At 70.6% G+C, this 112878-nt stretch carries 99 protein-coding genes, 1 tRNA gene and 4 pseudogenes (1 of these 104 only partly in view); 64 read left to right on the top strand and 40 right to left on the bottom strand.

All coding sequences use genetic code 11. The features are described 5' to 3' along the window. The 3 genes and pseudogenes from ACIBHX_RS26985 to ACIBHX_RS26975 form a co-directional block, all read left to right on the top strand. On the top strand, positions 1–375 hold the 3' portion of the coding sequence (locus tag ACIBHX_RS26985; RefSeq protein WP_397070034.1) for an ABC transporter ATP-binding protein. It extends 354 nt beyond the left edge of the window; the window shows 375 of its 729 coding nt (coding positions 355–729); the start codon falls outside the window, past its left edge; the stop codon is at positions 373–375. Beyond that, positions 372–2681, top strand: a complete 2310-nt coding sequence (locus ACIBHX_RS26980; protein ID WP_397070033.1) for an FtsX-like permease family protein — start codon at positions 372–374, stop codon at positions 2679–2681. The genes ACIBHX_RS26985 and ACIBHX_RS26980 overlap by 4 nt, the downstream gene beginning before the upstream one ends. A 374-nt stretch (positions 2682–3055) precedes the next feature. Beyond that, positions 3056–3403: pseudogene (locus tag ACIBHX_RS26975) on the top strand (DUF4143 domain-containing protein); the annotation flags it as partial. A gap of 3 nt (positions 3404–3406) precedes the next feature. Here ACIBHX_RS26975 and treS read toward each other — a convergent pair. Continuing rightward, a complete protein-coding gene (treS, locus tag ACIBHX_RS26970) occupies positions 3407–5107 on the bottom strand; it encodes a maltose alpha-D-glucosyltransferase (RefSeq protein ID WP_397070032.1) in 1701 nt (566 codons plus the stop codon). A gap of 384 nt (positions 5108–5491) precedes the next feature. After that, positions 5492–7126, bottom strand: coding sequence for an asparagine synthetase B family protein (locus ACIBHX_RS26965; protein ID WP_397070031.1), 1635 nt, complete (start codon positions 7124–7126; stop codon positions 5492–5494). Between the two features lie 70 nt (positions 7127–7196). Between ACIBHX_RS26965 and ACIBHX_RS26960 the strand changes: the two genes are divergently transcribed. The 4 genes from ACIBHX_RS26960 to ACIBHX_RS26945 all read left to right on the top strand — a co-directional run bounded on the left by ACIBHX_RS26960 (position 7197) and on the right by ACIBHX_RS26945 (position 12703). Further along, the gene (locus ACIBHX_RS26960; protein WP_397070029.1) at positions 7197–9041 is read left to right on the top strand and encodes a hypothetical protein; all 1845 of its coding nucleotides are present in this window, start codon (positions 7197–7199) and stop codon (positions 9039–9041) included. A 394-nt stretch (positions 9042–9435) separates the two neighbouring features. After that, complete coding sequence (locus ACIBHX_RS26955; protein WP_397070028.1) at positions 9436–9927, top strand: anticodon-binding protein; 492 nt, start codon at positions 9436–9438, stop codon at positions 9925–9927. Between the two features lie 116 nt (positions 9928–10043). Next, entirely contained in the window at positions 10044–11426 is a 1383-nt protein-coding gene (gene lysA, locus ACIBHX_RS26950) for a diaminopimelate decarboxylase (protein WP_397070027.1), read from the top strand. After that, positions 11423–12703, top strand: coding sequence for a homoserine dehydrogenase (locus tag ACIBHX_RS26945; protein WP_397070026.1), 1281 nt, complete (start codon positions 11423–11425; stop codon positions 12701–12703). The genes lysA and ACIBHX_RS26945 overlap by 4 nt, the downstream gene beginning before the upstream one ends. Here the strand turns inward: ACIBHX_RS26945 and ACIBHX_RS26940 are convergent. Next, positions 12700–13539, bottom strand: a complete 840-nt coding sequence (locus tag ACIBHX_RS26940) for a hypothetical protein (RefSeq protein ID WP_397070025.1) — start codon at positions 13537–13539, stop codon at positions 12700–12702. The genes ACIBHX_RS26945 and ACIBHX_RS26940 overlap by 4 nt on opposite strands. Next, positions 13540–14673 (bottom strand): alpha/beta hydrolase fold domain-containing protein, encoded by a 1134-nt coding sequence (locus tag ACIBHX_RS26935; protein WP_397070024.1) that lies wholly within the window; start codon positions 14671–14673, stop codon positions 13540–13542. 113 nt (positions 14674–14786) lie between these two features. Between ACIBHX_RS26935 and ACIBHX_RS26930 the strand changes: the two genes are divergently transcribed. Continuing rightward, positions 14787–15308: a dihydrofolate reductase family protein gene (locus ACIBHX_RS26930; protein ID WP_397070023.1), complete on the top strand. Its 522-nt coding sequence runs from the start codon at positions 14787–14789 to the stop codon at positions 15306–15308. Positions 15309–15375: 67 nt separating this feature from the next. Beyond that, entirely contained in the window at positions 15376–15621 is a 246-nt protein-coding gene (locus tag ACIBHX_RS26925) for a hypothetical protein (protein WP_397070022.1), read from the top strand. Positions 15622–15629: 8 nt separating this feature from the next. On the opposite strand, the gene ACIBHX_RS26920 is transcribed toward ACIBHX_RS26925, so the two are convergent. After that, positions 15630–17126 carry a hypothetical protein gene (locus tag ACIBHX_RS26920; protein WP_397070020.1) on the bottom strand — a complete coding sequence of 499 codons (1497 nt, stop codon included), beginning with the start codon at positions 17124–17126 and terminating at the stop codon, positions 15630–15632. Between the two features lie 838 nt (positions 17127–17964). Between ACIBHX_RS26920 and ACIBHX_RS26915 the strand changes: the two genes are divergently transcribed. Together ACIBHX_RS26915 and ACIBHX_RS26910 are read left to right on the top strand one after the other, a co-directional pair. After that, positions 17965–18396, top strand: coding sequence for an SRPBCC family protein (locus ACIBHX_RS26915; RefSeq protein WP_397070019.1), 432 nt, complete (start codon positions 17965–17967; stop codon positions 18394–18396). Between the two features lie 86 nt (positions 18397–18482). Next, positions 18483–18665 (top strand): annotated as a pseudogene (locus tag ACIBHX_RS26910) (IS5/IS1182 family transposase); the annotation flags it as partial. A 317-nt stretch (positions 18666–18982) separates the two neighbouring features. Here the strand turns inward: ACIBHX_RS26910 and ACIBHX_RS26905 are convergent. Beyond that, positions 18983–21118 (bottom strand): ATP-dependent RecD-like DNA helicase, encoded by a 2136-nt coding sequence (locus tag ACIBHX_RS26905; protein WP_397070018.1) that lies wholly within the window; start codon positions 21116–21118, stop codon positions 18983–18985. A gap of 73 nt (positions 21119–21191) precedes the next feature. Here ACIBHX_RS26905 and ACIBHX_RS26900 point away from each other — a divergent pair, with 73 nt between their 5' ends. Continuing rightward, complete coding sequence (locus tag ACIBHX_RS26900) at positions 21192–22166, top strand: hypothetical protein (RefSeq protein WP_397070017.1); 975 nt, start codon at positions 21192–21194, stop codon at positions 22164–22166. Here the strand turns inward: ACIBHX_RS26900 and ACIBHX_RS26895 are convergent. Then, entirely contained in the window at positions 22149–22862 is a 714-nt protein-coding gene (locus ACIBHX_RS26895; protein ID WP_397070016.1) for a FadR/GntR family transcriptional regulator, read from the bottom strand. The genes ACIBHX_RS26900 and ACIBHX_RS26895 overlap by 18 nt on opposite strands. Before the next feature lie 127 nt (positions 22863–22989). On the opposite strand from ACIBHX_RS26895, the gene ACIBHX_RS26890 reads away from it, so the two are divergent. The 5 genes from ACIBHX_RS26890 to ACIBHX_RS26870 are packed head-to-tail and all read left to right on the top strand — an operon-like array spanning position 22990 to position 29347. Continuing rightward, positions 22990–24588, top strand: coding sequence for an ABC transporter substrate-binding protein (locus tag ACIBHX_RS26890; RefSeq protein ID WP_397070015.1), 1599 nt, complete (start codon positions 22990–22992; stop codon positions 24586–24588). Next, the gene (locus ACIBHX_RS26885) at positions 24585–25544 is read left to right on the top strand and encodes an ABC transporter permease (RefSeq protein ID WP_397070014.1); all 960 of its coding nucleotides are present in this window, start codon (positions 24585–24587) and stop codon (positions 25542–25544) included. The genes ACIBHX_RS26890 and ACIBHX_RS26885 overlap by 4 nt, the downstream gene beginning before the upstream one ends. Beyond that, on the top strand, positions 25541–27466 hold the full coding sequence (locus tag ACIBHX_RS26880) for a dipeptide/oligopeptide/nickel ABC transporter permease/ATP-binding protein (RefSeq protein ID WP_397070013.1): 1926 nt from the start codon (positions 25541–25543) through the stop codon (positions 27464–27466). The genes ACIBHX_RS26885 and ACIBHX_RS26880 overlap by 4 nt, the downstream gene beginning before the upstream one ends. Then, positions 27459–28451, top strand: a complete 993-nt coding sequence (locus tag ACIBHX_RS26875; protein ID WP_397070012.1) for an ABC transporter ATP-binding protein — start codon at positions 27459–27461, stop codon at positions 28449–28451. The genes ACIBHX_RS26880 and ACIBHX_RS26875 overlap by 8 nt, the downstream gene beginning before the upstream one ends. Then, positions 28448–29347, top strand: a complete 900-nt coding sequence (locus ACIBHX_RS26870; protein WP_397070011.1) for a dihydrodipicolinate synthase family protein — start codon at positions 28448–28450, stop codon at positions 29345–29347. Before ACIBHX_RS26875 ends, ACIBHX_RS26870 begins: the two co-directional genes overlap by 4 nt. On the opposite strand, the gene ACIBHX_RS26865 is transcribed toward ACIBHX_RS26870, so the two are convergent. Then, positions 29344–29610 carry a dsRBD fold-containing protein gene (locus tag ACIBHX_RS26865; protein ID WP_397070010.1) on the bottom strand — a complete coding sequence of 89 codons (267 nt, stop codon included), beginning with the start codon at positions 29608–29610 and terminating at the stop codon, positions 29344–29346. The two genes, ACIBHX_RS26870 and ACIBHX_RS26865, sit on opposite strands and share 4 nt — an antisense overlap. 52 nt (positions 29611–29662) lie before the next feature. After that, positions 29663–31174 (bottom strand): Na+/H+ antiporter, encoded by a 1512-nt coding sequence (locus tag ACIBHX_RS26860; protein ID WP_397070009.1) that lies wholly within the window; start codon positions 31172–31174, stop codon positions 29663–29665. A gap of 52 nt (positions 31175–31226) precedes the next feature. On the opposite strand from ACIBHX_RS26860, the gene ACIBHX_RS26855 reads away from it, so the two are divergent. Together ACIBHX_RS26855 and ACIBHX_RS26850 are read left to right on the top strand one after the other, a co-directional pair. Continuing rightward, on the top strand, positions 31227–31895 hold the full coding sequence (locus ACIBHX_RS26855; protein ID WP_397070008.1) for a hemerythrin domain-containing protein: 669 nt from the start codon (positions 31227–31229) through the stop codon (positions 31893–31895). Between the two features lie 14 nt (positions 31896–31909). Then, entirely contained in the window at positions 31910–32395 is a 486-nt protein-coding gene (locus ACIBHX_RS26850; RefSeq protein ID WP_397070007.1) for a DUF4232 domain-containing protein, read from the top strand. A 56-nt stretch (positions 32396–32451) separates the two neighbouring features. Here the strand turns inward: ACIBHX_RS26850 and ACIBHX_RS26845 are convergent, their stop codons facing one another. Beyond that, the gene (locus ACIBHX_RS26845) at positions 32452–33396 is read right to left on the bottom strand and encodes a sugar kinase (RefSeq protein WP_397070006.1); all 945 of its coding nucleotides are present in this window, start codon (positions 33394–33396) and stop codon (positions 32452–32454) included. 102 nt (positions 33397–33498) lie between these two features. Between ACIBHX_RS26845 and ACIBHX_RS26840 the strand changes: the two genes are divergently transcribed. Beyond that, the gene (locus ACIBHX_RS26840) at positions 33499–34650 is read left to right on the top strand and encodes a serine hydrolase domain-containing protein (protein ID WP_397070005.1); all 1152 of its coding nucleotides are present in this window, start codon (positions 33499–33501) and stop codon (positions 34648–34650) included. On the opposite strand, the gene ACIBHX_RS26835 is transcribed toward ACIBHX_RS26840, so the two are convergent. Continuing rightward, positions 34647–35747, bottom strand: coding sequence for a winged helix DNA-binding domain-containing protein (locus ACIBHX_RS26835; RefSeq protein WP_397070004.1), 1101 nt, complete (start codon positions 35745–35747; stop codon positions 34647–34649). The two genes, ACIBHX_RS26840 and ACIBHX_RS26835, sit on opposite strands and share 4 nt — an antisense overlap. A 47-nt stretch (positions 35748–35794) precedes the next feature. After that, a complete protein-coding gene (locus ACIBHX_RS26830) occupies positions 35795–36481 on the bottom strand; it encodes a TIGR00266 family protein (RefSeq protein ID WP_397070002.1) in 687 nt (228 codons plus the stop codon). 151 nt (positions 36482–36632) lie between these two features. Here ACIBHX_RS26830 and ACIBHX_RS26825 point away from each other — a divergent pair, with 151 nt between their 5' ends. From ACIBHX_RS26825 to ACIBHX_RS26815, 3 genes and pseudogenes are all read left to right on the top strand, one after another. Beyond that, the gene (locus ACIBHX_RS26825; protein WP_397070001.1) at positions 36633–38447 is read left to right on the top strand and encodes a BTAD domain-containing putative transcriptional regulator; all 1815 of its coding nucleotides are present in this window, start codon (positions 36633–36635) and stop codon (positions 38445–38447) included. Positions 38448–38471: 24 nt separating this feature from the next. Then, positions 38472–38954, top strand: a complete 483-nt coding sequence (locus tag ACIBHX_RS26820; protein ID WP_397070000.1) for a winged helix-turn-helix domain-containing protein — start codon at positions 38472–38474, stop codon at positions 38952–38954. Next, positions 38903–39019 (top strand): annotated as a pseudogene (locus ACIBHX_RS26815) (BTAD domain-containing putative transcriptional regulator); the annotation flags it as partial. The gene ACIBHX_RS26820 and the pseudogene ACIBHX_RS26815, both read left to right, overlap by 52 nt. A gap of 138 nt (positions 39020–39157) precedes the next feature. Here the strand turns inward: ACIBHX_RS26815 and ACIBHX_RS26810 are convergent. Further along, a complete protein-coding gene (locus ACIBHX_RS26810) occupies positions 39158–39568 on the bottom strand; it encodes a hemerythrin domain-containing protein (RefSeq protein WP_397069999.1) in 411 nt (136 codons plus the stop codon). Between the two features lie 274 nt (positions 39569–39842). Here ACIBHX_RS26810 and ACIBHX_RS26805 point away from each other — a divergent pair, with 274 nt between their 5' ends. Genes ACIBHX_RS26805 through ACIBHX_RS26795 form a run of 3 tightly spaced genes read left to right on the top strand, consistent with a single transcriptional unit; the run spans position 39843 to position 45288 of the window. After that, entirely contained in the window at positions 39843–40652 is an 810-nt protein-coding gene (locus ACIBHX_RS26805) for a hypothetical protein (RefSeq protein ID WP_397069998.1), read from the top strand. A 2-nt stretch (positions 40653–40654) separates the two neighbouring features. Continuing rightward, the gene (locus tag ACIBHX_RS26800; protein WP_397069996.1) at positions 40655–42472 is read left to right on the top strand and encodes a potassium transporter TrkA; all 1818 of its coding nucleotides are present in this window, start codon (positions 40655–40657) and stop codon (positions 42470–42472) included. After that, positions 42472–45288, top strand: a complete 2817-nt coding sequence (locus ACIBHX_RS26795; RefSeq protein ID WP_397069995.1) for a BTAD domain-containing putative transcriptional regulator — start codon at positions 42472–42474, stop codon at positions 45286–45288. Before ACIBHX_RS26800 ends, ACIBHX_RS26795 begins: the two co-directional genes overlap by 1 nt. Before the next feature lies 1 nt (position 45289). On the opposite strand, the gene ACIBHX_RS26790 is transcribed toward ACIBHX_RS26795, so the two are convergent. The 3 genes from ACIBHX_RS26790 to ACIBHX_RS26780 all read right to left on the bottom strand — a co-directional run bounded on the left by ACIBHX_RS26790 (position 45290) and on the right by ACIBHX_RS26780 (position 49490). After that, complete coding sequence (locus ACIBHX_RS26790) at positions 45290–48361, bottom strand: WD40 repeat domain-containing serine/threonine protein kinase (protein ID WP_397070266.1); 3072 nt, start codon at positions 48359–48361, stop codon at positions 45290–45292. A 97-nt stretch (positions 48362–48458) separates the two neighbouring features. Further along, entirely contained in the window at positions 48459–48995 is a 537-nt protein-coding gene (locus ACIBHX_RS26785; RefSeq protein WP_397069994.1) for a GNAT family N-acetyltransferase, read from the bottom strand. 3 nt (positions 48996–48998) lie between these two features. Further along, a complete protein-coding gene (locus ACIBHX_RS26780) occupies positions 48999–49490 on the bottom strand; it encodes a shikimate kinase (RefSeq protein WP_397069993.1) in 492 nt (163 codons plus the stop codon). A 38-nt stretch (positions 49491–49528) separates the two neighbouring features. On the opposite strand from ACIBHX_RS26780, the gene ACIBHX_RS26775 reads away from it, so the two are divergent. After that, complete coding sequence (locus ACIBHX_RS26775) at positions 49529–49771, top strand: hypothetical protein (RefSeq protein WP_397069992.1); 243 nt, start codon at positions 49529–49531, stop codon at positions 49769–49771. Positions 49772–49773: 2 nt separating this feature from the next. On the opposite strand, the gene ACIBHX_RS26770 is transcribed toward ACIBHX_RS26775, so the two are convergent. Together ACIBHX_RS26770 and ACIBHX_RS26765 are read right to left on the bottom strand one after the other, a co-directional pair. Beyond that, positions 49774–51600 (bottom strand): transketolase, encoded by a 1827-nt coding sequence (locus ACIBHX_RS26770; RefSeq protein ID WP_397069991.1) that lies wholly within the window; start codon positions 51598–51600, stop codon positions 49774–49776. Between the two features lie 245 nt (positions 51601–51845). Next, positions 51846–52244 (bottom strand): ROK family protein, encoded by a 399-nt coding sequence (locus ACIBHX_RS26765; RefSeq protein WP_397069990.1) that lies wholly within the window; start codon positions 52242–52244, stop codon positions 51846–51848. On the opposite strand from ACIBHX_RS26765, the gene ACIBHX_RS26760 reads away from it, so the two are divergent. Then, a complete protein-coding gene (locus ACIBHX_RS26760; RefSeq protein ID WP_397069989.1) occupies positions 52243–54036 on the top strand; it encodes a beta-galactosidase in 1794 nt (597 codons plus the stop codon). The genes ACIBHX_RS26765 and ACIBHX_RS26760 overlap by 2 nt on opposite strands. Here the strand turns inward: ACIBHX_RS26760 and ACIBHX_RS26755 are convergent. After that, complete coding sequence (locus tag ACIBHX_RS26755) at positions 54033–55040, bottom strand: SDR family oxidoreductase (RefSeq protein ID WP_397069988.1); 1008 nt, start codon at positions 55038–55040, stop codon at positions 54033–54035. The two genes, ACIBHX_RS26760 and ACIBHX_RS26755, sit on opposite strands and share 4 nt — an antisense overlap. Before the next feature lie 206 nt (positions 55041–55246). Between ACIBHX_RS26755 and ACIBHX_RS26750 the strand changes: the two genes are divergently transcribed. Both ACIBHX_RS26750 and ACIBHX_RS26745 read left to right on the top strand, forming a co-directional pair. Further along, positions 55247–55495, top strand: coding sequence for a BON domain-containing protein (locus ACIBHX_RS26750; RefSeq protein ID WP_397069987.1), 249 nt, complete (start codon positions 55247–55249; stop codon positions 55493–55495). Then, positions 55488–56210, top strand: coding sequence for a metallophosphoesterase (locus tag ACIBHX_RS26745; protein WP_397069986.1), 723 nt, complete (start codon positions 55488–55490; stop codon positions 56208–56210). The genes ACIBHX_RS26750 and ACIBHX_RS26745 overlap by 8 nt, the downstream gene beginning before the upstream one ends. Positions 56211–56246: 36 nt before the next feature. Here the strand turns inward: ACIBHX_RS26745 and ACIBHX_RS26740 are convergent, their stop codons facing one another. Next, positions 56247–56396 (bottom strand): GPGG-motif small membrane protein, encoded by a 150-nt coding sequence (locus ACIBHX_RS26740; RefSeq protein ID WP_397069985.1) that lies wholly within the window; start codon positions 56394–56396, stop codon positions 56247–56249. A gap of 53 nt (positions 56397–56449) precedes the next feature. On the opposite strand from ACIBHX_RS26740, the gene ACIBHX_RS26735 reads away from it, so the two are divergent. Both ACIBHX_RS26735 and ACIBHX_RS26730 read left to right on the top strand, forming a co-directional pair. After that, on the top strand, positions 56450–57046 hold the full coding sequence (locus tag ACIBHX_RS26735; protein ID WP_397069984.1) for a nucleotidyltransferase family protein: 597 nt from the start codon (positions 56450–56452) through the stop codon (positions 57044–57046). A 61-nt stretch (positions 57047–57107) separates the two neighbouring features. Beyond that, positions 57108–58043 (top strand): annotated as a pseudogene (locus ACIBHX_RS26730) (acyltransferase family protein); the annotation flags it as partial. 76 nt (positions 58044–58119) lie between these two features. On the opposite strand, the gene ACIBHX_RS26725 reads toward ACIBHX_RS26730, so the two are convergent. After that, on the bottom strand, positions 58120–58785 hold the full coding sequence (locus ACIBHX_RS26725; protein WP_397069983.1) for a hypothetical protein: 666 nt from the start codon (positions 58783–58785) through the stop codon (positions 58120–58122). 178 nt (positions 58786–58963) lie between these two features. On the opposite strand from ACIBHX_RS26725, the gene ACIBHX_RS26720 reads away from it, so the two are divergent. Continuing rightward, positions 58964–59770 carry an SAM-dependent methyltransferase gene (locus tag ACIBHX_RS26720; protein WP_397069982.1) on the top strand — a complete coding sequence of 269 codons (807 nt, stop codon included), beginning with the start codon at positions 58964–58966 and terminating at the stop codon, positions 59768–59770. Here the strand turns inward: ACIBHX_RS26720 and secA2 are convergent. The 3 genes from secA2 to ACIBHX_RS26705 form a co-directional block, all read right to left on the bottom strand. Continuing rightward, positions 59767–61917, bottom strand: a complete 2151-nt coding sequence (gene secA2 / locus ACIBHX_RS26715) for an accessory Sec system translocase SecA2 (protein WP_397069981.1) — start codon at positions 61915–61917, stop codon at positions 59767–59769. The genes ACIBHX_RS26720 and secA2 overlap by 4 nt on opposite strands. A gap of 162 nt (positions 61918–62079) precedes the next feature. Then, on the bottom strand, positions 62080–62934 hold the full coding sequence (locus ACIBHX_RS26710) for a DMT family transporter (protein ID WP_397069980.1): 855 nt from the start codon (positions 62932–62934) through the stop codon (positions 62080–62082). A gap of 162 nt (positions 62935–63096) precedes the next feature. After that, positions 63097–63603: a DinB family protein gene (locus ACIBHX_RS26705; protein WP_397069979.1), complete on the bottom strand. Its 507-nt coding sequence runs from the start codon at positions 63601–63603 to the stop codon at positions 63097–63099. Between the two features lie 78 nt (positions 63604–63681). On the opposite strand from ACIBHX_RS26705, the gene ACIBHX_RS26700 reads away from it, so the two are divergent. Both ACIBHX_RS26700 and ACIBHX_RS26695 read left to right on the top strand, forming a co-directional pair. Continuing rightward, on the top strand, positions 63682–64056 hold the full coding sequence (locus tag ACIBHX_RS26700; protein WP_397069978.1) for a VOC family protein: 375 nt from the start codon (positions 63682–63684) through the stop codon (positions 64054–64056). A 124-nt stretch (positions 64057–64180) separates the two neighbouring features. Continuing rightward, positions 64181–65059, top strand: a complete 879-nt coding sequence (locus ACIBHX_RS26695; protein ID WP_397069977.1) for a hypothetical protein — start codon at positions 64181–64183, stop codon at positions 65057–65059. Here the strand turns inward: ACIBHX_RS26695 and ACIBHX_RS26690 are convergent. Further along, on the bottom strand, positions 64968–66119 hold the full coding sequence (locus ACIBHX_RS26690) for an FAD-dependent monooxygenase (RefSeq protein ID WP_397069976.1): 1152 nt from the start codon (positions 66117–66119) through the stop codon (positions 64968–64970). The genes ACIBHX_RS26695 and ACIBHX_RS26690 overlap by 92 nt on opposite strands. Positions 66120–66203: 84 nt before the next feature. Between ACIBHX_RS26690 and ACIBHX_RS26685 the strand changes: the two genes are divergently transcribed. Beyond that, positions 66204–66761, top strand: a complete 558-nt coding sequence (locus tag ACIBHX_RS26685; RefSeq protein WP_397069975.1) for a TetR/AcrR family transcriptional regulator — start codon at positions 66204–66206, stop codon at positions 66759–66761. A gap of 909 nt (positions 66762–67670) precedes the next feature. On the opposite strand, the gene ACIBHX_RS26680 is transcribed toward ACIBHX_RS26685, so the two are convergent. The 3 genes from ACIBHX_RS26680 to ACIBHX_RS26670 form a co-directional block, all read right to left on the bottom strand. Continuing rightward, positions 67671–68237, bottom strand: a complete 567-nt coding sequence (locus tag ACIBHX_RS26680) for a DUF6461 domain-containing protein (protein WP_397069974.1) — start codon at positions 68235–68237, stop codon at positions 67671–67673. Positions 68238–68303: 66 nt separating this feature from the next. Next, positions 68304–68684: a hypothetical protein gene (locus ACIBHX_RS26675; protein ID WP_397069973.1), complete on the bottom strand. Its 381-nt coding sequence runs from the start codon at positions 68682–68684 to the stop codon at positions 68304–68306. Positions 68685–68764: 80 nt separating this feature from the next. Then, positions 68765–68841: transfer RNA gene (locus tag ACIBHX_RS26670), tRNA-Lys, on the bottom strand. Between the two features lie 80 nt (positions 68842–68921). Here ACIBHX_RS26670 and ACIBHX_RS26665 point away from each other — a divergent pair. Next, positions 68922–69773: an AAA family ATPase gene (locus ACIBHX_RS26665; protein ID WP_397069972.1), complete on the top strand. Its 852-nt coding sequence runs from the start codon at positions 68922–68924 to the stop codon at positions 69771–69773. Further along, positions 69757–71100 carry a VWA domain-containing protein gene (locus tag ACIBHX_RS26660; protein ID WP_397069971.1) on the top strand — a complete coding sequence of 448 codons (1344 nt, stop codon included), beginning with the start codon at positions 69757–69759 and terminating at the stop codon, positions 71098–71100. The genes ACIBHX_RS26665 and ACIBHX_RS26660 overlap by 17 nt, the downstream gene beginning before the upstream one ends. Here ACIBHX_RS26660 and ACIBHX_RS26655 read toward each other — a convergent pair. Next, on the bottom strand, positions 71097–71861 hold the full coding sequence (locus ACIBHX_RS26655; RefSeq protein ID WP_397069970.1) for a nuclease-related domain-containing protein: 765 nt from the start codon (positions 71859–71861) through the stop codon (positions 71097–71099). The two genes, ACIBHX_RS26660 and ACIBHX_RS26655, sit on opposite strands and share 4 nt — an antisense overlap. 145 nt (positions 71862–72006) lie before the next feature. On the opposite strand from ACIBHX_RS26655, the gene ACIBHX_RS26650 reads away from it, so the two are divergent. Further along, positions 72007–72606: a TetR/AcrR family transcriptional regulator gene (locus tag ACIBHX_RS26650; protein WP_397069969.1), complete on the top strand. Its 600-nt coding sequence runs from the start codon at positions 72007–72009 to the stop codon at positions 72604–72606. Here ACIBHX_RS26650 and ACIBHX_RS26645 read toward each other — a convergent pair. From ACIBHX_RS26645 to ACIBHX_RS26635, 3 genes are read right to left on the bottom strand one after another with little or no spacing between them, the layout of a single operon-like run. Beyond that, the gene (locus ACIBHX_RS26645) at positions 72580–73629 is read right to left on the bottom strand and encodes an acyl-CoA dehydrogenase family protein (protein ID WP_397069968.1); all 1050 of its coding nucleotides are present in this window, start codon (positions 73627–73629) and stop codon (positions 72580–72582) included. The two genes, ACIBHX_RS26650 and ACIBHX_RS26645, sit on opposite strands and share 27 nt — an antisense overlap. Before the next feature lie 13 nt (positions 73630–73642). Beyond that, positions 73643–74788 carry an acyl-CoA dehydrogenase family protein gene (locus tag ACIBHX_RS26640; protein WP_397069967.1) on the bottom strand — a complete coding sequence of 382 codons (1146 nt, stop codon included), beginning with the start codon at positions 74786–74788 and terminating at the stop codon, positions 73643–73645. Then, positions 74779–75981 (bottom strand): acyl-CoA dehydrogenase family protein, encoded by a 1203-nt coding sequence (locus ACIBHX_RS26635; RefSeq protein WP_397069966.1) that lies wholly within the window; start codon positions 75979–75981, stop codon positions 74779–74781. The genes ACIBHX_RS26640 and ACIBHX_RS26635 overlap by 10 nt, the downstream gene beginning before the upstream one ends. A 107-nt stretch (positions 75982–76088) precedes the next feature. Here ACIBHX_RS26635 and ACIBHX_RS26630 point away from each other — a divergent pair, with 107 nt between their 5' ends. Both ACIBHX_RS26630 and ACIBHX_RS26625 read left to right on the top strand, forming a co-directional pair. After that, a complete protein-coding gene (locus tag ACIBHX_RS26630; protein ID WP_397069965.1) occupies positions 76089–76655 on the top strand; it encodes a GNAT family N-acetyltransferase in 567 nt (188 codons plus the stop codon). Positions 76656–76679: 24 nt separating this feature from the next. Continuing rightward, on the top strand, positions 76680–79025 hold the full coding sequence (locus ACIBHX_RS26625) for a hypothetical protein (RefSeq protein ID WP_397069964.1): 2346 nt from the start codon (positions 76680–76682) through the stop codon (positions 79023–79025). Between the two features lie 418 nt (positions 79026–79443). Here the strand turns inward: ACIBHX_RS26625 and ACIBHX_RS26620 are convergent, their stop codons facing one another. Further along, positions 79444–81423 (bottom strand): serine/threonine protein kinase, encoded by a 1980-nt coding sequence (locus ACIBHX_RS26620; RefSeq protein WP_397069963.1) that lies wholly within the window; start codon positions 81421–81423, stop codon positions 79444–79446. 445 nt (positions 81424–81868) lie between these two features. Between ACIBHX_RS26620 and ACIBHX_RS26615 the strand changes: the two genes are divergently transcribed. Together ACIBHX_RS26615 and ACIBHX_RS26610 are read left to right on the top strand one after the other, a co-directional pair. Then, positions 81869–82735, top strand: a complete 867-nt coding sequence (locus ACIBHX_RS26615; RefSeq protein ID WP_397069962.1) for an exodeoxyribonuclease III — start codon at positions 81869–81871, stop codon at positions 82733–82735. 2 nt (positions 82736–82737) lie between these two features. Next, positions 82738–83460, top strand: coding sequence for a class I SAM-dependent methyltransferase (locus ACIBHX_RS26610; RefSeq protein ID WP_397069961.1), 723 nt, complete (start codon positions 82738–82740; stop codon positions 83458–83460). Here ACIBHX_RS26610 and ACIBHX_RS26605 read toward each other — a convergent pair. The 5 genes from ACIBHX_RS26605 to ACIBHX_RS26585 are packed head-to-tail and all read right to left on the bottom strand — an operon-like array spanning position 83433 to position 89605. Continuing rightward, positions 83433–84143 (bottom strand): tyrosine-protein phosphatase, encoded by a 711-nt coding sequence (locus ACIBHX_RS26605; protein WP_397069960.1) that lies wholly within the window; start codon positions 84141–84143, stop codon positions 83433–83435. The two genes, ACIBHX_RS26610 and ACIBHX_RS26605, sit on opposite strands and share 28 nt — an antisense overlap. Before the next feature lie 17 nt (positions 84144–84160). Further along, positions 84161–85828, bottom strand: a complete 1668-nt coding sequence (locus tag ACIBHX_RS26600; protein WP_397069959.1) for a glycosyltransferase — start codon at positions 85826–85828, stop codon at positions 84161–84163. Continuing rightward, complete coding sequence (locus tag ACIBHX_RS26595) at positions 85825–87684, bottom strand: glycosyltransferase (protein ID WP_397069958.1); 1860 nt, start codon at positions 87682–87684, stop codon at positions 85825–85827. The genes ACIBHX_RS26600 and ACIBHX_RS26595 overlap by 4 nt, the downstream gene beginning before the upstream one ends. Next, positions 87681–89174: a glycosyltransferase family 2 protein gene (locus ACIBHX_RS26590; RefSeq protein ID WP_397069957.1), complete on the bottom strand. Its 1494-nt coding sequence runs from the start codon at positions 89172–89174 to the stop codon at positions 87681–87683. The genes ACIBHX_RS26595 and ACIBHX_RS26590 overlap by 4 nt, the downstream gene beginning before the upstream one ends. Beyond that, positions 89171–89605, bottom strand: coding sequence for a hypothetical protein (locus tag ACIBHX_RS26585; RefSeq protein ID WP_397069956.1), 435 nt, complete (start codon positions 89603–89605; stop codon positions 89171–89173). The genes ACIBHX_RS26590 and ACIBHX_RS26585 overlap by 4 nt, the downstream gene beginning before the upstream one ends. Before the next feature lie 174 nt (positions 89606–89779). Here ACIBHX_RS26585 and ACIBHX_RS26580 point away from each other — a divergent pair, with 174 nt between their 5' ends. Beyond that, positions 89780–90832, top strand: a complete 1053-nt coding sequence (locus ACIBHX_RS26580) for a glycosyltransferase family 2 protein (protein ID WP_397069955.1) — start codon at positions 89780–89782, stop codon at positions 90830–90832. Continuing rightward, positions 90829–92439: a glycosyltransferase family 2 protein gene (locus tag ACIBHX_RS26575; protein ID WP_397069954.1), complete on the top strand. Its 1611-nt coding sequence runs from the start codon at positions 90829–90831 to the stop codon at positions 92437–92439. The genes ACIBHX_RS26580 and ACIBHX_RS26575 overlap by 4 nt, the downstream gene beginning before the upstream one ends. Here ACIBHX_RS26575 and ACIBHX_RS26570 read toward each other — a convergent pair. Continuing rightward, positions 92436–93899: a glycosyltransferase family 2 protein gene (locus tag ACIBHX_RS26570; RefSeq protein WP_397069953.1), complete on the bottom strand. Its 1464-nt coding sequence runs from the start codon at positions 93897–93899 to the stop codon at positions 92436–92438. The genes ACIBHX_RS26575 and ACIBHX_RS26570 overlap by 4 nt on opposite strands. Positions 93900–94021: 122 nt before the next feature. Here ACIBHX_RS26570 and thrC point away from each other — a divergent pair, with 122 nt between their 5' ends. The 3 genes from thrC (at position 94022) to rho (ending at position 98539) form a co-directional block, all read left to right on the top strand. Further along, positions 94022–95065, top strand: a complete 1044-nt coding sequence (gene thrC / locus ACIBHX_RS26565; protein WP_397069952.1) for a threonine synthase — start codon at positions 94022–94024, stop codon at positions 95063–95065. 72 nt (positions 95066–95137) lie between these two features. Further along, positions 95138–96034, top strand: coding sequence for a homoserine kinase (gene thrB, locus ACIBHX_RS26560; RefSeq protein ID WP_397069951.1), 897 nt, complete (start codon positions 95138–95140; stop codon positions 96032–96034). Positions 96035–96496: 462 nt separating this feature from the next. Continuing rightward, positions 96497–98539 carry a transcription termination factor Rho gene (gene rho, locus ACIBHX_RS26555; protein WP_397069950.1) on the top strand — a complete coding sequence of 681 codons (2043 nt, stop codon included), beginning with the start codon at positions 96497–96499 and terminating at the stop codon, positions 98537–98539. An 80-nt stretch (positions 98540–98619) separates the two neighbouring features. On the opposite strand, the gene ACIBHX_RS26550 is transcribed toward rho, so the two are convergent. Next, positions 98620–99639 (bottom strand): hypothetical protein, encoded by a 1020-nt coding sequence (locus tag ACIBHX_RS26550; RefSeq protein ID WP_397069949.1) that lies wholly within the window; start codon positions 99637–99639, stop codon positions 98620–98622. Between the two features lie 190 nt (positions 99640–99829). Between ACIBHX_RS26550 and rpmE the strand changes: the two genes are divergently transcribed. From rpmE to atpG, 16 genes are all read left to right on the top strand, one after another. Further along, positions 99830–100048 (top strand): 50S ribosomal protein L31, encoded by a 219-nt coding sequence (gene rpmE / locus ACIBHX_RS26545; RefSeq protein WP_214321518.1) that lies wholly within the window; start codon positions 99830–99832, stop codon positions 100046–100048. Between the two features lie 89 nt (positions 100049–100137). Next, entirely contained in the window at positions 100138–101202 is a 1065-nt protein-coding gene (gene prfA / locus ACIBHX_RS26540; protein WP_397069948.1) for a peptide chain release factor 1, read from the top strand. Then, positions 101199–102053, top strand: a complete 855-nt coding sequence (gene prmC, locus ACIBHX_RS26535) for a peptide chain release factor N(5)-glutamine methyltransferase (protein ID WP_397069947.1) — start codon at positions 101199–101201, stop codon at positions 102051–102053. The genes prfA and prmC overlap by 4 nt, the downstream gene beginning before the upstream one ends. Before the next feature lies 1 nt (position 102054). After that, the gene (locus tag ACIBHX_RS26530) at positions 102055–102711 is read left to right on the top strand and encodes an L-threonylcarbamoyladenylate synthase (RefSeq protein ID WP_397069946.1); all 657 of its coding nucleotides are present in this window, start codon (positions 102055–102057) and stop codon (positions 102709–102711) included. A gap of 87 nt (positions 102712–102798) precedes the next feature. Continuing rightward, positions 102799–103989: a hypothetical protein gene (locus ACIBHX_RS26525; RefSeq protein WP_397069945.1), complete on the top strand. Its 1191-nt coding sequence runs from the start codon at positions 102799–102801 to the stop codon at positions 103987–103989. Next, positions 103989–104366 carry a hypothetical protein gene (locus ACIBHX_RS26520; protein ID WP_397069944.1) on the top strand — a complete coding sequence of 126 codons (378 nt, stop codon included), beginning with the start codon at positions 103989–103991 and terminating at the stop codon, positions 104364–104366. Before ACIBHX_RS26525 ends, ACIBHX_RS26520 begins: the two co-directional genes overlap by 1 nt. A gap of 20 nt (positions 104367–104386) precedes the next feature. Further along, a complete protein-coding gene (gene glyA, locus ACIBHX_RS26515) occupies positions 104387–105652 on the top strand; it encodes a serine hydroxymethyltransferase (RefSeq protein ID WP_397069943.1) in 1266 nt (421 codons plus the stop codon). A gap of 57 nt (positions 105653–105709) precedes the next feature. Further along, positions 105710–107002, top strand: coding sequence for a glycosyltransferase family 4 protein (locus ACIBHX_RS26510; protein ID WP_397069942.1), 1293 nt, complete (start codon positions 105710–105712; stop codon positions 107000–107002). 131 nt (positions 107003–107133) lie between these two features. Continuing rightward, positions 107134–107556 (top strand): hypothetical protein, encoded by a 423-nt coding sequence (locus ACIBHX_RS26505; protein WP_397069941.1) that lies wholly within the window; start codon positions 107134–107136, stop codon positions 107554–107556. Positions 107557–107621: 65 nt separating this feature from the next. Further along, positions 107622–107837, top strand: coding sequence for an AtpZ/AtpI family protein (locus ACIBHX_RS26500; RefSeq protein ID WP_250573566.1), 216 nt, complete (start codon positions 107622–107624; stop codon positions 107835–107837). A gap of 67 nt (positions 107838–107904) precedes the next feature. Continuing rightward, entirely contained in the window at positions 107905–108705 is an 801-nt protein-coding gene (gene atpB / locus ACIBHX_RS26495) for a F0F1 ATP synthase subunit A (protein WP_397069940.1), read from the top strand. Positions 108706–108762: 57 nt separating this feature from the next. Beyond that, positions 108763–108996 carry an ATP synthase F0 subunit C gene (gene atpE / locus ACIBHX_RS26490; protein ID WP_397069939.1) on the top strand — a complete coding sequence of 78 codons (234 nt, stop codon included), beginning with the start codon at positions 108763–108765 and terminating at the stop codon, positions 108994–108996. A 31-nt stretch (positions 108997–109027) separates the two neighbouring features. Further along, positions 109028–109570: a F0F1 ATP synthase subunit B gene (locus ACIBHX_RS26485; RefSeq protein ID WP_397069937.1), complete on the top strand. Its 543-nt coding sequence runs from the start codon at positions 109028–109030 to the stop codon at positions 109568–109570. Then, positions 109570–110379, top strand: a complete 810-nt coding sequence (locus ACIBHX_RS26480; protein WP_397069936.1) for a F0F1 ATP synthase subunit delta — start codon at positions 109570–109572, stop codon at positions 110377–110379. The genes ACIBHX_RS26485 and ACIBHX_RS26480 overlap by 1 nt, the downstream gene beginning before the upstream one ends. 23 nt (positions 110380–110402) lie before the next feature. Beyond that, the gene (atpA, locus tag ACIBHX_RS26475) at positions 110403–112052 is read left to right on the top strand and encodes a F0F1 ATP synthase subunit alpha (RefSeq protein ID WP_397069935.1); all 1650 of its coding nucleotides are present in this window, start codon (positions 110403–110405) and stop codon (positions 112050–112052) included. A 3-nt stretch (positions 112053–112055) separates the two neighbouring features. Further along, positions 112056–112878: ATP synthase F1 subunit gamma (atpG, locus tag ACIBHX_RS26470; RefSeq protein WP_397069934.1), on the top strand; the 823-nt coding region annotated here is incomplete at its 3' end.

Genomic DNA, 112878 nt, shown 5'->3' with positions numbered 1-112878 from the left:
AAGGTCGCCCGCGAGCGCCGCGAGTACCTGCTGGACGCGCTCAACCTCACCGAGCGCGCCGACGCCGCGCCGGCCCAGCTCGCGGGCGGCGAGCAGCAGCGTGTCGCGCTCGCCCGGGCGCTGGCCAACCGGCCCAGCGTGCTGCTCGCCGACGAACCCACCGGCAACCTCGACAGCCGCAACACCCGCGACGTGCTGAAACTGCTGAGCGAGGTGCACAAGGAAGGCCAGACGATCATCATGGTCACCCACGACGCGCGGGTCGCCAGCCTGGCCGACCGGCTGGTCGCGCTGCTGGACGGCGAGATCGTCGACGACGGGCGGATCGCCCGCCGGCGTACCCGCACCGCCGGTGAGGTCATCGACCTGCGATGAGCACACTGCGGGCGGGATCCCGGTGGATCAGGGCTGACCTGCTGGCCAGGCGGGGGCAGGCCACGTTGACCGTGCTGGCCGTCGCCGGGATCGTGGCCGCCCTCATCGCCGCCGTCACCCTGCTGGAGGACGGCACCAACCCGTGGCGCAGCCTGTTCGCCCAGACCGACGGGGCGCACGTCTGGCTCTACACCAAGGACCCGGCCCCGGTCGACCAGCTGCGCCATATCGACGGCGTGACCGACACGGCCGGGCCGTACCGGTCGGCGCCGGTGACCGTGGTGCAGAACGGCAAGAAGGACCCGGCGGGACTGCGCGCGATGCCGGCGGCCATGCCGCCGGTCGCGCACCCGGTGGTCGCCGAGGGACGGTGGCTGGATGGCGCGCAGTTCAACGGCGTCGTGGTCGAGCGCTCCTTCGCCACGTCGCTGCACCTGCGGCTGGGCGCGCCGTTCACCGTGATCGCGCTCAGCGGCCAGCGGTACACGCTGTACGTGCGCGGCATCGCCGACACGGCCGAGCAGGGCTTCTACCCCGAGTGGACGCCCGGGCTGATCTGGGTGCTGCCGCAGATGCTCGACAGCATCGAGCCCGCGCTCGGCCGCAGCGAGTTCGTGACCGGCCTGCGACTGGCCGATCCTGAGGACACCCAGCTCATCTCGCAACGGGCCGTGGTGACCATCGACGACCAGCTGCAGCGCGCCGCCGACTCCGCCACGCCGGTCGACCAGCTGCAGCGCGTCTACACCTGGCGCGAGGTGCGGGCCGCGATGGAGCTGGACAACCGGCTGCTCGGCACGCTGCTCGCGCTGTTCGGCGTGGTCGGGCTCGTCGCGGCCGTGCTCGCGCTGGCCAACGCCGCCGGTGGGCGCGTGCTCGGCCAGCTGCACGACCTGGCCACGCTCAAGTCGATGGGCTTCACCGCGGTCCAGATCGCCCTGCTGCTGGTGGTCGAGCACGGCGCGCTCGGCCTGCTCGGCATCGTGATCGGCGCGTTGGCGGGCTGGGCGGCCACCGTGGCCGTGCTCGGCACCACCTCGGTCGCGGCCGTGCCCGTGCTGGCCATCGTGGCGGGCACCGCGCTCGTCGTGCTGGCCGCCGTGGGCCTGCCCGCCTGGCGTGGCGGCCGCACGCCGCCCATCCCCGACGCTCCCACGGCTCCGCCGCGCGGCCACCTGTCGCGGCTGGCTCGCCTGGCTCTGCTGGTACGGCTGCCGCCGGCGCTCATCCTGGGCACCAGGGACGCCTTCACTCGGCGCGTGCCCGCCTTCCTGACGGCGTTCGGGGTCGCCGTACCGATGATGATGATCACCATCGGGCTGGGCGTGTGGGCCACCATGGACAACTTCCTCAGCCACCCCGAGCAGGTGGGGCAGCATGCCAGCCTGTACGTCAGGCCGGGCAAGCTGCAGTCGGACGAGGCCGAGATGATCGTCCGCAACGACCGCTCGGTGGCGCAGGCCTATCCCGGCACCGAGGTCAACGCCCTGGCGCCTGGAGAGGCCCGCTCCGTCCGCGTGCGCGCCATCGGCACCTCGACCGAGGCCTACCCGTTCCCCGTCGTCGAGGGACGCATGTACGGCCAGCCAGGCGAGGCCGTGGCAGGGCAGGGCCTGCTGGACCTGCTGGGCGCCAAGATCGGCGACCGGGTGCGGCTGACGGTCGGCGGGACCCCGCTGATCGTGCGCATCGTGGGCCGCACGGTCGAGCCCGACCTGGACGGCGAGGTGCTGTCGGTCGGGATGGACAGCCTGGCGGCCAAGGACACGGTGCCGCCGGAGTTCTTCGCCCTGGCGCTCAAGCCCGGCGCCGACCCCGGCGAGGTACGGGGCAGGCTGCTGGCCGAGTCGAGCGAGGGCCTGGACGTGCAGCGGGCGGTCAACCCGGCGGACAGGCTGTCGATCATCCGCGTGGTGATCGTCGCGATGATCGCGGTGCTGGCGCTCATCGGGCTGGCGAACCTGCTCACCGCCAGCGCGCTCGGACTGCGCGACCACGCCTTCGACCTGGCGGTGCTCAAGGCGATGGGACTGACGCCGCGGCAGGTCATGGCCACGCTCGTCACGGGCACGGGGCTGCTGGTGGTGCTCGGCGTGGTCACGGGCACGGCGGTGGGCGCCTCGGTGGTGACGTGGCTCATCGACCTGCAGGGGCACACCAGTGGCGTGGGCGCCGGCATCGGCCGGCCACCGTCGCTGTTCACCCTCGTCACGGCGGTACTGCTGGCGGTCGGCGCGTCACTGGCCGTCGCCCTCCTCCCAGCCCGCCGAGCCGCCCGAGCCCAGGTCCCCGTAACCGCCCGCTAACAGCACGGCCCCATGGGGGACCAGAGCTCCCCCAAGCCCCCTTGGCAAGAGGGCTCCGCCCTCCTGCACCTCCCGCAAGGAGCTCGCTGCGCTCGCCCGCTTTCCAGGCGCTACCGCCCGGCTACCCAGAGTCGTAACCCACATCAGCGGGGACCCGAGCACAGCCGCAGTGACTGCGAAATGTCGGTCCCGTGCTCGAAGCATGTCGGTTTCGTGACCTGTGAAATGTCGGTGACGCCCTCGTCGTATGTCGATTCTTTCGACCGTGAAATGTCGGTGATCTGCTCTGGAGGATGGGTGTCGACCGAGCTAGGAGGCGGTATTGGACCTGATAACCCGGCGGATCGCCGACTAGCCCGGCCTCACGGGCGGTACGGCGGGCCAAGGTTCATGTCACCGACACAGGGCTGGCCGCGTATCTGCTCGGGGTCGATGCGGAAGGTCTTGCCGCCCGAGTGTCCCCGTCGCGTGGCCCGCTGGTCGAGACCTTCATCGTCAACGAGCTGACCAAGCAGGCGAGCTGGTCGCCGTTCCGGGTGAACCTCTTCCACTGGCGCGTCAGCCAGGGGCCGGAGGTCGACCTCGTGCTCGAACGGGCCAATGGCCGGGTGGTCGGAATCGAGGCGAAGGCGACCGACGCCGTGGACCTCGGGGACTTCAAGGGGCTGACGGCGCTGCCGTTGAGTGCACTTTGGGACAGGGGGAGCCGAGGCTCCCCCTGAGGGTCACTCCGAGTCGAGCTTCTTCAGTGCGAACCAGTAGAAGCCGTGCCCCGGCAGCGTGAGCAGGTAGGGCAGCTGACCGATCCGGGGGAAGTGGACGCCGCCGCGCGCCTCGACGGGCGTCATGCCCTCGAAACGCCGCAGGTCCAGCTCCACCGGCTGCGGGAACTTCGACAGGTTGTTGACGCACAGCATGATGTCGTCGCGGTCCTCCCTGACGTAGGTCAGCACCGCGGGGTTGGACGACCACATTTCCGTGTAGGCGCCCGTGCCGAAGACCGCGTGGTTGTGCCGGATCTGCAGCATCTTGCGGGTGAAGTGGAGCAGCGAGCCTTCGCTCTTCTGCTGCGCCTCCACGTTGACCGCCTGGTAGCCGTAGATCGGGTCCATCACCACCGGCAGGTAGAGCCGGCCCGGGTCGGCCTGCGAGAAGCCGGCGTTGCGGTCGGGGCTCCACTGCATCGGCGTGCGCACCGCGTCGCGGTCCTCCAGCCAGATGTTGTCGCCCATGCCGATCTCGTCGCCGTAATACATGATGGGCGAGCCGGGCAGCGACAGCAGCAGCGCCGTGAACAGCTCGATGCGGTCGCGGTCGTTGTCGAGCAGGGGCGCGAGCCTGCGCCGGATCCCCAGGTAGGCGCGCATGCGCGGGTCCTTGGCGTACTCCGCGTGCATGTAGTCGCGCTCCTCCTCCGTCACCGTCTCGAGCGTGAGCTCGTCGTGGTTACGCAGGAAGATGCCCCACTGGGCGGAGTCGGGCAGCTTCGGCGTGCGCGACATGATCTCGGAGATCGGCTCGCGCGTTTCCTTCTTGACCGCCATGTAGATGCGCGGCATCAGCGGGAAGTGGAAGGCCATGTGGCATTCGTCACCCCCGGTGGTGGGGTCGCCGAAGTACTCGACCACGTCCTCGGGCCAGCCGTTCGCCTCGGCGAGCAGCACCCGGTCCGGGTAGAGCCGGTCGACCTCGGCGCGGATCTTCTTCAGGTACGCGTGCGTCTCCGGCAGGCCGGAGCACGCCGTGCCCTCACGCTCGAACAGGTACGGCACCGCGTCCAGCCGGAAACCGTCGATGCCCAGGTCCAGCCAGAAGCGCAGCACCTCGAGCATGGCCTCCTGAACGGCCGGGTTGTCGTAGTTCAGGTCGGGCTGGTGGTGGAAGAAGCGGTGCCAGTAGTACTGCTTGCGCACCGGGTCGTAGGTCCAGTTGGACTCCTCGGCGCCGACGAAGATGATCGGCGCGTCGGGGAACCCGTGGGGGTCGTCGGACCAGACGTAGAAGTCGCCGAAGGGTCCCTCGGGGTCGTGCCTGGAGGCCTGGAACCAGGGATGCTTGTCGCTCGTGTGATTCATCACCAGGTCGGTGACGATGCGCAGGCCACGCTCGTGAGCCCGCTCGATGAGCTGGATGAAGTCGCCGAGATCACCGAACGTCGGCAGGATCTTCATGTAGTCGGAGATGTCGTAACCGCCGTCACGCAGCGGGGACTCGTAGAGCGGGAGCAGCCACAAGCAGTCGACACCCAGCCATTCCAGGTAGTCGAGCTTCTCGATGAGCCCCCGGAGATCTCCGGTGCCGTCGCCGTTGGAGTCCCTGAACCCGCGGACGAGAACCTCGTAGAACACCGCCCGCTTGTACCATTGCGGATCTTCGGAGACGAACGTCTCGGCGACCGGCTCCGGCGTTGGGGATGCGTTGATCATATGTCGCTCACAGAAGGAGATGTGGGCAGGACGAAGTCACCGGATTCCCCGGCGTTATGTGGTGACCGCGCCGCCTGAGGTCGTCATCCCTGCGAGCCTCATGCCCTTTGCGGTACCGGATTTGTGATCCAGTGCCCGCTTGTTCGCGGCGCTTACGGGCCGAACACTACCAGCCCAATGGCCTTCCGGAACCCGCTTGTGCTGTGCATCTCGTAATACCCCAGAGAGCGCTGTGTAATCGTCTCGTTACCTAGTGTTCTTCTTCGCGAAACCCACAACAAACCTTCCAAACGCCGCCACGCCGCTGAGGATTCCCCGACGTGCGTATACATCGGCGTGACGGTCCCCGGCCGGGCGTTGTCCACGACCTCGGCGGCGCCCTATTCAGAAAGGTGGGGTCAGGTCCGCCAGGTCGTTTTCGAAGTCGGTCAGCCAGGCGCCGAAAAGCACCAGCCCGCGCACCCAGAATCTGTCGTTCCACCCGTTGAAGCGGGTCAGCGCGTCGGGGCCGCCGGCGATCAGCGCGTGCAGGTCGTCCGACAGCAGTGACGGCACCCGGTCGGCCACGGTCTCCAGCATCCGGTGCGAGTACGCGCGGGCGGGCTCCGCGGTCGAGCGCAGCGGCACCCGCTGGAGGGGCTGCTTGACCACGTTCGTGGACGGCAGGGCCGCCACCCGCGGGTTGGCCGCGTGCAGGACCTCGCGGTAGAAGCGCCCCTTGTCCTTGCGGGCCACGCCGACCGACAGGGCCGCGTCGAAGAAGTCAGGGTGGATGAACGGCGCGGCGAAGGAGGCCTCGGGACCGACGAGGTTGACCGCCGAGCGGGCGATGCCGCGCACGGTCCGCGTGTGCAACACGGACAGCGGCAGCTCGGCCCGGTGGCCGTGCAGCATCGAGGTGGCCGCCGCGAACTGCTCCCTGACGGTCTCCTCCATCCAGGCGCCGGCCTGGGGCGACAGGAACGGCGCCGACGGAGCCCCCAGCGAGAGCGAGGACAGCACCGCCGCCGAGCGCTCGGCCTGGTTCGTGGCCTCCAGCGCGGCCCCGCTGACCATGAAGTTCTTCAGCAGCGGCCCGCCCGCCAGCCCGTCGACCAGGACCCGGCCCGAGCCGTGCACCTCCTTGGCGAAGGGCGCGTACCAGGCGTGGTGCGGGGTCAGGTACTCCAGCCGCCGCGCCACCTCCCGCGCGTCGGCCGGATAGTCGGCGGCCTCCTGGACGATCACGCGGTGCGGCACGCCGAGCTCCCGGGTGATCGCTCTGGCGAAGGCGATGTCGGTGTCGGTGCCGTCGTCGGGGCTGGTCGTCCACGACTCCACGTCGAAGCCGCGCGCCACCGCCACCGAGCACAGCAGCCGCGAGTCGTAGCCGCCGCTGACCGGCACCAGCAGGCGCCGCCCCTCGTAGTCCTTGTACACCTCGTGCAGGATGTCCACGATCTCGCCCGCGCTGGTCCACGCCTCGTACGGCTCGCGCCGCAGCCACCGCGGCAGCCGCCGCTCCGTGGTCAGCCGGTCGTGCTCGAACACCAGCGCGCTGGATCCCGGCAGCCGCTTGACCTGCGGGTACGGCGTGGCCTCGCCGAGCGGGAAGGTGACCTGGAGGATCGAGGCCCACGCCGCCCAGTCGATCTCGATGGGCACCAGCGACAGCAGGGGCTGGATCAGCGACGAGAAGTAGACCGCCTCGGCGTGCCGTACGAAATAGACGTCGACCAGGCCCAGAGCGCCCGCGTGCAGGACGATGCGGCCACCCGCGGACATCAGGCCGGGCGCCTCGTAGGTCTCGGCCACCGACATCCAGTCGGCCAGCGCGGCAGGCTTGCGCTCGCCCCAGGAGAACGCGAACGTGTCCTGGGTCCGGTGGTAGGGCGGCAGCGGGTGGGAGCTGAAGAGGGCGGCGTCCGGAGCCTGGAGCGCGGGCCTGCAGCGGGGCCCGGCGGTGGCGAGCTTGCCGAGCAGGGCGGTGTCGATCCGGCCTAGAGCGCCGCAGACGTAGGGCCGCACGTTGAACTGCACCGGATCTCATCCCTTCGAGACGCTTCCCGCAAAGAGTATCCTTTGCGGGCCAAAGGGAGCGGAGGAGTCGGTGGGCACTGAATTGGAGAGCACTCGGCAAGCGTTGCGTGACGCGATCGCGCAGGCCGAGCACGCGGCCGAGCTGGCCAGGCTCCTCGACGCCGCGCAGGCCAGGCTCGCCGAGGCCGAGCAGAGCGCGGAGGAAGCCAGGACGCTCGCGGGCCAGCTGAACGAGGCCGAGCAGCTCCTCGAGGACGAGCGCGCCGCCGCGAACAAGCTGCGCAAGGAGCTGGCCGAGCAGCGCTACCAGGCCGAGGTCGCCAACTGGAAGCTCTCCTCGATCAAGGTCGCCCGGTGGAGCCGCCTCGGCGACGCGATCAAGACGGGCAAGAAGAACCCGGTACGGCTGGCCAAGGGCCTCAGGACCGCCGCCAAGCCGGTCAAGCGCCCCGTGGCGCCCAAGCGCAAGCCCGTCGCCGCCGCGCAGGTCAAGGACGACCGGCCGGGCGCCGCCTTCCAGGCCACCACCTCGACCAGGACGATCGGCGGCGCCTCGTTCAAGCTCAAGCCGTTCCGGGTGCCGACGGGCCCGAACACGCGCCCGCACATCACCGCGGCCGTCATCGCCGACCCGCACGCCGAGGCGCTGCTGCGCTACGAGTGGCGGCAGACGACCGGTTTCACCCCGCGCGACTTCGCCAGGGTGCTGCCGATCGAGGTCCCGCACCTGCTGGTCGTGGAGTCGGTCACGCAGGGGCCCTGGTTCGAGGAGATCGCCGGCGAACCGGGCGAGGGGCTGCGCGCGCTGCTCGCCTGGTGTTCCGAGCGCGGTATCAAGACCGTCTTCTGGCACACCCAGGGTGACGCCGGGCAGTACGCGGCGACCGCCGGGCTGTTCGAGTACCGCTTCTCCACCGACCCCGCCACGGGCTGGCCGCGCCTGCCGTTCGGCGTGCAGCCGCGCGTGCACAACCCGCTGCCGCTGGCCGGGGGCCGGATGGACCGGGTGCTGACGCTGGAGCAGCTCATCGGCGACAACCTGACATATCCGGACGTGCTGACCTCCTACCGCTGGCCCGCCTCGGTCGAGTGCCCGCCCCGGACCCCGCAGTGGCGCCTGGCCGAGATCGCCGCCTGCGGCACCTCGATCGGCCCCGACCCCGACTCGCGCCGCGCGCACGTGGCGCTGCGCCGCGCCTACGCCTCGGGCACGATGACCGAGCGGGTCGACGAGCTGCTCGAGGCCGTCGGGCTGCCCAGCGCCCGCGCCACGCTCAACGTGTCGGTGCTGCTGCCCGTCCTGGACCCGGCGCTGCTCGAGCACGGGCTCGCGCAGGTCGCGCGGCAGTCCGGGGTCGCCCAGGTGATCGTCTTCGGCCCGCCGGAGGCCGAGCTGCGCGCCCCCGACGTGCTGGCCGACGTCGAGGTGATCTTCCGACACCTCGACTCGTCGCGCTCCACGGGCGCGATGCTGGCCCGCGGGCTGGACCTGTGCGAGGCCGACCTGGTCGCGGTCATGGACCCGCGCGACGTGTACGGCATGCACTACCTGAACGATCTGCGGCGGGCCTTCCAGTTCTGCACGGCCGACATCGTGGGCAAGGCGGCCTTCTACGCCCACATCCGCAAGGCCCAGGCCACGTTGCTCAAGCAGCCGGACGCCGAGTACTCCTACCTTCCGGAGATCGCCGGGGCCACCCTGCTCGCCCGCCGCAACACGCTGCGCGAGGTGGGCTTCCCCGACGTGTCGGAGGGCTGGGACGAGGTCATGATGCGGCAGTGCCGTACCGACGGGGTGAAGGTCTTCTCGGCCGACCGCTTCGGCTACGTCCGCGTCCGCGACGAGGATCGGTGGCTGCTCGGCGCCGCCCAGCTGGTGGAATACGGCTCCGCCGAGCCCCATGCGCTCATCTGACCGCGCGGCGAGTTTGATCTCGTGCGGCGGGTTCGCTCTCGTGCGGCGAGTTTGATCTCGTGCGGGGGGTTGATCGCGTGCGGCGGGTTTGATCTTGTACGGCGAAGCCGCCGCAACCGGCCGCCCGCCGCACTTCGGCTACGGGCCCGCGACCGGCGCGTCCGGCGAGTCGGTGACGGTTCCCGCCGCCACGGCGCACGGGACCCCGCTGGGGCGGAAAACCCACGGAACCCGCTGGGAGGAAGACCCACGGGACCCCGCTGGGGCGGAAGGCCCATGGGACCCCGCTGGTCGGGAAACCCATGGGACCCCGCTGGTCGGGAAACGCACGGGACCCCGTCGGGGCGGGAAACCCATGGGACCCAGCTGGGGCGGGGACCCTAGGATCGGGTCCGTGAAACCGGTTGGGACCTGGGAGGACGAGGCTGCCTACCTCGACGAGAGAGGCGAGCGGATCGTTGTCGCCGTGCCAGGGGAGCTCGTGGGCGAGGTCGAACCCTTGGACGTCACGGTGGACTGGCCGGACTTCCCGCGCACCTGGGACAACCCTGGCTTTGTGGTGCGGTACGCGCATGTCAGGGCGGTTGCCGTGCAGCGCTGGGCGCGCGAGCTGGGGGTCCCGCTGGATGGGTTCCGTCCCGAGTTGCTTGACCATCGGCTCGACAGGGCCGTGCTGCGCCTGCTCGCCGAGGTGCCGAGCCGCCGTGCGAGCAGGAATCCGGGGTGGGGGCCCTTCCTGGTGCGGCTGGCCGAGGCGTACCACGACGCGTTCGAGCACGCCCCCGCTCTGCCGATGGGGGACGAGCCGGTCACGCCGCTGCACACCGCGCGGGTTCACCTGGCGGCAGCCGTACAGAAGATCGTTGTAGGTCCGAACAGGCTATGAAATATCCCGTCATAAGGCGGAAAAGCGTAAAAATATCCCCCATATGGGGCTTGATCGCGTCTCGATAGTTGGGCAGCCGGTCCAGGAGGATCGGGGGTTCCGATAGCCTCGTTCGGGTGAGTCGCTTCGCCCATCCAGCCGGGGACCGGCACGCCGAGATGCTGCCCCACGAGCGCCCGCCCGCGGCGCCCGCCGACCTCAACCGGATCGACCCCGCGATCTGGCCCCGAACGTCGGGCCGGACCCAGGGCGCGCTCACGATCGGCCACATGGACGTCCGCGACCTGGCCGCCGAACACGGCACCCCGCTCTTCGTGCTCGACGAGAGCGACGTGCGCTCGCGGATGCGCGACTACGCCACCGCCTTCGCCGGGTCCGACGTCCACTACGCCGGCAAGGCGTTCCTGTGCAAGGAGATCGTCCGCTGGCTGCGCGACGAGGGGCTCGGCCTCGACGTGGCCAGCGGCGGCGAGCTGGCCGTGGCGCTCAGCGTCGGCTTCCCGCCCGAGCGGATCACCCTGCACGGCAACAACAAGTCCACCGCCGAGCTCACCCGCGCGATCGAGGTGGGCGTCGGCCACATCGTCGTCGACTCCTACGAGGAGATCGCCAGGCTGGGCTTCCTGGCCGACGAGTACGGCAAGCGGCCCAAGGTCATGATCCGCGTCACCACCGGCGTCGAGGCGCACACCCACGAGTTCATCGCCACGGCGCACGACGACCAGAAGTTCGGCCTGTCGCTCAACACCGGCGCGGCGGCGGAAGCCGTACGGCGCATCCTGGCGCTGCCGCAGCTGGAGCTGGTCGGCCTGCACTCCCACATCGGCTCGCAGATCGTCGACACGGCCGGGTTCGAGGTGGCGGCGCGGCGGCTGGCCACGCTGCTCGTCCAGATCAAGGGCGAGCACGGCGTGGTGCTGCCCGAGCTGGACCTGGGCGGCGGCTACGGCATCGCCTATGTCGAGGGCGACGAGGCACCCGACATCAAGGAGATCGCCGACGGCCTGCGCGAGATCGTCGCCAAGGTCTGCACCGACGCCGGCCTGCCGGTGCCGAGCCTGACCGTCGAACCAGGCCGGACGATCGTCGGACCAGGCGGCATCACGCTCTACGAGGTCGGCACCGTCAAGGACGTCGAGGGGCTGCGGACCTACGTCAGCATCGACGGCGGCATGAGCGACAACGTGCGCACCGCGCTCTACGGCGCCGAATACACCGCGGTGCTCGCCAACCGGGAGAGCTCCGCGCCGCCGATGCTGAGCCGCATCGTCGGCAAGCACTGCGAGAGCGGCGACATCGTCGTGCGCGACTGCTACCTGCCGGCCGACCTGGCGCCCGGCGACCTGATCGCGATCGCGGCGACCGGCGCCTACTGCCGCTCGCTGGCCAGCAACTACAACTACCTGCCGAAGCCCGCCGTGGTGGCCGTCGCCGACGGTTCCGCCCGCGTGATCGTGCAGGGCGAGACCGAGGACGACCTGTTGAGGGGGCAGCTGTGAAAGTCGCGCTGTTGGGCTGTGGCGTCGTCGGTTCGCAGGTAATCAGGCTCATGCACGAGCAGGCCGCCGACCTGGAGGCGCGCATCGGGGCGCCGCTGGAGCTGGCCGGCGTGGCCGTGCGGCGGCTCGGCCGAAAACGGGACGTGGCCGTCGACCCGTCGCTGCTGACCACGGACGCCACCGAGCTGGTGACCCGGCCGGACGTCGACATCGTGATCGAGGTGATCGGCGGCATCGAGCCCGCCAGGTCGCTGATCGTGGCCGCACTGGAGGCGGGCAAGTCGGTCGTCACCGCCAACAAGGCGCTGCTCGCCGAGGACGGCGCCACCCTGCACGAGGCGGCCAGGCGGGGCAACGGCGACCTGTACTTCGAGGCCAGCGTGGCGGGGGCCATCCCGCTGCTGCGCCCACTGCGCGAGTCGCTGGCCGGTGACCACGTCAAGCGGGTGCTGGGCATCGTCAACGGCACCACGAACTACATCCTCGACAAGATGGACTCCACCGGCGCCTCGTTCACCGACGCGCTGGAGGAGGCCCAGGCCCTCGGATACGCCGAGGCCGACCCGACCGCCGACGTGGAGGGCTTCGACGCCGCGGCCAAGGCGGCGATCCTGGCGGGACTGGCCTTCCACTCCCGGGTGACCGCGGCCGAGGTGCACCGCGAGGGCATCACCGAGATCACCGCGACCGACGTGGCCTCGGCCAAGGCCATGGGCTACGTCATCAAGCTGCTGGCCATCTGCGCCCGCTCCGACGACGGCCGCTCGATCGGCGTCAGGGTGCACCCGGCGATGATCCCCAGGACGCACCCGCTGGCCGGGGTCCGCGAGGCCTACAACGCGGTCTTCGTCGAGGCGGAGTCCGCCGGGCAGCTCATGTTCTACGGCAAGGGCGCCGGCGGCGCGCCCACGGCCTCCGCCGTGCTCGGCGACCTGGTGGCCGTGGCACGCAACCGCCTGGCCGGCACCCACGGTCCTGAGGAGTCGACCTACGCCTCGCTGGCGGTCCATCCGATGGGCGACACCGTCACCCGCTGCCATGTGGCGCTTGACGTGGCCGACAAGCCCGGCGTGCTGGCCCGGGTGGCCGACCTGTTCGCCAAGCACGACGTGTCGATCCAGACCGTGCGGCAGGAGGGCCACGGCGATGACGCCCAGCTGGTCATCGTCACCCACCGCGCCACGGACGCCGCGCTCGGCGCGACCATGGAGGGCCTGCGCGACCTCGACATCGTCAGGGCCGTGGCCAGCGTCATGCGCGTGGAGGGCGACGACTAGGACAGCTCGGCCCAGCTGCGCCGATCGCCCCACACCGAGGCGGGATCGACGTAGGGCCGCAGCAGCTCGGTCAGCTCCCGGTCGCCGCGGCCGTTGAGCTCCTCGGAGGCGATCTTCCTCGCCACGCCGGCGAGGAAGTCCGCCACCTGCACTCGGGCGTCGTCGCGCGAGGCGACGAGCCTGAGGCCCGTCGGGCCGCCCACCAGCTCGTCGAGCTGCGCGATCCGGTCCTGGGTGAGCGTGGTCTGCCGGTCGTGCACGATCGAGACCGGTTGCCAGCGCGCCACGGCTCGGACCAGGGCGGGCACCAGCGGGTCGAGCAGGGGTAGCAGCGCCGGGTTGTCCTGGTGCGCCTGGGCGTGCCGTACCAGGATCTCGGCTTGCAGCGGCAGTGTGGCGACCTGCGCGGAGAACTGCTCGGCCGTGATCTTGGCGCGCATCAGGTCGTTGAAGGCTCGCAGGAAGTCACGTTCGCGGTAGAGGGACAGCGCCAGAGGGCCGGTGTCGACTGTGTAGGTGAGCCGCCCGCTGAGCAGGTCGACGGCTCTGCCCGCAGCGAAGAACGCCTTCTCCACCAGGTGCACTCCGGAGCGGCCGTGGATCGGGCCGTCGTGGCCGAGCAGCCAGATCAGCGTCCCCCTGTGCTTGCCGCGCAGGAGGTGGTTCGCCTTGTACTCCTCGGCGGGGGAGCGGATCCTGCCGCGCAGCTCCAGGAGGCAGGCCTGCGCGGACTCGGCCGACAGCCACACGCTGGCGTGTGCGAACACGTCGGTCACGGCGTCGATGAGGTTCTCTCCCTCCGCGCCTGACTCGTCGCACGCGATCTCCGCCCGCATTCAGGTGATCCCGGCGATGAAGGCGGCGATGTCGTCCATGGCCGCGGCTGCCTCAGGCAGGAAGCTCCAGAACGTGTGGAAGACGTGGGTCGGCACGCCGTACACCCGGAGCGTGGTGTCGACGCCGCAGGCCCTGCCGTGCGCGACCAGCAGCCGCGCCTCCTCCACGATGGAGTCGCCCGAGGCGGCGTGGACCAGTAGCGGCGGCAGGCCGCTCAGATCCGTGTGCAGAGGATCCAGCGCCGGCTCGTCGACCGGCTGGCCGGCGAGGTAGAGCCGGGCGAAACGGCCGGCCTCGCGCGAGAACACGATGGCCGATTCCTCGGCCGGCTCCTGGGCCCGCACCTCCAGGTCGACCCACGGGCACAGCAGCACGGCGCCCGCCGGCCGCGGGATCTCCCGCTCGCGCAGCGCGATGAGCAGCGACATCACCAGCCCGCCGCCCGAGGAGTCGCCGGCGATCACCACCCGGCCCGGCGGCACGCCCGTGTCGAGCAGCCACTGGTAGGCGGCCATCGAGTCCTGCAGGGATGCCGGATACGGGTGCTCGGGCGCCAGCCGGTAGTCGATGATCAGTGCCCGGGCGCCCGCCGCCGCCGCGACGGCGCCCGCCAGGTGCTTGTACCCGAACGCAGAGCCCGCCACGTGGCCGCCGCCGTGCAGGTAGAGCACCGTGGTGTCCGACGCCTCGGGCGGGACCAGCCGCAGCGCCGGGGTGCCGCCCGCGATGACTGCGGTGATCGTCACCCCTTCCGGGCAGGAGTACTGGCCGTGCAGCTCCTCCACGGCCATGCGCAACTCGTTCATCGCGGTCGTGGCCGAGGCGGTGATCAGCGGCTCCCACAGCCGCGCCATCCGCTCCTCCAGCTCGCCGCCGACGCTACGCGTCGTGAGTATCGCCTCGTCCAGGTCGGCGAGCAGCGGCCGGGTACGGGACAGCAGCGTCTCTCCCGCCGCGGTGAGCTCGACCCGCTGCGTGGAGCGGCGGAACACGTCACAGCCGAGCAGCCTCTCCAGCGCTCTGATCTGACGGCTCAGCGCGGGCTGCGAGATGTAGAGCCGCTGCGCGGCGCGGCCGAAGTTCAGCTCGTCGGCGACCGCGACGAAGGCGCGCAGGTGCCGCAGCTCGATCATTGCTCCAGTCTGCCCGCTTGATGCGTGCGGCGCATCGGAGTAATGACCAACCGGCCTTTCCCCCGGCGGGCCCCGCCACGCCACAGTGGTCCCGAGACCTTCTGGAGGGCATCATGACCAAGATCACCGCAGAGCTCTTCTCGACCCTGGACGGTGTCGTCTCCGCGCCCGAGGAGTGGCACGGCCCGTACTTCACCGAGGAGATGGGCGCGCGGACCGGGGAGCTGATCGCCGCCTCCGGCGTCATGCTGCTGGGCAGGCGCACCTACGAGATGCACGCCGGCTACTGGCCCACGGCCGACGATCCGATGGCCGAGCTGATGAACTCGATCCCCAAGCTCGTGGTCACCTGGACGCTGGAGACGTTCGACTGGGAGAACTCCTCGGCGCTCAAGGGGACGGTCGCCGACCTCAAAGCCGAGGGCGGGCCGGACATCCTCATCACCGGCAGCGTCGCGCTGGTCCAGTCCCTGCTGCGGGAGGCGCTGATCGACGAGCTGCGCCTGATCGTCGACCCGCTCGTGGCCGTCGAGGGGACACGCCTCTTCCAGGGGTACGACGGCCCGCACGGCCTCCGGCTCCTGGACAGCCACCCCTTCTCCACCGGCGCACTCTCCCTCACCTACGGCTGGTAGCCCCGGCGGCGGACCGCGGACTGTTGTTTTTGCCAACTCTTGGTACGGCACGCGGCACAGTGACTGGATGGACCAAACCGCCCAGGACCGCTGGCTGGCGGCACTCAGGGACCACGCGGCCCGCCTCTCCTTCCCGGACTGGGAACGGGGAGAGGAGGACTGGACCACCCTCTACACCACCTTCGACGAGGCTGGATCCCCGGTCACGGAGGTGGCCGTCTACCGAGGCCACGACAGAATCCACTACCACCGCTACACAGGCGCCGCCGTAACCCCCTTCTGGACCAACCTCCTCAACGAAGCCGCCGAATAGGGAGCAGCTCAGACGCCGAGCAACTCGTGGAGCTGCCACGCGTCGCGGTCACCCACCACGCGAAGCGCCAGTTCAGCGCGACTGGCCAGTGCCAAGGGGAGCCGCTCTCCGGTGGCATACCCATGCGCCAGCCGATCAAGCGCGGCACCGACCAGCGGCCCAGCCGTCCGGACCGTCGCAGCCAGAGCGATCGATCTAGTGGAACCGCCATGCAGCACGATGTTTCGCTGGCGATAGAGCCTGCGGAGGCTGGCGCGCAGGTAGCGGTTGATTCTGTAGAGAGTCGTCGAAGGAGCGGCAACCAGTTCCTGGGCCCGCTTCAACGCCGCGTTGGTCAGCGGGTCTGCCACTTGCTGGTCCGGATTGGCCATCAGCCAGGCCACCATACGTTGGGTGCGCGCTCTGTTGTTGCCTTGGAGGGCTGTCAGTTCCCGGCCGAGCCGCGTGTGCGTGGCGAGGATCCTGGGGTTGTAGCTGAGGCTCGTCAGCTCGGCACGAGGCCAACCTGCTGTGACTACGGCGGCAGCGCGGTCAGCGGATACGGCGCGTCCCTCTTCTCGGTCGTCATCGTCGGTGTCGCAGAAGAGCAAGGCTTCGAGTGCTGCCCACGCGCCCGCCACCGCCTTGCTTGGAGAGCTCTCGGTGAGCGCCGCCGCCAACTCCAACGCGTCGTCGATGCGAGTTCCTTCGGACCCAGTCTCGGGAAGATCGTAGAGAACTCCGAGGCGTTCCAATGACAGGACATTCACGGCAGGGTCGCCGCGCCGGAAGTCCTGTGGATCAGGTAGCCCGGTCATGAAGACCTTGGGATATGCCTCGAGACGAGCCTGGTCCCGGCGATAGCGAACCCGATTCCGGATCCGGTCGAATCTTTCGATCATCTCGTTGAGCGCCGAGACATGATCCCTGGCGCGGACCCGGAAGAGGAGTCCGCCACTGGCACGCACTGATGTGACATCGGGGAACTCTTGATCGAGTCGATCCTTGACTACTTCGGGAGGCATCCACAGTGCCGACTTCGTCGCGGCTTCAAGAGCCGGGACCTTGTCCTGAACGACGATCATCCCCTCGAAGTCCTGCTCGCCTCGCGCTTCCAACTCCATGAAGAGGTCGATCAGATCGACGGCGGTGCTTGAAGGGTCCAACCGGCTCCGGATTTGGTGGCGCAGGTAGTCCTGATGGAACCCGCAGTCGAGCAGATGCGACGCGATGCACCGAGCGGAACGTTCCACATGAGCGGAGCCAGTGGTGACCAGATCACGCCAGCGACGGAGGTAGCCGTCGGCGACGAGATCGGTAAGCAGCGTGAGCGTGCGCTGATGTCTGGCGCCCGCCTTGATGGGAGTTTTGCACGTCTGGTGGATCTGGCTCCGAATCTGTCCGTCGCCAATCGCGCTGTCGGTCTTCAACCTGGGAATGAGCGACTCCCGAGCGCACCAGGACATGGCCTTGGACGACAGAACGTGACGTCCGACCCAGTCCGCGGCTTCCACCGTCTCTCGCATCGCGAGGACCGTTCCAAGATCCCACAAGCGCCTGTGCCAAGGCTGCCAAGACTCCATGAGCTCGCAGATTCGCGCTTTGATCAGGAGGTCGGTGACGGACCGGTCTGCGGACACCATGCGCCCCTCGGCAAGGAGTAACTGTCAATGTGTTGTTTCCAAGAACGATTGCGACCAGGCTGAGCGGGGAACTATCCTCATGAGTCTTAGGCAGGGGAGTCGCCCTTCAGGGGCCGCTCCCCATTGCCTTTTCTGATCGCGTTCGGCAAGTCTCGCTTACCAGGGACGGACTGGTGCCTGAAATCGCGGAATTGCCCGCGTGGGCAGGTGTCTCGAGTTCGTGCACATCCAGCAGGGTTGCAACCTCTGCGCGATCTGGTACAAAACATGCGATCACCTGGCGCATGCCCACAAGGTCGCGAATATCCGCCTGCTCAGGCCGGAGCCGCCTCAGCGGGATTGCCCGAAACGGCTGGCCTCATCAGCAAGTCGTACATTGCCGATAGAGCTTTCGCCGTGCATCGACCTGACGGGCGCTGGTGCGAGGGGTCACTAAGCCCTTTTCATCCCTTGGTGAGGATCTGCCGATCTCAGCAGGTACGGTGTTCGCCTGATGACGTAGAAACCCTTGGTGTACTGAGCGTCGGTGTGACGAGGTTGGCCCACGAGGTACAGCTGAGGCAGAGCATTCGGGGCGCGTAGTTGCGGCCCTTGATATGGGGTCGCTTGTCTTCAGGATGATCACCGAAAGGGCTCGACGCCTGAGTATCGTGCGAGTGTCATTCAGCACCACTTGGTACGGCTTCCGCTCGCCTGGTCACACCTGCCTGATTGGAGAGTCATGCCCGAGGTATCCACGACCACGACCGTCAACGCAGGGCCGGAAGAGGTCTGGGCACTGCTGCGAGACTTCAACGGGCTCGGCAGGTGGCACCCTGCAATGTCGCTCAGCGTGATCGAGGAGGGGCGTGAGCCCGAGGAGGTCGGCGCCATCCGCAGGTTTACCTACCCGGACGGCTCGGTCGTGAGAGAGCGGCTGACCGCCTTCTCCGACGCCGATCGGTCCTACTCCTACACCGTCGAGGAGATCTCGCTGCCCATAAGCAGCTATCACGCCACGCTCGCGGTGTCACCCGCCGCCTTGGGCGGCGCCATGATCAACTGGTCTGTATCGTTCGTCTGCCCGCCGGAGGCGGAGAGACACCTCGAGGACTTCCTGCGTAACGTGGTTTTCGGTAGCGGGATGGTCGTATTGGAGGCGCGTTTCCAGTGAACCCTTTTCATCCTCTGGAGACGGATGCTGATCACAGCATGATCGCGGGTCCGATGTCCGGCTGATGACATAGCAGAGCTCCTGGTGGCAAAAACAAACCCGAGTCCCAGAAACGGGCCAACCCCTCCTACGCCCGTCTTCGCGGTTCGGGCGAGCGCGCGAATGCCCAGCTCGGCGCATCCGCGAAGCTCCGCTGCTGCCCCCTCAAGGCCGGGCACCTGTGCAAGGTCATCGCCGTCCTGCAGAACTACGAAGGCGTCCCAGGATGAAAAGAGGTCACTGTTGAGTGGCTGTCACACGGGTCGATGCCTCTCTCTGGATATGGCCGACGAATTGATGCCCATCGGGCGGTCCGCCTCGAGGGTGGGTATCAGGTGGGTGGTGGTCCAGGTGGGTTTCGGGTGGGGTCTTCAGCAAACACAGTCCGAGCTTCAGCGAGGGCCTTTGCGCGCCGGAGGCGCGAATCCTGATCAAATACAGTCCGAGCCGGAGGCGGGGTCGGCGCGGGTGTAGGGGCGCGCCCCTGCCAAGGGGGTTGGGGGAGCTCGGCTCCCCCATGAGGGGAGTCCGAGTTGATCGCGTAGCGCTATGGCGCGAGGGCGATGCGGTGGGGGAGGGCTGTGTTGCGGCGGGGGTCGAGGCGGTGGACTGCCAGGTCGAGGGCTTTGCGCTGGCCTACCAGGACGACCCAGGACTTGGCGCGGGTGACGAGGGTGTAGAGCAGGCGGCGGCGGAGCATGATGCCGCCGGCCTCGGCGACGACGGGGGCGACGACGATGGGGTATTCGCTGCCCTGCGAGCGGTGGACGCTGATGGCGTAGGCGTGGGTGAGGTCGTCCAGCTCGTCGAAGCCGTAGGTGACCGGTTCGCCGTCGTCCACGAGGATCTCCACCTGGCGGTCCTCGTGGTTGATGGCGGTGATGGTGGCCGTCTCGCCGTTGAAGACGCCCTTGTCGTAGTTGTTGCGGATGGGCATGACGCGGTCGCCGACGCGGAAGGGGCGGGTGCCCGACCAGTGTTCTGGTTTGTCCGCCACGAACGGGTTGAGACGTTCCTGCAGGAGACGGCCGAGCTCGGCGGTGCCGGCCACGCCCTTGCGCATCGGGCACAGGACCTGGACCTGCGAGGCGGGGACGCCCTGCTTGCGGGGGATCGCCTCGGTGGCCAGGTGGACCACCCGGTCGGCGACCGCGGAGGGGTCGTCGAGCTCCTCGAACCAGAAGCCGCCCCCGCCGGGCAGGAACGGCAGCTCGCCCGAGCGGACCTGGCCCGCCGCCTGGATGATCCCGCTGCCGGAGGCCTGGCGGAAGACGTGGGTGAGGCGCACCCGGGGGATGTCCTCGACCCGCAGCAGGTCCGACAGGACGCTGCCGGGGCCGATGCTGGGCAGCTGGTCGCTGTCGCCCACCAGCAGCAGGTGGCTGCCGGACGGCAGGCCGGTGCACAGGCGGGTGGCCAGGTGCAGGTCGAGCATGGACGCCTCGTCCACCACGACGAGGTCGGCCTGGACGGGCGCCTGGTCGAACAGCACGGTCGGGTCGGGCTCGTGGGCCAGCATGCGGTGGATGGTCATCGCGGGCAGCCCGGTCAGCTCCGACAGCCGCTTGGCCGCCTTGCCGGTGGGTGCGGCCAGCGTGACCGTGCCGCCCATGGCGCGCACGGTGGCGGCGATGACCTTGACGGTGTGGCTCTTGCCGCAGCCGGGTCCGCCGGTGAGGATCGACACGGTGCTGGTCAGGGCCATGGTGACCGCGGCACGCTGGTCGTCGTTGAGCCCCGGGTCGTCGCTGAAGCCGCGCAGCGGCAGCGTCGAGCGCGCCCGCCACAGCCGCAGCAGCTGCTCGGCCAGCTTGACCTCGCGGGCGTGCAGCTCCTTGAGGAACACCACGAGGCGGCCCTCGATGGACTCCACGACCACGCGGCGCTCGGCGGTGAGCGCGTCGAGCTGCTCGCGGATCAGGTCCTCGTCCAGCTCGAGCAGCTCGACGGTCTGGGCGACGAGCGCGGTCCTGGACAGGTAGCAGTGCCCGCCGCCGCTGGCCGCCGCCTCCAGCCGGTCGACCAGGGCCGCCTTCACCCGGAGCGGGCTGGTCTCCGGGATCCCGCACTGGAGGGCGATCTTGTCGGCCGAGGCGAAGGCGATGCCGCGGACCCGGCCGATCAGCTGGTAGGGGTCGGTGGTCAGGGTCTCCGCGGCGGCCTTGCCGTACACCTGGAAGATCTTGGCGGCGAGCAGCGGGCTCAGGCCGAAGCCCTGCAGCACGACCATGAGCGCGGCGATGGCCTTCTGGTCCTGCCAGGCCTCGATGATCTGGGTACGGCGGGCCGGGCCGATGTTGATGACCTCGGTCAGTCGCGCGGGGGCGGTGTCGATCACGGCCAGCGTGTCCTCGCCGAAGTGGCCGACGATGGCCTGGGCCAGGCGCGGCCCGATGCCGCGGATCAGGCCGGAGCCGAGGTAGAGCTGGATGGCGCGGATCGTGGACGGCACGATCCGCTCGCAGTCGGTGACCTCGAAGCGGCGCCCGTGGCGCTGGTGGTCGCGCCACTCGCCGACCAGCTTGAGCGTCTCGCCCGGCTGCACACTCGCGAGAGTGCGGCCGGCCGCCACGAACCCCGGCTCGGTCTCGGAGGTCATGCGGGCAACCGTGTACTCGTCGTCCCTGACGTACACGAGCTGCTCGACCGAGGCCTCCACGTAGCAGATCCAACCACGCTGCACTGACACATTGGGCCGACATATTGAGTAGGGGCCTACTCATGTCGCCGCTCGAACCCGGGAACACGCTGGCGCCATGGAGATTCCATTCGAGCTGGTAGAGGCCAAGAGGGCGGTCGAGTTCGCGGTGCTGGCGCTGCCCGGCGTGGTCGGCATCGGGCTGGGGGCGCGCGAGGAGGACGGCGAGCTGTTCGACGAGCTCGCCGTGCGGATCCTGGTGGAGGACGCCTCCCAGGTGCCCGACGACCTGCCGGGAGAGATCGGCGGCGTGGCGGTGTGCGTGATCGAGCGGCGCTACGAGCCGTGCGGCTTCCCCGACGAGGCGCGCTACAAGGACCTGCGGGGCGGAATCAAGATCACGCAGCCGCTCAGGGGCGAGGGTACGATGGGCGCGATCGTGGAGGACGCGAGCACCGGCGAGCTGCTCGGTCTCAGCTGCTACCACGTGGTCGGCGACGTGGGCGTGAGCTTTCCCGACAACGTCTGGCAGCCCACCAACCCACCCCTGGTCGCCCCGGTCCCTGACACCGACAACCTGGGCGAGGTCGCGGCGGTCGACTTCCCGAACACGCCTCCGCTGCCGTTCTCACCGATCCGGGTGAGCATGACGGACTCGGCCGTGTTCCACCTGGACGTCGCCAAGAAGAAGGGGCGCACGTTCTCCCGGGCCATCGCCGGCCAGGGGCTCGGGCAGCCCGACCTGATTCCCGCGATCCAGGCGACGGCGGACCCGACCGTGTTCCAGCAGGTGCGCAAGCGCGGGTTCAAAACCGGGCCCACCAACGGCACCGTCCAACCGGGCAAGGTCGCGGGGCTGTGGACCACCCTCAACTGGCCCACCGGCGGACCGAACGCCTACCTCATGGAACAGGTCGAAATCCTGGGAAAAAACGGGAAATTCTGTGACTCAGGGGATTCGGGGTCCTTGGTGCTCGACGCGACGGAGCCGACCGCGCTCGGCCTGCTGTGGGGCGCGCAGGGCACGTTCGGCATCATGTCGCTCATCAGCAACGTCGAGGCCCACCTGGGAATCTCAATGGTCTGGGCGTAGCCGCGCCAGCCGGTTGCGCACGCCGTCGAAGTGGGCGCTGACGGCCCGCACCGCGGCCGCCTTGTCGCCCGCCAGCACGGCGGCGTAGATGTCGCCGTGCCGCTTGGCGACGTCCGCCGGGGACTCGTCGGGCGCGCCGAGGTGGCCGCGCAACTGGTAGTAGACGTCCCAGAAGGCGCCGAGCAGCTGGCTGACCAGCGGGTTGCCGAGCGGCCTGTAGAGCAGGTCGTGGAAGAGCCGGTCGATCTCCGGTGACACCTCGCCGACGGCGGCCTCCGCCTCCATGCGCGCCATCACCTCGGCCGCCGGGCTCAGGTCGGCCTCCTCGCCCAGGTCGATCAGCCGCTGCACCAGGCCCGTCTCCAGGATCTCGCGGATCTCCACCAGGTGCTGCAGGTGGTTGCGCCCGTCCTGCAGCGTGATCCTGCTGTGGAAAGCCAGCTCGTCGACCAGCCCGGCCAGCGACATCCGGCCGACGAACATGCCGAACCCGTGCCGGATGTCGACGATGCCGACGGCCTGCAGCGCCTTCAGCGCCTCCCGCACCGAGTTGCGGCTGATGCCCAGCTCCTCCATCAGCTCCGACTCGGTGGGCAGGGGGTCCCCGGCCACCAGCCCACGTCGCACGATGATCTCCTTGACGGCCTCCTGGGCCTCCACCGCACGGCTCAGCCGGGGGCGCGGAACACCGGTCATCTGAATCCTCCCCGCGTAACATTCCGGAAACCCTCTGTTGACCGCAACCCGGTCGGGCCTTTAGCGTCCACGTTACGCACAAGATAGGACATGGGATGTCCCACGTTCTACCCCCCAGGAGGCATCCGTGAGCTCTGAGTTCAGCCGCCGTGACTTCCTGCGCTACAGCGGAGCGGCGGCGTTCATCACCGCCGGCCTGTCGGCCTGCAGCGGCGGGCCGGCCTCCACCGGCTCCGTGGGCGCGGGCTCGAACAAGGACCTGATCACCGCCGTCATCGGCTACGGCAACGACCAGAGCTGGGACCCGACGCAGACGGCCTCGGCCTTCGCGATGGCCGGGATCAACCACGTCTACGAGGGACTACTGGACACCGATCCCATCATGCGGGAGCCGTACCCCGCGCTGGCGACCGCGCTGCCGGCCGACCTGAACGCGACGTCGTGGAAGTTCACCCTGCGCGACGGCGCCAAGTGGCACGACGGGCAGCCCGTCACCGCCGACGACGTGGTCTTCACCTTCCAGCGCATCCTCGACCCGCAGGCCAACGTCCTCACCGGAAACTTCTTCAAGGCCTGGCTGCAGGAGGTCAAGAAGGTCGACGACAAGACCGTCGAGCTGGTCTTCAAGTTCCCCTTCCCCGACGCGGCGCCCCGGCTGACCATCGCCAAGATCATGCCCAAGCACGTCTTCAGCCAGCCGGGCGCCTGGGACCAGGCCAAGACCGGCAAGGCGGTCGGCTCGGGACCGTACAAGCAGGTGCAGCACAACCCCAAGTCCAACACCGCGTTCGAGGCGTTCGACGGCTACAACGGCCCGCGCCCGGCCACGGTCAAGAAGATGAACTGGCTCACGATCGTGGACGCCTCCGCCCGGGTGGCCAAGATCTCCGGCGGCAGCGCCGAGGCGCAGATCGCCGACAACATCCCCTACGCCAACGTCGAGCAGCTCAAGCAGCAGGGCCTGACCGTCGAGGGCGGCAAGGGCATGAACCACATGTTCCTGATGTTCAACACGGGCGCCAAACCCTTCGACGACGTGCGCGTACGGCAGGCCCTGCACTACGCCATCGACAAGCGCAAGATGATCGACGTGGCTCTCAAGGGCCACGGGACGGCCTCCAGCTCCTTCCTCAACGAGGGCCACCCCGACTACAAGCGCGCCTCGGCCGTCTACGACTACGACCCGGACAAGGCCAAGGCGCTGCTCAAGGAGGCCGGGGTAAGCAACCTGACGATCAACCTGATGGCCGTCAACGTCAGCTGGATCGCCGACTGCCTGCCCACGATCGCCGCCTCCTGGGAGGCCATCGGGATCAAGACCACGCTGGAGCCGCAGGACACCGCGGCGCTGTTCGCCAAGATGGACCAGTTCCAGGACTACCAGGTGGTCGCCGCCGCCTCGAACCCCAACCAGTTCGGCATGGACGCCGACCTGATCCTGCACTACAACTACGTGCCAGGCGGCCTGTGGATGAAGTACTCCCACTGGGACCAGAGCAAGGACGCCAAGGCCCTGTTCGCCCTGATGGACCAGGCCACCAAGGAGCCCGACAAGGCCAAGAAGGCCGACCTCATCCACAGCTACATCGACCTCATCGCCGAGAACGCCGTGCTCTATCCGGTGGTGCACAACGAGCTGATGACCGCCTGGGACCCGAAGAAGCTGTCCGGCATCCGCGCCCAGCCCTACCCGGGCATCAACCTGCTGCAGGCCAAGCGGACGTGATCGTCGTAGCGAGGATGCTGCTGCGGCGCGTCCTGATCCTCGTCCCGATGCTGCTCGGCGTCGTCGCGTTCGTGTTCGTCGTGATGCGCTTCTCAGGCGTCAAGCCGGAGTACGCCTACTTCCAGGGCGCGAACCCGACCGCCGAGCAGATCCACCAGTTCCAGGTCGAGAACGGCCTGCTGGACCCGCTGCCGCTGCGCTACGTCCGCTTCGTGGCCGACCTGGCGCGCGGCGACATGGGCACCAGCGTGCTCACCAAGAAGCCGGTGCTCGAGTCGGTCACCACGGCGCTGCCGCTGACGCTGCAGCTGACGTTCCTCGGCCTGCTGGTAGCGGTCGTCCTGGCGCTGGTGTTCGGCGTGGTCGCGGCGCTGTTCCGCGACCGCTGGCCGGACCAGGTGATCAGGATGATCTCGCTGGTCGGGGTGGCGGCCCCGGCGTTCTGGCTGGCGCTGCTGATGATCCAGTGGCTGGCCGTGGGCGCGGGGATCTTCCCGACCGGCGGCTACATCAACCCGGCCGACTCGCTGTCCGGCTGGCTGCGGTCGCTGACCCTGCCCGCGCTGTCGCTGTCGCTGCCCGTCGCGGCGCAGCTGACCAGGATCGTGCGCACCTCGATGGTCGAGGAGCTCGACCGCGACTACGTGCGGACCGCGATCGGCAGCGGGCTGCCGCCGGTCGTGGTGGTCGGGCGGAACGTGCTGCGCAACGCGCTGATCAACCCGCTCACCGTGCTGGGACTGCGCGTCGGATACCTGATCGGGGGCGCGGTGGTGATCGAGACGATCTACGGGCTGCCCGGGATGGGACAGCTCATGATCAACGCGGTGCGTGACGGGGATCCCGCGGTCGTGCAGGGCGTGGTGCTGACGATCGCGGTGGGCTTCATGGTGGTGAACCTCGTGGTGGACATCCTCTACCTGCTGATAAATCCGCGCTTGAGGAGCGCCGCATGAGAAATCACCTCACCGAGCGGCTGGAACGGCCCGGGATGCGCTTCCGCAGGCTCAAGCCGAGCTCGTGGATCTCCCTCGGGCTGGTTGCGGTGGTCGTGGTGGCCGCCGTTCTGGCGCCCGTCATCGCGCCGCACTCGCCGTACTTCCAGGAGCTGTCGGGTGGCGGGCCGTCGGCCGAGCACTGGATGGGGCTCGACAGCGCCAACCGCGACATCCTGTCCAGGCTCCTGTACGGCGCGCGGTGGTCGCTCATCATCGGCCTGGGCGCGACCGGGCTCGCGCTCGTGGCGGGCGCGGTGATCGGCGCGCTGGCCGCCACGTCCCGCAGGGGCTCGGACGAGACCGTCATGCGGATCCTCGACGTGATCATGGCCTTCCCCGGGATCGCGCTGGCCGCCGTCCTCGTCGCGGTGTTCGGGGGCAGCATCCCGGTGCTGGTCATGGCCATGGCCTTCCTCTACATGCCGTCCGTGGCGCGGGTCGTGCGGGCCAACGTGCTGGCCCAGTATGGCGAGGACTACGTGGCCGCCGAGCGCGTCATCGGGGCCAGGACGCCGCACATCCTGCTGCGCCACGTGGCCGTCAACTGCGCCGCGCCCGTGCTGGTGTTCTGCACGGTGATGGTGGCCGACGCGATCGTGTTCGAGGCGTCGCTGTCGTTCATCGGCGCCGGGGTGCGGCCGCCCAACCCGTCGTGGGGCAGCGTCATCGCCGACGGCAAGAACATGGTGCTGCTCGGCGGCTGGTGGGCCACGGTCTTCCCCGGGCTGCTCATCCTGATCACGGTGCTGGCGCTGAACATCCTGTCCGAGGGGATCTCGGACGCCTGGGCGGCGCCCGCCAGGCAGGCTGCCGAGGCTCCCACGAGCGCCGCGCCCACCCGCACACCTGCGCGTGGTGTGGTGACCGAGCTGCCGGGGATCGAGGAGGCGGCGCGGCGGCTGGCCGAGCGGGCCAGGCCGATCCCCGGCGGCGAGCCGGTGCTGGCGGTGGAGAACCTGCGGATCGGGTTCGAGGCCGGGGTCGACGTCGTGGACGGGATCTCCTTGGAGGTGCGGCCCGGCGAGGTGCTGGGCCTGGTCGGCGAGTCCGGCTGCGGCAAGTCGCTGACCGCGCTGACGATCATGGGTCTGCAGCCGCGCGACGCCCGCGTCTCCGGCCACATCCGCTTCGACCACAAGGAGCTCATCGCCCTGCCGCGCCGCGCCAGGCGCAGGCTGCTCGGCCACGAGATGGCGATGATCTACCAGGACGCGCTGTCCTCGCTGAACCCGGCGATGACGATCCGCGCCCAGCTCAAGCAGGTCTGCCGGCGCGGCGGCAGCCGTACTCCCGCCGAACTGCTCGAGCTCGTCGGCCTCGACGCGGCGCGGACGCTCAGGTCCTACCCGCACGAGCTGTCGGGCGGGCAGCGGCAGCGGGTGCTCATCGCGATGGCGCTCTCGCGCGACCCCAGGCTGATCGTCGCCGACGAGCCCACCACGGCGCTGGACGTCACCGTCCAGGCGCAGGTCATCGAGCTGCTGCTGCGCCTGCGGGAGGAGCTGGGGTTCGCGCTGATCCTCGTCTCGCACGACCTGGCGCTGGTCGCCGACGTCACCGACCGCGTGGTCGTGATGTACGGCGGGCAGATCGTCGAGGCCGGAGCCACAGCGACCCTGGTCGGCGCGCCAGCCCACCACTACGCCCGCGGGCTGCTGGGTTCCGTGCTGTCGCTGGAGTCGGGGGCCGAGCGGCTCACCCAGATCCCCGGCGTGGTCCCCGCCCCGGCCGACTTCCCGGCCGGATGCCGGTTCGCCGATCGCTGCCCGGTGGCCACCGAGATCTGCCACACCACCACGCCACACCTGGAGGGCGACGTGCGCACCCACGCCTACGCCTGCCACCACCCCGCGCTCGTGGGGAGTGAGCAGCATGCTTGAGCTGCGCGACGTGCACGTGGTGCACAAGGCCCGCACCGGCGGGCTGTTCTCCCGTGATCGGGTCCACGCCCTGACCGGCGCGGACCTCACGGTCGTCAAAGGGGAGACCGTCGGGGTGGTGGGCGAGTCAGGGTGCGGGAAGTCCACGCTGGCCCGGGTGATGGTCGGGCTGCAACGGCCGGCCCGGGGCACGGTGTCGCTGCACGGCCACGACCTGTGGGCGGGTTCCGACGCGCGCCGGCGCGATCTCGTCGGAGCCGGCGTCGGACTGGTCTTCCAGGACCCGTCCACGGCTCTGAACCGGCGGCTTCCGATCAGGAAGATCCTGCGGGACCCGCTGGACGTCCACCGGCGCGGGACACCCAAGGAGCGCGACGAGCGGGTACGGGAGCTGCTCGGGCTGGTCGGCCTGCCTGCCGGCGTGGCCGGGCTGCTGCCGTCCCAGCTGTCCGGCGGGCAGCGGCAGCGGGTGGCCGTGGCCAGGGCGCTCGCGCTCGAGCCCGGGCTGCTCGTCGCCGACGAGCCGACCAGCGCGCTGGACGTCTCCGTCAGGGCGCAGATACTGAACCTGCTGCTCGATCTCAAGGAGCGGCTGGGTCTGGCGCTGGTGTTCGTCTCGCACGACATCCAGACCGTCAGGCGGATGAGCGACCGGGTGGTCACCATGTACCTGGGCAGGATCGTCGAGCAGGCGCCCGCCGCAGACGTGCCCCTGGGCGCCCGCCACCCCTACACCCGGGCGCTGTTCTCGGCCACGCCCGGGCTGATCTCACCCATCAACCCCATCCCGCTGGTGGGGCAGGTGCCCTCGGCGACCCGGCCGCCGTCCGGCTGCCCGTTCCGCACCCGGTGCTGGCGGGCCGACGGGACGTGCGAGACGGCCTGGCCCGCCGTACAGCGGGACGACCTGCACCTCTACCACTGCCACCACCCCGTGGCGGCAGGCGCGACCGACCTCGAACTGATCCAGGAGCGACCCGTATGAATGGCGTGATCCCGCCGGTGTGCACCCCGATGACCCCGGACCACGAGGTGGACGCCGCCTCGCTCGTCCGGCTGGTCGACCACCTGCTGACGGGTGGGGTGGACGCGCTGTTCGTGCTGGGGTCGTCGTCGGAGGTCGCCTACCTGACGGACGCGCAGCGGGCGATCGTGCTGGACACCGTGGTCGGGCACGTGGGCGGGCAGGTGCCGGTGCTGGCCGGAGTGATCGACATGACGACGCCGCGGGTGCTGGAACACGCGCGGACCGCGCTGGCCAAGGGTGCGGCCGGGCTGGTGGCCACGGCGCCGTTCTACACGCGGACGCATCCGGTGGAGATCATGACGCATTTCCGGCACCTCGCGGCCAAGACGGAGGTGCCGGTCTACGCCTACGACCTGCCGATCTCCGTGCACGTCAAGCTGAGCGCCGACCTGCTGCTCGAGCTGGCCTCCGAGGGGGTGCTCGCCGGGGTCAAGGACTCCAGCGGCGACGACGGCGGGCTGCGCGAGGTCATCCTGCGCAGGCAGGCGGGCTTCAGCGTGCTGACCGGGTCGGAGGTGACCGTGGACGCGGCGCTGTGGATGGGAGCCGACGGGGTCGTGCCCGGGCTCGGCAACGTCGACCCATCGGGCTATGCCCGACTCTACCGGGCGGCGTGCCAGGGCGACTGGGAGGCGGCCAGGGCCGAGCAGGAACGGCTGGTCCGCCTCTTCGAGATCGTCCGCGTCGGCGGACGGCGCATGGGCGGCAGCTCGTCGGGGCTCGGCGCGTTCAAGGCCGCACTCCACCTGCGCGGCGTCATCGACCATCCGACCACCGCGCTTCCCCAGGTTCCGCTCGACGCCGACGAGGTCGGGCGGGTCGGCAAGCTCCTGGCCGCCGTGGGGCTGCTCTAGCGCGCTCTCAGCGAGCCCGCGAGCTGCGCGACGTCCTCCGCGCCGTCCTCGATCAGTTTGGCCGCCAGGTCCGAAAGGGCCCGCCCTGCGGACAGTTCGTCCCCGATGCCGGGCACCGGCCTGTCGGTCGGGTTGCGCCTGGCATAAGCGACGCTCTCGTGCCGCCTGGCACCGGCGGCGAACAGGGTCGCCGTCGCCGTCGTGACGGCGTCCTCGTCGTCCTCGGTGATCGAGATCTCCACGGTCCACTGCTTGCTCTGCATCGCGAACACCTCCTCACTCCAGGGTCTCTCGGCACGGCCGCTGGGGGAAGCCCTACGCGTCGTCGTGAAAGCGCAGGTCCTCGCGGTCGAGCCGGCGCTGCAACCGGCGCCGGTTCGACTCGCCGATCTCGCCGTCGGCGTACATCCGCTCGAGGAGCACGCTCTGGACGAGCAGCACCTCCCGCCGCACCTGACCGCTCTGCGGATCGTCGTCCTCCAGCTCCAGCTGGTCGCGCACCTTCTTCAGTACGGCGGGCGGCGTCGTCTCCAGGTCCTGCAGCTCGTCCAGGTAGGCCTCGGCGCGCTCAGACAGGCGCGCGACCGCCCTCCGGTACTCCTCCTCCGAGTCGCTCGGCGCGATCGCCAGCCCCGACAGCCGCACCAGCGGCGCCAGCGTGAACCCCTGCACGATCAGCGAGATGACGATCACCCCCGTCGCCAGCACCATGAGCAGCGACCGGTGCGGCAACGGCTGCCCGTCGTCGGTGAGCAGCGGGATCGACAGGGTCGCGGCCAGCGGCACCACCCCGCGCGCTCCCGCCCACGACACGACCGCGGGCACCTGCCACGACGGCCGCAGCCTGCGGTGCAGGATCGCGCTCAGCGGGAACATCCATGCCACCCTGACCAGGATGAGCACCGCCGCGATGGCCAGGACCGCAGGTAGCCACGACTGCTCGTCGGGCGCCAGGCGGCGGATCTGCGTGGGCAGCTGCAGCCCGATCAGGCTGAACACCACGCTCTCCAGCAGGAAGATCACCGTGCCGTAGACGGCCGAGAGCTGCAGGCGGATCCCGGAGTTCGTCAGCTCGTGCTGCCGGATGCCGAGGATCACCGCCGCGACCACCACGGCCGTGACGCCCGAGGCGCCGACGGCCTCGGCCAGCACGTAGGCCGTGTAGGGCGTCAGCAGGGCGATCACGCTTTCCAGCACGGGGTCCTCGGTGCGCCGCCGTACGAACGAGACGCCGATCGCGACCACGACGCCCACCAGGGTGCCGCCGCCGGCCAGCAGCGCGAAGTCGGCCGCGATGCCCTTCAATCCGAGCACGCCGCCGGCGACCGCGGCGCTGACCGCGATGCGGAACAGGATCAGGCTGGTCGCGTCGTTGAACAGGCTCTCGGCCTGCAGCAGCGTCTGCAACCGTGGCGGCAGCGCGAGCCGGCGGCCGAGCGCGGTGACGGCCACCGGGTCCGTGCTGCACAGCACGGCGCCGAGCATGAACGCCAGCGCCAGCGGCAGCGGCGTCAGCCAGGCCGTCACGAAACCCACGGCCGCCGCCGACAGCACCACCAGCCCCACCGCCAGCAGCGCCACCGGCCGCCACACCCGTTTCAGTTCCGGCCAGGACAGCTCCTCACCGGCGGCGTAGATCAGCGGCGGCAGCACGACCAGGCTCACGATCTCCGGCGTCACCTGGATATCCGCGCTGAACGGCAACAATCCGATGACCAGCCCGGCCACCACCAGCAGCGACGGCGCCGGAACGCTGATGCGATCGGCGAACGTGGCCACCACCGTGGCCACGGCAACCAGGAAAAGGACGACCTGAACGCTGTGCACCGAACATCCAAGGTTGATTCGATATCAATCGGGGGCCCTCACCCTGTTCTTCGTGAGTACCGACAACAAGCCTGCCATCTGGGAGATGGTCGTCGTCCACCGCGCCTTCCGCCGGGAGTTCAAGCTGGCCCCCCGGCTCATCAGCCAGGTCGCGCCAGGGGACCGGGCCAGGGCCGAGGTGCTGGCCGACTACCTGACGGAGCTGCTGACCGGACTGCACCACCACCACTCCGGAGAGGACAAGCTGCTCTGGCCGCTGCTGCTCGAGCGCGTCTCCCTCGAAGCCGACCTCGTCCACACCATGGAGGCGCAGCACGAGAAGGTCGGCGCGTGCATCGCCGATCTGGAGGAGCTGCTGCCCGCCTGGCGCGCCGAGGCCGACGCCGGCCGCCGCGACCGGGTCGTGAACACCCTGACGCTGCTCAACGACGAGCTCGTCGCCCACCTCGACCAGGAGGAGGAGCGCATCCTGCCGCTGGTCGCCCAGCACCTCACCGTGGCCGAGTGGGACGCGCTGTCGGAGTACGGGCGCTCGCAGCTGTCCAAGGACCGGCTGCTGATCCAGCTGGGATTCCTGCTCGAGGACGCCACGCCCGCCGAGCGGGACGCCTTCCTCGCCCTGCTGCCCCCGGCGGCCCGGGTGCTGTGGAGGCTCGTGGGGCTGCGGCAGTACCGTAAGGAGTGCGCGAGGGTTCGCGGCATAACTTTTGCCCGATCCTGAGCGTCAAACCTGACATGAAGAAGTTCCAGATCGCCGCGCTCGCGGCCGGGCTCCTGCTGGCGGGCGGCGCCGCCCCCGCCCTGGCGCAGGAGTCCGCCTCGGTCCACCGCTGCGGTACCGCCCAGCTGCAGGTCACGCTGGGCCACGTGGACGCGGGCGCGGGCAACCGATACGCGCCGCTGGTGTTCACCAACCGGTCGGGCACAACCTGCACCCTGTACGGTTACCCCGGCCTCATCATGATCGACAAGCAGGGGGACGCGCTGCGCACCCGGGTCCGCCGCGAGCCGGGCCCCAGGCACACCGTCACCGTCAAGCCCGGCAGGTCCGCCTCAGCCATCGTCCACTGGACCGTCATCCAGGTGGGCTCGGAGACCACGTGCCCGGCGCCCTACCGCCTCATGGTGATCCCGCCGGACGAGACGGCGCACCGCGAGATCCCCTTCGACGTCGGCCAGGTCTGCGACACCGGCCGCCTCGGCATCCAACCCCTCAAGTAACAGCACGGGCCTGATCATCATTGATCAGCCCATGGGGGCAGGGGCCGGACGTGTCGTCAGCGGTGGACGCCGTCGCCTATGGGGGTGAGGAGTGCCAGGTCGGCGCGGCGGGGGAGGCTTTCCCAGTCGCCTTGGGAGGTGACCGCGAAGGCGCCTGCCGCGCACGCTGTGCTGAGACGCTGCTCGGGGGCTGCCCCGGCGAGCCAGTCGGCGAGCCAGCCCGCCGCGAAGGCGTCTCCGGCGCCGACCGGGTCGACCTCCGTCACGGGGAACGCGGAGGCGTGCCGTACCTGGTCGTCGGAGAGCTCGAGGGCGCCGTCGGCGCCGAACTTGAGCAGGACGTGGCGGGGGCCGAGCGAGGCCAGGGCCTTGGCCAGGTCCACGGGGTCAGCGACGTCGGCGATCAGGCGGCCCTCGGCGACCGTGGCGAACAGGATGTCCACCTGCCCGATCGTGTCGCGCAGCCAGGCGCCCGCCTCCTCGGGGGACCACAGGGCCCTGCGGTAGTTGACGTCCAGCGACACGGGTACTCCGGCCGCGCGGGCGGTCTCGACGGCATGCCGTACGGCGTCGCGGGCCTGCCCGGAAAGGGCCGGGGTGATCGCGGAGACGTGGAGCACCCTGGCCGACTGGATGAGTGAAGCGTCCAGGTCGGCGGGGGAGAGGCGGGACCCGGCGCTGCCCGCGCGGTAGTAGCGGACGGCGATGAGGTCGGCCGTGCGGCGGCCCTTGATCATCAGGCCGGTCGGGGCGTCCGGGTCGGAGATGGCGTGGGCGTGGACGCCCTCGCCGAGCAGCGTGGCGCGGACCAGGTCGCCGAACTCGTCGGCGCCGACGCGGCCGATCCAGGTGGCCTCGTGGCCCAGGCGGGTGACGCCGATCGCGACGTTCGACTCCGCGCCGCCGACGCCCAGGTCGAAGTCGCGGGCGAAGCGCAGGGGTCCGGTACGGCGCGCGGAGAACAGCGCCATCGTCTCGCCGAAGGTCACCAGATCGGTCACGCGGGTAAATTACGGCACATCATGCATCGCTGTCATGCGCGCCGATGAGTTTTCCGGCGCGGGGCGGTCTTCTCCATCGCACACAGGAGCCGAGGAGGAGCGATGAGCGTTCTGGAAGAGCGGATGCGGGCCGCGCTCGGTGGCTACACCGAGCGCGGCGAGATACCGGGCCTGGTCGCGCTCGTCCACCACCGGGGCGAGACGCACGCCGTGGCGGCGGGCACGCTGACGGCCGGCGGCGACGTCCCGGTCGAGCGGGACTCGCTCTTCCGCATGGCGTCCCTGACCAAGGCCGTCACCGCCGCGGCGGCGATGATCCTGGTGGAGGAGTGCGTGCTGCGGCTCGACGACCCCGTCGACGAGCTGATCCCCGAGCTGTCGGATCGCCGGGTGCTGCGCAGGCTGGACGGGCCGCTGGACGACACCGTGCCCGCCAGGCGACCGATCACCGTGCGCGACCTGCTGACGTTCGGCATGGGGATCGGGCAGCTGTTCGTGCCGGGTGGCGAGGACTTTCCGATCCTGCGCGCGATGAGTGACCCGGGCGTCGACCGCGGACCCGATGGGCCCGACAACGGGCCCGACGAGTGGCTCAAGCGGCTGGGCCGGCTGCCGCTGATGTTCCAGCCGGGCGCGGCCTGGACCTACAACACCGGGTCGGACGTGCTCGGCATCATGATCGCGCGGGCCGTCGGGCGGTCGCTGCACGACTTCACGACCGAGCGGATCTTCGAGCCGCTCGGGATGCGCGACACCGGGTACTACCTGCCCGCGGGCAAGCTCCACCGGCTGGTGGGGTCCTACCTGCCCGGACCGGTGCCCAGACCGGACCTGCGCGAGTGGGACAAGCCGCCGGTCTTCGCCGCCGGGGGCGGCGGGCCCGGGCTGCTGTCGACCGCCGACGACTACGCCGCGTTCTGCCGCATGCTCCTCGGCAAGGGAGGGAGCATCCTGTCGCGGGCGTCGGTCGAGCTGATGACCACCGACCACCTGACGCCGGAGCAGAAGGCGGGCAACGAGCCGTTCCTCGGCTCGGGCGGCTGGGGATTCGGGGTCCACGTCGCCAACCGGATGGACCACCTGTACACCCGGCCGGGGCGCTTCGGCTGGGCCGGCGGGCTGGGCACCACGGCCTACACCGATCCGGCGGAAGGACTGGTGGGCGTGCTGCTGACCCAGGTCGCGATGACCTCGCCGGTGCCGCCGAAGGTGTTCCAGGACTTCTGGACCACGGTCTACACCTCGATCGACTAGCCGCGCGACGGGCCGTCGTGCACGGCGATCTCGTGCTGGTCGCGCGGGGCGAGGAAGTCGAGCAGCAGCTTCGCCTCCGCCTCGACGGCGTCGAGGCCGGCGATCGGCTCCCACTGGTGGATGTGCAGCGTGGAGGTGCCCTTGGCCCGCGACACGGTCCAGTCGCCGGCGGTGAAGCCGTCCACCAGGATCACCCGCGGCATGACATTTGTGCCCATAAATCCGGACAAGGTGGTGAAGCCCGCGGGCGTGATCACCCGTGACCTGTCCGCGTGGGACAGGAAGAGGTTGTCGAAGTCGTACATCAACCGGACCGGCGCGGGGACATCACCGGAGGGCCGCGGCGCGTCCGGCAGGTCGTAATAGATCGCCCCCGCGGAATCCCTGAACCGCACCAGGTCCATGGACTCCATCACCTCGGCCAGCCGCGTCAGCCCCGACCAGGTCTGCACATCCTTGACCGTGGCAGGCCCGAACGCCCCCAGATACCGCGTCACCAGCTCGGCCGCCGTCATGGCGGGCACCGAGAACCCGAGCCAGGACTCCACCGAGGTGTGCGCCACCGGCCCCGACTTGCCCCACAGCCCCCGCGGCGGCACCTGGACCAGCGGCACCAGCCACCGGACCCCCTGCCCGAGCGCGTGCGGGTCGTTGTCCGGCCACCGCTCGGCCAGCGCCCTGCCCAGCTCGGCGAAGGTCATCGGCCGCTGCTCGAGCAGCGAGCGCCCGAGCGCGGCCAGCTCGTCCAGGTCCACCCCGGCCAGCTGCTTGCCGAACGTGCTGCGCGTCATCCGCTCGGTCACGATCTGCACCAGCGGCCGCATCGCCAGGCAGTCGCGGTCGCTGACCAGGTGGATCGTGGAGCGCTGCAGGGCGATGCGGACCACCTTGCGCGAGGCGAGCAGGTCGGCGGCGTCGGCCGCCTGGAACTCCTCGATCCGGTTCCACAGGCCGGTGTACCAGGTGTGCGGCGTCTGGGCCTGCAGGCCCCCCAGGTGCTCGACGACTTCGAGCGCGCTCCTGGAGGTACGGCGGAGCAGGAGCTGCCGCTCGAGGGTGGCGCGGTTCAGCTCACGGAGGCTGAGGAGGGGATCCATGGCCCTACCGTAGGGGCTATCGCGGCCTGGTTCAGGCCGCGATAGCCTCAGGCCTGCTGGAAAGGGAGCTCCGCTGTCAGCCAGGAGATCAGCGCACTGGGGTTCCTGGTCTGGGTGAGCACCCGGCCCGGTCCGGTGAAGTCGAAGACCAGACCCTCGCCCGACTTGAGCGACTGGATCGTCTTGCCCTCGACCGCCCTGCGCAGGTTGCTGCGGACCGTCTCGTCGTAGGCCACCAGGTGGCCGGTGTCGACCACGATCGTCTCGCCGGGCGCGAGCTCGAACCAGTCGAGCGCGCCGTAACAGCCCAGGACCACGTCGCCCTGGCCCTCGGCCCTGATGAGGAAGCCGCCCTCGCCGCCGATGAGGTTGGACATGCCACCCCACTTGGTGACGATCTCCACCCCGTCGGAGGAGGCGATCCACGACCCGCGCGTCAGCATGAGCGCCCGCCCGTGCTGGACCGGCGCCGCGACCACGTCGCCGGGCAGGTGGTGCGCCACGTCCACCCAGCCGCCGCCCTGCGGCGCGGTGTAGCGGGTGGTGAACAGCGACTCGCCGCCCAGCGCGGAGCGCGCCAGGCCGCGCAGCAGGCCGCCCTCCATCTTGGCCTGCAGCTGGACCCCGGCGCTCGTCGCGCTCATCGCGCCCGACTCGACGCGGACACTCTCGCCACCCGCCAGGTGGCACCGGGCAACGGCGAACGACCCGCCGTGTCTGATTTCTGACTTCATGCCGCGAGCCTCGCTGACCATGGTTGACGGTCTGTTGACGATCACTTGATATGGCCTCTGACCTGCGCGTAAACGTTTCGTATACGCGTCGTTGAGTGGCCGCGTGCACTGTTCTCCCGTCCAATGGGGAGAGTTTTTGGGGGACGGAAACATGCGTTTCGGAGTGCTTGGAAGTGTGGAGCTGTGGCGCGGGGACACCAGGGTCGAGGTGGGCACCCCGCGCAACAGGGCGGTGCTGGCCCGGCTGCTGCTGTCGCGCGGCAAGGTGATCCCGCTCGACCGGCTGATCGACGACCTGTGGCAGGGCGAGGCGCCGCCGCAGGCGCTGTCGTCGTTGCGCACGTTCGTCTGCCAGCTGCGCCGGGTGCTCGAGCCGCGGACCGAGGGGCGCACCGCCCCCAGCGTGCTGGTCACCGAGCCGGGCGGCTACGTGCTGCGCGTGGGCGACGATGAGGTGGACTCGGGCCGGTTCGAGCGGCTGTTCCGCCAGGCGGCCGAGGCGCGCGATCCCGCGCTGGCGCTGCGGCTGCTCGACCAGGCGCTCGGGCTGTGGCGCGGGCCCGCCTATGTCGAGTTCGCGGGCACGCTGTGGGCGGAGGGAGAGATCGCCCGGCTGGAGGAGCTGCGGATGGCGGCCGTGGAACACCGCCTGGACGCGTTGCTGTCCCTGGGCAGGCACGCGGAGGCCGTACCCGAGCTGGACGTGCACGCCCGCGCCCACCCCATGCGCGAGGAGGGGTGGCGGCTGCTGGCGCTCGGCCTGTACCGCTCGGCGCGGCAGGGCGACGCGCTGGCCGCGCTGCGGCAGGCCCGCGGCTACCTGGCCGAGGAGCTCGGCGTGGATCCCGGCCCCGGCCTGCGGCGCCTCGAGGCCGACATCCTGTCGCAGACAGCCTCCCTCGAGCTGCCGCAGGCGCGCCCGATGGAGGAGCCGCAGGCCCTGGTCCGCTGCCTGGGGCGCGACGAGCTGCTCGCAGTGACAGGCGCCGCGCTGGCCGGCGCCGAGGCCGGCTCCGGAGGCAGCGTGGTCTTCGAGGGCGCGCCCGGCTCAGGTCGCACGCAGCTGCTGCGCGCCGCGGAGGCGCTCGCCCAGGTGCGCGGCTTCCGGGTGGCGCACACTCGCACGCATCCGCTCGAACAGGACATCCCGTACGGCGTGGCCAGGCAGGTCTTCGAGCCCATCCTCTGCGCACTGCCCGAGGCCGAGCGGAACCAGGTGCTGAGTGGCGTGGCCGCCCCCGCCGCGGCCGCCGTCTGGGACAACGCCGTCGCCGGACCCGGTGCCACGCACGCCCTCTACTGGCTGGCCGTACGGCTGGCGGAGCGGGCCCCGCTGCTCATCGCCGTCGACGACCTGCAGTGGTGCGACCCCGAGTCGATGCGCTGGCTGGCCTACCTGGTGCGGCGCAGCCAGCGCGTCCCCGTCGTGGTGGCGGCGACCAGGGCGACCGGCGTGGCCGGCCCCGAGGTGCTCGACGAGCTGTGCTCCCTGCTCGGCCCCGTCCGGCTCGGCAGCCCGCCCAGGCAGGCGGTCGAGGCGCTGGCCACCGAACTGCTCGGCGGGGTGCCCGATGCCGGGCTGATCGAGGGCGCGCTGCGGCTCACGGGCGGCAACGCCTTCCTGCTGACCGAGTACCTGGCCGCGGGCGCCCGCCAGGACGGCTGCCCGGCGAGCGTCACCCGGTGGGCGGCCGACTGGCTGCGCAAGGCGGGCACCGGCGCGGTGCGGGCCGCCAGGGCGGTGGCGTTGCTCGACGGGCCCGCCGATCCCCCCGTGATCGCCGAGGCGGCGGGGATGGCGCTCGACGAGCTGGCCGCGGTCCTGCGCACGCTGGTGGAGCTGGGCTTCCTGGCCGAGGACGCGCCGGTCCGCTTCACCCATCCGGTGCTGCGCCAGGCCGTGCTCGCCGACCTGCCGCAGAACGTGCGGTGGCTGGTCAGGACAGGGGCCGGAGCCGCCGTGTAGACGGTGGCGTACGGTGGCTGCATCGTGCTGACCTTCCGGGTCCTCGGGCCGCTCGCCGCACACGTCGACGGCGAGCCGGTCGTGCTGGGCAGGCCCCGGCAGCGCTCGGTGCTCGGGCGGCTGCTGGCCGCCGGCGGCCAGGTCGTGCCCGTCGACCGGCTCATCGACGACCTGTACGCCGACGAGGTGCCGCCCAAGGCGCTGGCCGCCGTCCAGTCGTACGTCTCCAACCTGCGCAGGGCGATCGAGCCCGGCAGGTCGCCGCGTTCGCCCGCCGAGGTGCTGGTCACCCGGCCGCCCGGATACGCGCTTGACCTGGAGGCCGAGGCGGTCGACGCCTGGCGGTTCGAGAGCCTGGTGCGCGACCCCGCCGCGGGGCCCGGCCAACTCGCCGAGGCGCACGCGCCGCCTACCAGGAGTTCGCCGGGTTCCACTGGGCCGATGCCGAGGCCGTCCTGCTGGAGGAGCTGCGGCTCTCGGCGATGGAGCGGCACGCCGCGGCGGTGATCGGGCACGGTGGGGCGGCGCGTGCCGTACCGGATCTGGAGCGGCTGGTCGGTGAGCACCCGTTACGCGAGGGGGCGTGGGCGCTGCTGGCCAGGGCGCTGTACCGGGCGGAGCGGCAGGGCGAGGTGGCGCGCTTGGTCACCTGCTTATCGACCCAGGCGTTGGCGGCGTGCGGCACGAAGCGGTGGACGATCGGGAACAGGTCACTCTCCTCCTCCGCGATGTGCTCCTCCAGTAGTTCGAGCATGCTCGCCAGCGACCGGCCGAGCGCCCCGCAGCGCTCGGCGGCAGGCCTCGAGCAGCGGCGCCAGCGTCTCGTGGTCGTCGGTGAACGGGCTCAGGTCGACCGCCTGGCCGGCCGTACGCTCGATGAGCGGCCACAGCAGCTCGTCCTCGTTGACGTGATGGTGGTGGATCTCCAGCAGCAGCGAGGCCGTGTATCTGCGCATCGCCGTAAGCCGCTCGCCGCGGATCACCACGGGCCCCGACAGCAGCGCGGTGAGCCGCCGCAGGTCGCCGAGCATCGCCCGGTGGATGACGTACATCGAGGTGAGGTCGGGCTCTGGCTCGCCGGTTCGGCGGGGAGCGACTGCGGGAATCTGTACGGTGCTCATGCCGCCAGCCTGGGCGGCGCCTCTTTCCATCCTCTGGTCGCCGACTTGTGGCATCCCGATAGACGCCCGATGGACGAGCGCGTTTATCTCCCGTCAACCAGGCATCGACATGCCCACCCCATCCTCTCTTCTCATGAGTTATCAGCCTTTTTCGCCAGAACAGGCTTACGTGCCCCCGACGCCGCCCGCCCAAACCCTTCCCCCGGACAGGCCGGAGGACCCGAAGGAACCGGAGCGCGGCCGGGTCCTCGAGCTCCTCGAGAAGGTGAGCTCGGTGGCGGTACCGCTCGCGGTGGGCCTGTACGCGATGCTCTACATCGGCTTCCAGGACGTCTACGAGGTCTTCGGCATCACGCCCGAGCAGGCAGGCCTGGAGCAGGCCACGATCTTCGCCCGGCTGCTGAGCACCCTGGTCCAGGTCTTCCTGTGGCTGCTGCCCCTCACCGGGTTCGTCGCCGGGGTCTGCTGGCTGATCAACAAGGCCACCCGCGGCGCGATCGGACGGGGGATCAGCGCGGTCAGGGAGATTCCCTGGGTCGCGGCCGCCGTCGCGGCCGTGCTGTCGGGGGCGGGCTACTGGGCCTACTTCCTGGTCAACGGCACCCTCGACGTGGACGCCGGCACAGCACTGTTCCTGGCCGCGATCGTGGCCGTCTTCGGCCTGCTCATCCCGTACCGGATGATGCGGCGCACCTCCCCGGGCCGTGCCGGCACCAAGGTGCTGACCGGCGTGCTCGTCGGCATGGGTGTGGGCTTCTTCCTCAACATCATGATGGTGGCCGGAGCCCACGACATCTACGTCAACGGCAACGGCAACGAGTTCCTGAAGGTCGTCGGCTTCAAGAACCAGTGGGCCACCGTCCACGACGGCGACAACAAGCCCGTGCTCAAGGACGGCGACAGGGCGCTGGTCCTCGGCGAGATGGAGGGCGCCTACGTGCTGTACAACTGCGGCACCCAGGAGACCGTCCGGCGGCCCGTCGAGGCCACCCTGCTCGGGCAGATCGAGCTCGACCCCGACTTCAGCAACGGCGGCAAGGACAAGGTCGAGCCGTGCGGCTACGCCAAGGAGGAGGGGCAGTAGCCATGTCCCGGGAGCGTCTGCGGTACTGGTTCGACAACACGATGTCGAAGGGCACGCCTGCCCTCATCGGCTGGCTGGCGGTGGCCTCGGCGATCCTCGTCCTGATCGTCACCGCGCTGGCCGCACCCTTCGCCGATGACAACGGCCCCTGGTACAAGATCGCCTGGATGAGCCTCCTGCGCACGCTCGACCCGGGCACCATGGGCGGCGACGAGGGCAGGCCGTTCTTCATCTTCATGATGCTGGTCGTCACGATCGGCGGCATCTTCATCGTCAGCACCCTGGTCGGCGTGCTGACCGCGGGCGTGGAGTCCAAGCTCGACAGCCTGCGCAAGGGCAGGTCCAGGGTGGTGGAGCGGGGGCACACGGTCGTGCTCGGCTGGTCGGAGGAGGTCTTCGCGATCGTCTCCGAGCTGGTCAAGGCCAAGGAGAGCGAGAGCCGCCCGGTGATCGCGATCCTGGCCGACAGGGACAAGCTCGAGATGGAGGAAGAGCTGCGCGGCAGGCTGGGCGACACCGGCAGGACCCGGGTCGTGTGCCGCTCGGGAGACCCCTCGGAGCCGTCCGCGCTCGACCTGGTGAGCCCGGGCGACGCGCACGCGGTGCTGGTGCTGCCCACCGACGACGCCGAGCTGGTCAAGACGCTGCTCGCGCTCGGCAACCGGGACTGGCCCAAGGGGCCGCCGCCGGTCGTGGCGGCGGTCAGCGACAGCGACAACCTGGCCGCGGCGCGCCTGGCCGGCGGGCTGCACGTGGAGGTCGTCGACTCCCAGGACGTGGCCGCCAGGCTGGTGGTCCAGTCGTGCCGCCAGGTGGGGCTGTCGGCCGTCTACAGCGACCTGCTCGACTTCGACGGCGACGAGATCTACATGCGCGCCGAGCCCGCCCTCACCGGCCGCCTGTACGGCGAGGCGCTGTTCGCCTACGACAGCGCCACCCCCATCGGGCTGCGGCTCAACGACGGCCGCGTGGTGGTCAACCCGCCCAGCTCCACCGTGATCGAGGTCGGCGACCAGCTGCTGCTCATCGCCCCCGACGACTCGGCGATCCGCCTGGCCGCCACCCCGCCCCGGGTGCTGCCCGAGGCCATCAGCCAGGCCGTCGACCAGCCCGCCGGGCCGACCAGGACGCTGGTGCTCGGCGACAACTCGCGCAGGCCGCGGATCCTGCGCGACCTGGGCAACTACCTGCTGCCCGGCTCGGAGATCCACCTGGCCGGACCGGAGGCGGTGGATGTGCCGCTGTCGCCGGGCGTGCTCGTGTCGGCCAAGGAGATCGACACCACCAGCAGGACGGCGCTGGAGTCGCTCGGCATCGGCGGCTACGACCACGCGATCGTCCTGTCGGACGACGGTTACGAGCCGCAGAAGGCCGACGCCCGGACCATCGTGACCCTGCTGCACCTGCGTGACATGAACGCCGGCTGCGCGATCGTCAGCGAGATGAACGACGAGCGCAACCGCAGGCTCGCCCAGATCGCCCAGGCCGACGACTTCGTGGTCGGCGGCAAGCTGGTCAGCCTGCTGCTCACCCAGCTGGCCGAGAACCGCTTCCTGGGCCAGGTCTTCGAGACGCTGTTCTCGCCTGAGGGCTCCGAGATCTACCTCAAGCCCGCGGAGGACTACCTGATCCCCGGTGCCACCGCCACGTTCGCCACCGTGATCGAGGCGGCCAGGCGGCGCGGCGAGACCGCGATCGGCTTCCGGCCGGCCGCCGAGACCGGCACGGCGCCGCAGTACGGCGTCCACCTCAACCCCGACAAGTCGACCGGCCTGACCTTCGGGCCCGGCGACAAGGTCATCGTCCTCGCGGAGAGCTGATGGCGCACGATCTGAGGTTCTCGCTGCTCGGCCCGATCCGCGCCTGGCGCGGCGAGCAGGAGCTGGAGCTGGGCTCGCCGCAGCAGCGCCTGGTGCTGGCTGCCCTCGTCCTGGCCGAGGGCAGGACGGTCGGCCAGGACCAGCTGATCGACGCAGTCTGGGGCGAGGCCCAGCCGCGTACCGCGCTCAGCACGCTGCGCACCTACATCTCCCGGCTGCGCGGGGTGCTCGGCGGGTCCGCGCTGCTGTCGGTCGGCGACGGCTACGCGCTGGCCGCGGGCGAGTCGGACCTGGCCGTGATGGAACGGCTGTGCGCCGAGGACAGGTACGCCGAGGCGCTGGCGCTGTGGCGTGGCGAGCCGCTGGCCGGCGTGGACAGCCTCTATGTCCAGGCGCAGCGCGCCCGCCTGACCGAGCGGCGGGTCGCCTTGCTGGAGCGCAGGCTGGAGGCCGACGTCGAGGAGGGCGGGCACGCTGAGGTCATCTCCGAGCTGAGCGCGCTCTGCTCCGAGCACCCCACCAGGGAGCGGCTGCGCGGCCTGCTCATGCTCGCGCTGTACCGTTCGGGACGGCAGGCCGAGGCGATCGGCGTCTACACCGACACCAGGCGGCTGCTGGCCGACGAGCTCGGCGTGGACCCCTCGCCCGAGCTGGCCGAGCTCTACCAGCGGATCATCAGCGCGGACCCGTCGCTGGGCGCCAAGCCGTCCGCTGCCGTCAAGGTGAGCCACGTGCCCAGGCAGCTGCCCGCCGACGTGGCCGACTTCACCGGCAGGGAGCGCGAGATCGGCGAGATGACGGCCGCGCTGCGCTCGGGGGAGTCCTCGGCGCTGGTCATCTCGGCGATGGCCGGCGTGGGCGGGGTGGGCAAGACCACGCTGGCCGTGCACGTCGCGCACCAGCTCGTGCCCGACTTTCCCGACGGGCAGCTGTTCGTCGACCTGCGCGGGTCGGGGCCGCAACCGGCCGACCCCGGCACGGTGCTGGCCTCGTTCCTGCGTGCGCTCGGCGTCGACGAGGCCCCCGAGGAGTCGGCCGAACGCGCCGCGCTCTACCGGTCGGTGCTGGCCGCGCGGCGGGTGCTGGTGGTGCTCGACAACGCCGCCGGGGTCGGCCAGCTGCGGCCGCTGCTGCCCGGGTCGGCGTGCTGCGCCGTCCTGGTCACCAGCAGGAACCGGCTGATCGGGCTGACCGGGGCCCGCCAGGTGGACCTGGAGGTGATGGGACCGGTCGAGGCGCTGCGGCTCTTCTCCAGGATCGTGGGGGAGGAGCGCGTCCAGGCGGAGCGGGGCGCGGCCATGGACCTGGTCGCCGCCTGCGGGTTCCTGCCGCTGGCCATCAGGATCGCCGCCGCGAGGCTGGCGGCCAGGCCCGGCTGGAGCATCGCGCTGATGCGCGACCGGCTCGCCGACGAACGGCGCAGACTGGCCGAGCTGCGCGCGGGCGACCTGGCCATCGAGGCCACCTTCGCGCTCGGGTACGACCAGCTGGACCGCGACCACGCCCGCGCCTTCCGGCTGCTGTCGGTGCCGGACGCGCCCCTGCTGTCGCTCACGGCCGCCGCCGCACTGCTCGACCTGCCCGAGGCGGAGGCGGAGGAGGTGTGCGAGGCGCTGGTCGACGCCAGCATGCTGGAGTCGCCCTCACCGGGCCGCTACCGCTACCACGACCTGCTCAAGATCTACGCCCGCTCCCGCCTGGACCGCCCCGACGAGCAGGTTCCCGCGCTGGCCAGGCTCCTCGACTTCTACGTGGCGAGCACCGCGACCGCCTTCCGCCTGGTGTACGTGGGCGACCCGCGCGGCGACAGGATCGAGACCCGCGCCGCGGGCCTGTCGTTCCCCGACGAGGCCGAGGCGGTCGAGTGGGCGCACGACGAGGAGCAGGGCATCCTCGGCTGCATGGCGCAGGCCGCCGCCACGCCCGGCACGCCGCTGCAGCAGGCGGTGGACCTGTTCGACCTGGCCAGCGACGTGCTCGGCGTCGAGAGCGACCCGGCGCGCTACGAGCGGCTCGGCGACCTGCTCGTGGACGCGGCGGCCCTGCGCGAGCCCGGGCTGGAGGCGCGTACGCGCATGCTGCGTGGTCAGATCCGCGTCAGCCGCAGCCTGCTCGAGGGCGCCACCGAGGACGGCCTGGCCGCCAGGGACCTCAGCCTGGCCTCGGCCGACCTGGTCGGATACGCCGACGCGCTGAACCTGCTCGCGATGTCCGCCCAGTCGGGCTGGCGGCACGAGGAGGCGCTGGAGTGGTTCGCGCAGGCCATCGAGGTGTGGCGCTCGCTCGATGCCAGGGCCGACCTGGCCACGGGACTGGGCAACCTGTCCCGCTCCCTGATCCGGCTCGGCAGGGCGGAGGAGGCGATCGCCACCGCCCAGGAGGCCGAGGCCGTCTCCTTCCAGGTCGAGGGCAGGCGCAGCCCAGACGCCGCCTACCAGCTGGGCATCGTTCTCGGCGAGGCGGGACGGCCCGACGAGGCGATCCCCACGCTCGGCGGCGCGCTGGCCGACTACCGGCGCACCAAGCAGCGCACCTGGGAGGGCGCCACGCTGTTCAGGATGGCCGAGGCCTACCTGGCCGGCGGGCGGCCGCAGCGCGCGCTCGACTGCGCGGAGGACGCGCTGGCGGTGCTGACCGAGGCGGCCGACGAGTGGGGTCAGGGCATGGCGCTGACCGTGCTGGGCCGGTCGCTGCACGAGCTGGGCCAGCCGGGCAGAGCCACCGCCTGCCTCACGGAGGCACTGGAGATCTTCGAGCGTTACGGCCTGCCCGAGGCCGACAGCGTCCGCGACCTGCTGACCTCCGTCTCCACCTGAATCAGCAGGTGGGCTGGTAGGGGCTCTCCGGGATCAGGCGCTGCCACTCGCTCTGGCTGAGCGGCCCGCCGGCGCGCACGCACACCTCGGCCGCCGCCAGCGCGGGATCGACCGGGCTCTCGTTGATCGTGCCGTCGCTCCGCACGCCGCGCAGGCGCTTGCCGTCCTGGCTGAAGGCGAGCCCGACGGCGTGCCCGTCCATCCGGGCCTGCCCGACCTCGCGCATCGAGGCCGTGTCCCACAGGCCGACCCGCTCGCCGTCCACCGCGAGCGTCTGGCCGTCGGGCGAGAAGCGCAGCTCCGCCACGGCGGCCGAACCCGGGCGGAACGAGCCCCGCTCCCTGCGCGCGGCCACGTCGTAGAGGGTGACCAGGCCGTCGCTCAGCCCGTAGGCCAGGGTGCCGCCGTCGGGGGAGAAGGCCAGCGCGTTCGGCGGGTGCTGCCCGAGCGGGGTGAGCCGCCCGCCGTCCAGGTCGAGCAGCATGGAGCCGACGGCGAGCGTGCGGTCGTCGGGGCTGAAGGCCATCGCCAGGTCGCCGGGCCCCTCGTAGGCCCTGATGCGGCGCTCCTTGCCGACGTCCCAGGTCTCCAGGGTCCTGCCGCGGGAGGTGGCCAGCGTCGTGCCGTCGCGGGACAGCGCCACGGACAGCACGTCGCCCCCGGCCTCGATGGTGGCCAGCCGTCTGCCGGTGGACACCTCCCACACCGTGACCGGGTCGCCGGAGACCGCCAGGCGGTTGCCGCCCGCGTCGAAGGCCAGGTCGCCGGCGGCCTGGATCTGGCCGAGCGGCTTGCGTCCCGCCGCGTCCACCAGCGTGATCGCCCCGTCCACCTCGGTCGCGGCGACCCGCCCGTCGTCGCTCAGCGCCGCTTGGAAACTCGAGTACGCCTCCACGGCGGTGGCGACCGGCAGCCCCGACAGGTCCAACGTGACGACGGAGCCGTGGCCGCTCAGGTAGCGCAGGCTCCGCCCGTCGCCGGAGAAGGCGTAGCCGCGCTCGGGATCGCGCAGTGGGTACGTGCCGAGCAGGTGCCTGTCGGCCAGCCGCCACAGGTGGATGGTGCCGTCCACGGGTAAGGCCAGCAGGCTCCCGTCGGGACTGAACAGGGGCGCCTCGCCGGAGGTGTCGGGGATGGTCTGCGTGCCGTCCTCGCCGCTGAGCGTGATCCCGCGCCCGCCCACCACCGCGATGCGCCCGCCGTCACGGCTGAAGGCCACGATCGGGGCTCCCGAGTCCTCGGTCGTGACCGGTTCGACGTGGATCGTGCGGATCCTCGCGCCGCGGCGCAGGTCCCACAGCTCGACGTGGCCGTCCAGTGCCGACAGGGCCGCGCGGGTGCCGTCGGGGGAGACGGCCACCTGCCTGCCGGTCGACTCCACCAGCGGGCGCGCGTCCCCCGCGGCGTACAGCCTGGTCCGCGCGCTGTTGGAGACCGTCAGCACTTTGCCGCCGGCGTACAGCGCCGCCTGGCCCGCGGGGCGTCCCGCGCCGACGCCCTGCCCGGTGGCCACGTCCACGAGCCGCCCGTCGGCGGTGGCCGCGATCCGCCCGTCGTCGCTGACGGCCGAGGTGCCGGCGGGCAGTGGATGGGTGGTGGGTCGGCGTCCCGCGGCCAGGTCCCAGGTGGTGACGCTCCCCGCCGACCAGCGGGTCAGCGTGTCGCCGCTGAGCCGGTAGGAGGCCCGCGCGTCGGGCTCGGGATCGGCGAACACGCCCAGCTCGGGTTGGACGAGTGAGTGCTGCACCGCGGCCCGCGCCTCGAACACCGGCGACAGCTTCCACGCCGCCACGCTCAGCCGCATCGCCGCCTGCGGGTCCGAGGCGCGCATCGCCTCCGCCCGCGCCGCCACGGCCCGCGCGTTGGCCTGCGCCAGCTGACGCTCCAGGTCGCGCTGTCCGTGTACGGCCAACGCCGTGACGGACACCGCGATCGCCGTCACCGCCGCCAGGCCCGCCAGCGCCAGCCCGCGGATCCTGGCCCGGCGCCTGGCCCGCTCGGCGCGCCGGTCGGCCGCCCAGCCCCGCAGCCGTGGCCAGGCCAGGAACAGGGCGCCGCTGGCCGGGGACACCACGTCGGCACGCGTGGCCACCAGCTTGCCGAGGGGAGTCTCGACGGGGGCGACGCGGAGGCTCTGCCGCACCAGCAGACCCTCCTCGACCAGGCGGGCCAGTGTGGCCTCGTCGCCGTGGCCGCTCAGCAGCACGTCGGGCACGGCCTGCTGCTCGGCGGGAGTGAGCCTGGCGTAGACGTCCTCGGCGAGGGCGCCCAGCGAGGGAGGGCCCGCCAGGCCCTCGGGCGGGTGGAGCGTGGCGGCCAGCGAGGCCGCCTGCTTCAGGTCGAGCCCGTCCAGCAGCTCCTCGGCGGCGGGCCGCTGCTCGGGGTCCTTGGCCAGCGCCCGCTCCACCAGCGAGCGCAGCGGCTCCTCAAGCGAGTCAAGGACGGGATCCACGGTCAGCACGCGATGCATGACCGCGCCGAGGCTCTTGCCGCGGAACGGGTCGGCGCCGGTCGCCGCGTAGAGCACGACGGCTCCCCAGGCGAACACGTCCGCGGAGGCGGAGCCCGCCTGGCCGGTGAACACCTCGGGCGCCAGGTACGTCCTGGTCTCGCCGGCGGGATCCGCCGTGGCCAGGCCGAAGTCGATGACCTTGGGCCCGTCGGCGGCCAGCAGCACGCTCTCAGGCTTCAGGTCGCGGTGGGCGATGCCCTCCCCGTGCAGCGTGGCCAGCGCCCCCGCCAGCCCGGTCGCCAGCGCCCGCAGCTGCTCGCCGCAGTAGGGCCCGTGCCGCTCCGCCGCCTGCCGCAGGTGCGGTCCGTTCACGAACTCGCTCACCACGTACGGCGGAGCCGCGTCCAGCCGTACCTCCACCACCCGGACCGTGCAGCAGGGGGCCAGCCGGGCCAGGGATTCCGGGACTTCGCCGGCGATCCCGGCGTGCAGCACCTTCAGCGCGAAACGGCGCCCCTCGCCGTCATAGGCGTCGTAGACGACCCCCTGTGCGCCCGCTCCGAGCCGACCTGCCAGCCAGTAGCCGCCAAGCCGCTCCGGGTCGCCGGGCACCAAGCGCATCGTCACTGATGCTTAGATGCTCCAAACGGCTGATTGGTTGCGCCCGATAACGTCACAGGTCCCTCGCGCGCCTCGAGGGACCCGTGCGTCATGATCATTATGCCAGCGCCCAGTCGGTGCGCAGGACGGCCATGACGATCTCGTCGGCCCACTGACCTTCCCAGAGCAGCGCGTCGCGCAGCACGCCCTCCTTGATGAAGCCCACCTTCTCGTAGACGTGGATGGCACGTGGGTTGAAGGAGTAGACGCCCAGGCTGATGCGGTGCAGCGGCGTGGTGCGGAAGGCGTGGTCCACGACCAGGCGGATCGCCTCGGTGCCGTATCCCTTGCTCGCCTGGTCGCTGATGAGGGCGATGCGCAGGTTGCACGACAGGTTGTCGATGTCGAGTTCGTTGAGCACGACCTCGCCCACGTACTCGCCGTCCGCGAGGATGGCCAGGTCGAGCCGGTTGGCGTGGTCACCGCGGGTGGCGTACCACTTCTCGGCCACCCCGGGCTCGAAGCTCGCGTGCGAGCCGGTCAGCCGGGTGACCTCGGGATCGGTCAGCAGCTTCTCCAGCCCGGCGACGTGCTCGAGGCCGACCGGGCGAAGGGTGACGCGCTCTCCGGCGAGCGTGGGCTTGTTGTCGAACATGCGTCATTGGTTAGCAGCCTCGATCACCCGGCGGCAAGCGATTTCCGGCGTGGTCTCCGCCATGTCGAGCACCAGATCGGCGACTTCCCGCAGGTAGGAGCCGCGCCGGGCGCGCATCGCGGCGGGGGTGAAGCCGGGCCGGTGATCGCCGGACTTCATCCGCTCGGTCAGCACGCCGTCGGGCGCGTCCAGCCAGACCACGAACGCGTCCTTCAGCGCCTCTCGGACCCGCGAGTTCTCCACGGTGCTGGCGGCCGCCGCGATCACCTTCGGCTCGCCGCCGAGCGCGTCCAGGACGTGCGCGGCCTCCCGCTCGTGCAGGACGTCGGCGCCCACGCTCGCGGCCATCTCGGCCGCGCTCGCGCCGTACCTGGTCTGGAGGTACGGGTCGCTGTCGGTGAAGGGCAGGCCGAGCGCGGCGCTGACCAGACGGCCGACCGTGGTCTTGCCGGAGCCCATGAGCCCCATCACCACGATGGGTTTGTTTTTCGCCATAGGGATAGAGGTTCCAGGTTGCTAAGGAGGGATATCAGATGACAATCGCCGGAAGCATCATTCTCATCATGCTCGGCGCCATCCTCACCTGGGCGGTCGAGTTCGACCTCGCCGGCATCGACATCAACGTCGTAGGTGTCATCCTCATGCTCGGCGGCCTGGTGGGGCTGGCCTTCGGCATCTACCGCATCCGCGTCGCCCGCCGGGCCACCCCCACGATCGTCGAGGAGCCGATCGAGGTCTACGAAGAGCGCCGTCGCTACGGCGAGCCCCCGCTGTAGACCTAGAGCAGCCGTCTCACGGCGGCGACGATCGCGTTCCTGTCGATCCCCGCGTCGGCCAGCTGCTCGGCCGGGCCAGCCGAGCCGGGCAGCTGGCGTACCGCCAGCTTCACCACCCTCGGCCCGAACTCTTCGACCGCGTCCAGTACCGCGTCCCCCAGACCGCCCTCGGGCCAGTGGTCCTCCACCGTGATGAGGTTGCCCGACGTGGTGGCCGCCTCGATCAGCGTGCTCGCGTCGACCGGCTTGACCGAGTACAGGTCGATCACTCCCACCGGCACCCCCTCGTCGGCCAGCTCGTCGGCCGCGGCCAGCGCCTCGTGCACGGTCACCCCGGCCGCCACGATCGTGGCCCTGTCCTTCTCCGAGCGCCGCAGCACGCGCGAGCCGCCCACGGGGAACTCCTCGCCCGGCTCGTAGATCACCGGCGTGTTACCGCGCGTGGTCCGCAGGTAGGAGACGCCAGGCACGTCGGCCATCGCCGTGGTCAGCGCCGCGGCCTGGTTGGCGTCGCACGGGTAGAGCACCGTGCTGCCGTAGGTGGCCCGCAGCATCGCCAGGTCCTCGAGCCCCATCTGCGACGGTCCGTCCTCGCCGATCGAGACCCCGGCGTGCGAGCCGACCAGCCTGATGTCCGCCCCGCTCACCGCGGCCATCCTGATGAAGTCGTGCGCCCTGGTGAAGAACGCCGCGAACGTCGCCGCGTACGGCACCCAGCCCCGCACCTGCAGGCCCACGGCCGTCGCGACTAGCTGCTGCTCGGCGATGTAGCACTCCACGAAGCGCTCAGGGAAGGCCTCGGCGAACTCCTGCAGTTTGGTCGAGTCGGCCACCTCGCCGTCCAGCCCGACCACCTCGCCCCTGGCCTCGCCGAGCGCCTTGAACGCGTCACCGAACGCGGTCCTGGTCGCCACCTCGTCGCCGACCTTGTACTCGGGCAGCCGCAGCGGCCCGCTCTGGAAGCGGTACGGCTTCCTGCCGTTCTCCGGCTTCTGGACCTGCACCGTCACGTGCTGGTCGCCGCCGAGCTCCTCGATCGCCGTACCCGGCTCCTTCAGCGGCTTGCCGTGCTTGCCCTCCCGGTTCTCCACCTCCGAGGCGCCCGCGCCCTTGCGCGTCTTGGCCAGGATGACCGTCGGTCTGCCCCTGGTACTGGCCGCGTCGCTCAACGCGTAGTCGATCTGGCCCGGGTCGTGGCCGTCGATCTCGATCGTGTGCCAGCCGAAGGCGCCGAACCTGCGCGCGTAGGCGCCGGTGTCCCAGCCGTGCCTGGTCGGGCCGCGCTGCCCCAGCCGGTTGACGTCCACGATCGCCGTCAGATGCGCCAGACCCTCGGAGCCCGCGGCCTCGGCCGCCTCCCAGATCGACCCCTCGGCCAGCTCGCTGTCACCACAGAGCACCCAGACCCGGTACGGCATGCGCTCGAGCCGCCCGGCCAGCGCCACCCCCACGCCGATCGGCAGCCCCTGCCCTAGCGATCCGGTCGCGACGTCCACCCAGGGCAGGCGCGGCGTCGGGTGGCCTTCAAGCCGGGAGCCGTGCTTCCTGAAGGTCATCAGCTCCTCGTCGGTGATCGCGCCCGCGGCCTTGAACAGCGCGTACAGCAGCGGCGAGGCATGCCCCTTGGAGAAGATCAGGTGATCGTTGGCCGGGTCGTCAGGCCGGTCGAAGTCGTAGTGCAGGTGGCGCGCGAACAGCACCGCCATCAGGTCGGCGGCCGACATGGACGAGGTGGGATGCCCGGAGCCCGCCGCCTCGGCGCACCGCACGGAGTCCACGCGCAACTGGTCGGCCAGCCGGCTCAGGTACTGGATGTCCCGCTCTGTCATCTTGACCTCCTCTATTCCTCCCTGCCCGCCTACCCTTTCCTCAGCCCTTAAGCCCGACTTCCTTTCCCCGCCCCTTGCTTTGCAGACCGTGGTGCCCCGATCACGAAGCGCCGTAGCGGCGGGGAAGCGGCACCGACTCGCCGGAAGCGCCGGTCGCGGGCCCTCAGCCGGAGTACGGCGGGCGGCCGGCGGCGGTGGCTCGCCGTACAAGAAGAACAGGCTCGCCGTACAGAAAGAACGAGGGCCTAAGCAAGCAGAGAGCGCCGGTCCTCGCTCAGGAGGCGCTCGATGACGAGGGTGGCGGCGCCGAGGGCGACGGCGTCGGGGCCGAGGCGGCCGAGGGTGATGTCGGTGGACTCGTACGGCGGCGCGAGGGTGCTGCCGGCCGTGGCGGCGCGGATGCGGTCGAGGTAGCGCGGCCCGAGCATGAGGCCCGCCCACCCGCCGATGACGATGCGCGACGGGTTGAACAGGTGGATCAGGTTGGACAGGCCGACCCCGAGCAGGTCGGCCGTCTCGTCCAGGACGGGGGAGCCGGTGGCCACGAGCGTGGCGAGTGCGCTCTCCTCGTCGGCCGAGTCGGCGCTGATGCCCTCCTGCAGGGCATCGCGTTCACCGGTCTCAAGGCCTAGGAGCTTGTCCATGGAGTTCGTCAGCGGGGTGGTGGTCGTCGACGGCCTGCCGCGGGTGCTCGTCACCGCCGACTACCCCTACTATCGCGACGACCCTGTGGTGTGGGCTGATCGGCTGCGTGCCGTACGGGACGAACTGGGGATCCAGGTGATCACCAGCTACGTGCCGTGGCGGCACCACCAGCCCGCGCCCGACCGGCCACCCGCCTTCGGCGACGTCCTGGACTACCTGGAGCTCTGTGATTCGCTCGGGCTGACGGTGATCGCCAAGCCCGGGCCCTTCGTGCACGCCGAGCTGGACTACGGCGGGCTGCCCGACTGGGTGGACCCTGCCTCGGATCCGGATATCGAGCCGTTGCTGGACTCTCATGGTGATCCGTCGCGCTGGATGGGCAGGGCGCTGCCTGCGCCGCTCGGGTCCGCGTTCCTCGGCAAGGTCACGCAGTGGCTGTCGGCGGTGGGCAAGGAGCTCGGCGGCGCCGTGGCCGGCTGGCAGATCGCCAACGAGGGCGTCTACACCAGCGGCGCGCTGCCGCTGACGGCCTACGACTACAGCCCCTCCGGCCTGGCCCTCTTCCGCTCGCTGCTGGTCTCCTGGTACGGCACGCCGGAGTCCTACAACCGCGTCCACGGCTCCCGGTACGTCTCCTGGGACGAGGTGCCGCCCTCGGGGCCCGACTGGGGGCGCTTCCACGCCTCGTATCTCGCCACGGTCTACCGGACGTGGGCCGACGCACTGGGGACCTCCCTGCCCGTGGTGGTCAACCTCAACCCGCCCACCATCGCCGAGCTCGACGACTGGCTGGCGCGGGTGCGCCCCGCCGGCTGGGACGGGATCACCTATGGGTTCACCAACTGGATGGGCGTGGTGTCCGCCGATCCCGCCGCGCAGGCCAGGTACGTGATCGCCGCCAAGCGCGCGCCCGGGCCGAACCTGGAGGAGAACTGGGGGTTCGCCACGCTCTACGACGCCGCCTACGCCGACGGGGCCACCAGCTTCCATCAGACGCTCCTCGCTCTGGCGGCCGGGGCGACCGGGTTCAACGTCTACACGGGTGTGGCGACCTCGACCTGGTCGCCGTCGCTGGATTCCATGCATGCTCCGCCGTACCCGGACAGGGCGCCCATCGGGCTCGACGGGCTGCCCACGGCGAAGGCGCTGGTGGTGCGGGCGCTGGCGGGCTTCTTCTCCGTGCACGGCGCGGAGTTCCTGGCCTGCGAGCCCGCCTGCTCGGCGGTGTTCGGCCTGTATGCGCCGCTGGCCACGGAGGGGCGGCTGGGGGAGGTGCTGCTGGACTTCCACGCGCGGATGCGGTCACTCGGGTGCGACTACACGCTCGTGGACCTGGAGACCTCGCCGGCTCTGGACGGCCTGCCCGTCGTGATCGTCCCCCCAGGCCTGCCCGAGCCCGTCCGCGCCGCTCTGCCGCCTGGCGCTCGGGAGTTGGACGGTGCGCTGACACTCTCTGACATCTGCCAGCCCACGGTTGTCGTGACCCGCGGCCACGCCGACGCCTACTGGCGCGCGCACCCCTCGGCCCCCGTGGCCTACCTGACCGTCCTGGTCCAGGACTCCAACACCGGCCCCATCACGGTGTCGACCCCCCTGGGTGACGTGGAACTCGTCTGCGCCCGAGGCGGGGCAGCCGTGGTGCGCCTGGTGAACGGCTACCTCGACGACGTCATCGTCAAAGGCACCAACGCCCACCTGGACTCCTTCGAGACGGCCTCGATCACCTTCGCCAACGAACGCCTCACCTCCACAGGCCCCGCCGATCTCATCATCACTCACGCCCCCTTTTAGGAGCGGCGGAGGGCCAGGGCGGCGGCTGCGGCGGTGGTGGTGGCGGCGAGGGCCAGGAGGAGCTGGCGGCGGTGCTGGGAGAGCCAGAGTTGGGGGCTGCGGGCGTGGGCGCGGTGGTCGAAACCGCCGTGAGCGCCGTGGTCGCGGTCCTCGTCGGCGGGTTGCCAGAGGTTGGTCTCGGGGGACGGGGGTTTCTCGCTCGTCTGTTGTGACGAGATGCCCGTCCGGGCGAGGTAGCGGTCCAGCAGAGCGGGGGCCACGCGCTGGGCGAGGAGGGTGGCGACGGTGGTGGCGCCGACCCAGTACTCCTTGCGCTCCGGGTGCTCGGCGGCGAAGGCCAGTGCCTTGGCCGCCACTTCGGGCTGGTAGATGGGCGGGACCGGTTGCGGGTGACGGCGGAGCCTGGACAGGACCCAGTCGAACTGGGGCGTGTTGAGCGCCGGTAGCTGCACCATCGTGATCTGGATGCCGCTGCGGTCGGCCAGCAGCTCGGTGCGCACCGACTCGGTGAAGCCCTTGATCGCGTGCTTGGAGCCGCAGTACGCCGACTGGAGCGGGATCGCGCGCTGCGACAGCGCCGATCCGGCCTGGACGATCGCGCCCTTGTCGCGTGGGCGCATCAGGTCGAGTGCCACCTTGGTGCCCCAGACGAAGCCCAGGTAGGTCACCTCGGTGGTTCGCTCGAACTCCTCCGGCTCGATGTCCTGAAATTTCGCGAAAACGGAGGAGAAGGCGACGTTGATCCACACGTCGATCGGGCCCATCTCGGCCTCGATGAGCTCGGCTGCCTGCCGTACCTGGCCGTAGTCGGCCACGTCCGCCTCGTACACGCGGCCTTCGCCGCCCGCGGCGCCCACGTCGACGGACGCCGCGCCCAGGCCCGCCGTACCTCTCGCGATGAGCGCGACGCTCGCGCCTCGCTGGCCCAGCTCGCGCACCAGCGCACGGCCGACGCCCGCGCTCGCACCCGTCACCACCACGACCTGTCCACGCAGTTCACTCACGATGTCACCCTTCCTTTGACGTCTCACGCCTCCACCCGCCCAACCCCACTGCCCACCGCCACCCGAAATCCACATCCCCGCCTTCCCAGTGCCATGCGGGTCTTCTCGCCGACCCGTCTTGGTGGGGCGTGCTTGGGGGGCGCTGTCGGGGGTTTGAGGGTTGGTGGGGTTGTTTGGGGGGTTCGTGGGTGGGCATGCGGGCGGGCATGGAAGCTCCGCAGTACATCGCAGCCAGAGTGCAGCGGGCGCTGGCCGAGGACGGCCGAACGCACGAGCTGGGCATCCGCGTCGACGTCAGGGGTGACCAGTTGTTCCTGCGCGGCCAGGTGACCGGCGAGCAGCACCGGGAGGAGCTCGGGAAGGTGGCCCATGAGGTCGCTCCCGAGCTCCATCTGCACAACGAGATCCAGGTCGTCGAGGCGACCGAGCCCCGGGAGGAGGAACACCTTGACTGAGCTGCGCATCGCCGCCGTGGGCGACATCCATCTGGGCGAGGACGTCAAGGGACGCTACCGGCAGCGGCTCGACGGGATCGAGGAGCGGGCCGACGTGTTCCTGGTGGCGGGCGACCTGACCAGGCACGGCACGCTGGAGGAGGGCAGGCTGGTGGCCGAGGAGCTGCGCGGCCTGCCGATCCCGGTCGTGGCGGTCCTGGGTAACCACGACTACCACTCCGACCTGCAGTACGAGATCGCCAGTGAGCTGCGGGACGCGGGGATCAGGGTGCTCGACGACGACGGGACCGTGATCGCCTGCGGCGGCCTGAAGCTGGGCGTGGTGGGCGGCAAGGGGTTCGGCGGTGGGTTCGCCGGAAAGTGCGCCAGCGAGTTCGGCGAGCGGGAGATCAAGAACTTCGTCTCGCATACCCGGAACATCGCCGAGGCGTGGAAACTCGCCCTCAAGGAGATCGAGGCCGACAGGAAGGTGGTGCTGTCGCACTACAGCCCCATCAAGGAGACGCTTGAGGGCGAACCACTGGAGATCTACCCGTTCCTGGGCAGCTATCTGCTGGCCGAGGCAGTCGACACGGGGGGCGCCAACCTGGTGGTGCACGGCCACGCGCACAAGGGCGCGGAGAAAGGGATGACGCCCGGCGGGATCAGGGTACGGAATGTCGCCCTGCCGGTACTCGGGCGGGCTTACGGGGTCTACTGCCTGAACGGTGAGTGAAAACGCGGGCCGGGAAAGAACCCGGCCCGCGTTTGTCTATACGTGGAAGATGCTGATGCCGCCGGGTCCGACCAGGCATCCGAGAATGATCAGTACGATCCCCCAGAGCAGGTCGCGTCGGGCCAGAATCACATAGACGCCGGCGATGACGAGGACAACCGCGATGATCCAGAGCAATGTAGCCATGAAAACGCTACTGCCCCGGGAGAACTCTCTTTAACTAGGGGTAGCCCGTCATCATGAGCAGCCACGGTCACGAAGTAACCGACGCGATTCTCGACACGCTCAAGCGGGTGAGTTCGGGATTCAAGGACGCCGGGGTGGGTTTCGCGCTGGCGGGCGGGTGCGCCGCCTACGCCAGGGGCGCGGCGCCCTCACTGCACGACGTGGATTTCGTCCTCACCGAGCGGGACATCCCGGCGGCGCTGGACGCGCTGTCCGCGATGGGGTTCCGCCTCGCGGATCCGCCCGAGGACTGGCTGGTCAAGGCCTACGACGACGACCGGCTTGTCGATCTGATCTTCCGCATCTCCGACCGTCCTGTCACCCCCGAGCTGATCGGGCGGGCCGAGCAGCTGAAGGCCTCCGCCGTCATCGTGCCCGTGCTGGAGGCGACCGATCTGGTCATCTCCTGGCTGCTGCCCATGTCGGAGCACGCCTGCGACTACGGCGGGCTGCTGCCCCAGGTTCGGGCGCTGCGTGAACAGGTCGACTGGGACCGGGTGGCCGCGGTCACCGCCGGCTCGCCGTACGCCTTCACCTTCCTGACGCTGCTGGAGCGGCTCGGTGTGCTGAACAGGCCGGCCGTGGCGGATGGGGATCCGGCCTGGCCGTGACTGCAACCGGCCGTCAAGCGGCCGTCAGTGACGCGTCAACCGTCTCGAAGACCGTAGAAGCATGCGAACCAGGACGGACAGGCTCTACGAGATCGACGGGCTGCGCCTGCTGGCCGCGCTGTGCGTGGTCTTCTTCCACTACACCTTCTCCGGCTGGGTCGGCGGCACCACCACGGTGGCCTTCTCGGCCGAGAGCGGCTGGTCGAAGTACGGGTACCTGGGCGTCGACCTGTTCTTCCTGATCAGCGGGTTCGTCGTGCTGATGAGCGCGTGGGGCAGGAGCCCGCGGGAGTTCGTGGTGTCGCGGATCTCGCGGCTGTACCCGGCCTACTGGGTGGGGATCGGGCTGACCGTGCTGGTCACCGCGACGCTGGGCGCCGGGCTGTTCAAGCTCACGCTGCCGCAGGTGCTGGCGAACCTGACGATGTTCCAGGCGGTGCCCGACGTGGCCAACGTGGACGTCGTGTACTGGACGCTCTGGGCGGAGATGCGCTTCTACCTGCTGATCCTGGCGCTCACCTGGATCGGGACCACGCGGAACCGGGTGATGATCGGGCTGTGGGCCTGGTTCGGCCTGACGGTGCTGGCCGAGGCCGGGTTCCTGCCCCACGCCGCCGACCTGGTGATCCAGTCGGAGTTCTCGCACTACTTCATCGCGGGGATGGCGCTGTTCCTGCTGTACAAGTTCGGGCTCGACCGGCAGATCGCGCTGCTGGTGCCGCTGTGCCTGGGCAACGCCGTCTACCGCGCCATCGGCTACGCCGACGCGGTCGGACGGCGGTACTCGGTCGGCTACTCCCACGCGATCATCGTGGCGGTGGTCGTGGCCGTCTTCCTGCTCATGACGCTGGTGGCGCTGCGCGCGACCCGCTTCGCCGCCAGGCCGTGGATGGTCACCGCCGGCGCGCTGACCTACCCGCTCTACCTGCTGCACGCGCACATCGGCTTCATCCTGATCAACAGGGTCGGCGACGCGCTCAACAAGTACGTGCTGCTGTACGGCACGATCGCGCTCATGTGCGCGGCCGCCTACGCCGTGCACCGCTTCGTCGAGCGGCCCGTCGCGCCCCTGATCAAGCGCTGGGCCGGCCCGCGACCAGATCTTGGAAAGCGTGTTTGGCCCGCTCGATCGGCTCGCGGTAGCGGTGTTCCCGCCATGCGGCCCGCGCCAGCTTCCGAGAGCCTTCCCGATAGCGCCACCGTGCCCATGGCGATCTCGGGCGCGCCAACCGGATGGCACCGATCAACGCCAGCGGCGTGAGGTACACGCCGATCAGCCCGGTCCACACCTTGCCCTTGAGCAGGCAGATCGAGGCGAAGATCAGGTTAGTCAGCACGGTCAGGCTGCCGTTCAGGAAGGATTCGTCGAACGCGTCGATCGCCAGCGGGCTCACCCCCACCAGCGCCAGCCCGGTCAGCGCCCCTGCCATGAACACGGTGTCGACCGACAGCCTGCCCTGCTTGGCCCAGTAGACGTCGTCCAGGTGCAGCACCAGCGCGAACTCGTCGAGCACCAGCGCCGCCCCCACGCCGAACAGCGCCGCCGCCAGCGCCGCCACCCACGACCTCGGATCCTTTACGGCCAGGCCGCCGATCCCGCCCAGGCACATGAACACCAGGCCGAACACCACGTGATGGATGTGCAGGCCGCCGGGCGAGACGTTGCCCGGCCACCACTTCACCTGTTTCCTGATCATCCGCACGCTGAATCGGATGAACAGGAATGTCACTAGAAACATCACGAAAAAGCAGAAAAGCCGGAGCCGTCCCCCTCCGACGATCTCTGTGGTGAACCAGTGGCTCATGATCCGACTTTGCCAGCCGTACGCACAAGTGCTGGTCAAGTACGGATAACTACGGATTACAACCGGCTGCCAAGAGCGGACAGCGCCCAAGAATTGTGGCAGCATCCGCGCCGTGAGCACTTCCCCCGAATGGGCTCCGCCCGGTGTGGATCCGACCCGGCCGAGCGTCGCCCGCGTGCACGACGCGCTGCTCGGCGGGACCGAGAACTTCGCGGCCGACCGGGCCGTGGCCAGGAAGCTGAAGGCGGCCGTGCCCGAGGTGGCCGAGCTCGTCTGGTGCAACCGCGCCTTCATCGGGCGGGTGGTCGACTTCCTGGTGCGCGAGGCCGGGATCCGGCAGATCATCGACCTGGGCGCCGGGCTGCCGACGATCGAGAACACCCACGAGGTCGCCCAGTTCGCCGAGCCCGCCACCCGGATCGTCTACGTGGACGTCGACCCGATGGTCGAGTTGCACGCGCGGGTGCTGCTGCGGGACAACGGCAACGCCGTCGCGGCCACCGCCGATGCCAGGGACGTGGACGCGGTGCTCGGCCATCCCGCGCTGGTGCGGGTCATCGACTTCTCCCGCCCGGTGGCACTGCTGGCGATCGGGCTGCTGCACCTGTTCTCCGACAGGGACGACCCGCACGGCCTGGTCAGGCAGTACATGGAGGTGCTGCCACCCGGCAGCCACCTGGCGGTCTCCAACATGATGGCCGCGCCGAACCCGCAGGCCAAGGCGCTGGAGGCGATGCTGCTCGCCACGATGGGCACCGGCCACTTCCGCTCCCGCGAGGCCATCGAGCGCTACTTCGACGGGCTCGAGCTGGTCGAGCCGGGCGTGGTGCACCTGCCCGAGTGGCGTCCTGACCGGCCGCCCGCGCCGCTGGCCCCCTGGGAGCGGCTGCTGCTCGGCGGCGTCGGCCGCAAGCGTTAGCCGCGCCGGGTGGCCGAGGTGACGCGCTTGAGGATGCGGTCCCACTCGGTGCCGAACGGGTTGTCCTGCACCAGGTAGGTCCAGGTGGCCGTGGGCCGCTGCAGGTCCGGCACCGGGGCCTCGAAGGACTCCAGCGAGCGGCGCTCCACCTCGGCCAGCAGCGTCTTGTACTCGGCCACCGCCTCCCTGTGGAACTCGTCGATCGGGTTCATCCGGCCCAGCGCCCGCAGGTGGATGCCCTCGCGCAGGTCGGTGAGGAACGCCAGGTGCTCGGTCCAGCAGCGGTCGATCGCGTGCAGCACGATCTGCCTGGCCGTCTCTTCCCTGGTGTCCTCCGGCAGCTCCGCCCAGCGCTCAGGATCGGCCTCGGCCAGCGCCTCGGCGGCGGCGTCGGTGTGCAGGACCTTGTCGCGCCACTCCAGGATGAGCTCGCGCTGGTGCTCGAGCAGGCGGGTGTACCGCCAGGTGTTGCGGTGGATCTCCAGGTTGACGCCCTCGGCCACGCGCTGGGCGTGGCCCACCAGGTACGCGCCGCGGCGGTGCCGGACGATGCCGTCGGCGTCGGCGGCGGGCGGACGCTCGTCGGGGACGAACTGGGTGATCAGGTCGTCCTGCATGCTGACGAAGAAGACCGAACCGCCGGGGTCGCCCTGGCGGCCCGCGCGCCCGCGCAGCTGGTCGTCCAGGCGGCTGCTGGCGTGGCGGCCCGAGCCGATCACGTACAGGCCGCCCAGCTCGGCCACGACCTCGCCGAGGCGGATGTCGGTGCCGCGGCCGGCCATCTGGGTGGAGACCGTGATCGCGTCCTTCTCGCCCGCCTTGGCGATGATCGCGGCCTCTTCCGCGTCGTTCTTGGCGTTGAGCACGACCGGTTCCATGCCGCGGCGCTGCAGGAGCTTGGCCAGGTTCTCGGACTCGGCGACGTCGAGCGTGCCGATGAGGATGGGACGGCCGGTGGCGTGGACGGCCTGGATCTCCTCGACCAGGGCCGCGTCCTTGTCGGGGATCGTGGGGTAGATGCGGTCGGGCTCGTCCTCACGCACGCATGGCCTGTTGGACGGGATCACGGCCACCTTCAGGCCGTAGAACTCGCCGAGCTGCTCGCTCACGGCGACCGCGGTGCCCGTCATACCTGAAATTTCGGGATATCTGCGGATGAGGCCCTGGACCGTGATGGAGTCCAGGATCTCCCCCTTCTCGCTGGGCGGCAGGGTCTCCTTGGCCTCCACGGCCGCCTGCAGGCCGTCCGGCCAGCGCTGCAGCAGCGCGACCCGGCCGCGGCTGGGGTTGATGAGCTGGACCTTGCCGTCGCGCACGATGTAGTCGACATCCTTGGCCAGCAGGGCGTGCGCGTGCAGGGCCAGGTTCAGCTCGATGAGCGTGCCCGGCTCGTTCTCGTCGTAGAGCTCGACGCCGAGGAGGTTCTCCACGCTGTCGGCGCCCTTGGGGGTCAGGTAGACGTTGCGCGCCTGCTCGTCGATCTCGTAGTGGTAGCCGCGGACCAGCGTCCGGACCAGTGCCGCCATCTCCGGCACCGCCGTGCCCGCGTCGGAGGCGCCGGCCATCACCAGCGGCACCCTGGCCTCGTCCACCAGCACCGAGTCGGCCTCGTCGATCAGCGCGACCTCCGGCTTGGGCACGATGATCTCGGCCGGGTCGGTGCGCAGCCTGTCGCGCAGCACGTCGAAGCCGATCTCGCTGACCGGGCCGTACAGCACGTCCTTCTGGTAGGCCTCGCGCCGCTCGTCCGGGCTGGAGTTCTGGCCGATCCAGCCGACCGTCACGCCGAGCGCCTCGTACAGCGGTGCCATCCACTCCGCGTCGCGCCTGGCCAGGTAGTCGTTGACCGACATCACGTGCACGCGCTTGCCCTGCAGCGCGTACCCGGCCGCCGCCATCGCGCCCGACAGCGTCTTGCCCTCGCCGGTCGCCATCTCGGCGACCTTCCCGTCGAGCAGCGCCAGCGTGCCGAGCAACTGCACGTCGTACGGCCGCAGCCCCAGGGTCCTGTCCGCCGCCTCGCGCGCCACGGCACAGAATTCGGCCAGGTCGTCCATCGCGGGTTCGGGCAGCTCCTCGAGCTTCCGGATCCGGTCGGCCCGCTCGTTGGCGGCCTTGACGACCTTCTTGTACGGGGTCAGGTTCACGCCCCCTGGTCGGTCCAGGAGGCTCCTGACAATTCCGGAAATCGAGGCCACAGTTCCTCCAACGCGCGCTCTGTCGGCACCGTTCCCCTGATGCTCCGATTTGATGAGCTCCGGTACGGCAGGCGCCGCCGTACCGGACCTTAACCCATAAGACGCCCTGCCTCACCCGTCGGCGCGTGCGGTCAGCACCGTTACCGCGGCGAGCAGACAGGCGCAGCCCGCCCAGCCCAGAGCGGGCAGCCGTTCACCGAACAGCACCACGCCCAGCACGGCGGCTCCGACGGCCTCACCGAGCGAGATGATCGACACGGTGGTGGCGCGCAGCGCTGTCAGCGCGCGGAAGAACAGCCCGTACGCCAGGGCCGTCGGGATCGCGCCGAGGTAGATCAGCAGCCCGGCGGACAGCGCGCTGAACCGCGGTACCAGCCCGTCGACCAGCGCGAACGGCAGCAGGCACGCCGCCGCCACGACGAAACCGCCGACGGCCGTGCCGGCCGGGTCGCCGTGGAAGCGCCTGGACACCAGGGTGACACCCGCGTACCCGGCGGCGGCCAGCAGCGCGAGCCCGATCCCGCCGAGTTGACCGGTTGAGTCCTGTGCCGCCGGGGCGGTGAGGAGGACGAGCCCCGTCAGCGCGCCCGTGAGGGCGAGCGAGCCGACCCGGCCCAGGCGCTCGCCGAGGAAGAGGCGGCTGCCCAGCGCGGTGAACACCGGCGTGGCGCCCATCGTCACCACGGTCGCCACCGCCACGCCCGACAGGGCGATCGCGCCGAAGTACGCGGTCTGGTAGACGGCCATCCCCACCCCGACCACGAGGACCAGCGGGCCGGGAACCCGCGTGACCCGGGTGACCAGGGCCAGGAAGGCGGCACCGATCAGGTATCGCCAGAACGAGACGCCGACGGCGTTCAGACCGCCGGTCTGGAACAGCAGGGATCCCGCGGCTCCGCCGGTACCCCACGCGGCGGCGGCGACGGACACGTAGACGGCACCCCGGCGCACGGAAACATGCGTCATGAAAGCTTCTCCGAGAGATGGTTGGGAATCGGCCCGTCTCGCGGGCAGCAACCATCTCCGGATCGCCTGGACCCGGTTACGTCAGGATTCGCCGCCCGCTAGCGGGCGGCGGGCGGAGAGCAGATCAGAAACCGGGACATGCGCCCCAACCTACCTCACGGGCTAGTCGCCGACCGTGCCGTCTACGCGCTCGCGGAGAAGGTCGGCGTGGCCGTTGTGGCGGGCGTACTCCTCGATCATGTGCACCAGGACCCAGCGGTGCGTCACGTCCTCGCCGTGGCGCTGGCGCTTGCCGGTCGCCTCCAGGGGCAGGGCGGCCGACAGCTTCCTGGCGATCTCGACCTCCTCCTGCCACACCGCGAAGGCCTCCTCCGCCGAGGCCGTGTCCACGTCGTCGAAGTCGGCGTCCTGACGGGTGTCCTTGCCCCACAGGCGAGGAATGTCCTCGTCGTTGAGTATCTGGCGGAACCAGACCCGCTCCACGTGCGCCAGGTGCCGCACCAGACCGAGCAGCGACAGCCCCGACGGCTCCACCGAACGCTCCCTGAGCTGCTCCTCGGTCAGCCCCTCGCACTTCATGACGAGGGTCCCTCGGTGCCACTCGAGCCAGTTGTTGAGCATCGTCCGCTCGTCCGCGGCATAGGGCAGCGGCACGCGATTGTCAGTCATGCCGCGCAAGGTATCCCATTCAGTGGCACTTTCGGATACGTGACAAAGGATGACAGGTATGGCTGGGAGGGTAGAGCCATGACGACGAAGGCAAAGCTCCTGGCGGTCACCCTCGACTGCGCCGAGCCCAAGAAGATGGCCGAGTTCTACCACGCGATCACCGGCCTGGACATCCAGTACTCGGAGGAGGAGTACGCCGCCGTGGGGAACGGCACGACGAACATCTACTTCGGCCGCGTGCCCGACCGCAAGCCCTCCGCGTGGCCGGGGCCTGACAAGCAGTTCCACTTCGACTTCCGGGTGCCGGACGTGGAGAAGGCGGTCGAGGAGTACCTCGAGCTCGGGGCCACCCGCCCCGACTTCCAGCCCGGCGTCACCGAGGAGGGCACCGGCTGGGTGGTCCTCCAGGACCCGGAAGGGCACCTCTTCTGCGTCTGCCCCGAACGCTCCTGACGCGTAGTCCTTGTAGCTCCTGAGGGCATTGGAATATCGGCCCAAGGAAGGATTTAACTACTTTCTCTGGCCCATAAGCTGGGGCAATGCTCTTGGAAGGATCCATACCCCTGCGCGGCCGCCGATGACCTGGGTCGGGGTGCTGATCGCGCTGGCGGGGGCGCTGGGGTACGCCGTGGGGGCGGCCATGCAGCAGTTCGAGGCCGTCGCCGAGGGCGCGTCACTGAGGCTGGTCCGCCGTCCCAGGTGGTGGATCGGCGGAGTGATCGGGTTCACCGGAGCGTGCTTGCACGCCGTGGCGCTGAGCTTCGCGCCGCTGGTGGCGGTGCAGCCGATCAGCGTGGCCACGCTGGTGTTCGCCGTGCCGCTCGCCGCCTTCATGTACGGGCGCAAGCCGTACCGGGCCGAGATCCTCGGGTCGGCCGCCGTGGCCGTGGGGCTGCTCTGGCTGATGCTGCTGGTGCCGCAGCACAGCGTGACCCCGCGGCTGAGCAGCGGGGCGGCGCTCGGGTTCCTGGCGGTGATCGGGCTGATCGTGCTGGTCACCCAGGTGCTGGGGAACCGGGCGCAGGGGCCTTCCAAGGCGCTGCTGCTGTCGGTGGGGGCGGGCGTGGTGACCGCGAGCGTGTCGACGTTCGTCCGCGTGGTGGGCGGCGGCATGCAGGGGGACTGGGGGCGCCTGCTGCACTGGTTCACCGTCGCCGTGCCCGTGTTGCTGGTCTGCGCGGTGGTGCTGCTGCAGCGGTCCTACGCGGTGGGGTACTTCGGCATCGCCTACGCGGGCGTGCAGGTCATCGACCCGATCACCTCGGTGCTCGCGGGCGCGATCCTGCTGGGGGAGCCGCTGCCCACGAGCGCGTCGACCGCGATCCCCGCGTTGATCGCCGCCTCTCTGACCATCGGCGGCACGATCACGCTCGGGCGCCTGGCTCCCGATCACTCGAAGCCGGTGGCCGCCACGACAGAATCGCGTCCGCTGACCGCAACATCAGATCTGAACTGAGCCGTGCGGCCAGCGACATGCCCGCGTCGCGCAGCCGTACGGCCAGCGGGTTGCGCAGCTTGGTCGCCCGGCAGATCGTCCACGACTTGCGCACGATATCGCTGGTGCGAGCCATCCGCGCGGCGGTGTAGTCCGCCAGACGCGGCGTGCGGGCCAGGACCACCGCGTCCTCGATGGCCTGGCAGGCGCCCTGCCCCAGGTTCGGCGTCATCGGGTGGGCCGCGTCGCCGACCAGCGCCACCTTGCCGCGGTGCAGCGCGGGGATCGGCTTGTCCAGGAAGTACACGTCGTTGCGGATGATGCGCCCGGGTTCCGCGGCGTCCAGCAGCGCCGGGATCGGGTCGTGCCATTCGCCGAACCGCCTGATCAGCTCCGCATGCTCGTCCTCGTGCACGGCCCCGGCGGGGGACAGGTCGGTGGCGTAGAAGTACACCAGGTCGCCGGCCAGCTCGTGCAGCCCGAACACCCTGCCACGCCCCCAGGTCTCCGAGCTGTGGATGGGTGCCGAGGGCAGCGCCGAGCGCGGGACGAGCCCGCGCCAGGCGGTCACGCCCGAATAGGCCGGCCCGGGATGCCCGGGGAAGAGGGCCCTGCGGGTGGCCGAGTGGATCCCGTCGGCCCCGACGATCAGGTCGGCCTCCAGCACCTCGTCCCCGGCGTGCACGATCCCCGCCTCGGGATCGACCGCGGTGACCGTGACGCCGAGCCGTACCGGGCCCAGCGCCTCGGCGAGGAGCTCCACCATCGTGGCGCGCAGCATGACGACCACCGAGTCGCCGTAACGCTCCTGCGCCCTGTCCTCGACAGTGTGCACCAGCCAGCGGCCGTCGGGACGCTTGACGCCCGCCTGGCCCTGGATCCTCGCCAGCTTGCGCACCTGGTCGCCGAGGCCGACCGTGTCCAGGGCGCGCAGCGCGTTGGCCGCGATGGCCAGCCCGGAGCCCACCGGGTCGAGCTTGTCGGCCCGCTCGAGCACCGTGACGTCCCAACCCTCTTCGCGCAGCGCGAGCCCCGCCATCAGCCCGCCGATGCCCGCCCCGATCACTACCGCTCTAGGCATGTCTTTCCACTCCTCGTGAAACTACGTCTGTAGTTGGACCATACTACGGCTGTAGTTCGAACTACAAGTGTAGTATCGGGTTCCGTGAAGAGATCAGACGCGATAGCGGAGGCGGCGATCACCCTGCTCGCCGAGCGGGGCATGCGCGGACTCACGCACCGCGCCGTCGACGAGGTCGCGGGCCTGCCGCCGGGCTCCACCTCGAACCTGGCGCGCACCCGGGCCGCCCTGCTGGAGCTCACGCTGTCGCGGCTGACGGAGCTGGAGGAAGCGGTCTTCCAGACCGCGGCGCTGCCCTCGCTGCCCGAACGCCCGGACCTGGGCGGGCAGATGGCCCTGCTCCTGTACGCCCAACTGCAGGATCGGCGGCGGACCCTGGCCCGCTACGAGCTCGCGCTCGAGGCGACGCGGCGGCCCGAACTGCGCACGATCTACGACAAGGCGGGGCGTCTCTTCCGCGACCCGGTCGTGCCGCTGCTGGCGGCCGCGGGGTCGCGCGATCCGGTGCGGCACGCGCGGCAACTCGTCGCGTTCGGCGAGGGCATCATGTTCGACGCGATCGTCGGCGCGGGGGCCGAGCCGACACTCGACGAGCTCTCCACGATGATGCGCGAATTCCTCGGCGGGCTTCTTCCTCGGTGATTCTGCACGGCGGCCGCCCCCACCATTCGTCACGACGTTGTACGGCGTGCCGCCCCCACCATTCGTCACGACGTTGTACGGCGTGCCGCCCCCACCATTCGTCACGACGTTGTACGGCGGGCCGCCCCCAACAGCCGCCCGCCGTACTTCGGCTGATGGCCCGTGGGCGGCGCTATCCGGCGAGTAGGGGATCCTTGCTCGCCGTCACGCTCCGCGGAATCCACATCCCGGGGACTCGGGTCCCCCGCCGCACAGGGCGCCGACTTCCGCCACCCCACACCCCACCGACCCGGCGCCTGGAAAACCACCGGGTCCCGCGATTCCTAGGGAGCCGCAGGGACCCGCGATTCCCGGGGAAGCCGCCGGGTCTCGCGACTCCTACGGAACCCACCGGTCCCGCGATTCCTACGGAACCCATCGGGACCAGTGATTTATGGGGAGCCAGCGGGACATGCGATCCCTTGGGACGTATCGGGACCTGCGATTCCTGGGGAGCCCCCGGGACCTGCGATTCCTACGGGATCGGGATCTGCGATTCGTGGGGGAGCTTCCGGGACCTGCGATTCCTACGAGACCCAGCAGGACCTGCGATTCGTGGGGGAGCCGACGGGACCCGTGATTCCTGTCTCGCGATTCCTAGGGAAGCCGCCTGGACCCGCGAGTCCTACGGAACCGGCCGGGGCCAGCGATTCCTGAGGAAGTTGGCGGGAGTCCGTGAAGCGGGGGAAACCGGGAAACGGAGCCTGGGAGCCGGCTGGGTCGGAGTTTGGGAACGCCTGGGAAGTCGGTGGTGGCGGCGCAGGCAGAGGAGGCGGTGTCGGCGGCGCAGCGGGGGAGGCGGCGCAGGCGGGGGAGGTGGTGTCGGCGGCGTAGGTAGGGGAGGTGGTGTTGGCGGGGTGGGGTGATATGTCATGTCAGGTTTGCGGTTGAGCCGATCAATTCTGGTTCGTCGATCGCCTGCGGCGTCAGCCGTACCCCCGTCGCACGTTCGGCCAGTGCGAACGCGGTCAGGATCGGATCGCCCCAGTCCTCATCGGTGTCGACGTCATCGGTGGGCATGCCCAGCTCGATCATGAACGGGAGCAGCCGGTCCGGGTCCGTGCCTGAGCGGTCACCAGGGTAGTCGGGCTCGAACTGGGTCACTACCTGTCCGTCGGCAGCGTGGACGAACTGCTGGTCGGCGTTGACGTTCAGGAACACCGAGGCGATCACCGTCCCCGTCGACAGGCGCTTGGCCACGGTGTCGAGGGTGCCCGCGAACCCGTTCGGCTCGACCAGGATGGTGCCGCCCTCGACCGTGCTCGCGGTGATCGCGCCCTCGTCAAACAGATCCTCTGCTCCGGCGTCTTCCTCGGGGGTGATGTCCAGCCGGACGAAGGCCTCGGCCGGGGTGAGGCCGCGCACGAAGGTGATGCAGAACCCGATCGCCAGGGCCCCATCTTGCTCGTCGAACCAAGCGTAGTCTTCGGGGTTCATCGGGCTGCTCCTCACGCGCTGGGGGTAGGCAGCACAGAGCATGCCAGGCGTGGACGACAGAAAGAGCTAGCGCCGCAGCCGCGCCCAGACCTCGATCCGCGAGTCGTCCTGGCTCACGCCCATCGTGACATCGACGGTCCCGGCGTCGGACTCCTTGGTGACGCCGTCGATGCAGTCGCCGCATGCGTCTCGGTCCTTGGCGTCAACCCGCTTCCAGCCACGAGCGAGGAACTTCGCGAAGAGCCGGTCGCCCGTCGCCGCCCGATCGGTGGTGAAGTGCAGCCAGCCGCCGTCCCCCGAGTCGCAGCCGTCATCTCCCTCGGCCGTCGCAGCCACGGCGTCGGGAAGCAGCGGCTGCACGATGCGCTTGAGCTCGCTGATCTGCCGGTTCGCGTCCTGGCGGCACGCTTCTTCCGAGAGCGTCCCGCATCCGGCCGGCCAGGTCACCGCGAGGGTGAGCGCCAGGGAAACGTGACACGCTCGCCGAGAACAAAGAACCCCAGGCCAACTAGGTTGACCTGGGGTGGTGGTGCGCCGCCAGGGACTCGAACCCCGGACCCGCTGATTAAGAGTCAGCTGCTCTGACCAACTGAGCTAGCGGCGCGCAGCGATGAATATACCGGCCCGCGGCATCCTGGTCGAATCGGTATGCTAGAACAACATTCGGTCCGATCTGGAGTGCTTATGTGGTTCGACTCGCCCGCCGACGTGTCGCGGCGGCTGGCCGGCGTGGACTATCTCTCCGACGACGCCATCTCCACGAGCGTGTTCTTGGCCGCCGCTCTCGGCAAGCCGCTGCTGGTCGAGGGACCGGCGGGCGTGGGCAAGACGCAGCTGGCCAAGGCCGTGGCGCAGACCACGGGCAGCGAGCTGGTCAGGCTCCAGTGCTACGAGGGTCTCGACGAGGCCAGGGCGCTCTACGAGTGGAACTACAAGAAGCAGCTGCTGCGCATCCAGGCCACCAGCGCGGACGACGACATCTTCGGCGAGGAGTTCCTGCTGGAGCGCCCGCTGCTGAAGGCGATCAGGGCCACGACCCCGACCGTGCTGCTGATCGACGAGATGGACAAGGCCGACGTCGAGGTCGAGGGCCTGCTGCTGGAGCTGCTGTCCGACTTCCAGGTGACGATTCCCGAGCTGGGCACGATCACGGCCGCGCGCAAGCCGTACGTGGTGCTGACCTCGAACGCGACCAGGGAGCTGTCGGAAGCGCTCAAGCGGCGCTGCCTCTACCTGCACATCGAGTACCCGACGCCCGAGCGGGAGCGGGACATCGTGCTCGCCCAGGTGCCGACGATCACCCAGAACCTGGCCGAGCAGCTGGCCAGGACCGTGGCCACGCTGCGGGCGCTGGAGCTGAAGAAGGCGCCGTCGGTGGCCGAGACCGTCGACTGGGCCAACACGCTGCTCGCGCTGGGCCGCGACGACCTGGACGAGGCCACGGTGGCGGGCACGCTCGGGGTGGTGCTCAAGCACGCCTCCGATCACACGCGGGCCGTCAAGGAGCTGGGGCTGCCCGATGTCGCTGATCGATAGGCATGTCGGGTTCGTGCACGCGCTGCGTGCGGCCGGGCTGCCGGTGAGCCTGGCCGAGGGACTGGACGCGGCGCGGGCGCTACAGGTCATCGACCTGGCCGAGCGCGAGTCGCTCAGAGCGGCCTACGCGGCCACGCTGGTGAAGAAACCGGCCTATCGCCCCGGGTTCGACGTGCTGTTCGACCTGTGGTTCCCGCCGTCCACGACCGGCTTGTACGGCAAGCGCCCTCAAGCCACGAAAAATCCGAAAAATTCGGAACAGCCGCGTGACCGCCTCGCCGAGCTCCTCGTCGATTCGACCGACCAGGAGATGCGCGAGTTCGCCAGAGAGATGGTCGAGCGCTTCGGCCGCCAGCCCGCGGGACCCGGCAGGCAGAACTGGTTCTCCTACAGCGTGATGCGCGCCCTGTCACCCGAGACGCTGATGGCCAGGCTCCTCCAGAACGTGCTCAGAGGCGGCCTCGAGGAGAAGACCGCGCGCCAGCGGGTGAACGCCAACATCAAACGCTTCGAGGACGCGGTCGCCGCCGATGTCCGGCGCAGGATCGCCGAGGACTCGGGCATCGAGCGGATCGCCCGCTCCGCCGTACGCCCGCCGCTCGACCAGATCGACTTCCTCCGCGTCACCAAGGCCGACCTGGCCAGGCTGCGCAGGGAGGTCTATCCGCTCGCCCGCAGGCTGGCCGCCCGCCTGACGATCAAGCACAAGCACGGCAAGCGGGGCAGGCTCGACTTCCGCCGGACGATGCGGGCGTCGCTGCAGAGCGGCGGCGTGCCCCTGACCACGCATTTCAGGCCACCACGCCCGCACAAGCCCGAGCTGGTCGTCCTGTGCGACACCAGCGACTCGGTCTCGACGTTCGCGCACTTCACGCTGCTGCTCACCTACGCGCTGCGCGAACAGTTCACCAAGGTCAGGGCGTTCGGGTTCGTCGACACGATCGACGAGATCACCCGGTTCTTCGTCCCCGGCGCCGACGTCGTCGACGCCATGACGAAGCTCGCGAACGAGGCGAACATGGTGCGCTTCGGCCGCACCAACTACGGCCACGCCTTCGAGGAGTTCACCGAGAAGTACGGCGAGGCCATCGGCCCCAGGACGTCCCTGCTGATCCTCGGCGACGCCCGCTCGAACTACCAGCCCGCCGCCCTGGACACGCTGAAGCGGCTCACCGCCGGGGCCCGCCACGCCTACTGGCTCAATCCGGAGCCGAGGCAGCAGTGGGACACCGGCGACTCGCTCGCCACCGACTACGGCACCGTCGTCCCCATGACCGAATGCCGAAATGTCGCCCAGCTGACGGCGTTCATCGAGGACCTGGCCTAGGACTTCTGCAGCTCCCGGGCGGCCGTTCTGGCCAGCAGCTCGATCTGCTCCTCGTTGAGCACCCGGTCGCGGGCCGAGGTGATCACCTTGGCCGCCCGCCCGGGCTTGAGCAGCGTCAGGCCCTCCGCCGTGAGCATCCCGCCGCGGGGCAGCTGCCCGCAGTGCACGGCCAGCAGCGGCGTGATCGTGACGGGCACTCTGGTCTCCCGGGTGAGCATCTCGGCGAACGCCGTCGCGGTGTCCACCAGCGGTTTGGCCACCTTGGTGCCGTACTTCTCGCCGAAGAACAGCCGCCCGCCGTACGACGCGATCTCCGTGTCGGGGCTCCACGACTCGTTGTCCACGATCCACACGCCGCCCGGACCGATCACCAGGTGGTCGATGGAGGCCTGGCCCCTGATCGCGCGCCCGTCGAGCACGCTGTAGCCGCGCTTGCGCAGCGCGCGGCGCAGCAGCTTGCCGGTGATCTGCTCATCGCGCCGCTTGCCCCGCCACACCGCCGTCACGGCGAAACTCCGCCAGCTCAGATACCAGTCGATTCCCGCCACGACCACCGCGAGCGCCAGCGCGTACGCGGCGGCGCCGGCCAGATCGAAGCGGAGAGCCAGCGCGAAGCCGACCGCGAAGCCGACGGCCGCCTTGATGGCCCTGGACCGCCTTCGGCCCTTGGCACCCTCGCGCCAGTACGTCTCGAAGTACCACTGAGGGGACGCTCCAGTGAACTTCGGGTCCTGCTGCACATAGATCGACCCACCGGGCACGGCAAACTCCCCGAGTTCGTCGCCAATACCAGGATCTGCTACGCCGAAGATCCCTCGCCGGTCAAGAACATACCCAGCCGGAACAAAGGCCATCCTAAGGTGAGGGAAATAACACCCGCGAGATCGCATCTACCGACCAGTCGGTATGCTGGTTGCTGTGAAAGATGAGCCGGTACGGCAGAGGTTGCTAGGGGAGGCCACCCGCCTGTTCGCCGAGCGTGGTTTCGAAGGCACCTCGGTGCAGGAGATCGTGCTCGCGGCCGGAGTCACCAAGGGGGCCATGTACCACTATTTCGACTCCAAGGATGATCTGCTCCACGAGATCTACGGCCGGGTCCTGCGCATGCAGATGGAGCGGCTGACCAGCATCGCCGACGGGCCGGGCACGGTCGCGGAACGGCTGCACGCGGCCGCCGCCGACGTGGTGGAGACCAGCGCGGCCAACCTGGACGACACGAAGATCTTCTTCCGTTCGATGCACCTGCTGGCGCCCGAGACCCAGAAGAACGTGCGGGCCGACCGCCGCCGCTACCACGAGCGCTTCCGCGCCCTGGTCGCCGAGGGGCAGCGCGAGGGCGTCTTCAGCGACCGGGTGCCGGCCGAGATCGTGGTCGACTTCTACTTCGGCTCGGTGCACCACCTGGGCACGTGGTACCACGCGGACGGGCCGCTGACCGGTGCCCAGGTGGGCAAGCACTTCGCCGACCTGCTGCTGACCTCACTCAGGTCCGGGGAGATCGGCTAGGACGGCCAGCGCCTCCCGGTGGTCGCCCGGGGTGCCGAGGGCGATCTCGGTGGCCTTGGCGCGCTTGAGGTAGAGGTGGATGGGGTGCTCCCAGGTCATCCCGATCCCGCCGTGCAGCTGCAGCGCCTCTTCCGCGGCGTGCACGGCCACCGCCGCGTTCCAGGCCTGGCTCACGGCGACCTGCCTGGGCGAACCGTCTACGATCACGCCGCGAGCGGCGGCCCTGGCGCGGACCACGTCCAGCCACAGGTCGGCCAGTCGGTGCTTGATCGCCTGGAACGACCCGACCGGGCGGGCGAACTGGTGCCGTTCCTTGACGTAGGCGAGCGTCGTGTCCAGGCACCACTCGGCCACGCCGAGCTGCTCGGAGGCCAGCATGCCCGCCCCGAACCTGAGTGTCTCCGCCAGGTCGCACGGGCCGAGCGGGGTCGCCCTGCCCTCTAGGGTGACGGTCGCGATCGGCCGGGTGAGGTCGAGCGACGGCTTCACCTCGACCTGGGCGTCCCGCACCGCGTAGAGCTGTCCGTCGAGCGGGACGAGGAGCACGTCGGCGACCTCGGCGCCCGCCACGTTCGTCACGGTCCCCGTGACCGCTTCCCCGTCCAGGCTCAGCGCGGCGCCGCGACCGGGCGCGTACGGCGAGGCCGCGAAGGAGACGGCCAGCGCCGCGGTCCTCTCCCCGCCGGCCAGCTCTGCGAGCAGGTCGCCGGCGCCCGCCTGGAGCAGGGCGTGCGTGGCCAGCACGGAGCTGGTGAAGAACGGCACGGGCGCGACTCCCCGCCCCAGCTCCTCCAGCACGATCCCCACCTCGGCGGCCGACGCGCCGGCCCCGCCGTACTCCTCGGGAATGAGCAGCCCGGCGACCCCGATCTCGCCCGCGAGGGTCTTCCACAGGTCCAGGTCGTACGGCGAGCCCTCCACCCGTTTCAGCACGGCGGCGGGCGGCAGGCGGTCGGCGAGCAGGGCGCGCACGGCGGCGCGCAGCTCCTCCTCGACCTCGGTGTAGAGCAGTGTCTGTGTCATTGGTCGCTCACCCTCATCGAGGCAGGTCCTTCCAGGGCACGTCCTTGTCGATGCGGGGCTCGGAGGGCAGGCCGAGCACGCGTTCCGAGACGATGTTGCGCAAGATTTCCGAGGTGCCGCCCTCGATCGAGTTGCCCTTGGCCCGCAGGTAGCGGTATCCGGCGTCGCGACCGTAGAAGTCGACGGTGTCGGAGCGGCGGAAGTCCCAGTCGTCGTAGGACAGGTCCCGCGTGAACTCCTGCTCCAGCCCGGACAGCGCCTGGTTGAGCTCGGCGAACGAGAGCTTCATGCCCGACCCCTCGGGCCCAGGCTGGCCGGCGGCGAGCTGCTCGCGCAGCCGGGCCCCGGACAGCCGGGTGACCTCGGACTCCACGTAGAGCGCGAGCAGGCGCTGATGCAGGTCGTGGGTCCGGTTCTCCGGCCGCTCGCGCCAGGCCTCGACCATGACCTCGAGCATGCCGCGCCGTACACGGGCGCCGCCGATCGCGACGCGCTCGTTCATCAGGGTGGTCTGCGCGACCCGCCAGCCGTCGCCGACCTGGCCGAGGCGCAGGTCGTCGGCCAGCCGCACACCTGTCAGGAAGACCTCGTTGAACTCGGCCTCACCGGTGATCTGGCGCAGCGGCCGCACCTCGACGCCGGGCGCGTGCATGTCGCAGACGAAGTACGTCAGCCCGCGGTGCTTGGGCACGTCGGGGTCGGTGCGGGTGACCAGGATGGCCCAGCGGGCGTGGTGGGCGCCCGACGTCCACACCTTCTGGCCATCGACGACCCATTCGTCCCCGTCTTGTACGGCCCGCGTCGCCAGCGTGGCGAGGTCGGATCCAGCGCCGGGCTCGGAGAAGAGCTGGCACCAAATTTCCTCCCCCGTCCACAAAGGCCGGAGAAATCGGGATTTTTGATCAGAAGTCCCGAAGGCCAGAATCGTGGGAGCGGCCATGCCGAGGCCGATCCCCTGCACGGCCGTCGGCTGCGGGGTGCCCGCCAACGCCCGGTCGATCTCGGCCTGCGCGTCCCGTGACAGGCCCAGCCCGCCCAGCCCCTCCGGGTACCACACCCAGGCGAGCCCGGCATCGTAGCGGGCGCCCAGCCACTCCTGCGGGTCGCCCGCGGGGTCGTGCTCGTCGAGCAATCGGGTGATCCGCTGTGCTACATCCACTTCTTGAGCTCCCTGTGGGCGAGTGACCGCTTGTGCACCTCGTCGGGACCGTCGGCGAAGCGCAGCGACCGCACGCCCGCCCACAGCCCGGCCAGCGGGAAGTCCTGGCTGACGCCCCCGGCGCCGTGCACCTGGATGGCCTTGTCCATGATCCACTCCACGGAGGCGGGAGTGGCGATCTTGATGGCCTGGATCTCGGTGTGCGCACCCTGGTTGCCGACGGTGTCCATCAGCCAGGCGGTCTTCAGCACCAGCAGCCGCAGCTGCTCCACCCGGACCCTGGACTCGGCGATCCAGTCCTGCACCACGCCCTGCTCGGCCACCGTCTTGCCGAACGCGGTCCTGGACAGCGCCCGCCTGCACATCAGCTCGATCGCGCGCTCGGCCATGCCGATCAGCCGCATGCAGTGGTGGATGCGGCCGGGGCCCAGCCTGGCCTGCGCGATGGCGAAGCCGCCGCCCTCCTCGCCGATCAGGTTGTCCACAGGTACGCGCACGTCGTCGAAGACCACTTCGGCGTGGCCGCCGTGGTGCCCGTCGTCGTAGCCGAAGACGGTCATGCCGCGCTTGATGTGCAGCCCAGGAGTGTCGCGCGGGACCAGGACCATGGACTGCCGGCGGTGTTTGGGCGCGTCGGGGTTCGTCTTGCCCATGACGATGAGGATCTTGCAGTTCGGGTTCATCGCGCCGGAGATGAACCACTTGCGGCCGTTGATGACGTACTCGCCGCCGTCTTTCTCGATCCTCGTGGCGATGTTGGTGGCGTCGGAGGAGGCCACGTCGGGCTCGGTCATCGCGAAGGCCGAGCGGATCTCCCCGTCGAGCAGCGGCTGGAGCCACTCCTTCCGCTGCCACTGGCTGCCGAACATGGACAGCACTTCCATGTTGCCCGTGTCGGGCGCGGCGCAGTTGGTGGCGGTCGGGGCGATGCTGGGCGACCTGCCCATGATCTCCGCCAGCGGAGCGTACTGGAGGTTGGTCAGCCCGGCCCCGTGCTCACCTGGCAAGAAGAGATTCCAGAGACCACGCTTCCTGGCTTCGTCCTTGAGGTCTTCCAGCAGAGGCGGCTGGCTCCAGCCGCTGACCGCCGTCTGCTCCTCGAAGGCGGGCTCGGCCGGATAGACGCATTCGTCCATGAAGCGCAGGAGTCGCTCGCGAAGGTCTTCGGTGACGGTGTCGAAGGCGAAGTCCATGCTCCGGAGCCTACCGACCGGCCGGTATGCGTGTCGACAGGTGGTTCCCCGCAATCTCCCTCATGTGGCCATAAAGGCTGGTCAAGCGCCCCGATAAGGTGCTCGCCATGACCGCGAAGATGCCCGACCCCGTGGTGCTCGAGAACGACGTCGTGCGCCTCGAACCGCTCACCCTGGAGCACGTCCCCGACCTGTTCGAGGCGGGTGGCGGCGACGACGAGCTGTGGCGGTGGATCACCACGACGCCGCGGACCAAGGAGGACCTGGCCGCGCTGGCGACCCTCGTGATGACGGAGCACGTGCCCTTCGCGGTGACGCTGAAGTCCACGGGCCGCGCGGTGGGCTGGAGCACCTACATCGACGTGCCCGGGTTCGACGAGAGTGTCGAGATCGGGTGGACCTGGTACGGCCGGGCGGTCTGGCGTACGGCGGTCAACACCTCGTGCAAGATCCTGCTGATCGACCACGCGTTCTCGCTCGGCTACAACCGGGTGATGCTCAAGACCGACCACCTCAACCTGCGCTCGCAGGAGGCGATCAGGCGCATCGGCGGCGTCCATGAGGGAACCCTGCGCCGGCACAAGAAGCGCCCCGACGGCACCTGGCGCGATTCCGTGTATTTCGGCATTCTCAAGGAAGAATGGCCACACCATCGGGATCGTCTGAACCGTTAGCCGAAGGGCGGCGTCAAACCCCGCATGACTGATCGGCTGGGAGGCTACTGGTTGGGCGCCCGGCTCGGCAGTGGCGAGGTGTTCGAGGCCTACGACGAGTCGGGGCAGCGCCGTGCCCTGCGCGTCCTGTCCGTGGACTCCGACGCCGCCAAGGCCGCCCTGCAGGTGCGCTCCCTGCACGTGGCCGACCTGGTCGAGGTCGCCGCCACCTACCTGGTCAGCGAATACGTCGAGGGGATCAGCCTGCGGCGGGTCGTCGAGGAGCACGGCCCGTACGCCGTCGGCGACCTCTACCGCCTGGCCACCGCGATGGCGACGGCCCTGGCGGCCATCCACGAGGCCGGCGCGGTGCACGGGTCGCTCGATCCCGGCCGGGTGCTGCTCACCGGCGCAGGACCTCGGCTCATCGGGCTGGGTGTCGCCTCAGGTGAGCCCCCCGACGACGTGTACGCCTGGGGGCAGGTGCTGCTCTACACCGCGCGCGGGCCCGACTCGCTCGACCGGCAACTGCGCGGGCTGGTGGCCGCCGCCACCTCCAGGGACCGCAGGAAGCGGCCCGGCGCCAGGCAGCTGCTGCTGTCGCTGCTCGACGCGCCGCAGTCCCAGCAGGGCAGGCTGCTGCCGCCCACGCCCGTGCACGATCCCGGCCTCGGGGACCTCGCCGAACAGGTCTTCCTCGGGCTCAGCCATCCCTACCAGGGGCTGGTCCCCGAGATCTTTCTCCGCCTCGTCACCACGGACGCCTCAGGGTGCGTGCCCGTCGCCCTGGACGAGCTCCTGTCCGGCCGCACGCCCGACCAGGTCGCCTCCCTCGACCACATTCTCACCGCGTACGGCGAGGCCACCCTGTTATCCGTGCCGCCCGGCGATTCGGCGGGCGGGATGGTGGAAGTGGTGCGGCCGGCGCTGTTGTGGGCCTGGCCGCGGTTACGGGAGTGGGTGGAGGCGGAGCGGGGCGGGCTCGCCGTACATCGGGAGCTGGCGCGGGCGGCGCGGCGGTGGGAGGGGGGCGGACGGCGGGATGCCGAGGTGTTCCGGGGCGAGCGGCTCCGGCAGGCGCTGGCGTGGGCGGCCAGCGGGCGGCGGCATCTGACGCTGAGCGCCGACGAGCAGCGCTTCCTCGACGCGGGGATCGCGGCGGGCCGCCGGCGGGGGCGGCTGGCGGTGCTGGCCGCGGTGGTGTCCGTGGCGCTGGTGGCGGCGGGCGTGGCGATCTGGCAGCACGGCGCGGCCGAGGACAGACTGGATTACGCGATGGCCCGCGTGGCGGCCTCCCGGGCGGAGGCGGTACGGCTGGCCGACCCGGTCCTGGCGCGCGAGCTGAGCCTGGCGGCGTGGAGCCTGGCGCCGGTGACCGAGGCGCGGCGGGCGCTGGCACGCTCGGACTCAGACGCGGCGGTGGGCGTCTTCACCGACCCGCACGCCAACGACCGCTCCGTCTACGCGATCAGTGACGACGGCGGCCGGCTGGCCGCGCTCACCGACGGCACGCTGCGGGTGTACGACCTGCGGACCGGAGCCGAGATCGCGCAGTCTCCCGGCCCGGCACAGAGCGTGCGGGCGATGGCGTGGTCACCGGCCTCCGACACGCTCGCCCTGGTCGGCGTCGATCGGACCTACCTGTGGAGCGGCGCGACGGGGATGGGTCCGGCCTTCGGGCGCGGGCTCGGCGCGCCGGGGCAGCAGTCGGCGTGGTTCAGCCCCGGAGGCGGGCTGCTGTTCGCGGCGGCCCGGCAGTCGGGCGAGCGCTGGGTGTGGGACCTGCGGACGCGGCGGTCGGTCTACGCGGACGACGACGTGGTGGTCGGGCCGCGTGACGCGGTGGCGCTGGTGTTCGCGGGCAAGGACTCGTCCGTGCGGCGCTACCCCTCGGGCGGTCGTACGGCGGCGCCGTGGCTGGACCGGATGCCGTGGGAGTACACGGTCTTCGCGCCCGACGGGGAGCGGGTGGCGATCGCCGAGGAGACCGGCGTCCAGATCTACCGCCTCGACGGGGTCCCCGTGCTGCCGGTGCGCTTGCGGCCCTCTCCTGGCGCGCTGCGCTTCAGCACGGACGGGCAGCTGCTGGCCAGCACGGACAACGACCGGGTGCGCGTGTGGCGCCTGGCCGACGGCGCCCTGGTCGCCGACCGCCAGGTCCCCACCGCCGCGGACCGTCCCGCCCAGGCCCGCCTCGACGCCTCGGGCCGCTGGCTCCGCGTCCTCGCGGGCCGCGGCACGGTCCTGACGATCGACCTGGCCCATGCCGCCTCCCCGGTCCCGCCGGAACAGGCCGCCGCCACGATCTGCACCCACTACGGCCCGTTCACCCAGTCCGACTGGAACCACCACCTCCCCGAGGTCCCCTACCACCCCCTCTGCTCCCCCTGAGCGCACCCACCCGACCCCGACAGCTCTTCCACCCGCCCGGCCCCTTTTGCCTCGGGGCGCATGGGTTCCCGGCTTTCCTCGCGCTCACGGGCTCCCGGCTTCCTGGCGCTCCTGGGTCCGGCGGGCTTTCCTGGCGCCTGGCCTCTTTTGCCTCGCGCCCACGGGTTTCCGGATTTCTGGCGCTCATGGGTGCCGCGGGCTTTCCAGGCGCCGGGTCGGCGGGACGCGGGTCGGCGGAAGTCGGCGCCCTGTGCGGCGGGGGACCCGAGGCCCCGGGATGTGGATTCCGCGGAACGTGACGGCGAGCAAGGATCCCCGACTCGCCGGATAGCGCCGCCCGCAGGCCCTCAGCCGGAGTACGGCGGGCGGCCGGTGGGGGCGGCCCGCCGTACAGAATCGCCCGGAGAAAGATTTGCCGCTAGCCCGATCTTTCCAGGAGGGCGTACATGGTGAAGCGGATGTTCCTGGTCACCGCGTTCTCGCCGTGGCCGGTGTAGCGGAAGACGAGGGTGCGGCCGGCCGGGTCGAGTTCGAGGGTGATGGAGCCGTTGCGAGGGCAGTTGCCCTTCATGGCGGCTCGTTTGAGCGTCGCCGTGTCGCCCTTCACGGCGGTCAGGCGGGACGTAGCGGTGCAGCGGTACTGGATGTAGTGCTCAGTGATGCCGTCCGGCCCCACCTCAAGCCGGAGGCGGTCGCTGGCGCCCGGGTCGTAGCTGACCGTGCCTTGCCACGTGCCCTGAAACGCCCGGGGGAACGTCCTCGGTGCGGCTACCGGCGTTCTCGGGGCGGTCGTCGGGGTGCCCGGTCCTGAGGTGGGGGCCTTGGACTGGCTGGTGCTGATCGCTGAGATGGGGGACTGGGACGGGCTGGTGCTGATCGCTGCGGTGGCCGTCCCGGGATTCGGGGTCGGTTGTACGGCTGTCGCGCCATGCGGAATCACGATGGCCGCGATCGCCGCGGCAGCCGCCACGGCAACCGCAGCCCCACCAACGACAACCCGCCGCAGCACCTTACGCCCCCCAGGCGGCACAGTCGCCTCAGAATCCCCAGCCACACCACCACGCCGCGACCCGCCCTTGCCAGCCCCCGCAACCAGCCCCGACTCCGCAGCATTGCCCAACTCTGCGGGCACGCCCGCCGTCCCGGCCCCGACCGGCCCGCCGAACGCGCCCACTGCACCAGGTTGTGGCGCCGCGGCCCCGAACGACGCCGGCGACGCGCCCGCTGCGGCGACGTGGGGTGGTTGTGGAGTTGAGGGCCCGAACAGCGCTGGCGACGCGTCGGGGATGGGCAGCGAAGCGTCCGGGCGCGCTGTGGGGCCTGCTCCAGAGGCGGCGCCCACGTGTTCGGCCACTGAGCTTGCACCCATGCCCGGTCCGGAGGCCGCGCCGGGGAGCGCGGGCGCGTTGGGGTGGCCGCTCGCGCCCCGGGGCACGCTCGAGGCGGGGCGGTCGTCCGGGGCTGGGCGCGGGTCGGATCCCGCGCCCGCGCCGGAACCCGGGAGGAGCGCCTCTGGCCCTGTGGGGGCATCGGCTTGCGGGTGTGGGTGGGGTGTCGGGGGTGTGCTGGGTTTGGGGGTGGTTACCTGCTGGATCGAGACATTCTCTACGGGGCGGCCCAGGAGGCGGAGGCAGATCTCGATCATGGTGGGGCGGGTGGCCGAGGTCTTGGCCAGGGCAGCGGCGACGATCGATCGGAGGGGTTCCTCGAGAGCGGAGAGGTCGGGGTCCGCGGTGAGGATGCGGTGCATGACGGCGGGAAGCGTGTCGCTGCCGAAGGGGGCGCGGCCGGTCGCGGCGTAGAGGATGACACCGCCCCAGGCGAAGACGTCGGCGGCAGGTCCGACCGGCTCCCCGGCCAGCTGCTCGGGTGCCATGAAGCTGGGGGTGCCGACGATCTGGCTGGTCAGCGTGAGGGAGTCCGCCAGCGACTTGGCGATGCCGAAGTCGATCACCCGGGCTCCGTCGGGTCCCAGCAGCACGTTGGCCGGTTTGAAGTCGCGATGGACGATGCCCGCCTCGTGCACCGCCGCCAGCGCCGTGGCCGTCGCCACCGCCAGCCGTTGCAGGTCCGCCCCCGAGCGGGGCCCGACCTCGGCGAGCGAGGGCCCGTCGACGTACTCGCTGACCAGATAGGGGGAGTCGCCCAGCGGGTCGGCGTCCACGATGCGCGCCACGCAGAACGGCGCCACCCGGCGGGCGGCCTCGATCTCCCTGGCCAGGTATGCGCGGGCCCGCGCGTCCACCCCGTCGGCCCGCAGCACCTTCACCGCGACCCGCCCCGCGGGCCCCTCGCCCAGGTAGACGACCCCCTGCCCGTCGCTGCCCAGCCGCCGCAGCAGCCGGTAACCACCCACCTCGGCCGGATCCCCCGGCCGTAACGGCTCGCCCCCAGCCACGCTCGCCTCCTCGCTCCCGCGCCGCTGCGATGATACGCAACCCCTCACCCTTACCTCAGTACGGCAAGCCCCACCGACTACCTCACTACGGCAAGCCACACCGACCCCCGATACGGCAAGCCCAACCGACCCCCGATACGGCAAGCCACCCGCCCTCACTTCAGTACCGCAGGCGGTGGTGAGAGACGAGGTGCCACATCGACAAGCGCTGCGTGGCGGGTGATGCGGCTGGAAGTGCGATGCGGAGAGTGGACAGATCGCAGGGAGTCGTGGGATGTAGTGGGTGGTGCGAGGCGTAGCGGGAGCGGGTCTCCGCGTCGGAGGGCGCGCCTGCTGGGCCTTCGCCGACGGGCCCCGAGGGGCGGTCGAGCCGGCCCGCGGGGAATGCCGACGGGGCCCCGAGGGAGGCGGTCGAGCGCGGCTCGCGGGGAATAGGGTCTTGTGCATGCGGATAGCCACCTGGAACGTGAACTCCGTCAAGCAGCGCGTCCCCCGCCTGCTGCCGTGGCTCGACCAGCGCAAGCCCGACGTGGTCTGCCTTCAGGAGACCAAGCTGGCCGACGCCGCGTTCTCCGAGCTGCTGGGTGAGGAGCTGGCCGGGCGCGGCTACCAGGCCGCCGTCCACGGCGAGGCCCGGTGGAACGGCGTGGCGATCCTGTCCAGGGTGGGCCTCGACGACGTGGTGATCGGTCTGCCAGGGGCGCCGGGCTTCCCGCATCCGGAGGCGCGGGCGGTCTCCGCGACCTGCGACGGCATCCGGGTGCACTCGGTCTACGTGCCGAACGGGCGTGTCCCCGACTCCGACCACTACCACTACAAGCTGGCCTGGCTGGCCGTACTGCGCGACGTCGTCAAGGCGGGCCCGGACGAGGTGATCGTGTGCGGCGACGTGAACATCGCGCCCACCGACGCCGACGTCTTCGACCCTGAGGCGTACATCGGCCAGACGCACGTCACGCGGCCCGAGCGGGCGGCGCTGGCCGAGCTGCAGGCGCTCGGCCTGCACGACGTGGTGCGCGACCGCTGGCCGACCCAGCGCGTGTTCACCTACTGGGACTACCGGGCGGGCATGTTCCACCAGGATCTCGGGATGCGGATCGACCTGGCACTGGCCTCGGGCCCGGTGGCCGGGCGGGTGCGCGCCGCCTGGGTCGACAGGCACGCCCGCAAGGGCACGGGCCCGAGCGACCACGCCCCGGTCATCGTCGATCTGGACGAGGCGCCCGACGGCGACATCGGCCCCGTCGTACCGCCGCCCTCGGCCCCCGCCACCGGGCGCCGCTCGGTCAAGCTCCCGCAGGCGCCGGACTGAGCATGCTCGACTACGACAGCGAGGCGGACCACTACGACCTCACGAGGGGCGGCGACGCCAGGGCCGCCGCTGCCGCCACGGCGATCGAGGAGCTGCTGCCGGGCGGTGCGCGGGTGCTGGCCGACATCGCCTGCGGCACCGGCATCGTGACTTCCCGGCTGGCCGGGCCGGGGCGGCGGGTGGTCGGCGTCGACCAGTCCTCCGGCATGCTGGCGGTCGCCCGCACCAGGGTGGACGTGGTGCGAGGGGACGCGCTCGCGCTGCCGTTCGCCGACGGCTCGCTCGACGCCGTGACGATGATCTGGCTGCTGCACCTGCTCCGCCCGGACACCGCCACGGCCGCGGTCCGCGAGGCCAGGAGGGTGCTGCGGCCGGGCGGCCTGCTGATCACCACGGTCGGCAAGAACGACGCCGCGTTCGCCACCGGGTGCGACGTGGCCGCCGTGCTCAATCCTGTGCGCGAGGCCCATCTCGGCGCGCCGTCCGACGCGCTGGACCGGGTGGCGCAGGGGTTCGCCGTGGCCGGCCGTACCGGCTTCGCCGGGGTGGGGCAGGGCCGCAGCCCGCGCGCGTGGGCCGAGAAGCTCGTCACGGACGGCTACGGCTGGGCGCGCCGGGTGCCTGCCGCGGACCTGGCCGAACTCGGGGTACGGCTGGCCGCCCTGCCCGAACAGGACAGGGCACGCCCGGATCCCGTCTACACGCTGGTGGCGCTGTCCAAGTAGCGAGCCCGCAGGGGCTCGGGGTCGAAGCCGAGCCGCTTGGCGTAGTCCTCGACGGGACCGAGATCGCGCAGGAAGCGGCGCATCAGCCCGGCAGGCGCGGTGCCGTAGGCGGGCCAGCCCGGCGACCGCCCGTCGTGGGCGGCGCGCCAGTCGGCGACCAGGCGGTCCGTGGCCAGCCCGGTCAGGGCGAAGTCCTCGACCACGGTCTCCTCCTCCACGCCGAGCAGCGACAGGACCAGGGCGGCCACGATCCCGGTGCGGTCCTTGCCGGAGGCGCAGTGGAAGACCACCGGCTCGTCGGCCGCGGCGATGACCTCGAGCGTCTGCCGGATCTCCGCGACGCCGTCCTCGGCCACCTCGGCGAAGCGCTCGGCCAGATAGTCCACCGGGTCGACCTCGGGGCCCAGGGCGGCCTGGTCGTAGGGGCGGTGCTCGATGCTCAGGTTGTGGTACTCAGGGCCGTCCGGCACCCGGCCGCCCCGGTCTCCCTCCCAGGGATACCGCAGGTCGATCACGTTGCCGATGCCGAGCTCCAGGAACCGGTCCCAGTCGGCGCCGCGCAGCTTGCCCAGCGAGTCGGACCGGTACAGGCGGCCCCAGCGCACCGTGTGCCCGTCCGCGGTGGGGTAGCCGCCGAGGTCACGGAAGTTGTGCAGCCGCTCAAAGGTGATATGTCTGCTCACGGGTCACATCCTGGTGCCTACGGCTTGGGGATGAGGGCGCGGACCCGGCGGACGGCCCGCTCCAGCACGCCCCTGTCCTGGGCGCGGGTCAGCCTGACCGCCTCACGGCGCCACGACTCGGCCTTCTCGCGCCAGCGCTGGGCGTCCCTGCGTCCCTTGCCCGCCTCCCGCCGCAGTTGGGCGACCTCCGCCTGGAGCGCGGCCAGGCGCCTGCGTGCCCGGTTCAGTTCCTTGTCCTGCTGGGCGCGCAGCCGGTCGATCTCGGAGACCGGTCGCTTGCGCGGCGGGTAGACCCTGGGCCGCCGCGTGAAACCCCACGACTCGCCGTCGACCCACTCCAGCCCGAACACCTCGTCAAGCACGTCGTCCTGCTGCTCACCCGGACGCGCCACCAGCGCCACCCTGGCCAGCGCGGCGGTGCGCTCCAGCCGGGCCACGACCACACCGGCCGGTCCCTCGTCCAGCGCGATGCAGACGGCGCCCAGGTCGTGCTTCTCCAGGTGGGCCACGAGCCGCTCCAGCGTGTCGTGCCCGGGCATCCATCCCGGCGGCATCCGCAACCGGAAGGGAGCCCGCGAGGCGGGCTCGGACGTGGCCGGCCGTACCCGGGAGTCGTGCGCGAACGTGGCGCGGATCAGCCGCAGGTCCAGCTCGGGGTCGGTGAGTGGGGCGCGGCGTGAGGTGCCGAGCGAATCCCAGCCGGCCGCGATCGTGACCGCCACGTCGGGTAGCGACGAGCCGAGCAGACCGTCCACCGTGGCCCGCACGTCCTCGTAGGAGGCCGCGCCGACCACGGCGTCCACGTACGGCACGAGCCACTGCCTGCCCGCGTCCGTGCGCAGGTAGCGCCGGTACGGCACGCGGTCGGCCACGAACGGATCGTTGTAGCGCTTGAGCGCGGCGAAGTCGCGCATCGCCGTCGGCAGCCCGACGTGCCAGGCGCGCGACTGCGGCTCGGGCACGAACACGGCCCCCGCCTGCGTGAGCCGGTAGCCGAGCTCGGTGTCCTCGGCCAGCACCAGCGAGGTGTCCAGCCCGCCGATGGAGCGCAGCAGACCGGCCGGGTAGGAGGCCGTGGCGCCCACGTGGATGCGGGTGGCCAGCGAGCTCGGCGCGGTGCGCAGCCCGTCGTGCTCCCTGATGATCTTCTCGGCCCAGTCGTGGCGGTGCGGCGACAGCGGGAACAGCTTGTCCTCTGTGCCGGCCTCCAGCGCCTGCACGACCTCGGCGGGCGCGGGCAGCAGGTCGCCGGGGGTGAAGTCGATCCAGCCCAGCACCACCAGGTAGGGGGCCAGGTGGTGCCAGCGCAGCTGCGCCTCGACGTGGGTGCGGTGCGGCACCATGTCGGCGTCCAGCACGAAGATCACGTCCCCGGTGGCCGCGTCGATCCCGGTCTGCAGCGCCCACGCCCGCCCCCAGCCGCCCGGCAGGCTGCTGATCAGCCGGGACCTGGCGGGTCTGACGGCGGGAAGCCGCAGCGGCGGGGAGCTGCCGTCGTCGACCACGATCACGTCGAGCAGCTCGCCCGGGTAGCTCTGCCCGGCCAGCGCGGCCAGGGTGAGGTCGAGCGTCTCCTGCCGGTCGTGCGCCGGGATCACCACGGTCACCCGCAGCGTGGGCTGCCATTCGCCGAGCGGGGGCGGGGTGAGCACGCCGAAGTCCTGCCGCCGGATGCGCGGGGTCACGGGGCCTGCTCCATCAGCGCGCCGGGGCGGAATCCGCGCCACTGACGCCGGTTGCGCTGCAGGAACGTGCCGATCGGCTCCTGCCAGGTGTGGTTGGCGGCGGGCCCGCGGCGCAGGATGTAGCCCAGGCCGTGGGTGCGGTAGATCTGCCCGCCCGCCGCCTGCAGCGCCTCCTGGAACTGGGTGTCGACCGAACGCCGCAGCGGGCGGAACCCGCCCACCGCCTGGAAGGCCGACCGCTCCACCAGGATCGTGCCGCCCGCCACGAAGCTGGTGATCTGCTCGGTGATCTGGTGCCGGTGCACGGTCACGTCGATCGAACTCAGGTAGACGAACTCCGGCACGGTGCCCACCAGCTGCGCCCCCGAGTAGGAGTGCGCGAGCAGCAGGTCCGACAGGAACTCGGGCCCGTACCAGTCGTCGTCGTCCATCTTCAGCAGGAACGAGCCGGAGGCCCTGGTCGCGGCCTGGTTCAGCACCTCGCCGAAGACCGCCGACGCGGGCGCCTCGAACACCGTCAGCGGCCTGTCGAAGGCGGCCACCGCGGGCGCCACGTCAGGATGCCCGGCGGGCACGCCGTGCAGCGCCAGGACGACCTCGAGGTTGGCGCCGCGCTGGCGGGCGATCTGGTCGAGCGCGAAGCCCACCATGTCGGTCCTGCGGGTGGCCAGCAGCACCGAGACCAGCGGGGGAGCGGGCGAGGGCGCGCCGAGCTGCTCCCACCGGGCCGCCACCCCGTGGGTGCGCAGCGCCGCCCGCCGCAGCCGGATGCTGTGCTCTTCTCTCCCCAAATCATCCGAAATTTCGGGACATTGGCTGATAAGCCGCACCAGCTCCGGGCCGATCGCACCCGCCCAGCGCGGCACCGCCTCGGCCACCAGCGGCACCCCCGCCGCGGCCAGCCCGGCCAGCACCCGGACCGCCGCCAGCGGTCCGCTGTGCGCGCGTCGCCAGTCGATCTCGAGACCGCGGATCTGCCGCAGCCGCGCCACGTCGGCGTCGGTGACCCCGCCCGACTCGGCGAAAGTCACCACGGCCCTGCCGTCCAGCACCACCGACCAGCGCCCGTCGCGCTCGGCCAGCGAGGCCATGCCGCGCGAGGGCGTGGTGACGAACCCCTGCGGGTTGACCAGCCGCTCGTCCACCGGCGGGATCATGGACGGCTCGCTCAGCACGTCCGGATCCGAGAGCGGCAGCTCCGCGCCGCCCGGACGGCCGAGCCGCTCCCAGCTGGCCGCGTCCAGCGTGGGCCGCTCGATCGGCGTCTCCTCGCCGGCCCAGTCGGCGCTCTCGTCCAGCGTGCGCAGCACCAGATCGCTCCCCGGCGCGCCGACCCGCTCGGGCACGGGGCCCGTCAGTTCGGCAGGCGTGGCGTTGGGGTCGCCCGGCCGCCAGTCGGCCGCGCCGACCCCCGCGATCCCCGCAGCGGGCGCCGCGATCACGTCCAGGCGGTGCCCGGCGAACGCCCGCGCCGTCGCCGTGACGGTACGGCCGGCCGGTGTGGGAGCCGAGAAGCGCGCGTCCACCACCCACACCCGGTCCTCGGGCCGATGGACCCGCAGGTCGGTGAGGGAGCGCCAGCGGTGCGCCGGCGTCGGGGTGGGCACGGGCGCCGGGTGGGAGGCGGGCGTGTCCAGCACGGCAACGACGACCCGGCGGGCCTCGGGCAGCAGCTTGTGCAGGGTCGAGACGCGGCGCAGGTCGGCCGGGGTGGCGGCCAGGACCAGCACCTCGTGCACGCGCTCCGCGGCCTGGGCGGGTTCGAGCAGGTCGTGGTCCAGGTCGACGCCCGGACCTGCGACGCCCGCACGGAACACACGGGCCCTGGGCAGGTCCGCGAGCAACTGGTCGATCATCCGGCGCTCCGCAGGTGCCGCATCAGCGAGCCGAGCCCCCTGGCCGGGGGAGCGGGCCGCTCCTTGGCGCCGTCGAGCTCGGCGGTCAGGCGCTCGACCTCGGCGTGCAGGGACTTGATCTCCTCCTGGCGCTCGGCGGCCAGCGCCCGCCACTTGGCCGGGTCGCCCGCCAGGGGTTCCGCCTCGTCGGCCGGGGCGAAGCCGTACTCGGACCCGCTCACCCACAGAACGCCGAACAGCTCGTCGACCACATCGTCGGTGGGGGCCTCGACCAGGGCGGCGCGGGCGTAGGCGGCGGTGCGCTCCAGCCGGGCCGCCAGGACACCCGACTCATCCTCGGCCAGCGCGGCGCTGACCAGTCCGAGGGTTTCGCGCTCGGCCTGCCGTACCAGTTTGGCCAGCGTGTCGGCGCCCAGCACCCAGCCGGCCGGCAGCGTGAGCAGGAACGGCGCGGGCGCGGCCGAGGCGGGCGCACTCTCGGCGAAGGTGACGCGCGGCTCGTGGGCGTAGAGGTTGCCCAGCAGGCGCAGGTCGAGCAGCGGCTCGTCGAGGCTGGCGCGGCGCTCGCCGGTCAGCTTCGACCAGGGGCCGACGAGCGTGACGGCGGCGTCGGCGAGCGTGCCCGCCAGCGCGGAGTCGGCAGCTGCCCTGGTCTGCTCGTAGGTGCCAGGAGTAGGCGGGACCTCGATGACCACCTGGACGTAGGGCACCAGCCAGCGGCGGCGCGGGTGGCTGCGCAGCCAGCGCAGGTCGGGGACGAGGTCGCCGAGGAAGGACCAGTTGTGCCTGTGCACGTCCTGCTCCCGGCGCATGACCGTGGACGGGCCCGCGTGCACGGCGCGGGCCTGCGGGTCGGGGATGAACACCGCGCCGGCCTGCGCCAGCCGGTAACCGAGCTCGGTGTCCTCGGCCATGTTCAGCGAGACGTCGACGCCGCCCGCGACGCGCAGCAGCCAGGCGCGGGCGGAGGTGGAGGCGCCGGTGTGCAGCAGGTAGGCGGCGGCGCCCGCCTGCTTGAGCATGTCGGTCGACACGAGGGTCTTGCGGGTGTACTCGGGGCGGACCTCGCCCTCCTCGACCGCGAAGCGGGTGTCGCCGATCACCACGGCGTAGTCCAGGAGGTGGTGCCAGCGCAGGTGGGCCTCGAGATGATCGGGTTCGAGCAGCATGTCGGCGTCCAGCCAGTGGACGACCTCGCCGGTGGCGGCGTCGAGGCCCGCCTGGCGGGCAGCGCCCCGGCCCCAGCCGCGCCCGACCCTGACGACGCGGACGCCGGGCAGCTCGATCGGCGGGTCGCTGCCGTCGTCGGCGACGATCACCTCGACCAGTTCCGCCGGATACGTCTGGGCGGCCAGCGCGGCGAGCGTGCGCTCCAGCTCGGGCAGGCAGTCGCGGGCGGGGATGACGACGGAAACCGTCAGCGACGGCGTCCACGCGCCGATCGCGGGCGGATCCAGCGGGCCGTAGTCGTTGTGCCTGATCCGGGTCATACTGGGTCCTTGGCCGGCCCGCGAACCTCCTCGCGCAGCTGCTCCACTTCTCGCGCGCGCGCCATCGCGTTGACCCGGTCCTCGCCGAGGGAGGCCAGGATCGCGGCCAGGTCGTCGCCGTGCCTGGCCATCGACTGTTCGACGGCCTCGGTCAGCGTGTCGATGCGCGACTCGATCCGCTTCAGCGCGGTGGCGGTTCTGGCCAGCTCCGCCTCGTGCTTCTTCGCCCGGAGATCGATGCGCTGAGCCTTGCCGTCGAGGCGGCGTACGGACAGCACCAGGAAGGCCAGGGCCGCGAGCGAGATCACGAACGCTCCCGTGGCCGCGGCGGCGCCCAGTTCGAGCGCCCCGGTCACGACGAGCACCACGAGCACGACGGTCAGAATCCCGAGGAACGCGGCGGTCGCTGCCAGTCGGCGTGGCGAGAACATCCGCCCAAACCCTTCTCAGTCAGATTTTGTTGACACCCTAATAAACATGTACCTCTACGGTGCCATACGTTCCTGGATGAATCCTGATAGCCACCTCCGAACCCCTTGACGGGGAGGGCGTAAATCGGGCGTATGGTAGGCGCCGACTGATCCCGCCCGAGGAGCACTACAAGCATGTCCGTCACGCCCTGTGGCTTCCTGCGCACGCCGGAGAAGGGGCTCACCCGCCTGCGCGTGGGCGACGCCTTCGACCTCGACGCGCTCAGGACGATGCGCGGGGTCGAGCTGGATTGGCCCGACCAAAGAGTCCCGCTCGACGATGTCACCCGCATGGCGGCGGCAGGGATTCCGATCACCACCGAACGCGCCCCCGGCTGGGTGCCGGGCGAGCTGGCGGCGCTTCTCGCCGACCGGCGGTGGCTGGCCCACGAGCCCGACGGCAGCCTGCGCTGCGTGGCCGACCTGCGCCGCGAGGAGCACTCGGTACGGCTGCGCCGCCTGGCTCACCGCACTTCCGGCACGCCGCTGGTCAGCGTCGTGATGTCCACCATGCGCCCGCATCTGGTGCCCTTCGCGCTCGGCCAGCTGGCACGCCAGCGCGGCGTACAGGTCGAGGTCCTGCTCGGCCTGCACGGCATCGCCTTCGAGCAGGTACGGCAGGCCGTCGAGGACTGCCCGCTGCCCGTGGAGTGGTTCGAGGCGGACCGCGGCGTGCCCTTCGGCGAGGTGCTCAACAAGGCCGCCGCCCCGGCCAGCGGCGACTACCTGGCCAAGTGGGACGACGACGACTGGTACGGCCCCGACCACCTGGCCGACCTGATCATGGCAGGGACGTACTCCGGTGCCGACGTCGTCGGCACCACCGGCGAGTTCTTCTACCTGGAGCCCCTGGAGACCACGATCAGGCGGACCACGTTCGCCAGCGGCGCCGACTACCGCAGCGAGGTGTTCGACGACCACGTGGCCGGCGGGACCATCCTGCTGAAACGCGGCACGTTCCAGGAGGTCGGCGGCTTCCCCGCGGTGCCGCGCGCGGTCGACCTGGGGTTCCTCAAGGCGGCCAGGGCCGCGGGCGCCACCGTCTACCGCACCCACGGCCTCGGCTACGTGCTGCGGCGCGGGCTGTCCGGCGCGCACACCTGGCAGCTGCCGCTGGCCCACTTCGTCAAGGTGGCCGCCAACCAGTGGCGCGGCTTCCGCCCTAGCCTGCTGATGGAAGCCGCATGAGAATCAGGGGCAACGACTACCGGATGCTCCGCCCCGCGGAGGACTACACGCCGGCGCTGACCGTCAGCGTGGTGGTGCCGGCCTACGGCGGCCAGGACAAGCTGGACCTCGTGCTCGAGGGGCTGGCCGCGCAGACCTACCCGGCCTCGCTGATCGAGATCATCGTGGTCGACAACGGCAGCTCGCCCCCGCTCAGACTCCCCGAAGGCGCCAGTGCCCGGCTGGTCGTCTGCGAAGCCCCTGGTAGGGCCAATGCCCGAAATGCCGGACTCGCCGAAGTGGCCGGAGACGTCATCCACTGGCTCGACTCGGACGTCGTCCTGACGCCAGGAGCGATCGAGGCGCACATGCGCTGGCACCACGCCGCGCCCTACCTCGTCGTCACGAGCTATATCCGCTTCACCGAGGCTCCGCTGCCCGACCATCTCGACGGCGACCTCGACGAGCTCTTCGAGCCCGCCGAGCCGCACTCCTGGATCGTGGACCTGGTCGAACGCACCGACGGCCTCACCGGCAACACGCAGCGTCCCTTCAGCCTGCACGTGGGCGGCGCCACCTCCGTCAACGCCCGCCTGATCAAGGCCGCCGGACCCATGGACGACGACCTCGTCCTCGGTCAGGACACCGAACTCGGCTACCGCCTCGCGCAGGCCGGCGCCGTGTTCGTCCCCGAGCCGCGCGCCCGCGCCTACCACCTCGGCCCCACCATGCGGATGCGCGACAAGCCCTCCATCGACCGGGTCAGCCACGCCTTCGTCGCCGACCGCATCCCCGCCTACCGCTGGCTGCGCTCGCACCCGGGCCGCCAGTGGAAGGTGCCCTACGTGGCCGTCGTCGTCCAGGCCACCACCTACGAACAGACCCGCGCCACGGTCGACGCCCTCCTCGGCTGTACCGTCGCCGACCTCTGCGTCGTCCTCACCGGCCCGTGGGACACCCTGACGCGCGACCGCCGCGCCCCGCTCCGCGACCCCGCCCTCGACCTGGTGCTCATCCGCGGCCACTACGAGCACGAGGGCCGGGTACGGCTGGCCGTCCCGGAATCCGTCGACCCGGCCATCCCCTTCGTGCTCCGCCTCCCGCCCGGCTGGGCGCCCGGCGAGGACACGCTGGCCCGGCTCCTCGAACTGGCCAAGGCCGAGGGGCTCGGCCTGGTGCAAGCCCTGCTCGAGGAGTCGCCGGACGGCGTGGTCGCCGCGCGGCTCGAGCGCACCGCCTTCTTGGCCAGGGCCGCGATCGTCGTCAAGCCCGGCGAGGCCCTCGAGGACGCCGTGGACGACGTGTCAGGCGTGGTCTGGGTGGACGGCGAAACCTACGGATTCACCTGCGAGCCGGTCGAGATCCTCGGCCGCCGCACGGCCTACCGCGCCAGGACCGAAGCCCAGTCGGAGGCCGCCCGCCTGGCCAAGGAGGTCGAACGCCTGCGCGGCCAGGTCACCAAGTGGCGCGACGAAGCGGGCCGCTGGCGCAAGAGCACAGTCGAACTCCGCCGCGAAGTGGGCACACTGCGCCGGCAGCTGGCCGCCGCCTCCCGCGTCCAGAAGAGCCTGCGTACGCTCCTGTCCGCCTCGGTGAAGCGCGCCCTCCGCCGCAAACTCCCCGACTAGCTAGGAGCGCGGAGTGCCGAGCGGAGGCGGCGCAGAAGAGTGGGTTCCTCGGGCGCGGGGGCGGGCGGGATCGTGACGGGCTCCGGCTTGGGGGCGGCCACGGGCCAGTAGCGGTCCGGCGTGGCGTGCCGTACGCCGTGAGTGGTCTGGATGATGTCGTCCGGGTCGTCCCCGGGCGAGCCCAGTAGGGCCGCGCGAGCCAGGGCGGACGTGCGCTCCAGCCGGGCCGTGCGCCCGTCAGGCAGGTCGACGATCAGCACACCCGTCAGGTCCTCCTGCACCGACTCGATCATGCGCTCCAGCGTCGCCCTGTGCAGCGGCACGTCCACCGGTCCGCGATAGCGGAACGGCGTCGGCGCCGGCGTGGGCGACGCCTCGTCGATCAGGCGGATCCTGTCGTCGTGGGCGAACAGGTCGCGCATCAGCCGCAGCTCGAAGCAGGGATCGCCGAGACCGGTGCGCTGGTCGTCGCGCAGCCTCGACCAGGGGCCGACCAGCGTCACGACCACGTCCTGCAGCTTGCCGTCCAGCGCCGCCGCGACGGCCTGCCGTACGACCTGCTCCGAGGTGTCGGTGACGTCGAGCACGATCTCCACGTACGGCACCAGCCACCGGCGGCCACGGTCCTTGCGCAGGTCGCGGCGCAGCGGGACGCGATGCGCCAGGTGGGGCTCGACGGCCCGTACGGCCCGCTCCCTGTCGCGGTGCTGCGCGGGCAGACCGAGATGTACGGCCTGCGCCCGCGCGTCGGGGATGAACACCACCCCGTGCATGGCCAGGCGGTAGGCGAACTCGGTGTCCTCGCCGCGCGGCACCGTCGGGTCGAGCCCACCCACCGCGTGGAAGACCTCCCTGGGAAGGGCGAAGGTCGGTCCTGTGCACACGTGGTAGGGGTTGCGGCTCTTGCGCAGCCCGTCCGTCTTGGCGATCGTCGCCTCGGTCGAACTGGGTCTGGCGTTGTCGAGGTCGAACAGTTCCCCCAGGTGTCCCGCCCGGAAGACGTTCTCCGCCGTGAGCGGCGGAACCTCGACGAAACGCTTCATCCCGATCGTGACCAGGTAGTTCGTCAGGTGATGCCAGCGGGCCAGCGCCTCGATGTGCTCGCGGCAGGCGACCATGTCGGAGTCGAGCCGCTGGATGAGCTCGCCGTCGGCGGCCTTGGCACCGGCGTTGACGGCGTTGGAGATGCCCCAGCCTGTGCTGGGCCTGACCAGGCGGGTGTTGACCGGCCTGATCTCCGGCAGCGCGATCGGCGGCTCGCTGCCGTCGTCGACGACCAGGACCTCCATCAGGTGGTCCGGGTACGTCTGCGCCGCCAGCGCGGCGAGCGTGAACTCGAGCTGCGGCCCGCCGTGCGCCGGCACCACGACGCTCACCGAAAGGGCAGGCGACCAGGCCCCGAGCTCGGGTGGCGTCAGCGGAGAGTAGTCGTTCTGCGTGAGAGCAGGACGCGCGTTCATGGTGGTGACCCCCTGCGCCCGACCCTAGCCGCAGATGCTGAATATTTCCTGAATAGCGGCAACCGGCCCGCCCCCGGCGTCCGGCTAGACTCGGTGCCCAACACCGCAGGTAGGGAGTCATCATGGGCAGGGCGTGGCGTGGCCTTATCGAGGAATATCGCGAGCGGCTTCCGGTCACCGCGAAGACGCCCGTCATCACGCTGCTCGAGGGCGGCACGCCGCTGGTACCCGCGCACCGCGTGTCCGCGCTCACGGGGTGCGACGTCTACCTCAAGGTCGAAGGCGCCAACCCGACCGGCAGCTTCAAGGACCGCGGCATGACCGTGGCCATCAGCAAGGCCGTCGAAGAGGGCGCCAAGGCGGTCATCTGCGCCTCCACCGGCAACACCTCGGCCTCGGCCGCCGCCTACGCGGTGCGCGCCGGGCTCACCTGTGCCGTCCTGGTGCCGCGCGGCAAGATCGCGATGGGCAAGCTGGCCCAGGCGCTGGTGCACGGCGCCACGCTGCTGCAGGTCGAGGGCTCCTTCGACGACTGCCTGGAGATGACGCGCAAGCTGTCCTCCTCCTACCCGATCGCGCTGGTCAACTCGGTCAACCCGTACCGGCTGCAGGGGCAGAAGACCGCGGCCTTCGAGATCATCGACGCGCTGGGCGAGGCGCCCGACATCCACTGCATCCCCGTGGGCAACGCGGGCAACATCTCCGCCTACTGGATGGGCTACAAGGAGTACTCCGACAAGCGCCCGCGCATGTTCGGCTTCCAGGCCAGCGGCGCCGCGCCCATCGTCCAGGGAGCGCCGGTCGCGCACCCGCACACGATCGCCACCGCGATCCGCATCGGCAACCCCGCCTCGTGGCGCCTGGCCGAGGAGGCGCGCGACGAGTCCGGGGGCGCCATCCAGTCGGTGACCGACCGCCAGATCGCCGCCGCCTACAAGCTGCTGGCCCAGGAGGAAGGCGTCTTCGTCGAGCTCGCCTCGGCCGCCAGCGTGGCGGGCCTGCTCCAGGCCCACGCCCAGGGGATGCTCGAGCCCGGCCAGCGCGTGGTCTGCACGGTCACCGGCAACGGGCTCAAGGACCCCGACTGGGCCATCTCCGGCGCCCCGGCCCCGGTCACGGTCCCGATCGACGTCCACGCGGCCGCCGCCGCGCTCAACCTGGCCTGACGGGCTTTGTTCCGCGGTACGGCGGGCCCCACCTCGGCCCGCCGTACAGGATCTTCATGAGCGGTGAAAAATATGGTGAACATTCGGGTCCCCGCCACGTCCGCGAACCTCGGGCCGGGGTTCGACGCGCTCGGCCTGGCACTGACGCTTCACGACGAGGTCGAGGCCGAGCTCACGGGGCCCGGCGTCGAGGTCACGGTCGAGGGTGAGGGCGCCGGCGAGCTCGACCTCGGCGAAGGACACCTGATCGTCAAGGCGATGCGCAAGGCGTTCGACCGGATGGGCATGGCGCAGCCCGAGGGGATCCGGCTGCGCTGCCGCAACAGGATCCCGCACGCCCGCGGCCTGGGCTCGTCGTCGGCGGCCATCTGTGCGGGCATCCTGGCCGCCAGGGCGCTCGGCACCGGGCAGCTGACGGACGACGAGGTGTTCGCCCTGGCCACAGAGATGGAAGGGCATCCGGACAACGTGGCGCCGTGCCTGGCAGGCGGCCTGACGATCGCGTGGACGCAGCACGGCGGATCACCGCGTATGGTGAAACTGGTTCCCGATGCGCGCATCCGCCCGGTCGTGCTCGTTCCGGCGACGCGGCTGTCCACGGAGGCGGCGCGGGGGCTGCTACCGAAGGACGTGCCCCACAAGGACGCTTCCTTCAATGCCGGAAGGTCCGCGCTGCTGATCGCCGCGCTGACCCAGCGGCCGGAGCGGGGGCTCTTGCTGGCGGCGACCGAGGACCGGCTGCACCAGGACTACCGCGCGCCTGCGATGCGCGCGAGCGCGGATCTGGTAGAACGTCTGCGTGCAGTGGGCGTGCCCGCGGTCGTTTCGGGAGCGGGTCCCACCATCCTTGCGTTTTCGACCTCGGATTCGCAGGATTTGATCGCGCCAGAAGTGGGTAATGACTGGCACATCCAGCTAATGGACGTCGACCCGGATGGGGCGAACGTTCAGGTTCCCGAGACACGCTGATGCCTCTTTAGACCTTCAGGGAATAGCCGTGTGCGCTGGTGATGTTAGGCTGGTAGCCGCACCAGATGCCCCCTTGTTGGGTGCGTGCTTGTCAGCCACACATCGCTGCATCATGTTTCACGTCGCGAGGCGTGGGCAGCGCGGCTGTCTCCCCGGAGCCCGTTGCCTCCGGTTGGCCCACACCCGGTTGGCCCAACACGAGGCGGCGACGACGGGGCTGTGCGCGTTCGGAACTCCTCGACATCTGGCTGGCGACGGAATCTGGGGGGTGTTTTCCACGCGCCACCGTCCTGTGGACGCCTGGACGAGCCCCCTCACAACACAGTGTGGCGACCGCCGTCCCGGCGGCGGCCGAAGATCGCAGAGTGCACCCCGACCCGGACTGTCCCGCCGGATCGCAAGCACCTCCGGGACGCCCGGCATGAGATACCCGGCGCCCGACCCCTGGGAAGGACCTTTTAGTTGAGCGACACCACCGAACTCCTCTCCGACGCATCAGGCGCGTCTGCGCAGCCTGCGTCCGGCGACACCCCCACTCGCGCCGCGGCCAAGCCTCGCGCGCGTCGCTCCGGCACCGGCCTGTCCGCCAAGGTGCTGCCCGAGCTGCAGAAAATGGCTGCCGAGCTCGGCATCAGCGGGACCGGACGCATGCGGAAGAGCCAGCTCATCGCGGCCATCCAGGAGAAGCAGGGTGGCAGCGGCGACGGCGCCTCCGCCCCGGCGGCCGAGGCGGCACCCGCCCCGGCGGTGACGGCTGACCCGGCGCCCGCCGCGGAGCGACCCACCCGCAGCAGGAGGGAACGTTCCCGGGCCCGGAGCGTTGAGGAGAGCACCCCGCAGGCCGCCGCCGAGCCGGTGGCCGCGGCAGAGCCGGCCGTTCAGGCCGCCGAGCCGGTGGTCGCAGACCAGCCGGCCGCAACCGCCGACGGTGGGCAGGGCGAAGCCCGCGCCGCCGAGCAGGGCGAGGGGCGCGAGCGTGGCGGCGAGAGCCGTCGCGAGCGCCGCAGCAGGGGCGAGCGCCGCGAGCGTGGCGACCGTTCCACCAGCGACCGCGCCGGCAGCGACCGTGCCAGCAGCGACCGTGGCGAGGGCGGCCGTGCCGACCAGCGGGCGGCCGACGCCGGCACCCGCGGTGACCAGCGCGGCAGTGACCAGCGCGGCGACCAGCGTGGCAGTGACCAGCGCAGTGACCAGCGCAGTGACCAGCGTGGCGGCGACCAGCGCCGCGGCGACCAGCGTGGCGGCGACCAGCGCGGTGACGGCGACGACGACGAGCGCGGTCGCGGTCGCAGGGGCCGCTTCAGGGAGCGCAACCGCGGCCGTGGCCGTGACCGCTTCGACAGCAGCGAGCCCGTCATCGGCGACGACGACGTGCTCATCCCGATCGCCGGCATCCTGGACATCCTGGACAACTACGCGTTCGTCCGCACCAGCGGCTACCTGCCGGGCAGCAACGACGTCTACGTCAGCCTGGCCCAGATCCGCCGCAACGGCCTGCGCAAGGGCGACGTCATCACCGGCGCCGTCCGGCAGCCGCGCGACGGTGAGCGCCGCGAGAAGTTCAACGCCCTGGTCCGCCTCGACACTGTCAACGGCATGGACCCGGACCAGGCCCGCAACAGGCCGGACTTCAACAAGCTCACGCCGCTCTACCCGCAGGAGCGCCTGCGCCTGGAGACCGAGCCGAACATCCTGACCACCAGGATCATCGACCTGGTCTCGCCGGTCGGCAAGGGCCAGCGTGGCCTCATCGTCTCCCCGCCGAAGGCCGGTAAGACGATGGTGCTGCAGGCGGTCGCCAACGCGATCACCCGCAACAACCCCGAGTGCCACCTCATGGTCGTCCTCGTCGACGAGCGGCCCGAAGAGGTCACCGACATGCAGCGGTCGGTGAAGGGCGAGGTCATCCACTCGACCTTCGACCGTCCCGCCGAGGACCACACCACGGTCGCCGAGCTCGCCATCGAGCGCGCCAAGCGCCTGGTCGAGCTGGGCCACGACGTGGTCGTGCTGCTCGACTCGATCACCCGCCTGGGCCGCGCCTACAACCTGGCGGCTCCCGCCAGCGGGCGCATCCTGTCCGGTGGTGTCGACTCGACCGCGCTCTACCCGCCCAAGCGCTTCTTCGGCGCCGCCCGCAACATCGAGAACGGCGGCTCGCTGACGATCCTCGCCACGGCCCTGGTCGAGACCGGGTCCAAGATGGACGAGGTCATCTTCGAGGAGTTCAAGGGCACCGGCAACATGGAGCTCAAGCTCAACCGCTCCCTGGCCGACAAGCGCATCTTCCCCGCGGTGGACGTCGACGCGTCCAGCACCCGTAAGGAAGAGATCCTCATGGCCAAGGACGAGCTCAGCATCGTCTGGAAGCTGCGCCGGGTGCTGCACGCGCTCGACATGCAGCAGGCGCTCGAGCTCCTCCTGGAGAAGATGAAGGAGACCAAGTCCAACGCGGAGTTCCTGCTCCAGGTCCAGAAGACCACCGTGAGCAACGACCGCGACTAGGTTCTCAACGGAAAGGGCGGCGAGATGTTCTCGCCGCCCTTTCTTTTGTACGGCTCGCCGTGCTGCTCGCCGTACGGGAGTTACTTCACGTCGACGAAGTCCTGCGGGGAGAGTGCGCTGCGGGTCTTGGACGTGGCCTCGACCTTGGCGCGCCAGTAGCCGTCCTTGGCGGCCTTGAAGGTCTTGGCGTACTTGCCCGTCGAGGTGGCCGTGGTCAGGCCCATGAGCTTGTACTTCTTGGTGCCCTTGGCCTTGAAGTAGACCTCGACCTCGGCACCCTTGTAGGCCGCCGAGCCGCGCACGACCTTGCCGGAGACCTTGAAGCCCTTGCCGTACCCCGCCTTGGCCGGCGCCTGCAGGGTGATCTTGGCCTTGGCCTTCTTGGAGACGCCCCCGGTGGGCTCCTCGACCGTGAACGAGGCCACGCCCTTGAGCGTCTGGCCGGCACGGGCGGCGTACACCTCGAGCGTCCACGCGCCCGGCGTCGAGTCGTCGGCCATGTAGGTCACGCCCGAGTACGTCCCGTCGTTGTTCGAGTCGAGTGCGCCCAGGTCGTAGTACTCGCCGGTGTCGTCGCTGACGAGCTTGGCCGACACCGTGCTCGCGCCGTTGGCCGTGGCCTGCACGGTGACCTTGACGTCCTTGCCCTTGCGCAGCTTGACCGGGCTCGGCGTGACGGAGGCGGCGGTGATCCCCTGCTTGGCCGTCACCTTGATGGTGAAGGAGTTGTCGCCGGTGTTCGCGCCCCTGGCGACCCTGACGTTGAGCTTCCAGTCGCCGGCCGGGTCGTCCTTGCCGATGGCGAAGGTGCCGCTGACCGGGGCCTCCGACCCGCTCTTGGCCCAGTCGCCGAACGCCACGGGCTTGTCGGCCTTGCCGGGCGGCGTCACGGTGCCGGTGACGCCGGTGGCCGTCCCCGGATCCTTCAGCTTGAGCGTGACCGTGACCTGGATCTCCTTGTCCAGGGGCACGTACGCGTCGGACGAGGCCGCCCCGTTGAAGTCCGAACCGGCGGCGTTGGCGGCCTGCAGTCCGGTACCCCCGAGGAGAAGCGCGGCCCCCGTCGCGGTCGCCAGCAGCAACCGCAGCCTCTTCATCATCTGGTGTCCTTAATGTGTGCCTTTGTGTGCGCGGGAGCCTAGTGTGACAGGAGTGGCGTCGCCATAAGGTTCCGGGGAATGCCTCGTGGCCTGGGATGGTTCCAACATCTGGCACACTGTTAGCTGAACCGCAGCGGTTCCGGTTCCCGCCGTGCCGGCGACCCGGCGACCGCCAGCTGAGAGGACTCCCATGAAGCCCGACATCCACCCCGACTACCACGTGACTCAGGTGAGCTGCTCCTGCGGCAACACGTTCACGACCCGCAGCACCGCCAAGAACGGCGTCATCCACGCCGACGTGTGCTCGGCCTGCCACCCGTTCTACACGGGCAAGCAGAAGATCCTCGACACGGGCGGCCGGGTGGCGCGCTTCGAGAAGCGCTTTGGCAAGAAGGCCTCGGGCAAGTAGCTCGATCGACGCCGGCCCGGACGCACGCAGGTGCGCCGGGTCGGCGTTGTTGGTGAATGGGCCAAGATCTTCCAGGGTAAGGACGCACGGTGAATCTTGACGACACGCTCAAGGAATACGCGGAGCTGGAAACCCAGCTCGGCGACCCCGCCGTGCACGCCGACCAGAACAAGGCCCGCACGCTCGGCAAGCGCTACGCCCGGCTGACCCCCGTCGTGGGCACCTACCGCGAGCTGGAGACCGCCCGCGAGGACCTGGCCGCCGCCAAGGAGCTGGCCGCCGAGGACGAGGCGTTCGCCGCGGAGGCGGTCGAGATCGAGCAGCGCATCCAGCAGCTGGAGGAGCGCCTGCAGCACCTGCTCATCCCGCGCGATCCCAACGATGACAAGGACATCATCATGGAGATCAAGGCGGGCGAGGGCGGCGAGGAGTCGGCCCTGTTCGCCGGCGACCTGCTGCGGATGTACCTGCGCTACGCCGAGCGGCTCGGCTGGAAGACCGAGATCATCGACGCCCAGCACTCCGACCTGGGCGGTTATAAAGATGTCACGGTCGGCATCAGGGCGAAGTCGTCCGCGGGGGGCGACGAGGGCGTGTGGTCCAGGCTGAAGTTCGAGGGCGGTGTCCACCGCGTGCAGCGCGTGCCCGTCACCGAGTCGCAGGGCCGCATCCACACCAGCGCCGCGGGCGTTCTGATCTACCCGGAGGCGGAGGAGGTCGACGTCCAGATCGACCCCAACGACCTGCGCATCGACGTCTACCGCTCAAGCGGCCCCGGCGGCCAGTCGGTCAACACCACCGACTCCGCGGTCCGCATCACGCACCTGCCCACCGGCACGGTGGTCTCCTGCCAGAACGAGAAGAGCCAGCTGCAGAACAAGGATTCGGCGCTGCGCATCCTGCGCGCCCGGCTGCTGGCCATCGCCCAGGAGGAGGCCGAGGCCGCCGCCCAGGCGGAGCGCAAGTCGCAGGTGCGCACCGTCGACCGCTCCGAGCGCGTCCGCACCTACAACTTCCCGGAAAACCGCATCTCCGACCACCGCGTCGGCTTCAAGGCGTATAACCTCGACCAGGTGCTCGACGGTGAGCTGAACGCCGTCACCCAGGCCCTCATCGACGCCGAGACGGCGGAGAAGCTCGCACAACACTCATGAGTTTTCTGCTGGACGAGATCGCGCACGCCACCGCCCGGCTGGCCGAGGCAGGCGTTCCGTCGCCGCGCACCGACGCGGAGGAGATCGCGGCCTTCGTCCACGGCGTGCGCAGAAGTGAGCTGCACACGGTCAGGGACGCCGACTTCGACGCCCTGTTCTGGGAGGGCATCGCGCGGCGTGAGGCCCGCGAGCCGCTGCAGCACATCACCGGCCACGCCTACTTCCGCTACCTGGAGCTCAAGGTCGGCCCCGGCGTGTTCGTCCCCAGGCCGGAAACCGAGGTGGTGGCTGGCTGGGCGATCGAGACGCTGCGCGCGATGGACGTGGCCGCCCCGCTGGTCGTCGACCTCGGCACCGGATCGGGCGCCATCGCCCTGTCGATCGCCCAGGAGATCGCGCTGGCCGAGGTGCACGCCGTCGAGGTCGACCCCGCGGCGTACTCGTGGGCCAAGCGCAACATCGCCGAGCACGGTCAGGGCCGCACCCATCTGCACCCGGAGGACCTGACCGACGCGCTGCCCGAGCTCAACGGCAAGGTCGACCTGGTCATCTCCAACCCGCCCTACATCCCGCCCGGCGCGATCCCGCGCGACCCCGAGGTGCGCGACTACGACCCCTCGCGCGCGCTGTACGGCACGGGCGACGACGGCCTGGGCGAGGTCAGGGCGGTCGAGCGTACGGCACGCCGCCTGCTGCGCCCCGGCGGCTGGGTCGCCGTCGAGCACGCCGACCAGCAGGGCCGCGACGTCTACCTGACCTTCCCGGAAGACAGGGGCTGGCGCGACGTACGGCTGCGCCAGGACCTGACCCGCAGGGACCGCTTCGTCACAGCCAGACTCGGCCAGGACTAGGATGCACGCCGTGGGACGACGTTTTGACTGCACGGATCTCGACCAGCGAGCCGAGGGCCTGATCGAGGCCGCCGCCGCGGTGCGCCGCGGCGAGCTCGTGGTGCTGCCGACCGACACGGTCTACGGCATCGGCGCCGACGCCTTCACTCCCACCGCCGTGACCGGGCTGCTGGAGGCCAAGGGCAGGGGCCGCGACATGCCGCCGCCCGTCCTGGTGGGCACCGTGCGGGCAGCGAGCGCGCTGGTGGAGGACCTGGGCCCCTACGGCCAGGACCTCATCGACGCGTTCTGGCCCGGCCCGCTCACGCTGGTGTGCAAGGTCAACAAGGCGCTGTCGTGGGATCTGGGCGAGACCAAGGGCACGGTCGCCGTGCGCATGCCGCTCCACCCGGTGGCGCTCGACCTGCTGAAGGAGACGGGCCCGATGGCCGTCTCCAGCGCCAACCGCTCCGGCGCCCCGGCCGCCACCACCGCGGAGGAGGCCGAGGAGCAGCTGGGCGACTCGGTGGCCGTCTACCTCGAGGCGGGCAAGACGACCGACAACACGCCCTCCACGATCCTGGACCTGACCACGGCCGTGCCGCGGCTGCTGCGCAGGGGCGCGATCCCGGTGGAGAAGCTGCGCGGCATCATCGGCTACGTGGCCACCGACTCCTGAGCCATACCCGCTGGCTATCCCCGCTGCGCGGGTCGTGTCCGGCCGCCTAGCGTGATTGCGGTAGCGGTGACACGTCGGGAGTGAGCCATGGGCAAGTTCGACGGGATGGATCCGAAGCTGGTCCGCGAGCTGCTGGCAGAGGTCAAGCGGGCGGCGGGGGAGCTACGGACGACGGAGAGCCGCGTCGCCCACGTGATGAGCGCGGCCGGCCTGCCCACCCAGACGACGCACCGGCCGTCCCAGGTGGCCGACTCCGCCGACACGATGGTCCACGACGTGTCGGCGCGGCTGGCGCTGCTGGAGAAGAAGCACGACCCGACTCCGACCCCGGTGGTCGGCGGCGAGCAGCACACGACCACCGATGACCACACTCCCACGCAGGATCCCAAGCCTGCGCAGGACCACAAGCCCACCTCCGGCCAGCCGTCCGGCCACACGACGGCCTCCGACCAGCAGACCGTGTCGGGCGACCTGGCGGGCGAGTCGGGCAAGCACGAGCAGGCCAAGGATTCCGGCACGCAGCCGGCGCACCTCGACCCGCACAAGCCGCACGTGGTGGAGGTCGACGGCGTCAAGGTGCTGCAGGTGCCCGTCGACCCGCCCACCGCCACCGAGCTCAACGACCTGATCAAGAACATCGACAAGGTCCAGCCGCACGACCTGCCCGCGGCGACGGCGCACCAGCCCGGCCAGGTCGAGCCGGGCGACGCCCGCCCCTGGGTGAACGACGGCAGCGACGTGGTCTCGGTGAACGTCAAGCCCATCACTCCCGAGGCGCTCAAGAACCTCATCGACCACATCCGCGACGTCCCGCCCATGGACATGCCGCACGTCGAGGTGCCCAAGGGCGAGTGGGGCCACGGCGACTGGGCGCCCAAGCACATCCAGCCCGACGGCCCGCCGGGCACCCTCGACCCCGGCGGCCCCACCCACCACACCACGCCGCCCGGCTCCTCGGGCCACGCGACCACGGCCACCAGCGGCGCCGTGCACGCCGTACAGGGTGGGGACGTCACCGACGGCGGCAGCGGGGCGCAGGCCGCACAGAGCGCGTACGCCAATGACGGCAGCGACGTGGTGTCGGTGAACGCCAAGCCGCTCGACCTGGATGCGCTCAGGACCCTGCACGACCACGTCCGCGAGGTGCAGCCGCTGGACATGCCGGGCGTCGAGGTGCCCAAGGGAGAGTGGGGGCACGGTGAGTGGACGCCCAAGGACATCGAGCCTGACGGCCCGGCGGGCACGATCGAGCCGGGAGCCCCGGAGAGGAGCGCGTGATGTACGCCGACCCGCCCGCGCCGCAGCCCCGCCAGCCGGGCGAGAACCCGCCCAGCACCAGCAGCGCCAACCCGCTCGACGGCCAGCCCAGGGCGTGGGAGTTCAACCCCGAATACCAGCGCCTGGTCACGGCCTGGCAGAGCGTGCTGCCCATGCTGGAGTCGCTCACGACCGCGCTGGACAAGGCCTACCAGCTCGCCAGGAGCCCGCAGACGTGGGAGGCGCCCGTGGGCGGCCGCTACGTCCAGGACCTGGCCGAGTGGCGCTCCAGGCTGGCCATGTACCGCCAGGCGGTGCTCACCTCGATCAGCGACGAGGCCGCCGACACGCCGCGCTGGGTGCCCAGCGCGACGGGGGCGCCTCATGCTTTCTCGTAATTCGGTCGTACAGTGGGGAAATGGGTGAACAGCCCTACTACGGGCCGGATTTCAACCTGCTCCAGCGCCAGGACCCCGAGCTGGCGCAGGTGCTGCTCGACGAGCTCGACCGCGTCCGCGGCGGGCTCCAGTTGATCGCGAGCGAGAACTTCACCTCGCCCGCCGTGCTGGCCGCGCTCGGCTCCACGCTCACCAACAAGTACGCCGAGGGATACCCGGGCCGGCGCTACTACGGCGGCTGCGAGGTCGTCGACCTGGCCGAGCGCCTGGCGATCGACCGGGCGCGCAGGCTCTTCGGCGCCGAGCACGCCAACGTCCAGCCGCACGCCGGCGCCACCGCGAACCTGGCCGCCTACGCCGCGCTGCTGCAGCCGGGCGACACGATGCTGGCGATGGCGCTGCCGCACGGCGGCCATCTCACGCACGGCTCGAAGGTGAACTTCTCCGGCCGCTGGTTCGACGTCGTCTCCTACGGCGTGCGGCGCGACACCGAGCTCATCGACTACGACGAGGTCCGCGACCTGGCCCTGCGCCACCAGCCCAAGCTCATCGTCTGCGGCGCCACGGCCTACCCGCGCCTGATCGACTTCGCGGCCTTCCGCGGCATAGCCGACGAGGTGGGCGCCTGGCTGCTCGCGGACGTGGCGCACACCATCGGGTTGATGGCCGGCGGGGCGATCCCGTCGGCCGTGCCGTACGCGGACGTGGTCACCTTCACCACCCACAAAACGCTGCGCGGGCCGCGCGGCGGTGGGATCCTGTGCACGGCCGAGCTGGCGGCGAAGATCGACAGGGCGGTGTTCCCCTTCATCCAGGGCGGGCCGCTGATGCACGCGGTGGCGGCCAAGGCGGTGGCCTTCGGCGAGGCGTTGCAGCCCGAGTTCCGCGACTACGCGCGGCGGGTCGTGGCCAACGCGCAGGCGCTGTGCGAGGCGCTGGCGGTGGAGGGCATGCGTCCGGTCTCAGGGGGTACGGAGACCCACCTGGCGCTCATCGACCTGCGCGCGCTCGGCGTCACCGGGGCCGAGGCCGAGACGCGCTGCGCCGATGCCGGGATCACGCTGAATCGCAACGCGATCCCGTATGATCCCGAACCGGCGGCGATCACGTCGGGTATCAGAGTGGGCACTCCCTGTCTCACCACGCAGGGGATGGGGCCACAGGAGCTGAAAGAGGTGGGAACCCTGGTCGCGCGGGCCGTACGCTATCCCGACACCGTTGCCGAGGTACGGGAAAGAGTGAAGGCGCTCTTGGCCATCCATCAGCCATATCTCAGCGAATATTAAGCTGTTCTGTGTCGATTTCCGGTCACAGCAGGCCGAAGCATCCGGGAAACTAGGTCCGTGCGCGAATACCTGTTCATGGCGCTCATTGCGGCGGCGGTGACGTATCTGCTCGTCCCGCTCGTGCGACGCTTCGCGATCCGCATCGGCGCCATGCCCGAGGTTCGGGACAGGGACGTGCACACCACCCCGATCCCCAGACTGGGCGGCCTGGCCATGTACGGCGGGCTGGTCGCGGGCCTGCTCACCGCCAGCCAGCTGGAGAACACCGGCAAGACGCTCGCCGAGGCCGAGGGGCACCCCGTGACGGCCCTGCTCGTGGCGGGCGGGATCATCACGCTGACCGGGTTCCTCGACGACTGGTGGGGCATGGACGCCTTCATCAAGCTGGGCGGCCAGATCGCGGCCGCCGGCGTGCTCGTCTACTCGGGGCTGCGCCTGACCTACATCCCGCTGCCCAAGGACTGGGGCGGCTCGCTCAGCCTCGACTATCCGCTGAGCACCATCATCACGATCCTGATCGTGGTCGTGGCGATCAACGCCATCAACTTCGTCGACGGGCTCGACGGGCTCGCGGCCGGGATCGTGTGCATCTCGGCGATGGCCATCTGGGCTTACTCGATCCTGCTGAAGCAGAGCATCTCCGGTGACCGCATAGCCACCACGGCCGCCATCGCCTCCGTGCTGATCGGCGCCTGTCTGGGCTTCCTGCCGCACAACTTCCACCCTGCCAAGATCTTCATGGGCGACACCGGCGCCATGCTGATCGGTCTGGTGCTCGCCTCCTCGTTCGTCACGGTGACGCCGGTCGACCCGACCGTGATCGAGAACATGAACCGGTTCGGCGTGCTGATCCCGCTGCTCATCCCGGCGGCGCTGCTGGTGCTGCCGCTGGTCGACCTGATAACCGCCGTCGTCAGACGCACCTCCCAGGGGCTGTCACCGTTCGCGCCCGACCGCGGCCACCTGCACCACCGGCTGCTCGACATCGGCCACTCGCAGCGCAGCTCGGTGCTGATCATGTACGCGTGGACCTTCCTGTTCGCGTTCGGGATCGTGGCGATGTCCGTGGCAGCCGTGCCCGTGATGCTCTTCCCGATCGCTGTCGTGCTCGCGGTCGTCGTGCTGGTGGCGATGGCGGCGCCGCGCTGGCGCGGCAGGGGCGGCGCGCACGCGGCCCAGGGCAAGCACCCCTCCGACGACGACGGCCCGCCCACCGGCCCGATGCCTCCGGTACTGCCCGCCGACGACGAGGCGACCAGGCAGGTCAGGCGGCCGGCCATGCCGCCCACGCAGGAGCGCGCTACCGCCGAGGGACAACCGGTCATTCCCGCATTTCCGCGCAGTTCATGATCGCGAACTAGAAACGGCAGGTAAAAGCGGTCATCCGTGAGCTTGTGATATCTTTCACGAGCAGGGGCCCCCGACCACATAGGTTCTGGGGGTAGCAAACGCTCGCTTGATAATTTGCTGATGGAGCACCGATGCAGGCCAACGACGTGCGCGTACTCAAGAGCGCCGCGCTGCCCACACTGGTCGTGGGAGTGCTCGCCGTGGTCCTGGCTTTCCTGCTCGCCGGGGGCAAGGGAGCGCTGGGCGCGACGATCGGCACCTTGCTCGTAGCCGTTTTCTTCAGCATCAGCGTGGTAGCCGTCTCCTATGCCTCACGCATCTCGCCGCAGATGATGGCCGCCGCCGCGATGGTCAGCTATCTAGTCAAAGTGGTCGTCATCATGGTGACGCTGGTCACATTCCGTGACACGTCCGCATGGGACACCAAGGCGTTCGCCTGGACCGTGGTGGCGTGCACGATCGTGTGGACCGCCTTCGAAGTCCGCGCCTTCATCAAGACCAAGATGCTGTACGTCGACCCCGACGCCAAGGTCCCCGGGCACGGCGACTCATGAGGCGGGTAAAGGGATGGGGTCCGATATGACTAGTCCTCCGCATCCCTGCTATCGTCAAGCCCGCGATGAGCGAACAGGAACGCCGGCCGGAGAACGACGGTCGCGACTTCGCCGACGCCATGTGGTCGATCCCCAGCTATTTGCTCGCAGGGATGGCGATCTATGGCGGACTCGGCTGGTTGCTGGACCGCTGGCTTGGCCTGTCCGCGCTCTTCCCCATAGGCGTGGTTTTTGGGGTCATGCTGTCCGGCTATCTGGCCTACCGCAAGTTCAGTCGCTAGCGCCACGCTGCGATCGCCCCGCTGGGAATACCTCCGTGATCCATTACGACGTTGAAGGGAACGCCGCGTGAGTGCGCTGACGGTCCTCGCCTCTGCAGACGATCAGTTCCAGGCGCCGACGCCTGAGGAACTGTTCAACAGCTTTCCTCCGATCATCCCGGGCGTGGACTGGTTGACCAAGCCGGTTCTGCTCGCGATCCTGAGCGCGATCGTCGTGGTGGTCTTCTGCTGGTCGGCCTTCGCCAACCCGAAGATCGTGCCGCGGGGTGTCCAGAACGTCGCCGAGTACGGCTACATGTTCGTGCGCGACCAGGTCGCGCGGCCGTTCCTGGGCAAGGACGCCGACAGGTGGATGGGGCTGCTCCTGTCGATCTTCCTGCTGGTGCTGTTCTGGAACTTCCTGGGAGTCATCCCACTCGCGCAGTTCCCCGTCGCCTCGCACATCGCCTTCCCGGCCGTGCTCGCGATCACGATCTACGTCCTCAAGGTCTACCTGGGCATCAAGCACCAGGGAGCCGGTGGCTACTTCAAGAACATGATGTTCCCGCCCGGGCTGCCCAAGTGGATCTACTTCCTGCTCGCACCGATCGAGTTCCTGTCGAACATGATCATCGCGCCCTTCACGCACGCCGTGCGACTGTTCGCGAACATGTTCGCTGGGCACATGCTGCTCGCCTTCTTCAGCATGGTCGGCTTCTGGTTCCTGTTCGAGAAGCTGACCCCCCTCGGCGCCCCCGTCGGCGTCCTGGGCGTGATCATGACGATCATCTTCACCGGCTTCGAGTTGTTCATCGAGTTCCTGCAGGCGTTCCTGTTCGCCATGCTCGCCGCGATGTACATCGGCGGTGCGCTGCACCCCGAGCACTGACCCCCAGAAAGTCCAGACCGGTACCCACACCGGCCGTCCAGTAAAGGAAGAACAGTAATGAGCGTTCTCGCTGAGGTCTCCGGCAACGTCACCGCCATCGGTTACGGTCTTGCCGCCATCGGCCCCGGCATCGGCGTCGGCATCATCTTCGGTCAGGGCGTGCAGGCCATCGCCCGCCAGCCCGAGGCGTACGGCCTGATCCGTCAGAACATGCTCCTCGGCTTCGTCCTCACCGAGGCCCTGGCCCTCATCGGTCTGGTCGCGCCGTTCATCTTCGCGAACATCAAGTAACCAGAAGAACCCCTGACGAAAGGCTGCATCCATGACTAAGGCAGCTACGCTCCTCGCTGCGGAGGAGGGCGGGTACAACCCGCTGCTTCCGCACACGTTCGAGCTCGTCGTCGGTATCTTCTCGTTCGCCGTCGTTGCCTTCTTCCTCATCAAGGTCCTCGTCCCGCGCATCCAGAAGACGCTGGCCGAGCGGACCGACGCTATCGAAGGCGGCATAAAGCGAGCGGAAGAGGCTCAGGCCGAGGCGCAGTCACTGCAGCAGCAGTACCGCGACCGGCTGGCCGAGGCCAGGCACGAGGCGGCTCGCCTGCGTGAAGAGGCCCGCGAGCAGGCGGCGCAGATCAAGGCCGAACTCCGCGAGGAGGCCCAGGCCGAGGCGCGCCGGCTCATCGACGCCGCGCACGCCCAGATCGAAGCCGACCGCCAGGCCGCCTTCGCCCAGCTGCGTACCGAGATCGGTCGCCTGTCGACCGACCTGGCCGGCCGCATCGTCGGCGAGTCCCTCGAGGACGAGGTCAGGCAGCGCCGTACCGTCGACCGGTTCCTCGATGAGCTCGAGCAGGCGGTCCGCTGATGATCGGTCTGAGCAGGGCCTCGCTGGCAGAGGTCGAGGAGCGCTTCAACGCCGTGGCGGGCAGCGCTGATCTCGGCACTCTCGCCGACGAGCTGTTCGCGATCGCGGATCTGCTCGACCGCGAGCACGGCCTGCGGCGCGCTCTGTCCGACCCGGCCCGGCCGGCCGCGCAGAAGGCGCAGACCGTGCGCGCGCTGCTGTCGGGCAAGGTCAGCGAGCCCGCTGCCGCCACCGCCGAGGCCGCCGTGTCGGCCAGGTGGTCGCGTGCGGGCGACCTGTCCGACGTGCTCGAGCGGCTCGGCGTCGTCGCCGCCGTGGGCGAGGCCGAGGCACAGAGCAAGCTCGACGACGTGGAGGACGAGCTCTTCCGCTTCGGCCGCATCATCGCCGGCAACCCCGAACTCCGCCGTGCCCTCACGGACGCGGCCGCCCCCGAGGACGGCAAGCGGCAACTGCTGCGCGACCTGCTCGGCGGCAAGGTCGCGGAGACCACGCTGCGTCTCGTCACGCAGCTGGTGCTGCACCCGAGAGGACGTAGCCTGGAAAGCGGGCTGGATGAGTACGGCCAGCTGGTGGCCCAGCAGCGCCAGCGCCTCGTGGCAGTGGTGCGCAGCGCCGTCGAGCTGACCGAGGAGCAGAAGCGGCGCCTGGCGGCGTGGCTGAAGACCTCCTACGGCCGCGACGTGCACCTGAACGTCGAGGTGGATCCGCGTGTGCTCGGTGGATTCTCGGTTCGCATCGGCGACGAGATCATCGACACCACCATTGTGGGACGAATCGAAGAAGTCCGCCGCCGGTTGGCCGGCTAGGGCGATAGGGAGACAGAAGAGAGATGGCGGAGCTTACGATCCGGCCGGACGAGATCCGGGACGCGCTTGAGCGCTTCGTCCAGGCGTACGAACCGGAAGGCGCCGCGCGCGAGGAGATCGGGACCGTCGTCGACTGTGGCGACGGCATCGCCCATGTCTCCGGCCTGCCCTCGGCGATGGCGAACGAGCTGCTCGAGTTCGAGGGCGGCACGCGCGGCCTGGCACTGAACCTCGACACCCGTGAAATCGGTGTCGTTATCCTGGGCGACTTCAGCAAGATCGAGGAGGGCCAGTCGGTCCGCCGGACGGGCGAGGTCCTGTCCGTGCCGGTCGGCGACAACTTCCTCGGCCGCGTGGTCGACCCTCTAGGCAACCCGCTCGACGGCAAGGGCGCGATCGAGTCCGAGGGCCTGCGCGCCCTCGAGCTGCAGGCGCCGTCCGTCGTCCAGCGCCAGCCGGTGAAGGAGTCCCTGGCCACCGGCATCAAGGCGATCGACGCCATGACCGCGATCGGCCGTGGTCAGCGGCAGCTGATCATCGGTGACCGTGGCACCGGCAAGACCGCGATCGCCATCGACACCATCCTCAACCAGCGCGACAACTGGGCCTCGGGCGACCCGCAGAAGCAGGTCCGCTGCGTCTACGTCGCGATCGGCCAGAAGGGCTCGACGATCGCGCAGGTCAAGGCCCGCCTCGAAGAGGCCGGTGCGCTGGAGTACACCACGATCGTGGCCGCTCCCGCCTCCGACCCCGCGGGTTACAAGTACCTTGCCCCCTATACCGGCTCCGCCATCGGCCAGCACTGGATGTACCAGGGCAAGCACGTCCTGATCGTCTTCGACGACCTGACCAAGCAGGCCGACGCCTACCGCGCGGTGTCGCTGCTGCTGCGCCGCCCGCCGGGCCGCGAGGCCTTCCCCGGCGACGTGTTCTACCTCCACTCCCGCCTGCTGGAGCGCTGCGCCAAGCTCTCCGACGACATGGGCGGCGGCTCGATGACCGGCCTGCCGATCATCGAGACGAAGGGTAACGACGTCTCGGCGTTCATCCCGACCAACGTCATCTCCATCACCGACGGCCAGGTCTTCCTCGAGACCGACCTGTTCAACGCCGGTGTGCGTCCGGCGATCAACGTCGGTATCTCCGTGTCCCGAGTCGGTGGCTCGGCGCAGGCGAAGGCGATGCGGAAGGTCGCGGGCACGCTGCGCCTGGCGCTGTCCCAGTACCGTGACCTGGAGGCGTTCGCCGCGTTCGCCTCCGACCTCGACGCCGCCTCCATGGCTCAGCTCGAGCGTGGTCTGCGCCTGGTCGAGCTGCTCAAGCAGCCGCAGTACAGCCCGTTCTCGCTGGAGCGCGAGGTCGCCTCGGTCTGGGCCGGCACCACCGGTGAGCTGGACGAGGTCCCGGTCGAGGATGTCCGCCGCTTCGAGTCGGAGTTCCTGGACTACATCCAGACCGCGCACAAGGGCATCTTCGACGCCGTCCGCGAGACGCGCGAGCTGTCCGACGACACGGTCACCGCGCTCAAGGACGCCATCACGGAGTTCAAGAAGGGCTTCACCACCTCTTCCGGTGAGCTGCTCATCAAGGACGAGCCGGTGGCGCCGCTGGAAGCCGAAGAGGTCGGCCAGGAGAAGATCCGCAAGGTCGTCCGCTCGGCGGAGAAGAAGTAATCCATGGGTGCCCAGCTAAGAGCCCTGCGGCGGCGGATCAAGTCGGTCAAGTCGACCGCCAAGATCACGCGCGCCCAGGAGCTCATCGCTTCCTCGCGGATCGTGCGAGCGCAGCAGCGGATGCAGGCGGCCCTGCCGTACGAGCGTGAGATCACGCGCGCCGTCACGGGAGTCGTCAGCAACGCGGCCAGCGTCGACCACCCGCTGACGGTGGCGAAGGAGAACGCCGCCAAGGCGGGCGTGCTCGTCGTCACCAGCGACAGCGGCTTCTGCGGCGGCTTCAACGCCAACGTGCTGCGCGAGACAGAGGCCCTGCGCGGGCTGCTGGAGAGCCGCGGCATGAAGGTGACGCCGTTCGTGACCGGGCGCAAGGGTGTCACCTGGCACACCTTCCGCAACCGCGAGATGGGCGGGCAGTGGGTCGGCATCTCCAGGAAGCCGTCCTACGCCGACGCCAAGGAGATCGCGCAGGCGCTGATCGACTCCTTCAAGGACGAGAACGGCATCGACGAGATCCACATCGTCTCGACCGAGTTCGTCTCGATGTTGACCCAGAACGTGGTCGTCAAGCGGATCCTGCCGCTTGAGATCGAGGAGACCGAGGCGAGCGAGAGCGACGCGATCCCGCCCTACTACGAGTTCGAACCGACCGCGGCCGACGTGCTCGAGTCGCTCCTCCCGCGCTACGTGGAGTCGCGCATCTTCACCGCGCTGCTGGAGTCGGGGGGGGGCGGGGGGGGCCCCCCCCCCCCCCCCCGGCGCCCCCCCCCCCCGCCCCCCCCCCCCGGCCGGGGGGGGGGCCCCCCGCCCAGCAAACGCCACCCCC

The sequence above is a fragment of the Nonomuraea sp. NPDC050536 genome (assembly GCF_044457685.1).
In the GTDB taxonomy this organism is placed as follows: Bacteria; Actinomycetota; Actinomycetes; order Streptosporangiales; family Streptosporangiaceae; genus Nonomuraea.
This window is presented reverse-complemented; position numbering and strand designations above follow the sequence as displayed.

Excerpts from the sequence above, each read along its gene's own strand:
- ACIBHX_RS26570 (WP_397069953.1), bottom strand. The coding sequence starts at position 93,899 with ATGAACGCGCGTCCTGCTCTCACGCAGAACGACTACTCTCCGCTGACG.
- ACIBHX_RS26750 (WP_397069987.1), top strand. The coding sequence starts at position 55,247 with ATGGAAGCTCCGCAGTACATCGCAGCCAGAGTGCAGCGGGCGCTGGCC.
- ACIBHX_RS26900 (WP_397070017.1), top strand. The coding sequence starts at position 21,192 with ATGGAGATTCCATTCGAGCTGGTAGAGGCCAAGAGGGCGGTCGAGTTC.
- ACIBHX_RS26485 (WP_397069937.1), top strand. The coding sequence starts at position 109,028 with ATGACTAAGGCAGCTACGCTCCTCGCTGCGGAGGAGGGCGGGTACAAC.
- ACIBHX_RS26700 (WP_397069978.1), top strand. The coding sequence starts at position 63,682 with ATGACGACGAAGGCAAAGCTCCTGGCGGTCACCCTCGACTGCGCCGAG.
- ACIBHX_RS26930 (WP_397070023.1), top strand. The coding sequence starts at position 14,787 with ATGACCAAGATCACCGCAGAGCTCTTCTCGACCCTGGACGGTGTCGTC.
- ACIBHX_RS26980 (WP_397070033.1), top strand. The coding sequence starts at position 372 with ATGAGCACACTGCGGGCGGGATCCCGGTGGATCAGGGCTGACCTGCTG.
- ACIBHX_RS26690 (WP_397069976.1), bottom strand. The coding sequence starts at position 66,119 with ATGCCTAGAGCGGTAGTGATCGGGGCGGGCATCGGCGGGCTGATGGCG.
- ACIBHX_RS26480 (WP_397069936.1), top strand. The coding sequence starts at position 109,570 with ATGATCGGTCTGAGCAGGGCCTCGCTGGCAGAGGTCGAGGAGCGCTTC.
- treS (WP_397070032.1), bottom strand. The coding sequence starts at position 5,107 with ATGATCAACGCATCCCCAACGCCGGAGCCGGTCGCCGAGACGTTCGTC.
- ACIBHX_RS26865 (WP_397070010.1), bottom strand. The coding sequence starts at position 29,610 with ATGCAGAGCAAGCAGTGGACCGTGGAGATCTCGATCACCGAGGACGAC.
- ACIBHX_RS26695 (WP_397069977.1), top strand. The coding sequence starts at position 64,181 with ATGACCTGGGTCGGGGTGCTGATCGCGCTGGCGGGGGCGCTGGGGTAC.
- glyA (WP_397069943.1), top strand. The coding sequence starts at position 104,387 with ATGGGTGAACAGCCCTACTACGGGCCGGATTTCAACCTGCTCCAGCGC.
- ACIBHX_RS26505 (WP_397069941.1), top strand. The coding sequence starts at position 107,134 with ATGCAGGCCAACGACGTGCGCGTACTCAAGAGCGCCGCGCTGCCCACA.
- ACIBHX_RS26875 (WP_397070012.1), top strand. The coding sequence starts at position 27,459 with ATGCTTGAGCTGCGCGACGTGCACGTGGTGCACAAGGCCCGCACCGGC.
- ACIBHX_RS26940 (WP_397070025.1), bottom strand. The coding sequence starts at position 13,539 with ATGCGGGCGGAGATCGCGTGCGACGAGTCAGGCGCGGAGGGAGAGAAC.
- ACIBHX_RS26705 (WP_397069979.1), bottom strand. The coding sequence starts at position 63,603 with ATGACTGACAATCGCGTGCCGCTGCCCTATGCCGCGGACGAGCGGACG.
- ACIBHX_RS26725 (WP_397069983.1), bottom strand. The coding sequence starts at position 58,785 with ATGTTTCTAGTGACATTCCTGTTCATCCGATTCAGCGTGCGGATGATC.
- ACIBHX_RS26850 (WP_397070007.1), top strand. The coding sequence starts at position 31,910 with ATGAAGAAGTTCCAGATCGCCGCGCTCGCGGCCGGGCTCCTGCTGGCG.
- ACIBHX_RS26785 (WP_397069994.1), bottom strand. The coding sequence starts at position 48,995 with ATGTTCGACAACAAGCCCACGCTCGCCGGAGAGCGCGTCACCCTTCGC.
- ACIBHX_RS26665 (WP_397069972.1), top strand. The coding sequence starts at position 68,922 with ATGTGGTTCGACTCGCCCGCCGACGTGTCGCGGCGGCTGGCCGGCGTG.
- ACIBHX_RS26840 (WP_397070005.1), top strand. The coding sequence starts at position 33,499 with ATGAGCGTTCTGGAAGAGCGGATGCGGGCCGCGCTCGGTGGCTACACC.
- ACIBHX_RS26835 (WP_397070004.1), bottom strand. The coding sequence starts at position 35,747 with ATGGATCCCCTCCTCAGCCTCCGTGAGCTGAACCGCGCCACCCTCGAG.
- ACIBHX_RS26780 (WP_397069993.1), bottom strand. The coding sequence starts at position 49,490 with ATGGCGAAAAACAAACCCATCGTGGTGATGGGGCTCATGGGCTCCGGC.
- ACIBHX_RS26710 (WP_397069980.1), bottom strand. The coding sequence starts at position 62,934 with ATGACGCATGTTTCCGTGCGCCGGGGTGCCGTCTACGTGTCCGTCGCC.
- ACIBHX_RS26800 (WP_397069996.1), top strand. The coding sequence starts at position 40,655 with ATGTCCCGGGAGCGTCTGCGGTACTGGTTCGACAACACGATGTCGAAG.
- ACIBHX_RS26895 (WP_397070016.1), bottom strand. The coding sequence starts at position 22,862 with ATGACCGGTGTTCCGCGCCCCCGGCTGAGCCGTGCGGTGGAGGCCCAG.
- ACIBHX_RS26760 (WP_397069989.1), top strand. The coding sequence starts at position 52,243 with ATGGAGTTCGTCAGCGGGGTGGTGGTCGTCGACGGCCTGCCGCGGGTG.
- ACIBHX_RS26810 (WP_397069999.1), bottom strand. The coding sequence starts at position 39,568 with ATGAGCACCGTACAGATTCCCGCAGTCGCTCCCCGCCGAACCGGCGAG.
- ACIBHX_RS26650 (WP_397069969.1), top strand. The coding sequence starts at position 72,007 with ATGCTGGTTGCTGTGAAAGATGAGCCGGTACGGCAGAGGTTGCTAGGG.
- ACIBHX_RS26575 (WP_397069954.1), top strand. The coding sequence starts at position 90,829 with ATGAGAATCAGGGGCAACGACTACCGGATGCTCCGCCCCGCGGAGGAC.
- ACIBHX_RS26775 (WP_397069992.1), top strand. The coding sequence starts at position 49,529 with ATGACAATCGCCGGAAGCATCATTCTCATCATGCTCGGCGCCATCCTC.
- ACIBHX_RS26595 (WP_397069958.1), bottom strand. The coding sequence starts at position 87,684 with ATGATCGACCAGTTGCTCGCGGACCTGCCCAGGGCCCGTGTGTTCCGT.
- ACIBHX_RS26825 (WP_397070001.1), top strand. The coding sequence starts at position 36,633 with ATGCGTTTCGGAGTGCTTGGAAGTGTGGAGCTGTGGCGCGGGGACACC.
- ACIBHX_RS26790 (WP_397070266.1), bottom strand. The coding sequence starts at position 48,361 with ATGCGCTTGGTGCCCGGCGACCCGGAGCGGCTTGGCGGCTACTGGCTG.
- ACIBHX_RS26795 (WP_397069995.1), top strand. The coding sequence starts at position 42,472 with ATGGCGCACGATCTGAGGTTCTCGCTGCTCGGCCCGATCCGCGCCTGG.
- ACIBHX_RS26740 (WP_397069985.1), bottom strand. The coding sequence starts at position 56,396 with ATGGCTACATTGCTCTGGATCATCGCGGTTGTCCTCGTCATCGCCGGC.
- ACIBHX_RS26765 (WP_397069990.1), bottom strand. The coding sequence starts at position 52,244 with ATGGACAAGCTCCTAGGCCTTGAGACCGGTGAACGCGATGCCCTGCAG.
- ACIBHX_RS26925 (WP_397070022.1), top strand. The coding sequence starts at position 15,376 with ATGGACCAAACCGCCCAGGACCGCTGGCTGGCGGCACTCAGGGACCAC.
- ACIBHX_RS26830 (WP_397070002.1), bottom strand. The coding sequence starts at position 36,481 with ATGAAGTCAGAAATCAGACACGGCGGGTCGTTCGCCGTTGCCCGGTGC.
- ACIBHX_RS26590 (WP_397069957.1), bottom strand. The coding sequence starts at position 89,174 with ATGACCCGGATCAGGCACAACGACTACGGCCCGCTGGATCCGCCCGCG.
- ACIBHX_RS26530 (WP_397069946.1), top strand. The coding sequence starts at position 102,055 with ATGCACGCCGTGGGACGACGTTTTGACTGCACGGATCTCGACCAGCGA.
- ACIBHX_RS26870 (WP_397070011.1), top strand. The coding sequence starts at position 28,448 with ATGAATGGCGTGATCCCGCCGGTGTGCACCCCGATGACCCCGGACCAC.
- ACIBHX_RS26920 (WP_397070020.1), bottom strand. The coding sequence starts at position 17,126 with ATGCGAGAGACGGTGGAAGCCGCGGACTGGGTCGGACGTCACGTTCTG.
- ACIBHX_RS26770 (WP_397069991.1), bottom strand. The coding sequence starts at position 51,600 with ATGACAGAGCGGGACATCCAGTACCTGAGCCGGCTGGCCGACCAGTTG.
- ACIBHX_RS26680 (WP_397069974.1), bottom strand. The coding sequence starts at position 68,237 with ATGAACCCCGAAGACTACGCTTGGTTCGACGAGCAAGATGGGGCCCTG.
- ACIBHX_RS26550 (WP_397069949.1), bottom strand. The coding sequence starts at position 99,639 with ATGATGAAGAGGCTGCGGTTGCTGCTGGCGACCGCGACGGGGGCCGCG.
- ACIBHX_RS26660 (WP_397069971.1), top strand. The coding sequence starts at position 69,757 with ATGTCGCTGATCGATAGGCATGTCGGGTTCGTGCACGCGCTGCGTGCG.
- ACIBHX_RS26735 (WP_397069984.1), top strand. The coding sequence starts at position 56,450 with ATGAGCAGCCACGGTCACGAAGTAACCGACGCGATTCTCGACACGCTC.
- ACIBHX_RS26585 (WP_397069956.1), bottom strand. The coding sequence starts at position 89,605 with ATGTTCTCGCCACGCCGACTGGCAGCGACCGCCGCGTTCCTCGGGATT.
- ACIBHX_RS26935 (WP_397070024.1), bottom strand. The coding sequence starts at position 14,673 with ATGATCGAGCTGCGGCACCTGCGCGCCTTCGTCGCGGTCGCCGACGAG.
- ACIBHX_RS26625 (WP_397069964.1), top strand. The coding sequence starts at position 76,680 with ATGACTGATCGGCTGGGAGGCTACTGGTTGGGCGCCCGGCTCGGCAGT.
- ACIBHX_RS26630 (WP_397069965.1), top strand. The coding sequence starts at position 76,089 with ATGACCGCGAAGATGCCCGACCCCGTGGTGCTCGAGAACGACGTCGTG.
- ACIBHX_RS26645 (WP_397069968.1), bottom strand. The coding sequence starts at position 73,629 with ATGACACAGACACTGCTCTACACCGAGGTCGAGGAGGAGCTGCGCGCC.
- thrC (WP_397069952.1), top strand. The coding sequence starts at position 94,022 with ATGGGCAGGGCGTGGCGTGGCCTTATCGAGGAATATCGCGAGCGGCTT.
- thrB (WP_397069951.1), top strand. The coding sequence starts at position 95,138 with ATGGTGAACATTCGGGTCCCCGCCACGTCCGCGAACCTCGGGCCGGGG.
- ACIBHX_RS26615 (WP_397069962.1), top strand. The coding sequence starts at position 81,869 with ATGCGGATAGCCACCTGGAACGTGAACTCCGTCAAGCAGCGCGTCCCC.
- ACIBHX_RS26500 (WP_250573566.1), top strand. The coding sequence starts at position 107,622 with ATGAGCGAACAGGAACGCCGGCCGGAGAACGACGGTCGCGACTTCGCC.
- ACIBHX_RS26635 (WP_397069966.1), bottom strand. The coding sequence starts at position 75,981 with ATGGACTTCGCCTTCGACACCGTCACCGAAGACCTTCGCGAGCGACTC.
- ACIBHX_RS26580 (WP_397069955.1), top strand. The coding sequence starts at position 89,780 with ATGTCCGTCACGCCCTGTGGCTTCCTGCGCACGCCGGAGAAGGGGCTC.
- rpmE (WP_214321518.1), top strand. The coding sequence starts at position 99,830 with ATGAAGCCCGACATCCACCCCGACTACCACGTGACTCAGGTGAGCTGC.
- prmC (WP_397069947.1), top strand. The coding sequence starts at position 101,199 with ATGAGTTTTCTGCTGGACGAGATCGCGCACGCCACCGCCCGGCTGGCC.
- atpE (WP_397069939.1), top strand. The coding sequence starts at position 108,763 with ATGAGCGTTCTCGCTGAGGTCTCCGGCAACGTCACCGCCATCGGTTAC.
- ACIBHX_RS26880 (WP_397070013.1), top strand. The coding sequence starts at position 25,541 with ATGAGAAATCACCTCACCGAGCGGCTGGAACGGCCCGGGATGCGCTTC.
- atpA (WP_397069935.1), top strand. The coding sequence starts at position 110,403 with ATGGCGGAGCTTACGATCCGGCCGGACGAGATCCGGGACGCGCTTGAG.
- ACIBHX_RS26915 (WP_397070019.1), top strand. The coding sequence starts at position 17,965 with ATGCCCGAGGTATCCACGACCACGACCGTCAACGCAGGGCCGGAAGAG.
- ACIBHX_RS26610 (WP_397069961.1), top strand. The coding sequence starts at position 82,738 with ATGCTCGACTACGACAGCGAGGCGGACCACTACGACCTCACGAGGGGC.
- ACIBHX_RS26520 (WP_397069944.1), top strand. The coding sequence starts at position 103,989 with ATGTACGCCGACCCGCCCGCGCCGCAGCCCCGCCAGCCGGGCGAGAAC.
- ACIBHX_RS26525 (WP_397069945.1), top strand. The coding sequence starts at position 102,799 with ATGGGCAAGTTCGACGGGATGGATCCGAAGCTGGTCCGCGAGCTGCTG.